Source organism: Mucilaginibacter sp. OAE612, from assembly GCF_041806395.1.
Taxonomy (GTDB): Bacteria; Bacteroidota; Bacteroidia; order Sphingobacteriales; family Sphingobacteriaceae; genus Mucilaginibacter; species Mucilaginibacter rubeus.
The window spans coordinates 2017922-2133264 of sequence record NZ_JBGMUW010000001.1 but is presented as its reverse complement, the minus strand read 5'-3'; the positions used below and the strand labels follow the sequence as shown (position 1 = coordinate 2133264).

The 115343-nt window shown below is 42.4% G+C and carries 86 protein-coding genes, 1 tRNA gene and 1 riboswitch (2 of these 88 running past the window's edge); of the genes, 30 read left to right on the top strand and 57 right to left on the bottom strand.

Features of this window, described 5'->3' with window-relative positions:
- Together ABID99_RS08995 and ABID99_RS08990 are read right to left on the bottom strand one after the other, a co-directional pair.
- Nucleotides 1-617, bottom strand: the 5' portion of a protein-coding gene (locus ABID99_RS08995) for a molybdopterin oxidoreductase family protein (RefSeq protein ID WP_373613487.1). 289 nt of this gene lie to the left of the window's left edge; only the first 617 of its 906 coding nucleotides appear in the window; it begins with the start codon at nt 615-617; its stop codon lies off the left edge, out of view.
- A gap of 36 nt (nt 618-653) precedes the next feature.
- The gene (locus tag ABID99_RS08990; protein WP_373613486.1) at nt 654-1715 is read right to left on the bottom strand and encodes an MFS transporter; all 1062 of its coding nucleotides are present in this window, start codon (nt 1713-1715) and stop codon (nt 654-656) included.
- A 270-nt stretch (nt 1716-1985) separates the two neighbouring features.
- On the opposite strand from ABID99_RS08990, the gene ABID99_RS08985 reads away from it, so the two are divergent.
- From ABID99_RS08985 to ABID99_RS08895, 19 genes are all read left to right on the top strand, one after another.
- Nucleotides 1986-3062, top strand: coding sequence for a tellurite resistance/C4-dicarboxylate transporter family protein (locus tag ABID99_RS08985; RefSeq protein ID WP_354483596.1), 1077 nt, complete (start codon nt 1986-1988; stop codon nt 3060-3062).
- Between the two features lie 376 nt (nt 3063-3438).
- Complete coding sequence (locus ABID99_RS08980; protein ID WP_176627316.1) at nt 3439-5112, top strand: capsule assembly Wzi family protein; 1674 nt, start codon at nt 3439-3441, stop codon at nt 5110-5112.
- Nucleotides 5113-5273: 161 nt separating this feature from the next.
- Nucleotides 5274-7757, top strand: coding sequence for an SLBB domain-containing protein (locus ABID99_RS08975; protein WP_373613485.1), 2484 nt, complete (start codon nt 5274-5276; stop codon nt 7755-7757).
- 41 nt (nt 7758-7798) lie between these two features.
- Nucleotides 7799-8881, top strand: coding sequence for a lipopolysaccharide biosynthesis protein (locus ABID99_RS08970; protein WP_354483602.1), 1083 nt, complete (start codon nt 7799-7801; stop codon nt 8879-8881).
- 3 nt (nt 8882-8884) lie between these two features.
- Nucleotides 8885-9295: an FdtA/QdtA family cupin domain-containing protein gene (locus tag ABID99_RS08965; protein ID WP_188832497.1), complete on the top strand. Its 411-nt coding sequence runs from the start codon at nt 8885-8887 to the stop codon at nt 9293-9295.
- Nucleotides 9292-9708: an FdtA/QdtA family cupin domain-containing protein gene (locus ABID99_RS08960; RefSeq protein ID WP_354483603.1), complete on the top strand. Its 417-nt coding sequence runs from the start codon at nt 9292-9294 to the stop codon at nt 9706-9708. Before ABID99_RS08965 ends, ABID99_RS08960 begins: the two co-directional genes overlap by 4 nt.
- Nucleotides 9698-10249, top strand: a complete 552-nt coding sequence (locus tag ABID99_RS08955; RefSeq protein WP_373613484.1) for an acyltransferase — start codon at nt 9698-9700, stop codon at nt 10247-10249. The genes ABID99_RS08960 and ABID99_RS08955 overlap by 11 nt, the downstream gene beginning before the upstream one ends.
- Nucleotides 10246-11343 carry a DegT/DnrJ/EryC1/StrS aminotransferase family protein gene (locus ABID99_RS08950; protein WP_188832500.1) on the top strand — a complete coding sequence of 366 codons (1098 nt, stop codon included), beginning with the start codon at nt 10246-10248 and terminating at the stop codon, nt 11341-11343. Before ABID99_RS08955 ends, ABID99_RS08950 begins: the two co-directional genes overlap by 4 nt.
- Before the next feature lie 37 nt (nt 11344-11380).
- On the top strand, nt 11381-12628 hold the full coding sequence (locus tag ABID99_RS08945; RefSeq protein WP_354483605.1) for an O-antigen translocase: 1248 nt from the start codon (nt 11381-11383) through the stop codon (nt 12626-12628).
- Nucleotides 12625-13473, top strand: a complete 849-nt coding sequence (locus tag ABID99_RS08940) for a glycosyltransferase family 2 protein (protein WP_373613483.1) — start codon at nt 12625-12627, stop codon at nt 13471-13473. Before ABID99_RS08945 ends, ABID99_RS08940 begins: the two co-directional genes overlap by 4 nt.
- A gap of 102 nt (nt 13474-13575) precedes the next feature.
- Nucleotides 13576-14154, top strand: a complete 579-nt coding sequence (locus ABID99_RS08935) for a DapH/DapD/GlmU-related protein (RefSeq protein ID WP_373613482.1) — start codon at nt 13576-13578, stop codon at nt 14152-14154.
- A gap of 23 nt (nt 14155-14177) precedes the next feature.
- Nucleotides 14178-15317 carry an NAD-dependent epimerase/dehydratase family protein gene (locus tag ABID99_RS08930; RefSeq protein ID WP_188832504.1) on the top strand — a complete coding sequence of 380 codons (1140 nt, stop codon included), beginning with the start codon at nt 14178-14180 and terminating at the stop codon, nt 15315-15317.
- Nucleotides 15318-15320: 3 nt separating this feature from the next.
- Entirely contained in the window at nt 15321-16202 is an 882-nt protein-coding gene (locus ABID99_RS08925) for a glycosyltransferase family 2 protein (RefSeq protein WP_188832505.1), read from the top strand.
- 16 nt (nt 16203-16218) lie between these two features.
- Nucleotides 16219-17574 (top strand): O-antigen ligase family protein, encoded by a 1356-nt coding sequence (locus tag ABID99_RS08920; RefSeq protein WP_354437209.1) that lies wholly within the window; start codon nt 16219-16221, stop codon nt 17572-17574.
- Nucleotides 17575-17625: 51 nt separating this feature from the next.
- The gene (locus ABID99_RS08915) at nt 17626-18732 is read left to right on the top strand and encodes a glycosyltransferase family 4 protein (RefSeq protein WP_188832507.1); all 1107 of its coding nucleotides are present in this window, start codon (nt 17626-17628) and stop codon (nt 18730-18732) included.
- 30 nt (nt 18733-18762) lie between these two features.
- Nucleotides 18763-19881, top strand: a complete 1119-nt coding sequence (locus ABID99_RS08910) for a glycosyltransferase family 4 protein (RefSeq protein WP_373613481.1) — start codon at nt 18763-18765, stop codon at nt 19879-19881.
- A gap of 121 nt (nt 19882-20002) precedes the next feature.
- Nucleotides 20003-21346 carry a sugar transferase gene (locus ABID99_RS08905; RefSeq protein ID WP_373613480.1) on the top strand — a complete coding sequence of 448 codons (1344 nt, stop codon included), beginning with the start codon at nt 20003-20005 and terminating at the stop codon, nt 21344-21346.
- A gap of 134 nt (nt 21347-21480) precedes the next feature.
- Nucleotides 21481-24135: a family 78 glycoside hydrolase catalytic domain gene (locus tag ABID99_RS08900; protein ID WP_373613479.1), complete on the top strand. Its 2655-nt coding sequence runs from the start codon at nt 21481-21483 to the stop codon at nt 24133-24135.
- Between the two features lie 113 nt (nt 24136-24248).
- Entirely contained in the window at nt 24249-24887 is a 639-nt protein-coding gene (locus ABID99_RS08895; protein WP_373613478.1) for an MgtC/SapB family protein, read from the top strand.
- Between the two features lie 234 nt (nt 24888-25121).
- On the opposite strand, the gene ABID99_RS08890 is transcribed toward ABID99_RS08895, so the two are convergent.
- The 8 genes from ABID99_RS08890 to kdsA form a co-directional block, all read right to left on the bottom strand.
- On the bottom strand, nt 25122-25937 hold the full coding sequence (locus ABID99_RS08890) for a helix-turn-helix domain-containing protein (protein ID WP_373613477.1): 816 nt from the start codon (nt 25935-25937) through the stop codon (nt 25122-25124).
- A 179-nt stretch (nt 25938-26116) separates the two neighbouring features.
- On the bottom strand, nt 26117-27028 hold the full coding sequence (locus ABID99_RS08885) for an SDR family NAD(P)-dependent oxidoreductase (RefSeq protein ID WP_373613476.1): 912 nt from the start codon (nt 27026-27028) through the stop codon (nt 26117-26119).
- Between the two features lie 299 nt (nt 27029-27327).
- Nucleotides 27328-27409, bottom strand: a tRNA-Leu gene (locus tag ABID99_RS08880).
- A 93-nt stretch (nt 27410-27502) separates the two neighbouring features.
- Nucleotides 27503-28291, bottom strand: a complete 789-nt coding sequence (locus ABID99_RS08875; protein WP_373613475.1) for a helical backbone metal receptor — start codon at nt 28289-28291, stop codon at nt 27503-27505.
- A gap of 1 nt (nt 28292) precedes the next feature.
- Nucleotides 28293-29696 carry an undecaprenyl-phosphate glucose phosphotransferase gene (locus tag ABID99_RS08870; protein WP_090527329.1) on the bottom strand — a complete coding sequence of 468 codons (1404 nt, stop codon included), beginning with the start codon at nt 29694-29696 and terminating at the stop codon, nt 28293-28295.
- Nucleotides 29697-29906: 210 nt separating this feature from the next.
- Complete coding sequence (locus ABID99_RS08865; protein ID WP_373613474.1) at nt 29907-31238, bottom strand: nucleotide sugar dehydrogenase; 1332 nt, start codon at nt 31236-31238, stop codon at nt 29907-29909.
- 111 nt (nt 31239-31349) lie between these two features.
- Nucleotides 31350-32285 (bottom strand): SIS domain-containing protein, encoded by a 936-nt coding sequence (locus ABID99_RS08860; RefSeq protein WP_373613473.1) that lies wholly within the window; start codon nt 32283-32285, stop codon nt 31350-31352.
- A gap of 25 nt (nt 32286-32310) precedes the next feature.
- Nucleotides 32311-33087 (bottom strand): 3-deoxy-8-phosphooctulonate synthase, encoded by a 777-nt coding sequence (gene kdsA, locus ABID99_RS08855; protein WP_354483621.1) that lies wholly within the window; start codon nt 33085-33087, stop codon nt 32311-32313.
- Nucleotides 33088-33425: 338 nt separating this feature from the next.
- On the opposite strand from kdsA, the gene ABID99_RS08850 reads away from it, so the two are divergent.
- The 4 genes from ABID99_RS08850 (at nt 33426) to ABID99_RS08835 (ending at nt 35317) form a co-directional block, all read left to right on the top strand.
- On the top strand, nt 33426-33755 hold the full coding sequence (locus ABID99_RS08850; RefSeq protein WP_321559459.1) for a metalloregulator ArsR/SmtB family transcription factor: 330 nt from the start codon (nt 33426-33428) through the stop codon (nt 33753-33755).
- Between the two features lie 6 nt (nt 33756-33761).
- The gene (locus tag ABID99_RS08845) at nt 33762-34181 is read left to right on the top strand and encodes a VOC family protein (RefSeq protein WP_373613472.1); all 420 of its coding nucleotides are present in this window, start codon (nt 33762-33764) and stop codon (nt 34179-34181) included.
- A 123-nt stretch (nt 34182-34304) separates the two neighbouring features.
- Nucleotides 34305-34793 carry a VOC family protein gene (locus tag ABID99_RS08840; protein ID WP_112652982.1) on the top strand — a complete coding sequence of 163 codons (489 nt, stop codon included), beginning with the start codon at nt 34305-34307 and terminating at the stop codon, nt 34791-34793.
- A 23-nt stretch (nt 34794-34816) separates the two neighbouring features.
- Nucleotides 34817-35317, top strand: a complete 501-nt coding sequence (locus tag ABID99_RS08835; protein ID WP_373613471.1) for an SRPBCC family protein — start codon at nt 34817-34819, stop codon at nt 35315-35317.
- A gap of 38 nt (nt 35318-35355) precedes the next feature.
- Here the strand turns inward: ABID99_RS08835 and ABID99_RS08830 are convergent, their stop codons facing one another.
- The 3 genes from ABID99_RS08830 to ABID99_RS08820 form a co-directional block, all read right to left on the bottom strand.
- Nucleotides 35356-35628, bottom strand: coding sequence for a cysteine-rich CWC family protein (locus tag ABID99_RS08830; protein ID WP_373613470.1), 273 nt, complete (start codon nt 35626-35628; stop codon nt 35356-35358).
- A 192-nt stretch (nt 35629-35820) separates the two neighbouring features.
- A complete protein-coding gene (gene metE, locus ABID99_RS08825; protein WP_373613469.1) occupies nt 35821-38145 on the bottom strand; it encodes a 5-methyltetrahydropteroyltriglutamate--homocysteine S-methyltransferase in 2325 nt (774 codons plus the stop codon).
- A 173-nt stretch (nt 38146-38318) separates the two neighbouring features.
- Nucleotides 38319-38510: riboswitch (cobalamin riboswitch) on the bottom strand.
- A gap of 210 nt (nt 38511-38720) precedes the next feature.
- Nucleotides 38721-39959, bottom strand: coding sequence for an MFS transporter (locus ABID99_RS08820; protein WP_090527298.1), 1239 nt, complete (start codon nt 39957-39959; stop codon nt 38721-38723).
- Between the two features lie 349 nt (nt 39960-40308).
- Between ABID99_RS08820 and ABID99_RS08815 the strand changes: the two genes are divergently transcribed.
- The gene (locus ABID99_RS08815; RefSeq protein WP_090527295.1) at nt 40309-40905 is read left to right on the top strand and encodes a TetR/AcrR family transcriptional regulator; all 597 of its coding nucleotides are present in this window, start codon (nt 40309-40311) and stop codon (nt 40903-40905) included.
- A 5-nt stretch (nt 40906-40910) separates the two neighbouring features.
- Here ABID99_RS08815 and ABID99_RS08810 read toward each other — a convergent pair whose 3' ends face one another.
- The gene (locus tag ABID99_RS08810) at nt 40911-42356 is read right to left on the bottom strand and encodes a TlpA disulfide reductase family protein (protein WP_090527292.1); all 1446 of its coding nucleotides are present in this window, start codon (nt 42354-42356) and stop codon (nt 40911-40913) included.
- A 276-nt stretch (nt 42357-42632) separates the two neighbouring features.
- Here ABID99_RS08810 and ABID99_RS08805 point away from each other — a divergent pair, with 276 nt between their 5' ends.
- Nucleotides 42633-44999, top strand: coding sequence for an alpha-L-rhamnosidase C-terminal domain-containing protein (locus tag ABID99_RS08805; protein ID WP_373613467.1), 2367 nt, complete (start codon nt 42633-42635; stop codon nt 44997-44999).
- A gap of 228 nt (nt 45000-45227) precedes the next feature.
- On the opposite strand, the gene ABID99_RS08800 is transcribed toward ABID99_RS08805, so the two are convergent.
- The 33 genes from ABID99_RS08800 to ABID99_RS08640 form a co-directional block, all read right to left on the bottom strand.
- A complete protein-coding gene (locus ABID99_RS08800) occupies nt 45228-45836 on the bottom strand; it encodes an MCP four helix bundle domain-containing protein (protein WP_176627380.1) in 609 nt (202 codons plus the stop codon).
- A gap of 106 nt (nt 45837-45942) precedes the next feature.
- Complete coding sequence (locus ABID99_RS08795) at nt 45943-46965, bottom strand: LacI family DNA-binding transcriptional regulator (RefSeq protein ID WP_373613466.1); 1023 nt, start codon at nt 46963-46965, stop codon at nt 45943-45945.
- Nucleotides 46966-47074: 109 nt separating this feature from the next.
- Complete coding sequence (fucP, locus tag ABID99_RS08790; protein ID WP_373613465.1) at nt 47075-48310, bottom strand: L-fucose:H+ symporter permease; 1236 nt, start codon at nt 48308-48310, stop codon at nt 47075-47077.
- Between the two features lie 68 nt (nt 48311-48378).
- Complete coding sequence (locus ABID99_RS08785; RefSeq protein WP_373613464.1) at nt 48379-51345, bottom strand: discoidin domain-containing protein; 2967 nt, start codon at nt 51343-51345, stop codon at nt 48379-48381.
- Between the two features lie 290 nt (nt 51346-51635).
- Nucleotides 51636-53912 (bottom strand): GH92 family glycosyl hydrolase, encoded by a 2277-nt coding sequence (locus tag ABID99_RS08780; protein ID WP_373613463.1) that lies wholly within the window; start codon nt 53910-53912, stop codon nt 51636-51638.
- Between the two features lie 46 nt (nt 53913-53958).
- Nucleotides 53959-55158, bottom strand: coding sequence for a hypothetical protein (locus ABID99_RS08775; RefSeq protein WP_373613462.1), 1200 nt, complete (start codon nt 55156-55158; stop codon nt 53959-53961).
- 10 nt (nt 55159-55168) lie between these two features.
- Nucleotides 55169-56230, bottom strand: a complete 1062-nt coding sequence (locus ABID99_RS08770; protein ID WP_373613461.1) for a prolipoprotein diacylglyceryl transferase — start codon at nt 56228-56230, stop codon at nt 55169-55171.
- A gap of 195 nt (nt 56231-56425) precedes the next feature.
- Nucleotides 56426-59518, bottom strand: coding sequence for a SusC/RagA family TonB-linked outer membrane protein (locus tag ABID99_RS08765; protein WP_373613460.1), 3093 nt, complete (start codon nt 59516-59518; stop codon nt 56426-56428).
- A 41-nt stretch (nt 59519-59559) separates the two neighbouring features.
- Nucleotides 59560-61266, bottom strand: coding sequence for a RagB/SusD family nutrient uptake outer membrane protein (locus ABID99_RS08760; RefSeq protein ID WP_373613459.1), 1707 nt, complete (start codon nt 61264-61266; stop codon nt 59560-59562).
- Nucleotides 61267-61294: 28 nt separating this feature from the next.
- Nucleotides 61295-64393, bottom strand: coding sequence for a SusC/RagA family TonB-linked outer membrane protein (locus tag ABID99_RS08755; protein WP_373613458.1), 3099 nt, complete (start codon nt 64391-64393; stop codon nt 61295-61297).
- 96 nt (nt 64394-64489) lie between these two features.
- Complete coding sequence (locus tag ABID99_RS08750; RefSeq protein WP_373613457.1) at nt 64490-65494, bottom strand: DUF4961 domain-containing protein; 1005 nt, start codon at nt 65492-65494, stop codon at nt 64490-64492.
- A gap of 24 nt (nt 65495-65518) precedes the next feature.
- The gene (locus ABID99_RS08745; protein WP_176627389.1) at nt 65519-65962 is read right to left on the bottom strand and encodes a DUF5004 domain-containing protein; all 444 of its coding nucleotides are present in this window, start codon (nt 65960-65962) and stop codon (nt 65519-65521) included.
- A gap of 25 nt (nt 65963-65987) precedes the next feature.
- The gene (locus ABID99_RS08740; protein ID WP_188832522.1) at nt 65988-67739 is read right to left on the bottom strand and encodes a RagB/SusD family nutrient uptake outer membrane protein; all 1752 of its coding nucleotides are present in this window, start codon (nt 67737-67739) and stop codon (nt 65988-65990) included.
- Between the two features lie 406 nt (nt 67740-68145).
- Nucleotides 68146-68976 (bottom strand): alpha/beta hydrolase, encoded by an 831-nt coding sequence (locus tag ABID99_RS08735; protein ID WP_373613456.1) that lies wholly within the window; start codon nt 68974-68976, stop codon nt 68146-68148.
- A 15-nt stretch (nt 68977-68991) separates the two neighbouring features.
- Nucleotides 68992-70377 carry an SGNH/GDSL hydrolase family protein gene (locus ABID99_RS08730; protein ID WP_373613455.1) on the bottom strand — a complete coding sequence of 462 codons (1386 nt, stop codon included), beginning with the start codon at nt 70375-70377 and terminating at the stop codon, nt 68992-68994.
- A gap of 42 nt (nt 70378-70419) precedes the next feature.
- Nucleotides 70420-72114 (bottom strand): RICIN domain-containing protein, encoded by a 1695-nt coding sequence (locus ABID99_RS08725; RefSeq protein ID WP_373613454.1) that lies wholly within the window; start codon nt 72112-72114, stop codon nt 70420-70422.
- Between the two features lie 128 nt (nt 72115-72242).
- Nucleotides 72243-74582, bottom strand: a complete 2340-nt coding sequence (locus ABID99_RS08720; RefSeq protein WP_373613453.1) for a GH92 family glycosyl hydrolase — start codon at nt 74580-74582, stop codon at nt 72243-72245.
- Between the two features lie 209 nt (nt 74583-74791).
- On the bottom strand, nt 74792-75760 hold the full coding sequence (locus ABID99_RS08715) for an acetylxylan esterase (protein WP_373613452.1): 969 nt from the start codon (nt 75758-75760) through the stop codon (nt 74792-74794).
- A gap of 236 nt (nt 75761-75996) precedes the next feature.
- Nucleotides 75997-76410 (bottom strand): SRPBCC family protein, encoded by a 414-nt coding sequence (locus ABID99_RS08710; RefSeq protein ID WP_354483662.1) that lies wholly within the window; start codon nt 76408-76410, stop codon nt 75997-75999.
- A 3-nt stretch (nt 76411-76413) separates the two neighbouring features.
- Nucleotides 76414-76917: an SRPBCC domain-containing protein gene (locus ABID99_RS08705; RefSeq protein WP_354483664.1), complete on the bottom strand. Its 504-nt coding sequence runs from the start codon at nt 76915-76917 to the stop codon at nt 76414-76416.
- A complete protein-coding gene (locus tag ABID99_RS08700; protein ID WP_091162735.1) occupies nt 76914-77234 on the bottom strand; it encodes a helix-turn-helix transcriptional regulator in 321 nt (106 codons plus the stop codon). The genes ABID99_RS08705 and ABID99_RS08700 overlap by 4 nt, the downstream gene beginning before the upstream one ends.
- Nucleotides 77235-77284: 50 nt before the next feature.
- Complete coding sequence (locus ABID99_RS08695; RefSeq protein ID WP_176627397.1) at nt 77285-77665, bottom strand: DoxX family protein; 381 nt, start codon at nt 77663-77665, stop codon at nt 77285-77287.
- Nucleotides 77666-77795: 130 nt separating this feature from the next.
- On the bottom strand, nt 77796-78995 hold the full coding sequence (locus ABID99_RS08690; protein WP_373613451.1) for a Gfo/Idh/MocA family protein: 1200 nt from the start codon (nt 78993-78995) through the stop codon (nt 77796-77798).
- A gap of 10 nt (nt 78996-79005) precedes the next feature.
- Nucleotides 79006-80013, bottom strand: a complete 1008-nt coding sequence (locus ABID99_RS08685; RefSeq protein WP_188832530.1) for an FAD:protein FMN transferase — start codon at nt 80011-80013, stop codon at nt 79006-79008.
- A 211-nt stretch (nt 80014-80224) separates the two neighbouring features.
- Nucleotides 80225-80980, bottom strand: a complete 756-nt coding sequence (locus ABID99_RS08680) for a DUF6882 domain-containing protein (protein ID WP_176627400.1) — start codon at nt 80978-80980, stop codon at nt 80225-80227.
- A 419-nt stretch (nt 80981-81399) separates the two neighbouring features.
- On the bottom strand, nt 81400-83529 hold the full coding sequence (locus tag ABID99_RS08675; protein WP_373613450.1) for a family 20 glycosylhydrolase: 2130 nt from the start codon (nt 83527-83529) through the stop codon (nt 81400-81402).
- Nucleotides 83530-83625: 96 nt separating this feature from the next.
- Complete coding sequence (locus tag ABID99_RS08670) at nt 83626-85827, bottom strand: alpha-galactosidase (protein WP_373613449.1); 2202 nt, start codon at nt 85825-85827, stop codon at nt 83626-83628.
- Between the two features lie 60 nt (nt 85828-85887).
- Complete coding sequence (locus tag ABID99_RS08665; protein ID WP_176627402.1) at nt 85888-86814, bottom strand: metallophosphoesterase; 927 nt, start codon at nt 86812-86814, stop codon at nt 85888-85890.
- A 4-nt stretch (nt 86815-86818) separates the two neighbouring features.
- Entirely contained in the window at nt 86819-89158 is a 2340-nt protein-coding gene (locus ABID99_RS08660; RefSeq protein WP_373613448.1) for a hypothetical protein, read from the bottom strand.
- Nucleotides 89159-89167: 9 nt separating this feature from the next.
- Nucleotides 89168-91726 (bottom strand): hypothetical protein, encoded by a 2559-nt coding sequence (locus tag ABID99_RS08655; RefSeq protein WP_176627404.1) that lies wholly within the window; start codon nt 91724-91726, stop codon nt 89168-89170.
- A 175-nt stretch (nt 91727-91901) separates the two neighbouring features.
- Nucleotides 91902-93746, bottom strand: a complete 1845-nt coding sequence (locus tag ABID99_RS08650) for a RagB/SusD family nutrient uptake outer membrane protein (protein WP_176627405.1) — start codon at nt 93744-93746, stop codon at nt 91902-91904.
- Between the two features lie 18 nt (nt 93747-93764).
- Entirely contained in the window at nt 93765-97190 is a 3426-nt protein-coding gene (locus tag ABID99_RS08645) for a SusC/RagA family TonB-linked outer membrane protein (protein ID WP_373613447.1), read from the bottom strand.
- 285 nt (nt 97191-97475) lie between these two features.
- Nucleotides 97476-98603 carry a FecR family protein gene (locus tag ABID99_RS08640; protein ID WP_373613446.1) on the bottom strand — a complete coding sequence of 376 codons (1128 nt, stop codon included), beginning with the start codon at nt 98601-98603 and terminating at the stop codon, nt 97476-97478.
- Nucleotides 98604-99230: 627 nt separating this feature from the next.
- On the opposite strand from ABID99_RS08640, the gene ABID99_RS08635 reads away from it, so the two are divergent.
- Both ABID99_RS08635 and rpiA read left to right on the top strand, forming a co-directional pair.
- The gene (locus ABID99_RS08635; protein WP_090527209.1) at nt 99231-99800 is read left to right on the top strand and encodes an RNA polymerase sigma-70 factor; all 570 of its coding nucleotides are present in this window, start codon (nt 99231-99233) and stop codon (nt 99798-99800) included.
- A gap of 256 nt (nt 99801-100056) precedes the next feature.
- A complete protein-coding gene (rpiA, locus tag ABID99_RS08630) occupies nt 100057-100746 on the top strand; it encodes a ribose 5-phosphate isomerase A (protein ID WP_373613445.1) in 690 nt (229 codons plus the stop codon).
- 3 nt (nt 100747-100749) lie between these two features.
- Here rpiA and ABID99_RS08625 read toward each other — a convergent pair whose 3' ends face one another.
- The 10 genes from ABID99_RS08625 to ABID99_RS08580 all read right to left on the bottom strand — a co-directional run bounded on the left by ABID99_RS08625 (nt 100750) and on the right by ABID99_RS08580 (nt 112974).
- Nucleotides 100750-101346: a TetR/AcrR family transcriptional regulator gene (locus ABID99_RS08625; RefSeq protein WP_373613444.1), complete on the bottom strand. Its 597-nt coding sequence runs from the start codon at nt 101344-101346 to the stop codon at nt 100750-100752.
- 3 nt (nt 101347-101349) lie between these two features.
- Nucleotides 101350-101949: a TetR/AcrR family transcriptional regulator gene (locus ABID99_RS08620; RefSeq protein WP_090527202.1), complete on the bottom strand. Its 600-nt coding sequence runs from the start codon at nt 101947-101949 to the stop codon at nt 101350-101352.
- Between the two features lie 248 nt (nt 101950-102197).
- Complete coding sequence (locus tag ABID99_RS08615) at nt 102198-103607, bottom strand: efflux transporter outer membrane subunit (RefSeq protein WP_354483693.1); 1410 nt, start codon at nt 103605-103607, stop codon at nt 102198-102200.
- Nucleotides 103608-103627: 20 nt separating this feature from the next.
- Nucleotides 103628-106798: an efflux RND transporter permease subunit gene (locus tag ABID99_RS08610; RefSeq protein ID WP_373613443.1), complete on the bottom strand. Its 3171-nt coding sequence runs from the start codon at nt 106796-106798 to the stop codon at nt 103628-103630.
- Between the two features lie 51 nt (nt 106799-106849).
- Nucleotides 106850-108022: an efflux RND transporter periplasmic adaptor subunit gene (locus ABID99_RS08605; RefSeq protein ID WP_373613442.1), complete on the bottom strand. Its 1173-nt coding sequence runs from the start codon at nt 108020-108022 to the stop codon at nt 106850-106852.
- A gap of 102 nt (nt 108023-108124) precedes the next feature.
- Nucleotides 108125-108712, bottom strand: coding sequence for a TetR/AcrR family transcriptional regulator (locus ABID99_RS08600; protein ID WP_090527190.1), 588 nt, complete (start codon nt 108710-108712; stop codon nt 108125-108127).
- A 282-nt stretch (nt 108713-108994) separates the two neighbouring features.
- On the bottom strand, nt 108995-109693 hold the full coding sequence (locus tag ABID99_RS08595; RefSeq protein ID WP_373613441.1) for a helix-turn-helix domain-containing protein: 699 nt from the start codon (nt 109691-109693) through the stop codon (nt 108995-108997).
- A gap of 28 nt (nt 109694-109721) precedes the next feature.
- A complete protein-coding gene (locus ABID99_RS08590; RefSeq protein ID WP_373613440.1) occupies nt 109722-109898 on the bottom strand; it encodes a hypothetical protein in 177 nt (58 codons plus the stop codon).
- A 60-nt stretch (nt 109899-109958) separates the two neighbouring features.
- Nucleotides 109959-111302, bottom strand: coding sequence for a deoxyguanosinetriphosphate triphosphohydrolase (locus ABID99_RS08585; RefSeq protein ID WP_175489983.1), 1344 nt, complete (start codon nt 111300-111302; stop codon nt 109959-109961).
- 58 nt (nt 111303-111360) lie between these two features.
- The gene (locus ABID99_RS08580) at nt 111361-112974 is read right to left on the bottom strand and encodes a Na+/H+ antiporter (RefSeq protein ID WP_373613439.1); all 1614 of its coding nucleotides are present in this window, start codon (nt 112972-112974) and stop codon (nt 111361-111363) included.
- Nucleotides 112975-113225: 251 nt separating this feature from the next.
- Between ABID99_RS08580 and ABID99_RS08575 the strand changes: the two genes are divergently transcribed.
- The 3 genes from ABID99_RS08575 to ABID99_RS08565 all read left to right on the top strand — a co-directional run.
- Nucleotides 113226-113627, top strand: a complete 402-nt coding sequence (locus tag ABID99_RS08575; RefSeq protein WP_090527185.1) for a hypothetical protein — start codon at nt 113226-113228, stop codon at nt 113625-113627.
- A gap of 117 nt (nt 113628-113744) precedes the next feature.
- Entirely contained in the window at nt 113745-114887 is a 1143-nt protein-coding gene (locus ABID99_RS08570; RefSeq protein WP_176627415.1) for an efflux RND transporter periplasmic adaptor subunit, read from the top strand.
- A 76-nt stretch (nt 114888-114963) separates the two neighbouring features.
- Nucleotides 114964-115343, top strand: the 5' end (the start) of a protein-coding gene (locus ABID99_RS08565) for an efflux RND transporter permease subunit (RefSeq protein WP_091162712.1). The gene runs 2785 nt beyond the window's last position; the window shows 380 of its 3165 coding nt (coding positions 1-380); its start codon is at nt 114964-114966; its stop codon lies beyond the right edge, outside the window.

Sequence of the window (115343 nt, the reverse complement as noted above, 5' to 3'; positions counted from 1 at the left end):
CTGATGTTAGCGCCCGCTACAATAATCACTTCCGCCTTCTCCAGGTCGGCATACGTATTTGAGGTACGGTCGAGTCCGAAAGCTTTTTTATTTCCGGCTCCCGCGCTAACCATACATAAACGACCATTATAATCTAAATTGGCGGTTTTCAATGCTACCCGCGCAAACTTGCCCATCAGGTAGCTTTTTTCATTGGTAAGCGAAACTCCCGACAGCACAGAAAAAGCGTTCTTTCCGTATTTTTCCTGTATCCGTTTTATTTCAGCCACGGTTTTATCCATCGCTTCATCCCACGAAACCGGAGTAAAGCCTACGCCTTCATTGCGTTGTAAGGGCTGTAAAATCCTGTCTGGATGATTGTTCTGCATATATCGTTGTACACCTTTTGGGCATAAACGTCCCTGGTTAAAAGGAAACTCCTCCCAGGGATCAAAACCAACCACTTTATCATTTTTAACCAATAGCTTTATACCACACTGCATTCCGCAGAAACAGCAGTGTGTTTTTACCGCTTTATCCGGCTCATCACGGCCGGCAAAACCTTCGCGGGGAGGATAATTCAAATGCGGGCCAAACTGTTCTATAAGCTTTTCGGGCGAAACTGGTAAATGGGCCATAAATTTGTATTCTATGTTAAATTACTACTGCGTCAATTAACCGAAAAGGTTACCTCCATTTTGCTGCCTGGCTTTAAGATGAGCCATTGCCAATCTTGAGCGCTTCCCTTCGGGGCTCAGATCAAGGTGCGATGTTCCATCCTCAAGTGTAAAGTCAAAGCCTAATTCTTTGGTTACAATTTTCAAGTCGTTTATATGCAACTGGGTAGCAAATTCCTGGTGGGTATGAGGGCATACCGCCATACCCCTTTTTATGCCTTCCTTTTTGTAAATATGAGCGCCTATCTGGGCCGGCCGTTGTATAATATGAAAAAACTTACCAAACGGAATCCAGATAAGAAACATAATAACTGTTATAGCATGGGTTACGGCCATATAATCATATGCAATGCCTTTCATATATTCATAACCATAGCTCAAGCCCAGGCCGGTAACAGCGATAGCTAAAAGCAGTATTAACGGCAGCAAATCACCCTCAAAAGTTTGCGTAGCAACTAAACCGGCATTAGTGAGGCGACGACGCATAAATATCAATACGCCGGCAATAACTAACCACGAGCACCAGTAAAGGGCCTTAAAAATCACAAAAGCCACAAATGAACCAAGTGCAAATTCAAACATTTTGAATCCGAAGAAATGGGCTTCATACATGTGCACACTTGAGGGGTTTATACTCGTGGCGGGGTTCATGGTAAAATTTATCCAGCCAAAGGTTAACGGAAAAGTAACGCAGAAAGCCATTGTGCAACCTGTTGCCATTAAAAAATGGCCTATCCACCGGCTCCGCCCGCGGGGATAAATAAACTTTTGGAAGCCAATATTTTGTATAAACTCTTTTGCAAATGAAATAACATGTAAAAATATCTTCCCGGTAAAAAAAAACTGAAAGGTGCGCTTAAAATACATCCAGGTAGGTGGCCGTTGCAACCATACGGTATAACGGTAAACTATTCCGAAAAAAGCGAACACAGTTCCGAATAAATAAATAATTAATGCGGGGTCGAAATTTTGAAGCTTACGTGAGCCATAAAAAACGAACGAGATTAACAATAAGGAAACTCCTGTAGCTATAAATAGGGCCTTTTTATTAAGAGACATATCCATCTGCTAATTGTATTACGAAGTATGATAATTGCCGGTTTCACTAAGCCGGATTAGATTTTCACCAAAAATATACAGCTATTTCTGATGCGGGTTTTCCTGGTTTCTGTTTGTTATTATAATATGCCGTGGCTATTATAAAACATTTAAAAATACAAAAAAAACAGGTTCTTGTATCGGTTTTAATTACATTAGACTATATTCTTCAATAATTACCTTTTATTAATGCCTCTTTATCTCCTGTTATCATAAACTTATTACGAAAATATGGAAGCTCAGCATACAGCACTACCACCTAAACCAGGCGAACCGATTACGGGCCACTCACTCCAAACTTTTTTTCCGGGTTACTTTGCTTTGGTAATGGCAACCGGGATAGTTTCGGTTGGTGCCTTTTTATATAATATGAAACAGGTTGCCAACATCTTGTTATGTGCTAACGTTATTTTTTATATTGTGCTTTGGGCTGTGCTCATATTCAGGGCAATTAAATACCCTACAGATGTATGGAAAGATATAAGCAGTTCCTCGCGTGGAGTTACTTTTTTAACCATTGTTGCCGCGAATAATGTTTTAGGGAACCAGTTTGGCTTAATGACCTCCTATAAAGATGTAGCCATTTTTTTATGGGAATTTGGCATCGTACTCTGGGTGATGATTACTTACACCTTTTTTATTGTGATCACCGCCAAAGAACCTAAACAAGGAGTGGAAGCGAGTTTAAGCGGTGCCTGGCTGCTCATTGTCGTAGCCACCGAATCTGTAGCTGTGCTGGGGGCTATTATTGCCGGTGAAATGGTTCATAAGGATGTTATTATTTTTATATCGTTTTGCGCTTTCCTCATTGGTGCAATGCACTATATGGTATTTATATCGTTAATTATATACCGCTGGCTTTTTATAAGCATGAAAGCGGAATTGCTAACCCCTCCATATTGGATAAATATGGGTGCCGTAGCCATCACCACGCTGGCGGGTTCTCGTTTATTGATGTATTCACATAATCATGAATGGATAAGCGGCATTAGCTATTTTTTACCCGGGCTCACGGTTTTTTTCTGGGCGTTTGCCACCTGGTGGATCCCGATCCTGTTTTTACTACCTATATGGCGGCATATCATACAAAAGGTTCCTGTGAAATATGATCCCCAATATTGGTCGCTCGTTTTTCCGGCCGGTATGTACGCCGTCGCTACCTTTAATTTTTCCAAGGCGCTTGATCTCCCGTTTATCCTGCCCATTTCCAATATCTTTATTTATTTTTCAATTACAGCATGGGTGATTGTTTTTGCAGGAATGTTAAGAGAGTTCATCCGTTTTTTGTATTCAGAAAAGAGCCTTTAAATATTTCAAAAACTTAAGTATAAAGGCATTGCTTTATTCTAAACTCAAAAGCAACGGAAAGGTAAACAATCAATAATAGTTAAAATCTGTTTTGGAAAAAGCGGCTAAGATTGTCCGGAGTTTTTTATTTAAAGGTCATTGTAATGTTTTGGCATAATTAACCGTATTGGTAATCAAATTGTATTTTTTTTATTAAACTTTAAAAAAGGTTTTGAAATTTCAAAAAAAAGCCGATAATTGCCATCGAAATATCAGAAAACCCGAGCTATTGATTAAAGATTCGCATCTGGATACGATGCACCGGTCAATATTAACAGAAAGATATTTTAATATTACCATTTGGTTAATTTATTAGTTTCCTAAACCTTTCTTTTTGATGAGCATCCGTATAACTATCCGATCCTTATATATTGTAATTTTACTATCCTTCACTGCTGCGTTAAAAGGCTATAGTCAAACCATACCAGTTGGAAGCTATGCTGAGGAGCTATTACGCAGGGATCAGGTAGCAGGAAATACAAACAGTACATCATCACTTGTTATCAGGCCATTAGCTTCAACTATTGCTGATCCTGCGCTTCAGCCATTAATTTCGAGCCATGAGTATATAAAATTCAATTTCATGGGCATGCCATCGGGTTTACGCATCCTTCCGTTTAACTGGTTAAATGAATACAACGTGAACCGTCCCTTTGGCTACAATAATTCCTCATTGTATCCCAATGCAGGCTATCAAAGCATGCTTAGTGGCGGCTTTTGGTTAAAAGCCGGAATTCTCAACGTACAGATAAGACCTGAGCTGGTTTACGCGCAAAATAAAAACTTTTCAACTTTTGCAGATGTACAGGCCCGAAACAATTCGCCGGCACTCATGGGTGCTTATTTTGGCCAAATCAATGGTATTGATGCACCCGAACGATTTGGTACATCTTCTCTAAAACATCTTTATCCCGGGCAATCAAAAATCACTTTGACGTATAAAAGCATTGAAGCCGGCGTATCTACAGAAAACTTGTGGTGGGGACCAGGAATAAGAAATTCAATCATGATGAGCAATTCGGCCCCTGGCTTTTTCCATTGGACCTTTAATTCAACCAAACCCGTTAAAACACTGGTTGGCTCATTTGAGTGGCAGATCATAGGAGGCAACCTAAAACAATCGGGCTTTGCACCAGACGATGTAAGCAAACTTATATACGGCAGCAATTTATATAGCCCCAAACCTAAAGTTACAAGGTATATTTCGGCCTACAGTGTGAACTGGCAGCCTAAATGGCTAAAGGGTTTATACCTTGGCCTTTCCGCTTATGACTATCTTGACAAAGACTCTCTTTATCATAATAAAAACATTATCCGTAAAGTAATTCCGGTTATTACTGGCTCTTCACTTAAGGCGAATGACATCAACAACGGACAAAACGGCGACCAACAGGATTTTGCTTACGCACTCAATATCAGGCAGCTGCTACCTTTATACAAAGCTGAAATTTACTTTGAATGGGCTCGTAACGACCGCACCGGAAGTATTTCTGACTTTTTACAGGAACCCGAGCATTCATCAGCATATACCTTTGGCGGACGCAAACTGTTTGAACTTAGCCGGGGAGGCTTTATCCAAATTAAATCGGAAATAACACAGTTGCAAAGAGCGCCAACCTATTTGCTGCGCGACGAACCTTCATGGTATATCCATTCGCAAAGCCCGAGAGACGGTTATACCAATTATGGCAGATACATAGGTGCTGGAATCGGGCCGGGTGGAAACAGTTTTATTTTTGATATAAGTTACCTCAAAAATTACAACTCATATGGCCTTATGCTGGAAAGACAGTTACATAACAACGATCTGTATTACCAGGCTTTTACTGAAGCCAGAATAAGCAATCTTCACTGGGTAGATCTTGCAGGTACATTTTATGCTAATCATAAATTTAAAAACTACCTGCTCTCGGCCGAAGCTACGCCTGTTTACACATTGAACTATGAATACAGAAATGGTTCGAGCTTTAATTTACATGCCAAGATTAACTTTACTTATTTTTTTAATTAATGAACAATTTTAGCCCATTTTTTTAGTTTATCGATCAACACACCAGTTATACTACAAATTAAAAAAATCACTTTACCCCCTGAAATGGGAAATTGGTTTACTTTTGCAGAAAATATTATCATTTATTGGAGTGCTATTTTATACTCTGATGACTTTCACACATGAACAGACTTCGCTTTCTTATATTTTTAATTGCTGTACTCAGTTTCGGAGCAGTTACTAATATTACCGCCCAAACCAACTTACAAAACATTTCCTCAATTAATGTCGACGATATTTCAGATCAGCAACTGATTCAGCTGTTACAGCAAGCTCAAAAATCAGGATTAACCGACGCTGAGTTACTACAGCAAGCTCAAAGCCGGGGAATGTCAGCCGCACAGGTTCAAAAGTTAGAACTTCGTATAAAAAAATTAAGGACCAAAAGCAACGAATCATCCAATACCAGACCCGATTCGACACTTACACAGCAAGGAAGGCAACTTAATTATAAACCAGATACTACTGATACCCTTTACACCAATAAAGATTTATTTGAAAGCTTAAAGCCCAAAATTTTTGGCGCCGATATTTTTAAAAATAAAAACAGTTCATTTGAACCCAACCTTAAACTGGCTACCCCTCTAAATTATATTGTTGGGCCTAATGACCAGCTTAACATAAATGTTTACGGCAGCTCGTTGGTGAACTGGAAACTGGAAGTATCCCCCGAAGGAAATATAAACATTCCGGGGGTTGGCATTTTAAATGTTGGAAGTAAAACTATTGAACAAGCTACGGCCCTGATAAAAAGCAGGCTTGCAGCTAACAACTATGCGGTTGGCCGCGGTACAAGCGTACAGGTTACCCTCGGTAATATCCGGAGTATCCAGGTAATTATCATAGGGCAGGTAGCTAAACCAGGCACTTATACCCTGCCCTCTCTCGCTACCGTTTTTAATGCATTATATATGGCAGGCGGCCCCAACGATAATGGTAGTTTAAGGCAGATAGAGGTGATCAGGAATAACCGCATTATCAGGCACCTGGATGTTTATGATTTTTTGTTAAAAGGCGATCAGAAAAACAACATTACCCTACAGGATCAGGATATTGTACGCGTACCAACGTACCGGACCAGGGTGCAGCTTGTTGGTGAGATTAAAATACCTGCCTTGTTTGAAGTTTTGCCGGGAGAAAGCCTGGATAACATTATAACTTATGCCGGTGGTTTTACTGATAGCGCATATACTGCCAGGATCAAAGTATCGCAGGTAAGTGATCAGCAGCGCAAAATAACGGATGTGTTGGAAGCCGATTATAAAAACTACATTCCGTTAAGGGGCGATAAGTATACTATTGAATCTATTATATACCGGTTTGAAAACCGGGTAGTAATAAAAGGAGCGGTTTTCCGGCCTGGTGATTATGAACTGCAAAGCGGGTTAACACTACTGCAGCTAATTGACAAAGCTGCGGGATTAAAAGAAGACGCTTTTACCGAACGCGGTACAATTACCCGCCTAAAGCCGGATAACAGTACCGAAATAATAGGATTTAATGTTAAGGACGTTATCAATAAATCTGTAAATATCCCCTTGCAGCGTGAAGATATTGTTAACATCTCATCCATATTTGATTTAAGGGATAAATACACCGTTACTATTAATGGTAATGTAAGGAAACCAGGAAAGTTTGCTTTTTCAGAAAACATGAAAGTAGAAGACCTGATTTTAAAAGCCGGCGGTTTTGCCGAAGGCGCAAGTACAAACCGTATTGAAGTAGCCCGGAGGATAACCGATGCCGATCCTTCATCTAAAAACAGTTCAGTATCGCAGGTTTTTAGCGTTAATATTGACGGTAAACTAAAACCGGCAGACGCTAACTTTGTGCTTACCCCCTTTGATATTGTTTCGGTATATAGCCTGCCCGGATATGAAAAGCAAAAAACAGTAAAGGTTGAGGGCGAAGTTTTATACCCTGGCTCCTATACCATCAAAAGTAAAAACGAAAAAATATCCGATCTGATTGCCAGGGCCGGCGGGCTTACCGCCTCGGCCGATGCAGCTGGCGGTTCGTTAAAACGCGATAATTTTGCAATACTGGGTATCGATAAAAACAAAGCAGATACTGCATCGGTAAATGCAGAGCGCTCGGCCCGGATCAGCAGGTTAAAACGATCATACAAAGACTCGACAAACATCGCGACCGATACTACACAACTAAGAAATAACTATGTAGGTATTGAATTGGATAAGATCCTGAAATCACCAGGATCAAAAACCGACCTGCTTCTGGAGAATGGCGACGTTATAAGGGTTCCGAAACAGCAGCAGGTTGTGCGTGTTAATGGCCAGGTACTTTATCCAAGTGCCGTGGTGTTTGACAAATCAAAATCATTTAATGATTTTGTTTCAAATGCTGGTGGTTACGGTCCCGATGCGTTAAGACGTGGTGCCTATGTGGTTTATCCAAACGGAACTGTAAAAGGCACACGTAAATTCCTGTTTTTTAATAACCATCCTTCGGTGAAACCGGGTAGCGAAATATATGTTCCTAAGAAATCTGAGGGTAAAGGCAATACTGCTCAAACAATTTTAGGATTTACTACAGGGCTGGCTTCATTAGGTGCTATTATTTTGGGGATCTTAAGTTTGAATAAATAATTAATATCAACAGAAATTTTTCGGCTTAATTATGTTAATTAATGGAAACTAACCCACATAATAGTACAGTTTCAAGTCAATCAGCGAACGATATTTCACTTGCCGATCTTGTTAAAAAAATCAAAAGCTTTACGCAATATCTTCGCAGTAAATTATTACTGATAGTTTTGACCGGGTTACTGGGCTTAATCTTAGGCCTTGTATATAGCATATTCAAAAAGCCCGAGTACAGGGCGGTTTATACCTTTGTACTTGAGGAAGAAGAAAAGGGTGGACTTGGCCAATATGCAGGTTTGGCGTCATTGGCAGGCATTGATGTAAGCAGTGGTGGCGGCGGCATTTTTCATGGCGATAACATCCTTGAACTTTACAAATCACGTAACATGATTAGTAAAACTTTGTTAAGCACTGCCATATTTAACGGCAAACCACAAAAACTTATCGACAGATATATTGAATTTAATAACCTTAGGAAAAAATGGGAAGATAAATCCACATTGAAAAATATCAGCTTCAATGGAAATCCCGATTCATTTAACCGATTGCAGGATAGTATTATCATTGATTTAACTAAAACTATAAACAAAAGCGCACTTAACGTTGACAAACCAGACAAAAAACTTAGTATTATAGAAGTTGACGTATTTTCAAAAGATGAGTTATTTGCAAAAGAATTTGCCAATAATATAGTTAATACAGTAAACAGTTTTTATGTGTTAACAAAAACTAAAAAGCAGCTTCAAAATGTAACTATACTTCAAAAGCAGGCGGATAGTGTCAAATCGATACTTAACAGCTCTATTGTAGGTGTTGCTTCCGCGGCAGATGCTTCACCAAATGCAAACCCGGCATTATCAATTTTAAGGGTCCCTTCGCAACGCAGGCAGATTGATGTTCAAACAAGCACCGCCGTTTATGCTGAAATAGTAAAAAATCTTGAATTATCTAAAATTCAACTCAGAAAGGAAACGCCGCTTATTCAAGCCATCGATACACCGGTATTGCCTTTAATGGTAAACAAACTGGGTAAAATCAAAGCCTCAATATTGGGTTTTATGGCCGGTGTTTTTTTGGCCTGCATGGGAGCTACTGTAAGGAAAATTTCCACTAAAATAATAAATTAACAGATGGTTGATAATTTTAATGCCCCCCAAATAATAAAACTTCCTCAGATATTGGATGAGAGAGGTAACCTTTCGTTTTTGGAGGAACACAACCATATCCCGTTTAAAATCGAACGGGTTTATTGGATATACGACGTGCCGGGTGGTGAAGAACGGGGCGGGCATGCCTATAAAGAAAACAGAGAATTTATCATCGCCTTATCCGGAAGCTTTGATGTGATATTAGATAATGGAAAAGAAATAAAAAGCTACTCATTAAACAGATCATACTATGGTTTATATGTACCTGAAGGAATTTGGAGGCATATGGAAAATTTTTCGACTAATTCATTGGCTTTTATTGCCGCGTCCACTGCTTATCAGGAAGATGACTATATAAGAGATTACGAGGTATTTAAGCAAAATAAATCATGAGAGCTTCGGTATACAATTGTAATGTAATTGAATTGAAAAAAATTCATAATAGAGCAGGAAATATTACATCTATTCATGGCTTATCAGAAATACCGTTTGATATTCAAAGGGTTTATTACCTATATGACGTTCCTGGCGGCGAAATACGCGGCGGGCATGCCCATTATGGATTGCAACAACTAATTATAGCAGCCAGTGGAAGCTTTGACGTGGTGATTGATGATGGCCATATGAAAAAAACAATTACGCTTAACAGGCCTAATTTTGGATTATATATAACGCCTGGCATTTGGCGCGATCTTGTCAATTTTTCATCTGGAGCGGTGCTTCTAGTTTTGGCATCCAATAAATATGATGAAAAAGATTATATCAGGGATTACCAAGAATACTTAAATCAAAAAAATGGCCTTTAATATTCATCGCTTGGCTGATGTTCAGTCCAATAATATAGGTAACAATACTTCAATATGGCAGTTTTGTGTGATACTGAAAGACGCCGTAATTGGTTCAAATGTTAATATTAATTGTAATTGTTTTTTAGAGAATGATGTAATAATTGGTAATAATGTTACGATTAAATCTGGCGTGCAAATATGGGACGGGGTAACAATAGAAGATAATGTATTTATTGGCCCCAATGCTACATTTACTAATGATCTGATACCTCGCTCAAAAATCTATCCTGAAGAATTTAAAAGAACACTTATAAAAAAAGGTGCTTCTATTGGTGCAAATGCCACTATTGTTGCCGGTATCGAGATAGGCGAGTTTTCATTTATCGGAGCAGGTAGTGTTGTTACTAAATCTATCCCACCTTATACAGTTTGGTACGGTAATCCGGCTGTTCACAAAGGCTACATTACCCAAAATGCAAAAATTTTAGATATAAATTTATTGGATAAAGAAAGCAATATTCAATATGTTTTTGATGGATATAAACCTGTTATAAAATGATTAAGTTTTTAGATCTGCTGGCAATTAATAAACAACATAAAGAGGAATTGAAGAAAGCGTTTGAGCGTGTTTTGGATTCGGGCTGGTATATAATGGGCAATGAATTAAAGAAATTCGAAACCGAGTTTGCAACGTATTGCGGAGCTAAGCACGCAATAGGCGTTGCCAACGGGCTGGATGCATTAATTTTAATTATCAGGGCCTATAAAGAGATGGGGATATTTCAGGACGGTGATGAAATTATTGTACCTGCCAATACCTATATAGCCAGTATTTTGGCCATATCTGCTAATAATTTAGTTCCTGTGTTGGTTGAGCCTAATATCGATACTTATAATATTGACCCTGCACTAATTGAATCTCACATAACAGCAAAAACAAAAGCTATTTTGCCGGTTCATCTATATGGCCAACTGTGTGATATGAAGTCAATAAATGCTATTGCCCAAAAACATCAGTTAAAAGTAATTGAAGATAGTGCACAAGCTCACGGCGCAACAAGCGATGGCAAACGAGCGGGCAATTTTGGTGATGCCACTGGCTTTAGTTTTTATCCGGGTAAAAACTTAGGTGCCTTAGGGGATGCAGGTGCTATCACCACTAATGATGATTCATTAAATGGATCTATACGGGCTTTACTAAATTATGGCTCACATAAAAAGTATGAAAACCTATATAAAGGAGTTAACAGCCGTTTAGATGAGTTACAGGCTGCTTTATTAAGCATTAAATTAAAAACACTTGATCAGGAAACAGCAACTAAAAGAGCAATAGCAAATCGTTACCTGGCGGAAATAAACAATGGTAAAATTATTTTACCAAAAGTGGCTGAACAAAGTGCACATGTTTGGCATTTATTTGTGGTAAGAACAGATGCGCGTGGGCATTTACAGCAGTACCTTACAGATAAAGGCATTCAAACAGTTATTCATTATCCTATCCCCCCTCATCAGCAAGAGGCTTATAAAGAGTGGAACCACTTGAGTTATCCAATAAGCGAAATGATTCATCGTGAAGTTTTAAGTTTGCCTTTAAGCCCCGTATTAAAGCCCGAAGAGGTTGATTACATTATAGAAAGCATAAATGAATATTAAAGAAGTTTTAAAGGAAAACATCATTTAATCAGAGCACTTGAAACTTATAAAGACTTCTTTTTTTTCGGCTATAATTACTTTTATTCGCATCGCTTCAGGCTTTGTCGCAAGCAAAGTTGTGGCTTTATTTACCGGTCCGGCTGGTATAGCGCTAATTGGACAATTTTCTAATTTTATAACCATCGCTTTAACATTTGCTAATGGCGCAATTAATACGGGTGTAATAAAATATACTGCAGAATTTGAGGGGGATGAACAGCAATTAAAAACACTATTTAGTACAGCGTTTAAAATAAGTGTAGCTTGCTCGGCCATATTTGGCTTAGTGTTACTTTGCATAGCAACTTATATTTCTCAATGGTTATTTCATTCATCACTCTATATAAATCCGCTACGTGTTTTGGGTGTTACTATTATTTTATATGCCCTTAATTCGTTATTGATCTCGATTTTAAACGGAAAAAAGGAAATAAAAAAATACACCTTGGTCAATACGATAGGTAGTATTGTTGGTTTAGTTTTTACAGTTGTATTAGTTTATTTTTATAAAATTACCGGTGCACTTTACGCTTTGGTTTTAGCCCAATCCATTGTATTCTTTGTCACCTTAACAATGATTGTAAAAAGTAGCTGGTTTTCGAAATCTTATTTTAACCAGTCTTTTAACAAAGAAACAGCACGCAAACTATCAGGATTTAGCTTAATGGCTATAGTTTCGGCTTTAACTGTACCTGTTTCGCAGATTATTCTGCGTAATATGGTAATTAATAAATTGGGGATGAACGATGCCGGTTATTGGCAGGGTATAATGCGTATTTCTGATGGTTATCTGCTATTGGTTACTACCTCTTTAAGCACCTATTACTTGCCTAAGTTATCATCATTGAATAATGACGACGATCTGCGTAAAGAAATATACCACGGGTATAAAATTATACTTCCCGTCGTTTTTACAAGTTGTTTGCTCATTTACTGGCTGCGCTTCTTTATAACCCATATGTTATACTCCAAAGAATTTGAAGCCATGACCCAATTATTTGCATTTCAGTTAATTGGCGATTTTTTTAAAATGGCAGCGTGGATACTGGCTTACTTGATGTTAGCCAAAGCCATGACTAAGGCATTCATAATAACAGAAGTCGTATTCAGCATAAGTTATGTTTTGTTAGGATATGTTTGCATACATTTGTTTAACCTAAACGGTATCACTATAGCATTTGCAATTAATTATTTTATTTATTTAATAATTATGATTGCACTTTTCAGAAAATTATTGTTCAAATGAAGTATCCTTTAGTATCCATCATCGTTCCGTGCTATAATCACGAAAAATATGTGTTTGAGGCTTTAAATAGTATCGTGGATGACACTTATCCCAACAAAGAAATTGTTGTTATTAATGATGGCTCCACTGATAATTCAAATAATGTAATAAACCAGTGGATAAGCAGGCATGAAGCTATTGTATCGATAAAGTATATAAATCGCGAAAATAAGGGACTTTGTGCCACGCTTAATGAATTATTACGATTATCAAAAGGTAAATATATATTGCCTCTTGCAAGCGATGACGCATTATATGGTGATACAATTACTAAGAGAGTTGAAATATTAGAAGAAAATGAAAGCACAGGAAAGCTGGTGTTGGTTAGTGACGCTTTAGTAATTGATGGGGATAATAAAGTTATCCTGCAAAGTTCTATGGCTGAATACAACTCAGGAAATAAATCAAAGTATGAAACGGAAGAAGGGATAATGGAAGAGGTTATAAAAAATCCTTCAATCTCCGGTGCAACAAGTTTGCTTAATAGAAAGATATTTGACATAGTTGGTTATTACCCAGAAGATTTGAAAGCGGAGGATTGGTATTTTTATCAGAGAGCTGCTGCAAATAAAGCCGTATTATTTTGGAACCAGCCGGTTTCTTTGTACCGTGTCCATTCAGCAAATACATCAGGATTAGCAACACCTATAGGGAAGCAATTAGCCCTACATAAAAGTGTAATAAAAACATACTATCGTAATTACAGCAAGTTTCCACAAAGTAAGTTTAAAATACAGGCTTTAATTCAGCTTTTAAAATTTGTTATTATTTACAATAGATTAAAAATAAAGGCTCTTCTGAAATAGCTTTCGCTGCTTCAAAAGAGCTTGTAAGTTGATATTCGGTAAATAGATTATATTATAACTAACATTTGACGTTGGGTGAAATTATACACGAAATTTAAATATTTGATTTATTACCTATTTGTTTATCCATATTATAAAGTGGTATTTAAACGCATAGGTCATCGTTCCAAAATTATCTCACCGCTTAAAATCGATGGCTATTCAAACATTTCTATCGGGACCAGGGTTAACATTGAATACAAAACCTGGCTTGCCGCAGTCGCGCATACCAATTCGCCAACCTGCGTTTTAATTATTGAAGATGGCGCAAGCATCGGGCACTTCAATCACCTCTATGCGACGTCAAAAATTCGCATCGGCAAAAAGGTACTAACTGCTGATAGGGTTTATATTACCGATAATCTCCATTCTTATAAGGATGTCACCAAGGCCATAATGGATCAGCCAATTCAGCAGATAAACGAAGTTGAAATAGGCGAAGGAGCCTGGATTGGTGAAAACGCATGTATTATTGGCGCAAGTATTGGAAAAGGTTGCGTTATAGGTGCTAATAGCGTGGTAACAAAAGACATTCCTGATTACTGCGTGGCGGTAGGTGCGCCCGCTAAAATAATTAAGCGGTACAACTTTGAGTTAAATGAATGGCTAAAAACAGCCCCCGATGGGAGTTTCATTAATTGAAACGGCTTTAAACTAATATAAATATGAATAAAGTACTAATTACAGGCGGAGCAGGTTTTATTGGAAGTAACCTTGCATTATTGTTATTAAGCAAAGGTTTTGAGGTTACTGTTCTTGATAATCTATCGCCCCAGATCCATGGCGATAATGCGGAGAATGAGTCGCCGTTATATTTGGCTATTAAAGATAAAGTTAACTTTATAAAGGGTAGTGTAACTTCAAGAGCAGACTGGGAAAAGGTTATTGCAGGGCACAACGTTATTGTGCACTACGCGGCTGAAACCGGCACAGGCCAGTCTATGTATGAAATTGCACGATATACCGAGGTTAATATTCAAGGTACTGCCTTGATGCTTGATATCTTGGCCAACAGCACCCACCAGGTTAAAAAGGTCGTTATAGCATCCTCCCGATCTATTTATGGAGAGGGTAAATATTATGCCGAAGATCTGGATCGATATGTTTACCCGGAGCACCGTACATCGGCCTATATGGATGGCGGAGATTTTGAAGTAAAACATCCTGGTTATTCAAAAGCGTTAAAGCTTGTAGCTACTGACGAAAATTCAAAGATCCATCCATCATCGGTATACGGTATTACCAAACAAAACCAGGAACAAATGATCATGACAGTTTGCCCAACTATCGGCATTGCTCCGGTAGCTTTCAGGTATCAAAATGTATACGGACCCGGCCAGTCATTATCAAATCCTTATACAGGCATTCTTTCGATATTTTCTACACTTATAAAAAACAACAAAGGGATAAATGTTTTTGAAGATGGAAAAGAGAGTAGAGATTTTGTATTTATTGATGACGTTGTTAATGCCACTTATTTAGGTATTATAAATGATAAAGCCGATGGACATGTTTTTAATGTTGGTGCTGGCGTGGCAACAGATGTGCTTACAGTTGCTAAAACATTAATAAAGCAATACAGCATTGAAGTACCGCTTAATATATCAGGCAACTATCGCCTTGGCGATATCAGGCATAATTATGCTGATTTAACTAAGATTAACAAAACGCTTGGGTTTGTTCCTTCCGTTAATTTTGAAACTGGCATTGCCAGGTTTGTTAAATGGGTTAACGGGCAGCAGGTAAACGCAGGTAAATACGAAGATTCGATTGCCGAAATGAAAGAGAAAGGTCTTTTTAAATAAATTATGGCAAAACTTGGTTTAGTAACTGTGCTGTTTAACAGCGAAAAAGTATTACCTGGCTTTTTTAAAAGTATTGGAGGGCAATCTTTTACCGATTACCATTTATATCTCATAGATAATAACCCTAACGAGCAATCTGATGCCTTGATACAATCACTTGCAAAAAACAATAATGTTACAGCATTTACCTACATCAAAAACAACGCAAATGTAGGCGTGGCAAAAGGTAATAACCAGGGCATTGAATTATCTATAAAAGACGGATCGACCCATACATTGTTACTTAATAATGATATTGAATTTTATCAGCCAAATCTGTTACTGGATTTATTAAACCATTCGGTACAAAAGAACGACGCTATCGTTATCCCCAAGATCTTTTTCTTTGATAACAAAAAAGTGCAGGTGGCCGGAGCTAAGTTCCTATTATACAAGGGCACAACCGTTGGTATTGGTGAAGGAGCCGATGACGCACCACAATATTGCGTTGAAAAATATGTTGATTTTGCTCCAACCTGTTTCGCCCTGTTTAATAATGAAGTATTTGAAACTGTTGGGCTGATGGACGAAAAGTATTTTGTTTATTACGACGATACAGATTTTATGTACAGGGCTCACTATTTGTACGGATATAAGATCAAACTATTACCACAGTTACATATCTATCATAAAGAAAGCTCATCTACAGGCGGCGACAGAACTTTGTTCTCCATATTTTATGGTACACGAAACAGGATTTATTTCATAAGAAAAAACTTTAAAGGGTTACAGTTTTTAAGTTCATTATCCTATACACTGACAACAAGGGCACTGCGGTACATTCAATTTAATGCTGGTCAAAGGGGCCAGCTTTTAAAAGGGCTGCGCGAAGGATTTAAGTTATAATTTTTTTAATATTAAAATGACCACTGCAATAAAGGACCGTAGTTTTAAGGATAGCGTTATTGTACTGATAGTGCTCCTGATAGGCTTCCAATCGTTTCCTATCATTAAAGTGGGTGGTGTGTTTAAAATCTATGAGTTATTGGCTTTAATACTTCTTTTCACAGAAATAGCTTTCATCGAGAAATTTAAATTTGCTAATAGCGTATCATTGGCGGCTTGCTGTTTTTTTGTATTGTCGCCAATTATTAGTTATATCTGTTCCAATTTATTTCTGGGATATCCAAGCGGCTTTTATTATAAATATCCGGATGCAGCATCGTTCAAGTTTAACTACTATGTATTTCCTTTCCTTCAGCTCATTTATATGTTTTTCAATTTCACGGCATTTAATGCCATTTCAATTTCAAAATATATTTATGATCACTTTGAAGTAATCTTAAAAAGAATTGTGTTAATAGGTACGTTTATTGCTTTTTGTTCGCTATTTGCACTATTTGTTAAAGATATCATCATATTGTTGCCTTCTTTTATTCAAAACAAAACTTATTACGATTTCCGTAGCTCGGGCTTTTCGCAGGAGCCAAGCTTTTATATTTTATACCAGGCTTGGATTTGTTTGATAGGTTGGTATACAAAGCCTCTTTTTAAAACCTATAGCTGGTATTTGATCATGGCCATTAATGTTTCGTCATTATTGCTAACATTCTCAACTGCAATGTTTGGCTTTGCACTTATTTTGGGCAGCTCCGTTTTTCTTTTTAAATCTCCAATTAGAATTAAACTGGGAATAATTTTCGTTATAGCAGTTTTATTATTGCTGGGGTATATAGCATTACTTTATTTTGATCTCTATCCTGTTTTTGAATACATATTTGTATCCAAACTATCGGGTTTTTTTTCAATACCAGAAACCACCACTGACAGTGGCAGCTATAGAAGCTACACTTCATCAATAGGTATCCGGATTTTCAAAGATCATTGGCTTACAGGCGTCGGCGTTGGCAATAGTATATATTACATGTATATATATGAATTTAAAATGGGCATCAGAGAGTTTGGAGAAATGCTTAGCCCCGGTATATTTCCCCAAAATTCCTTCTCGAGTGTTTTGGCTGATCAGGGTATTGTTGGCGGGCTGTCATTTTTAGCATTTTTAGGTGGAGCTTTAAGGAAATTTTGGATCAATAAAAACAAAAGCCGTTATAACCAAATGTTTTTACTCGGTACGCTTTTTAATTTTTTAGCGATGCTTTCCATAGCGCCCACCTATTCCCTGTATTTGTGGGTTTTTATTGCCCTGGGGTTGTGTTTTATAAAGTATTTCAACGTAGAACAAAGTAACATAAGCGGAATGGCCAGCAAACTGACCTAAGCTATCAGGCAGCTAAATAATAGTCCACGGTTAAATGAATTATAGAAAAAAATGAAGGAAAAGATTTTATTGGTTGATCAATATAACAAAATTGGAGGAGGGCAAAGTGTTTTGATCAATCTCATCAATTCTTTTAACCATTTAGGCTTTGATTGTACGGTGGCTATTCCCCAAGGAGGGTACATTGAAAGCCAGGTAAATAATTTGAACTTTCATTATCTCCCCGATCTTAAATTAACTAATAAAAAGAAAACCGTATTCGATTCTTTAAAGTTGTTTTTTCACTATGCGGGCATCTTAGGTATGGTTAAAAAGGTACGGGAATCAGATATTATTTATGTTAACGGGCCCCGTTATTTTATCTTTTTTTATTTTATTTCGTTTTTTATCCGACGTAAGTTTATCTATCACGTCCATCTTGATTTTTCCAACGTTGGGAAATTTGTTTTAAAATTATTGTGTAATCAGTCCAACACTTTTGCATTAGTATTTACTTCCCATTTTTTATCAAGCGGATTTTCAAATTACATAGGCTTAAGCAATACTGCAGCCAACAAAAAACTACATGTGATTGAACCAGGCCTGACCGAAAAATATGAGGCGCTTAAATTTAATGACAGACTTAGCAGCAGTAGGCATCAATTTAATTTCGTCTCCATAGGTAGGGTTTATCCGGGTAAGGGTTTTGATTTGATTGTTGAAGCCGCAAAAATCTACAATGATTATCAATTCTATATCATAGGAAATCCAGTTGAGGATTCATTAGCTTACTATGGATCTTTAAAAAACGATGCTCCGGCAAACGTACATTTTATAAAGGCATCAGATGATATCCCTCAATTGGTTAAGGAATACAATATTCATTTTGCTGTGGTTCCTTCAGATCTTAACGAGGCATTTGGCATTGTAGCAACCGAATTAATGATGTGTTCATGCATTACTTTCGTAAGAAACCGCGGAGGGTTAAAAGAAATATCAGTTAACACAGGAGCAATTCTGTTTGAAGACCGGGATACATTAATAACGGCAATAGCAGAAATAGTAACTTCGTTGAATGAATCGAAAAGCAATTTAGCTTTTAAACAATATAGCAATACTAAAAAATCATATAATTCGGCAGTATTTACCGAAAAATTAAAAAATCTGCTATCAGCTTAAACCTAATAACCACCAATTAATTACATCACCTTGAAAGTTGCATTAGTACATGAATGGCTTACCGTAATTGGGGGCTCCGAAAACGTTTTTAAAGAAATTGCCGCATTATATCCCGATGCGGATATTTATACGCTTGTAGCCCGCAAGGAAACCATTGTTAAGCTTGGCCTTTCCGGGCATAAGATAAACACTTCTTTTATTCAAAAACTGCCATTTGCAAAAACTAAATACCGGGCCTATCTGCCTTTATTTCCTTTGGCTATTGAGCAGTTTGATTTATCAGGTTATGATCTGATTATATCATCCTCACATGCTGTAGCTAAAGGAGCTTTAACCAATTCAAACCAAATACATATCTGTTATTGTCATTCGCCAATACGCTATGCCTGGGACTTGCACCATCAATATTTAAAAGAATCAGGGCTGGACAAAGGATTAAAGGGTTTCATAGCAAAATATTTACTGCACCGCATCCGGCAGTGGGATATCATAAGCACCAACCGGGTCGATCATTTTATCGCTAATTCAAATTACATAGCCAGGCGAATTAAAAAGATCTATGGCCGTGAAAGTACAGTTATATACCCCAACGTGGCAACAGAAGGTTTTTTACCTGTTTATGAAAAAAAGGATTACTACGTTACCTGTTCACGGTTTGTTCCTTATAAAAAAATTGATTTGATTGTACAGGCTTTTGCCCAGATGCCTGATAAAAAATTATTTGTTATTGGCGAAGGTCCTGATTTTAAAAAGGTGAGCAAATTAACTACCTCAAATACTACCTTACTTGGCTATCAACCATTTGATGTGCTTAAAAAATACCTGGCCGAAGGTAAGGCGTTTGTGTTTGCAGCTGAAGAAGACTTTGGCATTTTACCTGTTGAAGCCCAAGCCTGTGGCACTCCTGTAATTGCCTTTGGTAAAGGGGGCGCGTTGGAAAGTGTTATCGAAAATAAAACAGGCATATTCTTCTATGAACAGTCTGCCGAAGCCATTAAAGAGGCCGTGGAGCGTTTCGAGGTTAACGAATCATTATTTAATTATAAAGAAATTACCCGGCACGCTTCTTCTTTTTCAACAGATATATTTAAAAATGAGCTATTTGTCCAAATTAATAATAAAACACAAAATAAAATAAAGAATAATTAGTTTTTAATTGTAGCGTTCTCGATGAATACCCCGTAATTAAGTTTAACAAACATTGGTTTTATTTAAAAACGATTCGTTTTAGTAAAATTATTATATTTGCACAACTTAACCCTGATCGCAAATGCGCTACTCTAAACTACTTCAGCCATTCACATTTTTTTGTGATTTAATCTTATTAAATATTGCACTGCAGTGTGCCCACCTATTTATATTTGCATTCTATTCGTCAGAAATACAGTCGACTGATTTTTTATTATTAGTTAACTTAACCTGGATTACCATTGCTTCGGTAACTAAAAACTATATCATAAAGAGGCCCCTGATATTAAGTGACAATTTAAGCAAATTCATGTCCTCTATGGTGTACCACCTGGTAATGGTTCTGGGGATTGTTTATTTCTTTAAGCTTTATGAGATAAGCAGAATGGTGATGTTTTGCACATATCTTTTGTTTTTTATCTTCATAGTTGTTCAGCGCTCTCTAATCTTTTTCACACTCGATTATATTCGTAAAAAAGGCTATAATATTAAACATGTCATCATAATTGGCAATGTGGATATCGTTAACCGGGTAAAAAAATCATTTTCAAGGCATCCGGAGTACGGGTATAATTTTATTACCACCATACCCGAAGAAATGATTGAAAGCCTGCCCCATGAAATATTATTTGACAAAATCCTTGAAGCCAGGCCGGATGAAGCATTTATATGCTACAAATTTATGGATCAGCTTTTATTAAATAAACTGGTTGACCTGGGCGATCAGCATTCCATTAAAATTAAACTGGTTTCGGACCTTGTACTTGACAACAGCTATGCCAGCATCGTTAATTATGAAAATCTTCCTGTAATACAGCTCTCCTCTTCTATTGAGCTCAGCCTGAAGATTATTTTCTTCAAGCGTTGTTTCGACATTATGTTTTCCCTTTTGGTAATGATCCCAGGGCTTCCTGTGTTTATTGCGTTAGCTATAGTAACTAAATTAACTTCAAAAGGCCCGGTTTTTTATCGCCAGGAAAGAATTGGCAGAAATCATAAACCTTTCAGAATGTACAAGTTCAGGAGCATGTACGTAAACTCAGAGCAATCCGTGCCGATGCTATCAAAAGATAAAGATCCGCGGATTACGAAATGGGGTGTATTTTTACGCAAATCCAGGCTGGATGAATTACCCCAGTTTTGGAATGTTTTAAAGGGCGATATGTCTATCGTTGGCCCCAGACCGGAGCGGCAGTATTTTATTGAACAACTCATAGAAGAATCGCCCAATTACAAAAAATTATTAAAACTTAAACCCGGCCTCACTTCTATAGGGCAGGTAAATTATGGATATGCCGAAAATGTTCAAGAGATGCGTCACCGGGTTCGTTATGATCTTATATATTTAAAAAACGTCAACTTTAATAACGACTTAAGTATAATTTTCCAAACTATAAAAGTGATGGTGCAACTTAAGGGAAAGTAAACATTATTCTAAAACCCGGCACAACGATCTTCTCGAAGATATAATAAGTATTCAAAAGACAGAGCAGGATGGTAATGAAACCATCCTGCTTTATTTTTATAAACCAATTTACCGGTTACCCTACACATTAAATTATGAGAACACCATTTCTTATTGGATGTTTTATATTTTCATGGCTCACTACCTCGGCACAAGTGGCTTTAAAAAACCTCTTGACCGAAAACCTGAAAAACCCAATTTGTATTGATGCACACAATCCGCGCTTTAGCTGGCAACTTGCAGAAAAAGATAACAGACCCATCGGCCAACAAGCTTATGAAATACAAGTAGACTCAGCCTCGTTCAGCGAAAATAATGCAACTCCTTTATGGTCGAGCGGAAAAATAACATCAAATCAATCAGTGTATATACCTTATCGCGGCAAAACACTGCTATCATGCCATAAATATTTTTGGCGGGTAAGGATTTGGGATACCAACGGATTACGTTCAGTTTGGAGTGATCAGGCATTTTGGAAAATGGGCCTGCTATCGGCTTCTGACTGGCATGCCCAATGGATTAGGCCTGCCTTAATTGATACAGTTAACGCTCCCGCTCCTTTGTTGAGGACTAATTTTTCATTAAACAAAAAAATACGGGAGGCCACAGCTTATATAACTTCGCATGGCTTTTATGAAGCACAACTAAACGGGCATAAAGTAGGCGACAGCTTCCTTACACCAGGATGGACAAGTTATAATAAAAGGCTACAATATCAGGCCTATGACGTTACAACCCTGTTAGCCCAGGGAGAAAATGCCATGGGTATTACACTTGGCAGCGGTTGGTATCGCAGCCCGCTGGGCCCATATACACCCAGGGCTAATTCTTATGGCGATAAAACAGCGGTTTTAATGGAGATGAGGATCATCTTTACCGATGGCTCAGAGAAAATCATATCGTCAGATCAAAGCTGGAGATCATCTACAGGAGCTTTACAATTTGCCGAGATCTACAACGGTAGCATTATTGATACGAGGTTAGAAAAATCAGGATGGGCAAAGCCCGCTTTTGATGACCATGACTGGCATCCTGTAATCATAATGCCATACGCTAAAAACACCCTTATTGCTACATATAACGAACCCGTTAAGCAACATGAAACATTTAAGCCAATAAAGGTCATAACTACGCCACGCGGTGCAAAGGTGATTGATTTTGGTCAAAATCTGGTGGGCTGGGTAAAAGTTACACTGAAAGGCCATACGGGAGACTCAATTAAAATTGCTCACGCAGAAGTACTGGATAAAGCAGGCGAATTTTATACAGAGAATTTACGGGCGGCAAAGGCCGAAAACACTTATATATTAAAAGATACCGTAAAACGTACCTTTGAGCCGCAATTTAGCTGGCAGGGTTTCAGGTACATTAAGGTTAGCGGTATAAAAGGCACATTAAATCCAGATGACTTTACCGCTGTAGCTGTATATTCGGATATGAAAGCTACCGGAAGCTTTTTATGCTCCAACCCCTTACTTAATCAATTGCAACACAATATCCAATGGGGGCAGAAAGGTAACTTTCTTGATGTACCAACAGATTGCCCGCAACGCGACGAACGCTTGGGTTGGACAGGAGACGCGCAGGTATTTTCACGTACCGCAGCATTTAATATGGATGTTCACAATTTCTTTACCAAATGGCTCAGGGATGTAGCTGCCGATCAGTATCCAGGCGGTAGTATCCCTTTTGTGGTTCCGGATGTGTTTACAAATGGCACAAATGAGGTGGGCGGCAGTTCAGGATGGGGAGACGTGGCAACCATCATCCCATGGAATATGTATTTTGCATATGGAGACAAAAAGATTTTAGAAAACCAGTTTCAAAGCATGAAAGCCTGGATTAATTATATCCAAAAGCAAACCAGGAACAATTTATGGGTAACGGGTAATCATTTTGGCGACTGGTTGTTTTATAGTGTGAATAACGACAGGGATGGTACATCTGCGATAACCAATAAATATCTTATCGCACAATGCTTCTATGCATATTCAACCCAAATACTGATCAACAGCGCCAAAGTTTTAAACAAAACAACCGACGAGCAATATTATTCAAAGTTATTGCTCAAAATAAAACGGGCATTTGTAAACGAATATGTTACCGCTAATGGCCTGATCTCATCAGATACCCAAACAGCATACGTATTAGCTTTGGAATTTGATATGCTGCCGGTAAACTTGAGGCAGCAGGCTGCAGCGCGCCTTGTTAAAAACATCGGGCTATACCGGGATCACCTGACAACGGGTTTTTTAGGCACTCCTTATCTTTGTGATGCCCTGACCAGGTTCGGTTACGCCGACGTGGCGTACAAGTTATTATTGCAGGATACTTATCCTTCCTGGCTATACCCAATTAAACAGGGGGCTACTACTATTTGGGAAAGATGGGATGGTATCAGGACCGACGGCAGTTTTGAAGAGTCATCTATGAATTCTTATAATCATTACGCTTACGGGGCTATCGGCGATTGGATGTATCGCTATATTACAGGTATTACGCCTGCCGCACCAGCCTATAAAAAAATAACAATCAAACCGGTAATTGGCGGTGGGCTATCATGGGCCGAAGGAAAATACGACTGCCCGTACGGAACCATCTATAGTAAATGGCAAATCACAGATAAGAAATTAGATATGATGGTAACTGTTCCGCAAAATACAACAGCTGATATTTTTGTTCCCGATTTTTCAGGAAATAATTACAAAAAATTCACTGTGGGCCCCGGCAATTATCATTACAGCAGATGACAGCAATCTATCTCTGAAAACCGGGCACTCCCGCTACATAAATGATGAAACCCGGCAGGTTCAAGTATCTATAAAAATCATATATTCGGTTATAATCAAATAAAATTGAATTTATGGCTTTCGATATAGAAATCCTGGTCAGGTTTTTACTGGCCCTGTTGTGGGGCGGACTTGTAGGCGCCGAAAGAGAATACCATGGTAAAGCGGCCGGCTTCCGTACTACCATCATGATATCTTTTGGCGCCTGTTTTTTCACCCTTATGTCAACAGCTATTGGAGCACCCGATAATGCAGACAGGATCGCTTCAAATGTGGTTACGGGGATTGGGTTCCTTGGTGCCGGCGTTATTTTCAGAGGCGAAAACCGGGTTAATGGCATCACTACCGCAGCTACCATCTGGGCCGTTGCGGCAGTAGGCATGGGTATTGGGGCCGGTTACTACTTAGCTGCCGGGTTCGCCAGTATAATGATCCTGTTTATACTTTCTGCACTTCCTTTCTTTCAAAAGAAAATAGATTATTATAACCAATCCAAAACATTTTATATTAAATCCCCGGTCTCGGCAAATGGTATCATGTTGTGCGAAGATATGATGACAGCTCACAAACTGAAATTCAGGATGATTAAGAGAGTGAAAGATGGCGACTATATGCTTTTAACATGGCAGCTTCACGGGCCTTCAGTTAAAATGGATCTGTTCATCAACTCAATTAGCGATATTCCAGTTATCGAACATTTTGAGTTTTCGTGATACCAATTGAAGCTGTAGAGCAGTTTGGAAATCGAAAAAAAGCGGCTTTTTAGACTTAAAAAGGGCCACTCTTTTAAAGTGACCCCTTTCAGAACTTAGACAAAGTTCCTGTATGGTGCACCTAACGGTACAGAATTCGAACCATTTTTTAAAGGATTTGGCTATCCTATGCGGGTTATCTGCCATTTAAGAACTTTTAATAATACAAAGTATCCTAAGAACAGTTGTTTCAATTTATTTAGCTTTTGACAATTCACTTGGCGTAAAACCAAATTGTTTTTTAAAGGCATATGAAAAGTGCGAGAGGTTTTCAAAACCCGTTTCCAAATAAATTTCAGAAGGTTTGCGATTCTTTTCAGCCAATTGGTATCGGGCGAGTTCAAGCCTTTTTTGCGTGAGCCATTTCTGAGGCGTTGTACCATACACTTTCTTAAAATCACGCTTAAAGGTTGTTAAACTTCGGCCTGTCAGATAACCAAATTTTTCTATGGTCATGTTAAACATATAGTTACGTTCCATAAACTCGACAAGGTTAATTTTATGCGGCTCTGAAAAATCGGATAAAATATGGTCCATACTGTCATTTATAGATCGCAATATGGCTATCGCTTCCTGTATTTTCAACGCCGAAAGTTCGCGCGGTAATTTGTATTCCAGATCAAAATAAGGAAGCATTGAAGCAAAAAAACTGTCCAGTAACGGCCCTTTAGATAAAGGAATTATGGCATCAGTTTTAAATACCGTAAAGACTTCATTTTTTTTATGCTCGTAAAATGCTTTCAGCACATCTTGGGTTAGCTTTACAATAATCGCTCTGTAGGGCAAATCGTCTTTTCCCGTTTTAATGAGCCGGGCTAACCGGTTCTTAGGAAATAAAAAAGTTTCCCCAGCCTCAAAAAAATAAGCTTTATTAGATTCAATAACTTTCAATTTGCCTGACAATACCCGGACTACAGAATGCTCCTCAGCAACCAGTTCACTATTTTGGTGAACCGCTTCACTGCAGGTAAATACAATCTCTGCATAATTATTTATTTGCCGTATTGCCATTATACAAAAATAAGCAAATAAAGCCCAACAGCTTGGGCCCTATTTGTTTTGTTTATTGAACATCAAATTTTGTATCAGTAAGTTCCTCGCTCAAAACCCAAAGCCTTTGTGCCGCATTCGGCTCCAGGGCAAATGGGGCCACACCGAATGTCCCGCCAGGGTTGCGCTTCCCTGCGTTACTATCGTAGGCATCGGGATTGTAACTGGCAACTTCGACATCTTGCAGATAAACACCGCCTATATTTTGCAATTGCGGACTTGTTGCGGCCCATACTGTTGTGGCGGCGCCTTGCTCTTTTAGTCTTAGACATTTTCTGCATCGCTGCCTGGGCTTCTTCATTGGGTGTACCGTTAGCATTTACAGCACCCAAAGTAATAAAATCTTCAAAGGTTAGGTGCCTGCCCAAATTGGCATCCAATATTAGACCTGGATGCAGTGAATAAGCGCGGACACCGAACGGACGTGCCTTTTTATCGAATTCTACGGTAAATAACACGTTAGCTGTTTTAGACTGGCCGTAGGCCTCAAATTTGTTGTATTCTCTCGTATGATAATTAACATCATCAAAAAGTACAGGAGAATAATGGTGTGCCGAAGAGGAAACCGTCACGATCCTTGCTCCTTCTGTCTTCTTAAGGGCTTCCCAAAGTTTTGCTGTCAGTTGAAAATGTCCTAAGTGGTTAGTAGAAAACTGTGCCTCATAACCTCGGTTGTCACGTTGTAAAGGTGTCCACATGATGCCCGCATTATTGATTAACATATGCAATTGCCTATCTGATGCCAGGAATTTTTCAGCAAACGAAGTAATAGAGGCAGGTTCCGTTAGGTTCATCGGCTCCACTTCTACATTGGCAATTCCTTGAAGATTTAATTTTGCTTTTTCAATATCCCTGGCAGGTACAATTACTATCGCACCTGCCTTAGACAACGTTTTGGTGATTTCCAGGCCAAGACCTCCGTCGCCGCCTGTGACAATAGCAATTTTTCCATTAATATCCACTCCCTTTATAACGTCAGATGTCGTGGATGCTGCGTTGAAGCCTGAACCTACCGGTTTTTGCAAAGCTCCATTAAAATTATTTTGTTCCATTTTAATTGAAATTTATGAATGCAAAATTAGAAGGTAGCCTATTCAGATGTTTTGTTTTTAAGGCCGAAAAACTTTGTTTATAAGGCCATAGAATCTAATGCGATTTTTAGGTCAGCCAGGCAATGAATTAGCATGTATAACAAAGATTTTTTGAACTTTCAGCAGTTGGATTGATGTCTGGACTCGAACTGCTAAATCACTAAAATACAAATACTTAAAAGAGGAAGTACATTAATAGCCTATTTATCGAACCAAAAAAACCTTCAAAATCAATGACTTTGAAGGCTTTTATCTTTTTGTGCGGAAGAAGGGACTCGAACCCCCACGCCGTGAAGCGCCAGATCCTAAGTCTGGTGCGGCTACCAATTACGCCACTTCCGCGTTTCTGATTTAACAGGCTGCAAAGATAGCGTTTAAAATTATACTTAAAAACATAATTTTCATTTTTTTGCTATCATGCTCATTTAGTAGGAATTATTTTTTCACAAGCCCATTTATCACCTGTTTGAAGTATGCCGGTGCGTATAAAAGCCTGCTGCCATACCATGAAAACATTTCACCATCTACCAAAACTATCTTTGCATTTGGTAAAAGCGCCCTAAACTCCTCTATATGTTTTTTAGCGAATGGGTATGGCTCTGATGATAGAAAAACAAGATCCGGATTAGCCGCGACTAAAGCATCTGCATCAATCTCCGGGTAACGCTCCCCCTCTGTTACATTGTTTAGTCCACATGTTTGCAGCATACTATCAATGAAAGTTCCCCTGCCGGCAAGCATATAGGGTTTACGCCAGATGAGATAGGCAACTCTCAGCCCTGTTACAGGAAGCTTAATACCCTTAAAACGACCATTAATTTCCGTGCAAAGCACGTTTGCCTGCCCGGGCTTACCTATCATATCACCAATGCAAACAATCATTTGCAAAGCCGATTCCAGATCAAAAATATCACTGATCCAAACCGGGCATATATTCATTAACTCTTCTACCTGAAGACGGTCGTTCTCCTCTTTATTGGCGATAATCAAATCCGGGTTCAGCAATCGGATTTTTTCGACATCAAGCTGTTTAGTCCCTCCTACTTTCGTTGTTGAATTAAACCTATCTGCCGGATGGATACAAAATTTAGTAATGCCTATCACCTCAACGTTTAAGCCAAGGTAAAAAAGCAATTCTGTTTGTGAAGGGACAATGGATATGATCCGCTTACGGATTCCGGAAAGTTCAACCCTTCGGCTTAGCTGGTCCCGGAATACCGGCATATTAAAACGCGTTCTTTTCGCCCCTAAACACGTTCCATACCGTTAGGAAGATAATCTTCATATCCAGCAGGAACGACCAGTTTTCAAGATACCAAACGTCGGCCTCCACACGCTCAAGCATAGCCTGTGTGGTTTGAGTTTCGCCCCTCAGGCCCGACACCTGGGCCCAACCCGTAATACCAGGTTTAAGAAAATGCCTTACCATGAAAGTATCAATTAGCTGCGAATATTGTTGCGTGTGGCTTATCATGTGCGGCCTCGGGCCTACTACAGACATATTGCCCAATATTACGTTAAAGAACTGTGGCAATTCGTCGATACTTGTTTTACGGATAAATGCCCCGGATTTGGTTATACGTGAATCGCCGCGTGTAGCTTGTTTTTTATCCGAATCGTGATTTACCCGCATGCTACGGAATTTATAGCATTTAAACGGCTTATTGTCCCTGCCTGAACGCTCCTGCACAAAGAATATCGGCCCTTTTGACTCAAGCTTTATAATGATGGCCAAAATGGGGAATAACCAGCTAAAAATAAACAGGATCACAAATATTGAAAAACAGATATCAAACAAGCGTTTAATGGAGCGGTTCAGCATGTTCTCCAAAGGTTCGGGCCTTACGGATATAACCGGGATATGACCGAAGCTTTGTATAAAAGTTGGCTTTTTAGCGTAGTCGTAATATTCTGGCACAAATTTAAACCTGATCAGATTTTTATCCGCATCAAGCATCAACTGCTCTATTTTCTCGGCTTCAGAGTTTGGTAGGGTACAAAATATTTCATCCACTTTATTGTTGAGCACATAGCTGATACAGTCATTAGTACCGCCTAAATAAAGGCTTTGATCAAGTACGCTGTCTGATGCATCATCAAAAAAGCCAACAAGCTTATACCCACGCTCTGGGTTTTGTTTAAAAAAGCTATGCAGGTCTGACCCGATGCGGCCCCCGCCTATAATGATAACAGTACGTATATCAATAAGCGTTGCGCGGTCGCTTTTACGGATGCTCAGGAATATTAACTTCCATAAACCAAGCAGGAAGCCGAATAAGGCCAACGAATAAAAAAGATACTCGCGTGTTATAAAATACGCCTTAGTGCCTATTAATATAATGATAGTGAAGCAAATAAAGCTTACAAACAGCAGGTAAGTTTTAATTACGCCGCGATAGGTTTTAATTGAATCTTTATTCAGAACATGTTCATAAAGCCCGGTAATATTAGCTGACAGCAGCCAAATTAGATTAAAAACTAATACAATAGGCAGGTATTGCCTGTTGTTAATCCAAAAAATATATGACCGGTCTTCGATGAAGTAAGAAATTACCATGCTCATATTAAGTATAATATAATCAATGGTAAGGTTCACTGCTTTAATAAAAGTAGCGTATCTGTGAATCATGTATATGTGCTTATGTAGTATGCAACCCTGCTAAAATTACTATAATTATTTACTAATAACAATGTCATAATTAAATGGAGACACGGTTACAAATGTATTATTTCCACAGCCACAAAATTAAAAATTAAGAAATTTATTCAAAATGAATTCTCTGTTAACAGTGAGAAAAAAATGATTTTCTATGTGAAAAAATAATTGTAAAACCAACACTTACAACCGTCCGCTTACAACATCCTTGTTTAAAATACCTTTTATATCATAAATTACCGATGATGGTTTATGTTTTAAGCTTGCATAGTCTAAATCATAAAACTCGCGATGTGCCACAGCCATAACAATAGCATCGTAAGCGCCGCTTAGTTGCCCGTAATTTTTTAATGTAGAGATACCATATTCTCTTTTTACTTCATCCGGGTCAGCCCATGGATCATATATTTCACAGGTTGCGTCAAAACCATCAAATCCCTTAATAATATCAATTACCCTGGTGTTACGAACGTCCGGACAATTTTCCTTGAAAGTAAAACCGAGCACCAGGATCTTTGAGTTTTTTACCGAAATATCATTCTTCACCATAAGTTTAATGACTTCAAGGGCAACGTACGTACCCATACCATCATTAAGTCTTCGCCCGGCCAGGATAATTTCGGGATGATAACCCATTTGCTGGGCTTTTGCTGCAAGGTAATACGGATCAACTCCTGTGCAGTGGCCGCCTACAAGACCTGGTTTAAAATTCAGGAAATTCCACTTGGTACCTGCCGCTGCCAAAACCGCATGGGTATCAATATCCATGATGTTGAATATTTTGGCAAGTTCGTTTACAAAAGCGATATTGATATCCCGCTGTGAATTTTCGATCACCTTACAGGCTTCTGCAACTTTAATGGCGGGCGCTTTATGCGTTCCTGCTTTTACTATTGACCGGTATAAGTTGTCAATAAAATCAGCAGCCTCGGGCGTTGAGCCCGATGTTACTTTTAAAATATTGGTCAGCGTATGAACTTTATCCCCCGGATTTATACGCTCGGGCGAGTATCCTGCAAAAAAATCACTGTTGTAATGCAAACCTGATTCTTTTTGTAAAACAGGCACACAAACATCCTCAGTTACGCCGGGATAAACTGTTGATTCATAAATAACTACATCCCCCCTCTTCAATACACCTGCTATTGATTTACTTGCCCGGATAAGCAGGCTCAGATCGGGCCGGTTGTGCTGGTCGGTAGGTGTGGGTACCGAAACAATATAAACGTTACAGGAAGCAATGTCTGTTATCTGCGATGTGAAAGTAAGTCCCTTGCTTTCATCCTTTAAATTTAAAACTGCCAATAGTTCGTCGCTACTGGTTTCAAGGGTACGGTCAAACGCGTTATTCAGCTCATCAACCCGGCTTTGTTTAATATCGAAACCTTTTACAGGATATTTTTTGGCAAATTCAACAGCAAGGGGCAATCCCACATAGCCAAGACCTATTATTGCAATATGAATATTTGCAGGAGCCTGAAATTTATTAGTGATCGAATTTGATTGATCAGACATTTAATTTAACACGGTAGAATATGATAGATACCGGTAAAGATAATCAAATATTACCAAAATTAGCTGCCTCCCGATCCAAAGAATGCGCGGCTCAGGCTAATCAAAAGTGTTTCAGGCCGTATATATCTGGTAAACACCTGTTATTGATCGGTTTTGTGCAGAACCTACCAGTAAGGTGGTGATCTTTTTTTCAAGCATTAACTGCTCGGCATAGCCTACAAATTCATGCTCATCAATAATAACCGGGTTAACGGTCATGATTTCGGCGATAGTTAAGGTTGAGGTATCAGGGTGTTTAAGCAAAGCCCGGCGAAGGTCACCATCTGTAACCACCCCCTTAATCCGGGACGAATCGCCTACTATAACCATACCTAACCTGCCTTCGGACATGCGCAGTAACAGGTCCATAAATGAAGCCTCCTCATTAATAAAAGGAAGCTTATCGGTCCGCATGAGGTTTTTCACCTTTACCAGCAGTTTGCGCCCAAGGCTACCGCCCGGATGAAAACGTGCAAAATCATGCTGCTGAAAGTTTCGCGCCTCCATTAATGCTATAGCAAGGGCATCGCCCATAACCAACGCCGCCGTAGTTGACGAGGTTGGCGCCAGTTCAAGCGGGCAAGCCTCCCTTTCAACTTTTATATTAAGGTGATAACTGCAGTTTTTGGCAACGGTTGATACAGGATTACCTGTTATACCAATCATCACATTTTTATTCCATTTTAAATAAGGAATAAGTTTCAGCACCTCGTCGGTTTCGCCCGAATAGGATATCAATAAAACAATATCATTAGGGCCTACCATGCCTAAATCGCCGTGAAAAGCCTCTCCCGGATGTAAAAAAAAGCTCGGTGTACCTGTACTGGCCAATGTGGCAGCTATCTTTTTACCGATAAGCCCCGATTTGCCAATGCCAATAACAACCAGCTTTCCTGTTGATTTTAATATGGCATCAACAACCCTTGCAAACTCATCATCAATTGAGCAGGCTACCTGCTGCAGCGACTCTATTTCAATATCAAAAACCCTTTTTGCAATATCTTTCATGGATCCGGACATTCAGAACAAAAACTTACCCTACTAATGGTGCTAAAACCTTATCCAGTTCGTGCAGCTTAACCATGTTAGGGCCATCGCTCAGGGCATTATCAGGGTCGGGATGCGTTTCTAAAAAATAGCCATCGGCTCCAAAAGCCTTTGCTGCCAGCGCCATCATGGGCACAAAAGTACGGTCGCCGCCGGTTTTTCCTCCTGCTCCGCCCGGACGCTGAACCGAATGGGTACAATCCATACAAACCGGGTGGCCAAAAGCTTTCATATCGTAAATATTCCTGAAATCGACAGCTAAATTATTATAACCATACATATTGCCCCGCTCGGTTAATATTACCTGGTTATTGCCGGCTTCAATAACTTTTTGAGCCGGATAAAACATATCATGCCCCGAAAGGAACTGGGCTTTTTTTACGTTGACAATTTTACCGGTTTGGGCAGCTGCAACCAGCAGATCTGTTTGACGGCATAAAAACGCGGGGATCTGCAATATATCAGCAACCTCGGCTACAATAGCTGCCTGGAATGGCTCATGAATATCTGTGGTAACCGGTAAACCAAAACGCTGCTTAACATTCATCAGCATTTCCATGCCTTTCCCTAATCCCGGGCCGCGGTACGAATGGATTGAAGTACGGTTCGCTTTATCAAATGACGATTTAAAGATCACCGGCACATTGTATTTCTGCCCGGCTTCGGCTACTTTTTCGGCAACAGTATATAATAACTCCTGGCTTTCCATTACACAGGGGCCAAGAATAAAGAACGGCTTTTGGCTTATTTGTTCAAACAGCATATTGTTAGGATCTATTTATCAGCCACAAAGATGATGATTTTTTTGAGAATCGTACAGAAGGGCCATTTCACTCCCGGGCAAACGCACATAAATAGGGTTAACAGGGTTAACACTTTTTTAAAATATTACTTACAAGATATTCATAATCAAATATTTATTTTTTTGAGGGGTTACACTACGCTAATGTTTTTGAGTGCTTAGGCAAGTCCGAATATTTAAATGTTGGCCCTGTACTTCTCCCCCTTTTTATCTAAAAATAAAAATATTAAAAAATTTGCGTAAGTGATTGCTTACATATAATTTTGTAAGCAATCACTTACATATTATATTTGATCTAGATGAGACGAGATGTTTTCCAGGCCATTGCCGATCCAACCCGCAGGGATATCATTAACCTGATAGCCTTTAAACCCATGAACCTGAATGCCATAGCGGATAACTTTGATGTGAGCCGCCCCGCTATATCCCAGCATATAAAAATTTTAACCGAATGCGGTCTTATAGCCATTAAGAAACAGGGCCGGGAACGGTATTGCGAACCCCGGTTGAAACAGCTTGATGAGGTAGCTCAATGGGTTGAGCGCTACCGCAAGGTTTGGGAAGAAAAATTTGACGCGCTCGACAATCTGCTCGAAGAATTAAAAAACAATGACAAACCTTTAAAATAATCAATTATGACGAAGCAATTCTGGATCAATCTGCCTGTAAAAAATGTAAATGTATCAAAAGAGTTTTTCAGCAAACTCGGCTTTCGGTTTAATTCGCAATTTGGTAACGGTCCAAATTCTGCAGCCATGCAGGTTGGCGAAAAGGATGTTACAGTAATGTTTTTTGACGAAAGCACCTTTAAAGGTTTTGTTGAAAACTGCGGTCTTGCGGATACGGCTAAGGGAGTTGAAGTTCTGTTGTCTATCGACGCGGAAAGCAAGGAAGAAGTTGATGAACTGGCTCAAAAGGCTATCGAAGCCGGTGGCAAAAGCAATCACAAGCCCCGGGAAATGGATGGCTGGATGTACGGCTGCCTGTTTACCGATCCTGATGGCCATAGCTGGAATGTGCTGCACATGGATATGAGCAAAATGCCAGGGAGATAAAAAATCATTTTGTCGCTAATGCCCCCTTATCTCGTCGTTTTTGGACACTATTAGTCCTTGCCAGGGCAGGTAACTTTGAGATATCGAAAGCAACAAATTTTTAATCAATAAAAAACAGAAACCATGGCAACATTTAAAGCAACCCAGAAAGTAACTCCTTTTTTATGGTTTAACGGCAACCTTGAAGAAGCGTTGAAATTTTATACGTCGGTATTCAAAAACTCCGAAAGCGAAGTAAGCTCACTTACCGATCCAGGTAATGGCCGTAAAATGTTAGTTGGAACATTTCGTATCGAAGACCAGCAGTTTTTAGCGCTGGATGGAGGACCGATGTTTAACTTTTCGCCGGCTACTTCCTTTTATATAAACTGCAAAACCCAGGAGGAAATTGATTACCTGTGGGAAGCACTGCCCGCAGGCGGCGGCAAAACCAATCAGTGCGGCTGGCTTGATGATAAATTTGGTGTTACCTGGCAAATTGTTCCTGAAGTTATGAGCGAGTTACTTTATAATAACGAAAATCCTGAAAAAGCCAAAAAAGTTATGGCTGCCATGATGAAGATGACCAAAATGGACATCAAGCTTTTGCAGGAAGCTAACGATAACGATTAATCAATTACCTAAATAAAAACACCATGATCACCACAAAAAATCAAACAGAAATTAAGGCCGAACCCGGCAAGCAGGAGCTTTTTATAACCCGCGAATTTGAAGCACCGCGTGAGCTGGTTTTCAGAGCTTTTACCGATCCTGAGCTTATTGTTAGATGGCTGGGCCCACGCGAACTTAAAATGCGCATAGATCAATTTGACTGCCGTAGCGGAGGCGCTTACCGCTACATTCATACCGACCCTGCCGGTAATGATTATAGCTTTCATGGTGTTATCCATGATGTAACCGCCCCTGAACGTATCATCCAAACATTTGAGTTTGAAGGATTGCCCGAAAGTGGTCATGTTACCTTAGAAACTACCCGATTTGAAGCCCTTCCTGATAATAGAACAAAAGTAACCGTTCAGTCGGTTTTTCAATCCGCGGCAGATCGGGATGGCATGCTGCAATCGGGTATGGAACGGGGCGTAAATGATTCGCACAGCCGTTTGGATGAACTGTTTGAAGCAGGGGAAATTATTTGAAAGCTAAAAGCAGAAAGCACAAAGCTTAAAGCTAATTTTTAACGCAATTCATAATATCCTGTTATTGCGTACCCTTTCCTGATTGCTTCAAGTATCGTTTTCATTTTTTCCTGAGCTGCGGTTGAACTGATCTCATGCTTCATCACCATCAGACATTTGCGGCACAGGCAATCAGGATAGGTTAAGCGGATATAATCGCGCTCCAGGTCGGTAAAGCTGATGCCCTGGCACTGGCACAACAGGATGCTGCCTACTTTGCATTCAAACGGCTCTTTACACCGGGGGCAGTATTTATTTTCATGCTTTGTCATATTAAGTATTTAAATCCGGAGGCCTCTGAAGGTGAAATGACAAAAGAGGGCCTGTCAGTCTGAGCCCGTCGAAGACTCGCGCGCAGAGGCCCTTCCCACCATGCTTCGATAGGCTCAACATGACACCCTTTTTTTAATTATACCTATAAAACTATTGTGTACCCGTAAGGATACACAGTAGTTTTTTTTTATTTAAGCAGTTACATTGCTGATAACATTTTCGCGGACAGCTTTCGCGGCTTCAACCATTTCTATTAAGGCTTTTTGGGTTTCATCCCATCCCCGCGTTTTTAAACCACAATCGGGATTTACCCAAAGCTGGGCATCGGGTATTACCGCCTGGGCGCGTTTGAGTAAACCGATCATTTCCTCCCTGTTGGGTACGCGGGGCGAATGGATATCATATACACCGGGGCCAATTTCATTAGGATACTTAAAATCGGCAAAAACATCCAGCAGCTCCATTTGCGAGCGCGATGTTTCTATCGTGATCACATCGGCATCCATATCGGCTATGCTTTTAATGATGTCATTAAACTCCGAATAGCACATGTGCGTGTGGATCTGTGTACTGTCCTGAACGCCGCTTGCCGAAATCCTAAAAGCTTTAACCGCCCAGTCGAGGTAATTTGCCCTGTCATCCCTGCGGAGCGGTAATCCTTCGCGAATGGCCGGTTCATCTATCTGGATGACTTTGATACCTGCGCTTTCCAGGTCACAAACTTCGTCACGAATGGCCAAAGCTATCTGCGTACAGGTTTCGGAACGGGGCTGGTCATTGCGCACAAACGACCATTGCAAAATAGTTACCGGGCCGGTTAACATACCCTTCATCCATTTTGAGGTTAGTGATTGCGCATAAGCCGACCATTTTACCGTCATAGGCTGTGGCCTTGATACATCGCCATAAATAACCGGTGGCTTAACACAGCGGCTACCATAGCTTTGCACCCAGCCATTTTGTGTAAAGGTAAAACCGGCCAGTTGTTCGCCAAAGTACTCAACCATATCATTACGTTCAAACTCGCCATGTACCAGCACATCCAACCCTATTTCTTCCTGCCATTTTATAGCCTTTTCAGTTTCGGTAGCTATCAGTTTATTATACTCCCCCAGGGTTATCGCGCCTTTTTTTAATTGGGCACGCCAGCTTCGTACTTCGGCCGTTTGCGGGAACGAACCAATAGTTGTGGTAGCAAAAAGCGGCAGGTCAAGCAGTTGCTGCTGCTGTTCTTTCCGTGCAGGAAAAGCACTTATACGCTTTGCATCATTTTCGGTGATGGCGCTTACACGCTGTTTAACTGCTGGGTTATGGATCAGTGCAGATGTTCGGCGGGCCTCGTTTGCCTGCCGGTTTTTTGCCAGTTGATGCAGGCTGCTATCGCTCACCACATCTTCCGATAACTTGCTGAGCAATACCACTTCGTTTATTTTCTGCCGCGCAAAAGCCAGCCACTGTTTAATTTCAGGAGTAAGCACTTCATCGTTGGTTTCATTTTGCAGATCGCATGGCGAATGGATCAATGAGCATGAAGGGGCTATCCAAACGCGGTCGGCACCTAATTTATCCTTCGCATTCTTTATAATGACCAGCGAGTTAACAAAATCATTTTTCCAGATATTGCGCCCGTCAACAACACCTAAAGAAAGGATAGTTTTTTGGGGCAGATGCTCCATTACTTCATTCAATTGCTGAGGCGCCCGCACTAAATCGACATGTAAAACATCAACAGGTAAAGTTGCCGCTAATTGAGTGTTATCGCCCAGGCGTTCAAAATAAGTTGCCAAAACTATCTTCAGGAAAGGAAATTCTTTCCTCAATTGCTTATAGGTATCTTTAAATACCTCCTGTTGTTTTTCGCTTAAATCAAGCGCTAAAAACGGCTCATCAAACTGGACCCATTCGGCACCCAAAGCTTTAAGCTTATTCAGGATATCAAAATAAACAGGCAGCAGATTTTTGATCAGGTCTATCCTATCGAAACCAGCCTCTTTCTCTTTGCCCAACAACAGGTACGATACAGGCCCGATCAACACCGGCTTGCTAACGATGCCCAATTGTTTAGCCTCATAAAACTCATCGATAACTTTGGTGGAGAAAAGTTTAAACTGCTGGTCTTTATAAAACTCGGGTACTATGTAATGGTAATTGGTATCAAACCATTTGGTCATTTCCATGGCTACCACATCCAATCCATCTTTTTGATAGCCGCGGGCCATAGCAAAATACAGATCGAGCTCGGTATTGCCTTTTTGACTGATCACTTCATGATAGCGTTTAGGAATAGCGCCAAACATCAGTGAATGATCAAGCACCTGGTCATAAAATGAAAAATCATTTGATGGGATGAGGTCGATCCCGGCTTCTTTTTGCAGCAGCCAGTTCTCTTCCCTGATGTATTTACCCACGGTAAGCACATTTTTTAAGCCCGTTTTGCCTGCCCAGTAGTTTTCGCAGACTTTTTTTAATTCGCGCCGGCTACCAATACGCGGGTAACCTAAATTTTGCGTTAGCATTCTTTTAATTGATTAAATGAATAAATCGGTTAAAAGCCCTTTCAGCTAAGCTTCGCAATACTTTGTTGATATGTAAAAATGGAGAGAATATATGGGCACAGCCCGTCATAACGGGCCATGGACCCAACAGGCAAGTAATCATAACCCAGACCAAAGCTTCACACCGCGAAAGCATTGTCAATTCAGTATTAGGCAGGTCTCCTGACTTGTAACATTTTTGCCGTCCTTCCCATCCCTGTTTATCAGGACAGTGGACATTACTGGCAAAAACCTTTGTGTTACTTACAGTTGCGCGACAGTTCGTGATTTACACACGATTCCCTATTAATCTACAATTAAGTAAAACCTATACCGGTTGATGAAGTAAAGTAAAGAACTTATCGGGGCAAATATAATGATATGCCGGCTGAATATTCAGGTTATTTTATTGGTGAAATTGTAGGCTATATCATGGTCAATAAACGCGTAAACCTATAAAGCGTTGAATTGTACCGTCCTTATGTATCATCGTAAAACAGGTGAAGCCGATAATTAATTACCGGCTTCACCTATTATTTAAGGCGATATCATTCAGCTTATACAGCTACCTCAGCATTTAAAATAACAGCCGCTTCTTCTTGTTTTTGGTGCGAAGCCCTCGCTTTGATGAAAAGCACCAGTGTAACAACAGCCAGTATCGCGAACGATAAATAAGCGGTTCCTAATAACTGCTGATTTTTGATGGCCATAATATTTACAATGCCGTAGCTAAAAAATGAAGTGATAATATAAAGTGAGCCGCCGGTCACGCCGCTTGCGATACCCGCATTTTTTGAAAACCGGCCTAAACAGTAAGCAAATATATTATTGAATATAAAGCCAGATAATAGGTGGACCAATGCTGTAAATGCCATCAGCGTAAATAAATTTGTTTTAATCCCTGCTGTAAACACCATTAAAGCTGCAAAGCCTAATTGCAGTGCAAGCGCTATCGATACTTTTTTGATAAGCGGTTTCCTGATGAGGGTTTTTGAAATAATACCGCCCGCCATCAATGATACCCCCGAAAGCAGCGAACAATAACCGGTTACCACAGGCGACAAATGAAATACATGCTCAATTATAAAAGGGCTGCTCATACCATACACCACCAGCATGGCATAGCTCAGGGAGATCAGGATGAGGCCCAGGGAAAAATCGCGGGTTTTAATGGTAGCCAGGTAAACCTGCAGAATACTTTTAGCTTTGAACGGGTGATAATTTTTTAATGATTCGCCACCGTATACCAGCTCTAAAACAAGTAGCGAAAGAGTGGCTATTCCCAGGAAAAGGAAATTGGATTCCCAGCCAAAGGCAGCTTCAAGGTAACCTCCGATAAAAGGCGCTACAATAGGCGCGGTTGCCCAGATGATAGAAAAAAGGCTGGTATAATGTTTAAGCTGCTCGCCCGAATACATATCTACAAAGTATGCCCTCTTCCCTACTACAATAAGCGCTACCGTGATGCCCTGCAAAATACGCATTGCATAAATAAGCTCGATATTATGACAGATAGCTATGACAAAACTTGCAAATGCAAACACCAGTAAAGAGACAGTACCGATACGGTACCGGCCAAAGCTATCGAGCAAGCTGCCAACAAACAACTGACTAACGCCCGAACTGATCATAAACGCGATGAGCGAAAGCTGAACGGCCGAATTATTGACAGCTAATTCCCTGGCCATAGAAGGTAGGGAAGGTATATAAATATCAGTTGCAAAACCCGAAAGCGGGATCAGCGCGAACGCTAAAATTGTGCTGATGCCCCTGTGGTGTTCTTTTATAAGTTTCATAGCTTAACGTTAAAATTTACAGATCGTAAAAACAGTATTGTGATTCGTTTTTTATTAAAACAAAAGTAGACTAATTGGTTTATTAAATAAAACCATTCAGTCTATTTTTAGCCATATTTACATTACTATGTCAATCGCTGCTTAGCCGGCTTATAAATACACATATTCATAAGATCAGTGTAAAAAAAAACACCCTAAAGTTATACAATCACAAAACGAATATGAAAATAAAACACTAACTAACAGCTATTTACAAATAATAAAACACTCAGTTAATTTCAACCAGCCAATCAACGGCCTTTATTTTTTTAAACCATTTAGTCTATATTTGCATAGTAAATAACTGAAGATGAGCAAAGGCGAGCAAAAAAGGCAATTCATTATTGAGCAGGCAGCGATTTTATTTAATGAGAGGGGAATTGCCGGCACTTCGGTTGATGAGATACTTGAAGTTGCCAATACCAGTAAGGGATGTTTTTATGGCCATTTTGAAAGCAAAGACGAACTGGCACAAGCCGCTGTTGATTACCTTTTAGGAAAACTAAACGACAGGAGGAACAACACAGTAAGCAAACATAAAACTGCCATTGCCAAGATCAATGCCGCTTTAGACAACAGCAAAAATCCATTGAAAAGCTATATTGAAGGCGGCTGCCCGATAGTTAATTTTTCGACAGAGACGGATGATACTAACCCGGCCATCAAAAAAAAGTTAAAAGACATGGTTGATACCGCTATAACAACCTATGCCAATATTATTCAGGACGGAATTAGTAATGGAGAACTCTCAAACGCCATAAACCCCGTTGAATTTGCAACCCGGATGATGCTTTCGATAGAAGGAGGCAACGCGATCTGCAGGGTATTAAACAGCACAAAACCAATGCAGATCATGATCAATAGCCTGAAAACTGAACTGGCATCATATGCCCTGGAAAAAGCATAAACACACTACGGCTTCGCGATTGCTTCATTGATCAATTGTTCGGCCTGCGCACTCCCTGGGCCGGGAGCGTCAAAACTGAGCATTTTGCCTTCTTTATCAATCAGTATATATTTTGGAATTGCATAGGCTATGTATGATTGTGCAACTGTACCGTCTTTGTCATAAAGCTGCAGCCAGTCCGGCTTTTCTTCTTTGAGTGCATTTCGCCATTCCTTTTCTCCGTCATGTACGGCAATACTGACAAAAGCAACCTGCGGATTAGTTTTAAACTTGTCGCTTAGTTTTTTATATGCGGGCATTTCCTGGCGGCAGGGCCCGCACCAGCTGGCCCAAAGGTCAATATAAATAACTTTTCCTTTAAAATCGGCCAGGTTAAAAACCTTGCCACGGTCGCTGGGCAAAGTAAAAGCCGGGGCCGGTTTCCCAATTTGTACCTGCATCAGCTGGAGCTTTTTTTCGGTAAAATTCCCGGCGACGTTATTTTTTAAAGCCGGGTTATTAATTGCGTCAATGAATACGCGCATCTCCTTTTGGGCTATATTCAATTTTTCAAGAGAGTTAGCACTACCAATTCTTTTTTCAACGTACCGGTTTAGATAATAGTCCCTTACCTTGCCGGTAAAAAGCTGTTTGATTTTGCCAAGTGTGTACCCGGGCTGCTTCACCGATGCAGAATCGCGCAGCAGATCCAGCCGCTGTTCATAGGCATAATAAAGGGGCAAAACCCATGATTTATAGTCTTCTGATACTAAATATTCGTCATGCGATATACCTTTTGAAAATGCTGAAGGGGTATTTTTTGATACCAGCTCCCTCATCTGCGCCACATTGTATTTACTCAAATCAAGGTGTTGAAGCAGCATGTAAAAATTTAAGCTTTGATTATCTAAATCAATCATTTTCTTAAACGTATTGAAATATTGATCTTGCTTTGCCGGCTTGTTAAACACAACACTTAGTAACGAGTCTTCCAACGTTTTGCTTTTTTTAAGGAATTGGATTAACTCATCGGTCTTTAGTTCATACCACGCTGTCTTGTCGTTCCGGGCAACCAGGATTGAATCTAATTTTACACGGTATTGATTGGTTTCGGCACCTATACCGGTTATCTTTTTAGTTTTCGACAGGTTGACATAATCAATAGCGTCACCGGTTATATGGAGATCATAACCCGGTGCCACATAGATCCGGTTGATTTGAGTGTTGTTTTGCTGGATGCTGGTGCGTTGAGGCTTGGCTATTTTGTACGTTTTTAAATAAAACTCGCCCGAATCATTAAGCCTGATGGTATCCATAAGAAGTTTACCGTTGGCATCTTCAAAAAAGACCTTCAACATTTTTTCGGCCGAATTGCTGAGCTTTCCCTGTATAACAAGTGGCTGAACCGGGTTTTGAGCTACCCCCCTGCCGATAAAATAAAATGAAAGCAGGAACAGGATCATTTTTTTCATAGATGTAATTGGTAGGTTTAAACAAATATAAAGCTCAGCAGCTTATTTCAATACAACTTCGGGATTTAGTTTGCATGTTATCCCAACCCGGAGGCAGACCGGACCAACGATGGTTCAAAAATGAAAACATAGTTCCATCAGCCTTGCCGATCATAAAAAATTAAAAATTATTATAAAATGCTAAATCGATTTATTATATTAGTCAAACCAATTTATCTACTTAATGCAAGCAGGGAAAACCAACCTGACCATCACCAATTAATCAATGAAATCTTCATGAAACACCTTCTGATTCTAACTTTATCTCTAACTATCATTCTCTCATCACAAAACAGTAATGCCCGGCCTCTTCATAAAACCGCAGAGGAAAAGACGTGGAATGCGCAATGGATCTCCGTGCCCGGCATCACCGGGAATGAATACGGCATTTATTATTTCCGTAAAAACATTGAGCTGACCAACAAACCGGCCGGCTTTGTCATTCATGTATCGGCAGATAACCGTTACAAATTGTATGTAAATGGCACATTGGTATCATTAGGCCCCGCAAGGGGCGATACTTTTTACTGGAACTATGAAACCGTCGACCTTGCGCCCTATCTCGTAGCCGGTAAAAATACCGTAGCTGCTTTAGTGTGGAACGAAGCTCAATACCGCCCTGAAGCCCAGATCAGTGTCCGTACCGCCTTTATTATACAAGGTAATTCAGCAGCCGAAGAGATCCTTAATACCAATAACACCTGGAAAAGCATTCAGGACAAAGGTTATCAGCCCATCTGGGGTTATTTTGCAGCCAGCACCGGCGAAATGGTGGACCTGAATAAAAGCATGATGAACTGGTATTCGTCTAACTTTGATGATAGCAGCTGGCCAAAGGCAGCTAACCTCTTCGGCGGGCAATTAAAGGGCCGGTGGGATGGATTCGGATGGCAATTGGTACCATCCTCAATTCCGCACCAGGAATTAATTTATGAGCGGATCCCCGTTGTACGTAAAGCCTCCGGGATAGATGTTCCCCCGGTTTTTCCGGGCACTAAAACGCCGCTTACTATTCCTGCAAATACTACAGTTACCATGCTGCTTGATCAAACACATCTTACCAATGCCTATCCTACCATTAATTTCAGCGGTGGGAAAGATGCCGGGATCTCTTTAAGTTATGCCGAATCGCTTTTTGATAATTTAAGCAAATATGGCATGCGTAAAGGCAACCGTAACGATGTGGAGGGCAAGGATTTTTCGGGCAGAAACGATAGTTTGATCTCCAATGGCAGCAAAGGGCAATCATATACTACGCTCAACTTCCGCACCTTTAGGTACATCCGCTTAATTGTGCATACACAAAACGAGCCTTTGGTTATTGATGACCTGTATGGCACCTTTACCGGGTACCCATTTAAACAACGTGCCGTTTTCAATACCGATAACAAGGAAATAAAACAAATGCTCGATATCGGCTGGCGTACCGCCCGTTTGAATGCGTTTGAAACCTATACAGATTGCCCTTATTATGAGCAGCTGCAATACATCGGCGATACCCGCATCCAGGCCATGATATCCTACTACTATAGCGGCGACGACCGGCTGGCCCGCAATGCCATTAACCTGATGGACCACTCCCGTTTAACAGAGGGCGTTACCCAAAGTCGTTACCCTACGCATGATACCCAAATTATTTCAACTTTCTCATTATGGTACATAGGGATGCTGCACGATTACTGGATGTACCGCAATGACAGTAATTTTATTAAGGATAAGCTGGATGGCGAACGGGCAGTATTAAAGTTTTTCAGCCAATACCAACAAGCTGATGGCTCATTAAAAAATACCCCTTACTGGACTTTTGTGGATTGGGCCAGCGGCAAAAACTGGGATATAGGCTCGCCGCCAAAAGGCACCGACGGCAGTTCGGCCATTATTGATTTGCAATTACTTTGGGCTTATGAGTGGGCTGCTGCTATGGAAACAAAAATGGGCATGCCCGGTTACGCCACTTTATACAACAAAGAAGCTGCTAAGCTTAAGCAAACTATTCAACGCAAATATTGGGACCCGGCAAAAATGCTGTATGCCGATACATGGGACAAGAAACAATTTTCGCAGCATGCCAATTCATTAGCCATACTTACAGGCATGGTGAAAAACGCAGATCTGCCTGTGTTATCTAAACGATTATTAAGCGATACCTCATTGACCCAATGCACCATTTATTTTAAATATTACCTGCACCAGGCATTGGTAAAAGGTGGTTTAGGTAACGATTATATGAATTGGCTGGATATCTGGCGCGAGAATATTAAAATGGGCTTAACCACCTGGGCCGAATATTCCGATCTTAAATACAGCCGTTCAGATTGCCATGCCTGGGGAAGCAGCCCCAACATTGAATTCTTCAGGACTGTTTTGGGTATTGACAGCTATTCGCCCGGATTCAGCAAGATCAGGATCGAACCACATTTGGGAACAATGACAAATGTGAGCGGCGAGATCCCCCATCCTGATGGCAAGGTTGCAGTAGCTTATGTTTTAGAAAATAACAGATGGAAAATAAAGGTCAGTTTACCGAAGCACACATCCGGCGTATTGGTTTGGAAAGCAAAATCATACCCGCTTAAAGGCGGTGAAAATGTGATGGTTATTTAAGAAACTCGAAGAAGCTATTTAAAAACGATAATTTCCAAATGTAGAGACGCATCACATGCGTCTCCCGCATGCAATTTACGCATGCTCGCCCCTATTGAATGTGGCTTGTCCTACGAGAGACGCATGTGATGCGTCTCTACAAAAAACATTTATTTTATTCGTTTTTAAACAACCTCGAAGACTTACGAAGTTTTAGAAACATCGTAAGTCTGGTTTTTATTAAGATCTTTAATTGAGCAAATGCCTTTCGTCCTGCCTTAAAATCATTTGTTCCCTGGCGCTTAGCAGCACCATAATAAATAATCCAAGTAAAATACAAACAACCACACCAAAATTGGCTGTAAGTATACTTGAACTTACATTTCTTTGTCCGCTTTGCAGCAGGCGGTTGCTCTCGCCAACCTGTATCGCTATCAGTTGATCAAGCGATTTAAGGGCCTGATTAAAAACATACTCTGCATTATTCAGGCCAGCTTCCTGCTGCTGCAGATCACGCAATTGCACACGAAAGGTCTTCCATTTTGCTGATTCTTCGCGTGTTAATTGAGTTGCCTCATATTTCTTTGCTAACGCTTCTATAGCTGCATAATTACCATTAATTTTTACCTGGACATCTGCACCAGAAACAGCTGCCAGTTTATTTTCATAAAGCCTGTTGCTTATTTCATGCACAAACGTTGTCGGCAGCAGGCGGTCCTTCATAATGGATGTCAACGTTTTATCCAATTCTTTAACATTGTCCCGACCATTCCAGTTGGCTAATAAAAGCATGGCAGTAAGCACAGCTAAGGCCAATACCATTCTTGCTTTATTTTTTATAATAAAAGCCCGTTTCATAACAGTAAATTTTTATTAAAGGTAAGATACAAACTGAATATTTACGAAATATCCATCTTTACAAATGCTTCGCATTTACCCGTTAATATATGGCCTTCCAATTCAATCACCCTTTTAATCCGGACGATGAACCCCTGATCTGGAGGTTGGTTTTAAGAATTATGGAATGAGAAGCGGTACTAACTCCCTTGGTATTAAGCTTTTTGAGTAGCACGGTGATCACATTATCGGCAATTTCTTCAACCGGCTGAGCTATGGCGGTTACCGGGGGCGAGTACAGTTTAAAAACGTCATAATCATCAAACGATATAACGGCCATATCCCCGGGCACTTTAATACCCAGCGTGTTAAACACTTTTAACCCGCAGGTACCTACGTGGTTGGTGCCAAAAACTACCGCGTCGAGCTCCTGATGTTTTTTAAAAAACACAGTCATCGGCTTAATGATCATTTCTTCGTCCTGGTTAAAAACAATCTCTTTAACCACCGGAGCAAAACGGCTTTCCTTCAGCGCATCCTTATAGCCCTGCATCCGGGCCAGCATTTGTGTTTGTGACGATGCAAAAGTAACGAAGCCTATATTTTTGTAACCCTGTTGTATTAAGTGCCTGGTAGCATTATAGGTGCTGAAAAGATTATCAACCTCGACATAATCGGTATTTACTTTGGGTAAATGCCTGTCGAACATTACCACCGGCAAGCCATCCTTAAGCAGCTGTTCTACATCGTCTTCAATACCTTCGGGCGGGGCAATAATATAGCCATCCACATGCCTGTCGCGGAACATATTGATCAGTTCCCTGGTTTTTTGGGTGTCATTATCAGTACTGCAATAAATTATTTTGTAGCCGTTTTTATAAGCCCTATCCTCAATAAGCCGGGCTATGCTGGCAAAAAAAGGGTTTGAAATATCTTCAACCATTAAACCAATGGTATTTGATTTACCGGTACGCAGGCTTTTAGCCAGGGAATTAGGTTTATAACCCACTTCTTCTACATATTTGGTAACACGCTCTACCAGGTCTTCACCTATCCGTTTTTCCTTTGCACGCCCGTTCAGTATAAACGATACGGTGGTTTTAGAAACCTTTAATTCATTGGCGATATCAACAATCGATAGTTTTTTCAATGGCTTATAATTGGCTAAAATCAAATATAAAATATAATCGCTTAATAACCATGATTTATTAAGCGATTATCGGCCAAAATATAAAAATAAATCGATTAAGCTAATTTGCTCATATTCCTTTTTTATTCAGTTTAGGATAACTGATCCCGAACAAAAATATCACCATATAACAAATGATAGGCAGGTAATAAGCCGTAGCAACATTGTGATTAGCGATGAGGCCCATAACAGGCGGAAACAATCCTCCACCTACAACTCCCATTACTATAAATGATGACGCGTTTTGCGTTTGTGAACCTAAATTTTTCAACCCCAGGCTAAATATGGTTGGGAACATAATACTGAAGAAAAAGTTGATGAACAGCAATGCAACAAATGATACCACGCCAAATCCCTGTGCTACAATAACACACATCAGGATATTGCCCAGAGCAAATATCGCCAGCAGTTTGTTTGGCGCTATGTAACGCATCAGGAAGGTGCCAATAAAACGGCCGGCCATCATCATCACCATGCTTAATGAAAAATAATAGCCCGCGTGTTCATCGGTTAAATGCATGATCTCGTGACCGTAGTTAATGAAAAACGCCCAGGTGCCGCCTTGTGCTGCCACGTTAAACAGTTGAGCTATGGCCGCAAAAACGAAATGCTTTTTTTTGAACAGGCTTTCCGGAATATGTCCTTCGGCAGCAACAGCGTATGAATCCGTAGCTACCACATGTGGATCTTGTAAAGGGGGCACTTTTAAAAATGAAAATGCTACACCAACTAATGCTATCACCGCTCCTATCACAATATACAGGTGTTTAACAGATATCAGGTCGTTAGAATGCTCCTGCCCCCCTTTTAAAACGAAATAGCCGCCCAACAGCGGACCAATAACGCCGCCGACACCGTTAAATGCCTGCGAAAAGTTAATACGCTGGTCGCTGGTACGCTGATCGCCGAGAGAGGCAACAAATGGGTGGGCCACGGTTTCGAGCGTAGCCAGGCCGCAAGCCAGGATAAACAAGGCAATCCGGAAGAAGTCAAACGATTTAGCATCAGCCGCCGGAACAAACAGGAATGCACCTGCAGCATAAAGTCCGAGGCCTAAAAGCACACCGTTTTTATAACCGAACTTTTTCATGAACATACCTGCCGGGATGCCCATCACCGCGTAAGCGCCAAATAATGATAACTGTACATACGCCGAACGCGATTTTGAAACGTGTAAAACATTTTGAAAATGCTTGTTTAATGTATCGCCAAGGGTCATGGCTATGCCCCAGAGCATAAATAAGGAGGTTACAAAAATGAGTACGACAAGGAACTTACGTTCGGTAAATTTGGGTTTGGTATCCATTGTGCAGGTTTGTTTGTTAATTGGACCGGTAAATTAGTTTAAAACTTCAAGGTACCAAAGGCTTATTATTACTTTTCCGTTATTACCGGATCATTATAAGGCTGTACCAATAGTTTCAGCTTATCCTTGCCCAGCAAGGCTGCATCAAATTCAATCCTGATATCTTTTGATTCGCCCTTCATCAGCGAAAAATAGTTATCATTCATTATTGCCGGCAGTATCTGTTCACCCGTGCCGGCTTTTGTTGCCTGTACGCGAATGGCAAATGCGGCCGCCTTTGATGAGGATGGGTTGCTGATCTTTGCATCCACATAATACCTGCCGTTAATTAGTTTTATGGTTGATGATACCTTCAGGCTAACCTTTGACAGTTGATTAAGGGCGGTAAAATCTGTGCGTTTATTACCCCGCCAGTAAAAATTATCTGATACCAGTTTTCCGTTTTTATCAATCAATCTTAGTTTGATGAAATGAACATCCGTAAGACCGCTGCTTTTCGGCGCGCCGCCGTACACCTCAAAATCCCAAAGCGAGTAGCCCCAGCCCGAGCCACGCTGCAGCCCGTACATGCGCACGTACCGGCCTTTTACTTCATCAAAGGTAACCTGTTGAACACCGACATGCCCATCGCCGCTTTCATAAACATCTTTCCAGCTTTTAGCATCGTCAGATACCTGGATCTTGAAAGCTTTACCATATGCCTCCTCCCAATTCAATTTAACACCGTTTATCTCTTGCTCCCTGCCAAGATCAACATAGATCCATTCGACATCGCTGGAGTTACTAGCCCACCTGCTTCCCGAATTACCATCCGTTACAGAACCGGCCTCACCCATGGTGGTTGATGATGCAAATGCTGGTTTGTTTAGTGCCAAATTTTCGCGGTTATCAGCAAAAGCCATGGCAAAGCAATTCAGCGCTGTATTCGATGGCGCATCGATAGTTTTTGACTGGCTATATTGTTTTACGATCTGTCCATCGCTGTTATAAACATCGGCATAAGCAATGAGGCTGTTTTCGTCGGTACTGGTGGTGTTGATCACTTTAATAGCATTATTTACCGGGTTCCATTGAATGTGCACCGGTTCGCAGGCTTTTTTAGCTCCCCAGTAGGCACCGGTGAGGTCATAATAGTAATCATAGGTTTGCCACACCAATGAAGGATAGGCCGACTGGCTCATCCAGGTCATAATGCCCGATGCATCTTCCCAAATGTTATCTTCCCAGCCTTCGTACATGGCTTTATTGGTTTCGATGTTCAGCAGCTGGGCTTTGCGGCAATAATCCTCGATACCTGTAGGCGCACCGTAACGGTTTTTAATACCATCGTCGTACCTGTCGGGCCCGGCATTACCTGCGGATGGGCCAAAGAAATGCAGGTTCCACATCTCGTTCCGCGGCCACCATTTGTCCTTCGGCATAAACTTTTTAAAGCTGTCGAAATTGGTAAACACCGCCGTACCTATCTCACTACGCAATCCCCAACCCTGATTACCGCCAAAGCCATTAGGAAAACGGCTGAAATACCAGCGCGGTTCAAAGTTAGTCCACGGACCGCTACCTGTTAGGTTACCGGCATGCGAGTTAGGTTGATAATACCTGTCGTTACCATCGTAAGCGCTAATGTCTTCGCGAAGCCAATTATTTAGCGGAGGTAAAGGCTCGCCCTCATTATCACCGCACCAAATGGCAATGGAAGGGTGATTTCTGAACCGTTTTATTTTTTCGATGGCGTTAGCATTGAAAGTATTTACGTCATTAGGCAGGTTAGGGATAGAGTTAAGCCAGAAATCATCCCAAATCATGATGCCGTATTTATCGCAGGCATCATAAAATTCTTCATCCGTGGTTGAGCCTATCCAGTTGCGGATGATGTTAAAATTCATTTCCTTATGCAGACGCACTTTGGTATCATACTCGTCTCCCCGGCAACGCAGCATATACTCGGCCATCCCCCAATTGCCGCCCTTTAAAAATACTTTGGTGCCATTTACATATAAATGCAATACATGGCCTACGGTATCATAGCTGTATTTTTTGATGCCGAACCGGATCTGTTTGCTGTCAGATAGTTCATCGCCAAGCTTCAGGCTTAAGTTACAGGTGTACAGGTTGGCATCGCCATAGCCATTGGGCCACCACAGTTTTGGGCCGTTGATCACCAGCTGCGAAAAATGTTTTGGGTCGATTTTTACCTCTGCATTGCCGTTAGCACCCACAAATACTTTTTGGGTAAACCGGATATTTCCAGGATTAATAACACCGGTTAAGGTCCCTGTTTGAAAAGTATCTGTGCTGTTTTTCACCCCAACCGAAACCGATACTTCAGCCCGGGCGGTAGTAGGCACATCTGTACGAATCCAGGGATCATTAATGGTAAGGCTACCTGTGTTGCTCAGGTAAACATCATCAGTAATGCCGCTGTTGAGACCCGGTACATAAGGCATCCAATCCCAACTGGCGCTGGGTATATATGTTGGACTGGCATAATTTACCAATGGGTTCAGCGGACAGTAAACCAAAACAGCCAGCGTATTTGCCCCTGTTTTATTTAAGAGTTTCGTTACGTCATACATACCCCGCTGCATAAAACCGTCCAGGCCGCCTATCTTCTTCCCATTCAGGTAGATCTCGGCTTTGCGGTTAATACCTTTGAAATTAAGCCAGATTTTTTGTTTGGTAAAATTGGCGGGAGCATTAAACTCAGTACGGTACCAGAAATTGCGGTCGTACTTCTTTTTATCAACCTTATAAATATTATCGCCGAAATTGGGATCCTTTTCCAAACCGGCTGCTACGTATGATGAAAATACAGTACCAGGTACAATAGCCTTTACCCAATCAGTAGTGGCGTAACCGTTTTTGTAGATGTCAAGACTATCGGCTCCCAGGTCGGCCTGGGCTTTTACTTTCCAGGTGATTTGTTTATTGGTGTTGTTGAGGTAAAAGATTTCCTGTGCTGATGCCTGGTTGAACAGCAGTATCACCGAAGTAAGTAATAGAATTGACTTTTTTATTTTGTAAATATTGACCATAAAATCGTTTTAGCGGATATTCTAATAATTCTTAAAGTAACCGTCATTGTGAGGAACGACGCAATCCCTGATTTGCAGATCGGCTCTGTATAGTTTGGGATTGCTTCGTTCCTACCCATGACAACTTAAAACGGGTGTCATGCTGAGCCTGTCGAAGCATGGTGGGCAGGACTCTGCGCGCGAGTCTTCGACAGGCTCAGCATGACAGGCCCTCTTTTGTCATTTCACCTTCAGGGGGCCTCCGGATTTAAACAGTCGCAATGACGTTTTCCATATTCTTCTTAATTTTGTTATTGAGCTTTTGAAAGCGAAAACGGTCTATCTTCAGAACCAATGCCACGGTTCATGGCCGGTTTATCACTCATTTCAAAGTGTAATACGCCGCCGTTCATAATATCAGCATGGCTGATCCAGTTATGGGTATAAAGCTTGCCATTCAGTGTCGCCGACTGGATATACACGTTCTCCTTGTTGTTATTATTAGCTTCTATCACGAACTTTTTGCCATTTTCCAAAGCGATGGTCATCTTTTTAAATAGCGGACTGCCAATTACATACTGATCGGTACCGGGGCAAACACTGTAAAAGCCAGCGGCACTCAACACAAACCAAGATGACATCTGGCCTTCATCCTCATCGCCGGGGTAACCGTTTTCGCCGGCGTTATACATTTTATCCATCACATCGCGCAAATGCTGCTGGGCTTTCCAGGGCTGGCCGGCATAGTTGTACAGGTAAAGCAAGTGATGGATAGGCTCGTTGCCCTGCGCGTACTGACCCATTTTAAATTCGGCCATCTCTGTCATTTCGTGGATCACCTGTCCGTACCCTCCTACTTTGATAGTTCCAGGCTCTGTAAATACTGAATCAATCTTAGCGGTAAAATTTTTTTCGCCGCCCATCAGGTTGATCAAACCCTGCGTATCCTGAAAAACAGACCAGGTCCAGTGCCAGGCATTACCTTCGGTATAGGGGCCACCCCAATCCATGGGGTCAAAAGGTTCAATCCAATTACCTTGCGCATCTTTCGCGCGCATGAAACGGGTTTTGGTATCAAACAGGTTTTTATAATTGTACATCTGCCGGGCAAAAACATCTTCATAAAATTTATTGCCGGTGAGTTTAGCCAGTTGATATCCGCAGAAATCATCGTATGCAAACTCCAGCGTCCAGGCAGTTGAACCAAGGGTTTGCGGTGTAAAAGGCACATAACCATTGGCATAATATTCCTTCCAGCCAGGGCGACCATTGGCACTGCCCCACGGACCTTTATTGGTAGCTTCATGATAATAAGCCTCCAGGGCTTTTTTGGGGTCGAAGGTGCGGATCCCTTTTACCCAGGCATCAGTTAACAGGGATATGGCATGGTTACCCAGCATCCCTCCCGTTTCACCCGGGAACGACCAGGCCGGCAACCAACCGCATTGCTGCTGCGCATCAAGCAGCGCATTTACAAGCCTGCCTTCCATTTTGGGGTGCAACACCGTATTCAGCGGGAATTGGGCACGGAAAGTGTCCCAAAAACCATTATCGGTATACATATAACCATCATGCACCTTGCCATCGTAAGGGCTATAATAGTATGGCTTTCCGTCTTTATTATATTCAAAAAACTGGTGTGAGAATAGATTGGCGTGATACATGCACGAATAAAAAGTCGCCTTCTGATCTTCCGTAGCCCCCTCAATGGCCATACGGCCAAGCAACTCGTTCCATACTTTATCAGCAGCTTTACGGGTGTCATCAAATGATTTGTATTTACCCAGTTCAGTTGTCAAAGTAAGTTCGGCCTGCTCCGGGCTGATATAGGACGAAGCTACTTTGACTTGTACCGTTTCGCCATCTTTAAATTTGATATAGGCCCCGATACCTTCGCCCTCTGCCGATCCGTTCTTTTCAGAAAGGATATTCTTTTTATTTTCCCAGGTTCCATAATCGGTAAAGGGTTTATCAAAAATAATGACAAAGTAATTCCTGAAATCTTTAGGGGCCCAGCGGCAGTTGTTTACGTAGCCTGTTATCTTCCGCTCGGCCGGGATGATTTTTACCCCGCTCATTTTAGTGTAGCCATCTAAAACAAGATAGGAGGCTTTACCTTTCGGGAACGAAAACCTCAGGTGCGCTCCCCGTTCGGTCGGCGACATTTCGGTTGTAATATTATTATCAAGTTTTACTTTATAGTAACCTGGTTGAGCGATCTCGTTATCGTGGCTAAATGATGCCGCCCGTTCATCTTCATTAACAACCAGTTTACCGGTAACCGGCATCAGCGAAAACACCGCATAATCGTTAACCCACGAACTGCACTGGTGCGATTGCTGAAAGCCGCGGATAGTATGTTCAAAGTACTGGTATTTCCATCCATCGCCGTTTTTGCCGGTTTGCGGTGTCCAGGTGTTCATGCCGAAAGGCAGCGAAGTAGCCGGATAGGTGTTACCGTACGAGAACTCATATTTGGTATTGGTGCCCTGTCGGGTATTCACATACTTAACAAGGTTAGCCTCCTGCGCAAACAGGTTTCCGGCATACATAAGCGCAACTGCGCAAATAAGCGAACGTATTTTCATTGGGTTATATTAAACACTAATTCCATTCGTGCTCCTCAATTCGAGCCTATTCGTGTTCATTAAACTTTACCCTGATAAATCTTGGCCTGTACAGATTAGGGTATTTCTTCAGATCGTTTAAAAAATCAACCGAGTTAATGTTATAACTGATCAGCAGTTCACCGGGCTTTGATAAGCTTGGATGCGCCTTGGCATTATAAACCACAAACGTTTTGGCAATAAGATCAGGCTTGCAATCCCATAATTTAATGATCGGACCAAACGGACCTACCGGGCTTGCACCTATCCGCATCCCTACGGATGTGGTCATCCCGCCTACCTGGAATATCAGCGCGTAACGCCCATCCGGCAGCGGGCTAAAACTTAACTCATTTGATACGCTGCTGGTTATATTGGCAACCTGTTCCATATCGCTTACCCAGGCTTTGCCATTATAGAAAGTCCACTTACTATAATTTTCAAAATCCCCGGGCAGTACACGGGCAACCATCAGGTTCTTGGCCATGCCACGTACCCCATAAACGTAAATATAGCCATCGGGCTTTGGCGCACCGGCTTTTTTGGTATTTACGTAAATCCCGGCACCAAACGAGCCGCTTTCCCCTTTCTGATCTACCAGGTAAAACGGCGTATCCATTTGTTTAAGGTCTTTATAAGGAGGTTTACTGTTTGCCGGGATCTTGATGAGCGTATTGCCAACTTCCCTGAAACCAAATGCTTCGTTGCTTACGTTATGCACCCTGTACCCAAAAATATAGATGTTGTTATTCAATGCCTGATTTACAAAGCCATCGCCAAGCCAGTAGTAATCTGTAGCTCCTGTTTTAGGTGTATGGGGGATAAAAATCGACTCCGGTTTTCCTTTAGCATTTTTATCCCAGTAAAACTTCATCTGTTTATCCAAAGGCTCATTGCCTTTTAGTTCAGCTACGGCATTGTGGATCATGGTGGCCCCCGGAGCCATAGTGTTATCACGCACCGCGCCTATCATGCTATCGCTGAAAATAAAAAGCACTTTATCGTTATGTTTTGCCTGGCCGGTCTCCTTCCCATTCAAAGGGATAGTATAAATACCATCGCCCCCGAACCAGCCCGAATCACGCTTTAACAGGGCCGACCATTCCGGTGCGGCCTCTGCCTTAAATTTAATATCGGTAAGATTAACAGTGTCAGCTTTTTGCGCAAAGGCTCTATTGGTTAAAACCAGGCCCAAACAAGCTAAACAAACAAGGGTAATTTTCTTCATTAAATAATATTTATACTGGTAAATGTTTATGATGATGGCTTTTGTGTTTAACAAACAGCGCAATAAAGCCGGTTAATCCTCCCATCAGCATTAAAAAACCGATGAAGCCGGCCTGGGTAAATGGTAAACCTAAAAAATGATAAACCGGGTTTATTCGGATCTTCTCTATCAAAAAACGCTCGGTACCGTTTAACACAAGGTACAGGAAAAACATAAAACCGGGTGTAACTATCCGTTTACGAAAAACCCACATCAGCAAAAACATACCAATGCAAAGTGCGGCCTCATAAAACGGCGTGGGGTATACCGGGTTAGCCAGTTGATTGCAATAGTTACCCAGGCAACCGGGCAGCAGTGTACCGGCATTGATAGCATTATGCGGATAATTGAACGCCCACATCCAATCGGGCAGCCAGCTTAAAAAACCGGGTTTTAGATGTGGGTTAACCTTACCCCAATCACCATCACCCGCCAGCTGGCAACCAATACGGCCAATGCCATACGCCAGCATCATGCCCGGCGAACCGATATCGGCAAGGTGGACCAGCTTCATGTTATGCCGGTGACCGATATAAAGATATGTCAGCGCGCCAAAGATCAAGCCTCCATAATAAGCAAACCCATTGGCAGAAAATATAGTACCCAGCGGATCATATCTCAACCTGCCAAAATGCTCAACGATATCAAAAAGTTTGGCACCAATGAAACCGAAAAATCCAACACTGAAAACAATCAGCCCCATTAATTGATAAGGATGTACCGAATATTCAGTTGTTTGTGGCTTAGGCAATGCAAACTTTTTCCGGTCGCGGTAAATCCAGAAGGCAAATGCACCCCCAATAAGTACGCCGGCTGTTAAATTTCCCTGCAATGAAAGGATATACGCCCGCGGGTTTGCAGCAAAAACCTGGTAATTAAAAACAGCTCCAAAAAGTTTAAAGCCAAATAAAAAACCGGGCAAAAAATTAATGATCATTTCAGCTGCCGAAGCGGGTTTTCCGATGATTACCTTCCGTTTAAATGCACTGATCTTTCCAATAGCTTCATATCTTTTAAATTCTGAAGTAAACACTATGTATGGCAAATAGAAAGGCGAGCGCTATAAAAAAACCAAGCGTTTGGATAGGAAATCCAATCCGGATATGGAAGAGATAATATATCAGATCGCCGATGGTTGGAAACATATCCTAATTTAAAGTTTATCTGCCAAATCAAAAAAAGGAGGCTGGCACCGCAGCGCCGGCCCCTTATGGTTATCTATTGGTTTTTAAAAACCTGCCTGGATGCCCAGGTTAATCACCCGCTGGTTAATGTACGCATCGCCCGCGGTATTGGTAGCAATTTCCGGGTCCTGCTGATATTTTTTGTAGTTATCAAAAGTGAGCAGGTTATATGCGCTCATATAAATGCGGGCGTTGTTAATCTTAAATGGTAACAGCTTGGTTGGCAATTGATAACCGATATCAACCGTTTTTAACCGCACGTAATGCGCGTTTAATAACCAGTAATCAGAAAAATAAGCCGTAGGGCTGTTTACCGAAGTTGGATTGGTAGTTAACCTTGGGAAGGCGGCATTGACCAGGTTTTCGGGTGTCCAGCGTTCCTGGTGTATGGGTTGAAACTGGCTTTGAAATGGTTCGATACCTGTACCAATCACCGCGAAACTGTAATTGAACGATCCCTGCAAAAGCACACTTACACTAAAACCTTTGTAAACTGCCTGCAATGAAAGACCGAGTATGGTGTTTGGCAGGTTCGGATTGCCTATCCGCCTTTTGTCAAACACATTAATAACGCCGTCACCGTTCAGGTCCTGGTATTTCAGATCGCCGGGCTGTAGCGGGATACCGTTATCTGGTACGGGTACCGATTTGCTTCCCGAATTGATGGCGGCAATATCGGCAGCGGTATAGTATCCTAAAAAGTGATAACCATATTGCTGCCCGATTGAATGACCGGTTTGCGCCAGCCATGGATATGCCGGGGTAGCCTCATCCTCATAGAGGATCTTGTTTTTAGCGTACGAGAACACGAAACCAACGTTATACTGTACTTTGCCAAGCGTGCTATGATAGCTGATCTGCCCGTCGAGGCCCTGGTTACGGGTTTTACCGATATTTACGGCAGGCAAACCAACACCCAAAATCTCCGGTATACTCCCCGGTGTAATCAGCTGATTGTAACGGATATCGTGGAAATAATCGGCCGTAATAGATATTTTATCATTAAACAAGTTGGCATCCAGGCCTATGTCGATCTTTTTAGCACGTTCCCAAACTACGTTCGGATTGCCCAATGAGCCTTCATATATAGTATTGTAGTTTTGAGCTGTTTCGCCAAAATTGTAACCACCGCCCTGGTTGTAAACCTGGTTATATACATAACGGTTACCCGGCGCTGCATCCGAACCAACCAAACCATAACTGCCCCTTATTTTCAAAAGACTGAACATAGGGAGAGCCTTTTCAAAGAACGACTCTTTGGCGATATTGTAACCAAAGCTCACAGCCGGAAAAATCCCAAAGCGATGATTAGCGGCAAAGCGGTCGGTGCCGTTATAGGCTACGTTAAAGTCGAACAGAAATTTCTGTTTAAAGTCATATCCCACCTTGCCCGATATACCGCGGAACTTTTGCGGCACACCAACCTGCGCGCCATCAAGCAGCGGATAGGTGAAATACGTTTGCGAAGTTTGATTGAACAACAACAATCCCGAAAAATGGTGCGAACCACGGAATGTCCTGTCGTAGTTGGCGTAAAGCTGCAGGTTGTAGTTATTGGTATTGATATCGGTGCTGCCTGTTAACGCATAAGTTTGATATACATAAGTAGCACCCGGCCTTAAAGAATATTGATTAGTAGCGGGATCATAATGATAGGCAGGGATGCCGCCGTTAAAAATTTGCTTGGTAAACTGCTCAATGCTTGAATAAGCCACCCTGCCGGTTACCGAAAGGCCATTGGTTAAAGCATCGAGCCTTTGGGTAGCACCAAAAAGCACGTTAAAATCGGTACGACGGGAATGCTGATAGCCGCCCGTTGCCAGCCTGGCGTTAAGCGTTGGCAGGTGATCAGGATTAAATGATGAATAGGCGTATGAATAGCTTCCGTTAGGGTTAAGATATGGCGCCGTAAAAGGCGTTTCTTTGGTAAAATTATATACCTCGCTCACGGCGTTCTGGTTATAAGGCTGGTTCAGGTCCGAAAAACGTGTGGTGATATCCAGCCGCAGATCGAGCGTTTTATTGGCTTTCAGATCGAGGTTTGAACGAAAGTTATAGCGTTTAAAATAGTAATTGGTATTCACCAAACTTTGCGGATCGGCAAAATCACGTACCAGACCATTTTGGTTCAGCGCGCCACCGGAGATAAAATATTTTACACCGGTTGTACCACCCGAAATATCCAGGTTGGCATTGGTTTGATAGGTGTATTTCTTGAAGATTTTGTTATACCAATCAACATTGGGGTGACCGTATTGATCGGATCCATTTTTAAACAGGTCGAGGTCCTGCTGGGTAAAACTAAGCGGGATGCCGTCATTATGCTGTGCCTCATTAATGAGTACCGCCGTATTGTATGAATCTAAAAACTGCGGCGTTTTAGTAGGCTGCTGGATGCCGCCTTCCACACGAAGGTTAACTTTAGGGGTGCCGGCCTTGCCGCGGCGGGTGGTTACCACCAATACGCCGTTAGCTCCCTTGATACCATAAATAGCCGTTGTTGACGCGTCTTTCAAAATCGAGATGCTCTCTATCTCATTAACATTGATCTGCTGCAGCTGGTCATAGCTGTACTCGATGTCATCTACAATAATGAGCGGCTGGTTACCCGATGGATTTAACGAGCTTACCCCGCGGATATAAAAATCGGAAGCATCCTTACCCGGCTGGCCCGAACCCTGCTGCGAAAAAAAGCCCGGCAATTTACCGGTTAAAGCATTTTGCACGTTGGCCGTTGGCACGGTACGGATCTCGCTGGCCGAAATGGAACTTACAGCACCTGTATTGGTGATCCTTTTTTTGGTTCCGTAAGCTACTACGGCTACTTCATCCAAACCGTTGGTATTGGTTTGCAGGATGATATCCATTCTGCCCGATTCAGATACACGGAGCTCACGCGGGATATAACCAATAAAACGCACAATGATGGTATTTGACTGCCCTTTAAGAACAAGCCTGAACTTACCACCCTGATCTGTAATAGCACCATTATTCGGAACACCTTTTTCAATTACCGATACCCCTGGCAATACCCCGGTAATATCGCGTACAGTACCTGTTACAGTCCTGCTTTGCGCAAATGACACCGCCGGGAGCAGGATCATTAATATCTGGAAGAGAAGTATTATTTTTCTCATAAAGCTTAATTTTTTTGGTTTAACTGGCTGAAGTTTTGAGATTACCATCCTGGATTTTGTTTCATATTCGGGTTCTTCAAAACCTCGTCATAAGGTATCGGGTACAGGTACATCTTTGGCGCTTCGAATTTGGTGGTGAGCGCATTCACCACGTTATAGGTAAGGCTGGAGCCTATCTTCACAATGCTGATCCCCTTTTGCGGCTGGTTCATTACCGTTTCAGCAATTTTCCAGCGGCGGATGTCCCAGTAGCGGTTCTCTTCAAAAGCCATTTCCAGGCGCCGCTCATTTTGGATGATGGCGCGCATCTCCGCTTTGCTCATACCGGCTTTAAGTCCGTAATTGCCGGTGCCCGCATCTATCCCTGCCCTTCTCCTGATGCTGATAACAGCATTATAAACCTCGGGAGTTGCTCCGGCCGATTCATTGAGTGATTCGGCATAGCCTAAAACCACATCAGCATAGCGCAGGATCTGCCAGTCTATGACATGAGCAGCGTAGGCATTGGTGTTTTCAAAATTGCCCATGAACTTGCGCATGTAATAGCCTGTTTTGGTTTGCTGTAATGAGCCGTTGGGTTTGCTGGCCCCTCCTTCATACAATTGCAGATCTGAGTTAAGCCATCTTGCACCGTTATAGAGCACGGTATAGGTTAAGCGCGGGTCGCGGTTCTGGTAAGGATTATCAGGGTTATAACCTGATGCCGGATCAGTAATAGCCAAACCGCTTTTCATGGGGAAGGCATCAACCAATTGCTGTGTCGGACTGGTTTGCCCCTTGCCTACTGCCCCGGTAAATCCAACCGGACCGTTAGTGGTTTCAATCGAGGATGAATTATCTGTTTGCCGGATAAATATATTTTCAGAGCTGTTTTGAGTCAGAAATACATCTTTAAAGCTGGGCAATAACGAATAAACATTCAGGTCCATTACCGCTTTTTCGGCAGCAGCAGCCTGTGCCCACCTGTCGGCGCTAAAATCGGTGTAACCTGTTAGCGGATTTGAGGCATCAATATTCTGTCCGTTAAATAATGGGCTTGCAGCATATAGCAGTACTTTGGCCTTTAAAGCCATGGCGGCGCCTTTGGTAGGGCGGTGATAATCAGCATTAGGGTTGCTCAGCGGCGCGGTCATCAGGGTATCCTTAATGGCATCGCATTCGCTTACAATGTAGTTGATACAATCGGCAAAGGAATTACGTGGCAAGGCCACATTATCCGTTATAGTAAACACCTTGTTGCCCAATAAGGGAACGCCACCGTAACGTTTAACCAGTTCAAAATAATACAGTGCCCTTAAAAAACGTGCCTCGCTTTTCCATACATATTTCATGGAGTAACCATGGTATTGTGCAAGTACCGGCACTACATCAATATTGTTCACAAACTCATTTGCCTTGCGGATGCCTGCGTAGTAATAAGCCCAAAGGTTTTCACCGGCGGGGATGGTATATGAATTATAAGATGCTGTTGAAAGTATGGTTACTACATTTGATGATACCGAAGCCGATGACATGGCATCATCACTGGCCGCGTCAAGGTAGTCGTTCCCTACCCTGTTGTGCCCGTTTTGGAGCGCTGCATAAATCCCATACAGGAACATTTGGGCATTGGTACCTAAGGAGTCCTTTTTGTCAAACACGTAATTGATAGTCACCTTATCAACCGGGAACTGCTCATATTTTTTACAGCCGGCCATTATGGTTAAGATGCCGGCGGCCGCTAAAATTATTTTGTTGAAACTCTTCATGATCGTAATATTTTTATGATGGCCAAAATCAAAGCTTAATGTTAACGCCGGCATTTATTACCCTTTGAATTGGGTAAGCAGTACCGTATACCTCCGGATCAAAATCTTTGTAGCCATACAGTGTATACAGGTTTTCGCCGTTCACAAATATTCTCAAGCCCGATAGCCTAAGCTTATGCGCCCACTCATAAGGCAGGTTGTAACCTACCTCGGCATTTTTAAGCCTTATATAGTTGCCCTTGCGCAGGTACAAGGTTGAGTTGGCGGTATTATTGGCGTTACCTATTGATAACCTTGGCGCAGTAGCCGTAGCAGCGGTTTCGGGTGTCCACCGGCCTAAAATGGTGTTGTACGCCTGCCCGCTGTAAGTAAGCCCGAGGAAACCCACACCTGCAAAGCCGTTCACCTGCGAGTTATTGAACATCAGCTCACGGTTCGCTACGCCCTGTAACAGGAAACTCAGACTAAAACCTTTGTAATTGAAGCCCGCCGAAAAGCCATAATAAACCAACGGCCGGTTACCACCTATGGCCGAAACATCAAACTGGTTGATAATATGATCGCCGTTAAGGTCTTTGTATTTTACATCTCCTGCCTGTGCGGTGTAACCGGTAGTTGTTGCACTGGTGGCAGCATCCTGGGCATCCTTGAAATAACCGATAGCCGTGTAACCATAAATAGCATTGGTTGAGCGGCCGGTGTGCCTGAGCCATGGGTAAGGATATGGCTCTTCGTCGCTAAAAATAATTTTTGACGATTGGATAGATGCATTACCCGAAATAAAGTAATTGAAATTTTGGATGTGGTTTTGATAGGTTAAAGTAAGCTCAGCGCCTTTGTAAAGATTAATACCCAAATTTTCGTAAGGATATGAAGTACCTAACAAAGCAATACTGTTTCCTCTAACCTGCAACAGATCATAATACCTGTCGTGGTAATAATCGGCAGTAATATTGAAATGATTATTAAACAGGGAAATATCGGCCCCTATATCCAGCTTGCGGGCTTTTTCCCAGCGGATGTATGGGTTGGCCAATGTGTTTTCAAAATAACCCTGTACCGGGCTTTTGCTGGTACCCGTGCTGTATGAATAACCCTGCGAAGGGCCGTAGGTTTGCAAAAAGTTATAATAACCGTAATTATCTACGTTGTTGTTTCCGGTTTTACCATAGGTGGCGCGCCATTTCCATGAGTTTATCCAGCTGAAATTATCTTTAATAAAATCCTCTTTACCCATTTGCCAGCCAATACCGCCGGCGTAAAACAAGCCATATTGATTGCCCGGAGGATAACGGTTATAACCGCTACTGTTGACAACCGCTTCAATAAAGTATTTACCGTCATAATTATAACCCGCTTTTAATGCACGGTTTGTTGTTACCTGCGAAAGGTCATAGTTTAATACAACCGAGCGTACATCATACAGTGCCATACCGGTTATATTGCTTTTGCCAAAAGTCCTGTCGTAATTAACTGATGCCTGGGCAAACGAGTAGCGGGCGCTTGAAACTGTACTGAACGAATTACTTTGCGCAACTGATGAGCCCACTGCCGAATAAGAACTGTCGGCGTTAAAGAAATAGGCATTATTTTGCAATGAGCGATTTAAAAAACTTTGCGATGAAAAAGCAAGATTGCCTTTTGCCTTTGCCGATAAGCCTGGTGTTATGCTGCTGAGGTCATAATTCAGATCGAGGTTGGCCAGTACATCATTGCTGCTGGTGCGCTGATAGCCTGAAAACTCGGTTTGCGAAAGCAGGTTGTTGGTATATGTTGTTGTACCGCCAAATGTGTTATTTGGATTATAAAGCGGATATGCATTGTTTGGCGTGCTGTAAAGAGCGCCCAATATGTTTCCATACCCTGCCCCTGGCTGCGTGCTTTGCTGGATACGGCCAAATAACTGAAGATCGACAGTAAATTTTTTGGTTACGTTAACTGCGAGATCGGAGTTAATGATATAGCGGTTAAGATCATTATTGGTGTTGTATGGTACAGCCGATGAGGTGCGGAACATCCCGGCCTGGTCAAGGTAGTTTAATGAAACACTGTACCGCGCTACCTGGGTACCGCCGTTAACATTAAGCTTGTAGCTGGTCATCGGCGAATTATCGCGCAATATGGTTTTAAACCAGTTAACGTCCGGATGCCGTAAAGGGTCGGTGTGGTTGCGGTAGGCGTTAAAATCGGCACTGCTGTAAAGGGCCGGCTTACCATCGTTTTGTAACGCTTCATTATATAAATACGCATATTGATAAGCAGGCAGCGGGTTTGGCAAGCCTAAAGGCTGCTGGGTGCCTGTTTGTGCAGTGAATGAAATATGCGGCGTACCCACCTGACCACGTTTGGTAGTAATAAGTAAAGTACCGCGCGAACTGTTGATGCCCAGCATCATATTTGAAAGCGCATCCTTTAATACCGAAACCGATTCGATACTTTCCGGATCAAGCGACGCTATCTCACGCTGAACACCATCGATAATCGTTATCGGCCCCTGCCCTCTTAATGAAAGGCCGAATTCCGTATTATCATTGGCCGAATAATTATTGTGCTGTACTACCGCCCCGATAAAGTCATTTACAGTCTGCACACCGGTTTGAGGTGCGGCGAAACCGCTATACTGCTGGGTATATAAACCGGGGAGTTGCCCGGGTAAAGCATAGGTATATAAAGTTGCTGGGGTACTGGTAAGCTGATTGGTATAGATAGTTGATATGGCGCCCACATTTTTTGATGTGCTGATGGTATCATAAAGCACATTAATGGTTTTAGGTGCCTGGATATAGGTATCTATGAGCCTCACCGTTAATTTAGCAGTGTTTTTAACTGTAACCTGGCGGGCGTTATAATTCACGGCGGTAAATACCAGGGCATCTCCCTTTATGGCGTTGATAGCAAACATGCCGTCTTTACCGGTAGTCAGGGTACTATTTTTTCCTTTATTGATTACTTTAACACCCTGCAGTGGGTTACCATACTCATCAAGTACAATACCGCTTACCTGACCGGGCCGTGCAGGCGCCACGGCAGTTGTATCCTGCTGCATGGCTGCATAGCTGGTTTTAACCAGTAGCAGCATCAACAGCGTGATACCTGTTAAACATTTATTTATGTAGCAATAAGCCATATTTTTCAGGTTTAAAATTGTTGGCAAAAGATTTAAATATCGTTTTAGCAGATCCTGTATAGTTAGGTGCATCTGCTTGTTTATTTCATCTACAGATCAACCGCATTTAAATGTATAGGTGAACGGGGCATCAGTATTACCATAGCCTACCTTTACCTTGCCCGTTTTATCTGTAAGGAAGTACTCCATTCTTGTGATGGTTTGCGTATCCCCTGCATTAAAGAATGATCTCGGCCAAAACGTAAGCTGGTACTTTTTACTGGTGGCAGTAGTTTGTTTCAATAATGTTTTAGAGGTTTGCTCACAAACGTTTATGGTTTTCCCATCGCTGGTGTAGGCCTTTGCGCACAGGTAAACTTCACTTGCGCCGCTTAACTGTGTATCGGTAACTGTACCATCAAAAGTCAGGGTTACAAAATCGTTATCCAATGATTTTGGCGGATCGATAGTGGTAAGCTGCGGGTTACAAAAGTCAACCAGGTCACCGCTGCCGCCGGTTACTTCAAAACAGGTATTACCAAGCAGCACACTGTAATAAGTACCATTGCCATCGCTGGTAAAACCGTTGCCGCTGTCGGTTATGGTATAGCCCAGTTTAACCAACATGTTATTATTATCGGCACCTACTTTTGTTTTGATATTCAGGTCTACAATGAACTCTACCCCACCGGCATGGCTGTAGGCTTTATCAGTTTGGTAAGCCACCCATTCCATGTCATCAATAAGGTTACCACCGTTACCGAAAGTTTTTTTCATGTATGCCGACCAGGTAAGGCCGTCGCCCTTTTTAGGTAAAGTACCGTCGGGTATCAGGGACATGGTTCCGTTACCTTGTTTGCTGGTGTACGTTATAGTGGTATTCTGCGCTGCCTTCCAGCCTTTAGGCACCAAAAAACCAAAAATGAGGTAGTCGGGGCCTCCATCTCCCACGGTAGGGATATCACAGTGTACCGTTATCGGCACAACTGAACCTACGGTAGCTGTGGCCGGCTGATCAACACTGGTAATTTGTTCGCCACAGCAGGCTAAAGCAATACCCAGCACCACCAAAGCACACAGCTTCCATAAATTTTTACCTTTTATATGTAAATATGATCTCATAATTTATCGGTTGCTTTTAGTTTATCAATTGGCTTTTTCAAGCACGTACACATAAGTATTATTGGTACAGCCCGGACTGAAGGTGATACTAAGCTGCCTTTTGCCGTTTACTATAGGATAAGTAAAAGCTGTTGAAACCGGCTTATCGCCCGTGGCAGTAAAGGTGATCTTAAACGGATACTGCGGATCATCAAGTGCAAAAGCACCATCCTTGCTTACCAGGAAGGGCAGCTTATTTACCAGTGTGTATCCCTTATCGGTGAAATTGATCCGGAACTGGCTAAAATCAATAATGGAGGTTAAATCGGTTCCATTACGGGTAGCTTTGATCACCCGCCAGTTGCCGGCGATATCTTTGGGCGCCTCGCTTCCGGGAACTATCTTTTCGGTTTTACATGATGATACTGCCATCATAAAGACAGCTATCAACAGCAAGTAAAACCATTTTGCTTTGTAATTATATTTCATATCAATACTATTATACTGTCGGTGATTAATAGCCCGGGTTCTGGATCAGTTCGGGCGATTTGGCTACCTCGCTTTGCGGGAAAGGCCATAGGTACATCGCTTTACGGAAATTGCGTTTGCGCACATCAAATTGTTTATATGCTACTGCCGCACCATCCCGGTCAACCTCCATGCCTTTGGTAGTGATGTTGTCAGTTTGATCAGCAATTTTCCAGCGGCGCACATCCCAAAAGCGGTGCTCTTCAAAAGCCAGCTCAATACGGCGTTCATTTTGAATGGCTGTACGCATATCAGCCTGGCTCAAACCCGCGGGCAACTGGTATGGGTTTAAGCCCGCCCGTTGACGGATAGCCTCAACTGCCGAATAAACTAATGCGGTTGGCCCTTCATATTCATTAGCAGCTTCGGCATAGTTCAGCAGGATCTCGGCATAGCGGATCAATGGTAGGCAACGATCTGTCCGGTGCATAAAATCGTTGGCCACGGCAGCCGGGTCGAGCATTTTATTGGTGTAGTATCCGGTGGTAGTGCCAACATGTACGGCATCAGGTCCCGTTGTATTTCCGTTGTATTTACCAACAAAAATATTTATGGGCGAGGTACCCGACGAAAGCCTGATTTGCAGAGGCGTTTGGTCATGGATGATGCTATAATCCAAACGCGGATCGCGGTTAGCATAAGGATTATTGGGATTATAGTTTGATGTAGGGTCTGTTATATTTTTACCGTTGCTCATCGGGAAAGCATCAACCAATCCCTGCAGGGGGAAAGCACCGTTTTTGCCCGTACGGGTCGGTGGCTGCCATAAGTTTTCTAAATCCACGTTGCCGGTCGGGCGCATCAACTGGAAAATATATTCGGTATTTACACGCTTGGTAAACAGCTTTTGAAAGCCAAAACCCGGGGCGGTGGCATTGTCAACGTTGAGGCTATACACCCCTGTTGAGATAACGGCGGCCGCAGCTTGTTCGGCAAGTCTCCAGCGCTCTTTATCGTAAGCCGGGTATCCCACCAATTCAAGCGTTTTACCCTCACCGATAGATTGCCCGTTGAACAAAGGACTTGCGGCATAAAGCAGCACCCTTGATTTTAAAGCAAGGCAGGCCCCTTTTGATGCACGGCCATAGTTTACCCCCGATTGCACAGTCGGCAGGTCCTGCGCTGCCGCGTCACACTCGGCAAGGATATAATTCACGCAATCGGCATAGGTATTGCGGGCAGCCGGGATCTTATCCGTATAGGTGTAAACACTGTCGCCAAGTAAATGCACACCGCCGTAATGTTTCAGTAATATAGCATAATACCAGGCCCGTAAAAACCGCGCCTCGGCTTTCATTTGTGTTTTGACGAAATTATTGATTGGTGCCTTAGGCAAATTTTTAAGCAACTGGTTTACCGAGCGGATATTGGTATAACAGGTTTTATACGCATCATCGGTAACCACGGCGGCATTGATGGTGCCCGTTTCAAATGCCAGGGCTGTTGATCCGGCAGATGCTGATACTTCCGCTTCGTCGGAGGCAGCATCGATACCGCCGTTAGGCGTAGGCGAAAGTATTGGCCCGTAGGTAAACCTTCCTGCCGCCGCACTAAAACCAACATTGCTGTAAATACCGGCTAAAAACGATACGGTATTAGCACTATCGGTAAACACCGTCTCGCCGGTTAGGTTTGATGTTTGTGTTTGCCCCAGGAAACCTTCCTTTTTACATGAAGTAAAAACAAGGAAGCCCCCGAAAACCGAATAAGCAAGAACCTTAAAGTAAAGTTTTTTCATACTATAGGGGTTAGTTAACATCGTGCTTCGACAGAGAAAATATAAAATCGTTTTAGCAATTTCATATTTTTTAACCCGCGGAGCAAATGTTTTAAAAGCTGTTTGTTAATTGGTTTATAATTCAGATGTTGAAATCTGATACTAATATAGTTTATAAAAACGATTTAGCAAATTTTTCGAGTTATTTTTTTATAATTTTTAAAATCACAATTTCTATACTGGAATTTTAACAATTACAACATTTGCAATCGGTTGAAAATGTTGTAATTGTTATTATAAAAGCGTTATCTATTTAAGTCCATAGTACTTAAGCGGAAGCCACAGGTCTGATTTTCTCTTTTTCGATACCTGAACGTGTAAATTGAACTAAAAACTTAGCACCAATTTATTGGTAACCCGGCATCATTTATTTCATTCCGCCAAAAAAACGACTAAAAAACAGTGCCTGGTAGTTGATGGAATTGCCCCAAAATTCCCAGGTATGGCCTCCCGGCCTTACAGTATAATCATGGGGGACTTTGCGTTCAAGCAACTTTTCATGCAGTTCCTGGTTAGCCTGGTAAAGGAAATCATCATAACCAACATCAAAAGTAATAGCAAGTGAGTTGGGTTTTAACAGGTAGATGAGGTTTACCACGCTGTTTTGTTCCCACCTGTCGGGGTGTTCGCTGTATTTACCCAATACGCGTTCGATGCCGAAACTATCCGGAAAAGGCCTGATATCAACCGCGCCACTCATGCTCCCGGCAGCACCAAATTTGTCTAAATGCTTAAAAGCTATATACAACGCGCCATGTCCGCCCATACTCAAACCGGTTATGGCCCTCCCCTTTCGGTCAGTTATGGTTGAATAATGCTTATCTACCCAATTCACCAGCTCAGTACCTACATAGGTTTCGTATTGTGAATCCTTAATGGTTGGGCTATCAAAATACCAGCCAGCAAAATCGCCGTCGGCACAAACTATAATAAAATGATAAGTATCGGCCAAACCGGCAACAGCAGGGACTTTTTTAATCCAATCGCTGTAATTGCCGCTAAAACCATGCAGCAGGTATAATACCGGGTACTTTTTGGTGCTTGAATAATCGGCCGGCCTGATCACCACAGCCTTAATGTCTTTGTTCATTATGGCACTGTGGGTCAGCACCGTATCAACCGTTGCGGCGGCAGCTTTCAAACTGTAAACCGCAAGGCCAATAAACAATGGAATAGATAGTAACTTTTTAATATTCATCAGTATATAGTGATTTTATTTTGAGGCGATGATGGTGATGTGATGGTTTTGCGGTTTATTGATGGTGTAGATCTGGTCGGTAAGTACATCCATTTCTTTTTGCCAGGCATCGCGCAGGCTTTTGTAACGGGCACGGGTATAGTTATCTTTATTTCCGTTAACAAAAATGTCTTTTTTGGCATACTTGCTTATGGTATCCATAGCGGCGTTGGTATCATGGAATAACAAGCCTTTGCCTTTTAAAAAGTCAAACTGCATCCAGGTATACATGCGGATACGCCTTTCAATGTCCCAACGTTCCTCGTTCAGTTCCCTGATCTGGATGGCCTGCTGATATTGCGGTGTTATAGTGATCTCGGCCAGGTTGATACCTGCGCCCAATTGCTCAGCCGACCAGCTACCCATTTTTTCTCCATCGATAAGGACATCATAATTGGGTGTTTTTAACCCTTTAACGGCAAGCAACTCCTGGTTCATTTCTTTGGTAAACGGCACAACCTTAAGCGCATCGGCTTGTTTTTTTCGGTTTCCCCAGCCACGCGGAATGGTATCAATGGGGTACGGCAATGAATTTGCGAGGTAATTGAACGATACGGAATCTGCCGAAGAAACCACGTTAGTTACTTTACAATTCACCGCCTTAATGGTCTTTTTACTTTTTGCATCAACAGCCACATCAGCCACTACCTTATTGCTGAAGCCCTGCGCCTTTAGAAAAAGATAAGCCATCACGAGGTGCCCGTCATTGTCCGGATGCACCCTGTCATTAGGCGTTAAGCTGAAGGTGGAATCTTTGGCTTGCTCACGCAGGTTGATCTCTGTCATGGGATGATAGAAATCAACATAACCCCAGTTATTTCTTTTCGCTGCTGCTTGCTGAAAATCGATCACCTTTGAAAAAGCCGCACTTTTTTTAGGATAGATGTTTTTTGTAGTAAACTTGCTTGTTTCATCATAAGGCGAACCAAGAATAAAAATTTTACGGATCTCGGGGTGTTGCTTTAGTTTGTTTTCCAGCAGTGCATAGTTATCGTATGAGCCCTGGATCCTTTTATCCATAACATCCTGTGCATCGGGTCGGTACCATTCAAAATAACCGGTGTCGTTCATGCCCCAGGTAAGGGTTAACACATTTGGCTTTTTGCTGAACACATCATCTTCAAAACGGTCGTTGATCTGTCTTACAACATCGCCGCCAATGCCGGCGTTATAGCAGGTTATCCGCATGTTAGGGAAACGGGTCATATAATACAGCCAGATGTACGAGTGGTAATGGCCCCCATCTGTAATACTGTTGCCAACAAAAGCCACCCGGTCGCCCGCGCGAAATGGCGCTATGTTTTGGGCAGTTACTGCTCCCCGAGCTGCTATCAGTACTAATAATAAAATCAACTTTTTCATTAACTGTTAATTATAATGTGTTCAGCAAAAAATAAATTCAAACTATAAACCCACCAGGCTGTACGGAACCCTTACTGCTTTTACCTGGTAAAAGTTAGGATCCTGGTTATTATTTACGCAGGTGGTTGTGCTGCAGCTGCCGCCATCACCATTATAATTAAGGCAATAGGTAACAAGCAATTCGTTATGTCCGTTTATAAACTCAGCGTGGATGGCCGGGGTATAGTACTTTGCCAAATGGCCCTGGTAAACATCATTGATGGTGAAAACCATTTTAGGCGCAGTGAAAGGCCCCTTAGGACTATCGGCCGTTGAAATATAAATGTTATGGCTCGCCGGATCACAAAAATAGCCCAGGTCCATTTGCATCATTACATATTTATTGTTCACTTTTGATATGGTCACATTTTGCTGCGTGGTATTGCCCGCACCTACGTTTATAGCTGCCGCCGAAGCGGTTGTACGGGTTGACGACCATGAAGAGCCTGTCCAGAACGACCAGTTAGACGGGTTACTTACCGGGAAGCGGGCCAGGAATACATTGGACGTATTGAAGAAAACGCTTTTGCTTCCGTAAACATATACCGAGTCGTTAGTAGCGTTTTTAACCATCCCGTTTGAAAACCCGGTTTCTGTTTGGCCCGACATACCCGCAGGTGTTAACCGCGCGGCTGTACCCCAGTTAAGTCCGGATGTGTTTTGAGTTAAGTCATAAAGCACCTGGTTTTCGGGTGTAGATCCGTTGGCCGATTCAAATGTGTAAAGATAAACGTGGCTACCGGCCTCAATTCCTGCGCCGGGCCAGCGATAGGTTGAGTTATGATCGCCCGGGCTTTCAATGATCTCCATGCTGTTTACCGGCGAATTATTGGTAGTGATATTTGGCGTAAGTGATTGATCCCAGCTGTGACTGGCCGGCTGCAGCAGGGCCGAATTATGATATTTAAAAAACTGGCAATATAACTGTCCGTTACTTTGAAGCTGTGACGATTCATAGGCATCTTCGGTTATCCAAAGCACTTTTCCGTTGTTGGCCCCATAGGTAAGCGGGATACTTTTTCCCTCATCAAAAGCCACGGTGCCATTGGTACGGTGAAAAAAGTTCACGACATCATCGTCGCGGTAAGCCTCGGCTGTAAGCCCGTTAAGCAGCCAGGTTTGCGCCGTATTCCCGGCAACAAATATTTCCTGGGTAATAGGCGTACCATTAGTGGCAGATGATCCATGATTGGTGACCGCAAGCCCATTACCCACATTAATAATTTTATAAACGCCGGTACTTACTGCCTGAATATACCATTGCTGGGCATTGTTAGTGTTGGCTTTATCCTGCCATAGGCCTGTACCGGGATTCGTGGTGGCCAAGGGTACTTCCAGATATTTACCGCTGGCTACGTTCATGATCTTAAATTTGGTAGTGCTGGTTATAGCGCCGCTACCCTGTTGTACAATTATCCATTTTTGGTTGGGAGCCGTGGCCGTACCACTGCCCGAGTATTGGTTTTGCTGCGCACCGGTGCCATCATTAAGCATACCGCTGCTAATAATTTCAATAGCTTTACCGCTTAACACGTTGGTGATGAAAAAGGTTCCGTATGAGCTTACCGGCGATCCGCTGGTTAGTTGTACAGAATCTGTGCGTACAAAAGGTTTGGGGTACTTAACGGCAGCTTGTTTGCTGCATGAGGCCAGCAAGGCCATGGCCGTCATGGTACAGGTGAACAGGTTTGTTTTCATAATTTGGTTTGGTTTATAATTTGGTTTGATGTTTGGTTAGTGCTGTCAAATCATTCAATTTATAAAATCGATTTAGCAATTCTATATAAAAAACCTGCTCATCTTTCCTTCACGCATATCCTAAATTATCAGATCCCCCAGTTTTTATTGGGTGTTGCGCCCATACTTAGTTCAAGGGCGCCGCCTGCCGCAATATCCTTATAATCGATATAGCATTTATTATAGGTTTTGCCGTTAAGCTTTGCTCCCTGTATATAAATATTTTTTGCCGAATTATTATTGGCGATGATGGTAAAGGTTTTACCCTTTGCGTATTTAGGATCAAGCTTTAACGTTACTTTATTAAATACCGGACTGGTGATCTCCTGCCTGGTATCGCCGGGACAAACCGGATGCAAACCACTCGCTGCCAATACATACCAGGCCGACATTTGCCCCACATCTTCGTTGCCTACTAAACCCTCTACCGAGTTTTTATAAGCCCGGCGGCAGATCTCACGGGTCCATTTCTGGGTAAGCCATGGAGCGCCCAACCTGTTATATAAAAATGGAACATGGTGCACAGGCTCATTGGAATGATTGTAGTAATCGTTCCACATCATGTTATCGGGCGTTTTTTCAAAAAGATTGTTCAGATCAGCTATCACCTTGTCGCGGCCGCCCATCAGTTTTGCCATACCATCAACATCCTGCGGCACAAACCATCCCTGCTGATAAGGGTTGCTCTCAATACAGCCGTACCATTGTTTAATCCGCCCCTCTGCAGGCCATGGAAGCCAGTTGCCGGTACTATCCTTAGGCCGGAACCAACCTTTATCCGTATCAAAGATGTTTTTAAATGCCTCTCCCCTTTCGCCGTATTTTTTTACGTCTTTTGTTTTGTTAAGCGCTTTTGCAAGCTGTGCAACGCACCAATCGTTATAGGCGTATTCAAGCGTATAGCTTATGCTGCCACCACCCGGAGTAAAACCCTTATCGCCATTGCCAAATTTTTCAACAGTGCTCACCGCTAATTTATAGGCATCTGGTATATTATAATTACGGATGCCTTTGGCATAAGCATCGGCCAATACAGCTACAGCCGGGTTGCCAAGCATACAACCGCTATATGCATTCAGCAGTTCCCAGCGCTCCAGGTAATCTTTCTTCTTTTCATTCGCAAGCGTAACCAGCGAATTAACCAGGTCATTAACCAGCGAAGGGTTAATAATGGTTTGTAAAGGCATCTGGCTCCTGAAAACGTCCCACCCGCTAAATATGGTGCGTTTTTTAAATGTTGTAGTATGATGAACCTTGCCATCACCACCCATATATTGCCCGGTAACATCGCTTACAATGCGGGGATCGATCATGGTATGGTACAATGCTGTATAAAACACCGTTTTTTGCTCTGTAGTGCCCCCCTGGATACTTACTTTTGATAAGGCGTTATTCCAGAGGTTAACGGTATGCTGATGAACAGCATCGAAATTCCAGTCCTTTATTTCGGCTTGCAAATTGGCTTTGGCACCAGCTATACTCACAAATGAAATACCCGATTTAAGCAATACCTGTTCACCGGCTTTGGTAGCAAATTCGCTATAAAAACCAAGGTGCTTTCCCTGCTTTTCCTTCAAGCCTTTAAGGATCTCAGCATTAGCTACGCGTTCCTGGTATTTATCGCCGGTAACATCGTCCAGCTTACGGCTCCAGTCCCTTGGAATATCGGCACTCCAGACGCCATAGTTTTTAAGCGGCTTGCTGAATTGGGTATAAAAATATACTGTATAATCTGCATGTCCATCACCATTGCCCCATCCGCCACCGTCTGGGGTGCATTTCATAAAGCCCTCAATAGCGTGGTCATCAACTACTTTTACATATTGCAGCGTTGAAGTTCCTCCCACCCTCCGGGCCAGATCAATCTGGATACGCGATTGTTTATTTTGAGAAAAGGTAAAGCGCAACATGCCGCTATGAGGGGCGGCAGTGGCTTCGGCCTTGATATGATTATCAGTTAGCAGAACACTGTAATATCCGGCCGATGCTTTTTCAGTGCTTTTATCGTAAGCAGAACGATATCCAACCCCTTTAGTGCCTGGTTTACCGGCACTGGTTTTAATTGGCCCCGCTGTAGGCATTACCAAAAAATTCCCCAGATCGCCATACCAGCCAATGCCACTCATTTGAGTAAAGGCAAAGCCTTCAATACTTTTATGTTCATAGCTATAGCCCGAGCCATTGTCGCCTCCGGTTATGGTGTTTGGGCTTAACTGTACAAGCCCGTAAGGTGTGGCAGCCCCCGGAAAGGTTTTACCTAAACCATGGTAAACCCCTGCCCCATCAGCGCTGGTGCTGGCACCTATAAAAGGATTAACATAGGAAGCCGCATTTTGCGCTTTCAGCACTGTTGCCGGACTAAACAACATACCCGCGGCAAACACGGTTGTTAAAGATTTTTTTAAGGCTGGCAGCGTAGTTATGTTCATAATAGTAGTACCGGATAGAAAGTTTAGTTTACCGTAAGTTTTTTAGGACAGATAAACCGTCAGAACTAAAATTGACCGGTATTTATTAATTGGTTATTGCACGACCAAATTATATAATAAAATCGATTTAGCAAATTTTTGTTAATTTTATTTTTTTCAGATAGATATTCTGACTGAAGCTTCCATTAACATTGCAGTGACATACATACCTACAGCCATTTGCTAAACCAATCCAACGTCATTTTAAAATGTTCCGGCGTAGATGTATGGAATAGCTTTGGCGTTACATCGCGCATAATCTTATCGGTTGCCCCTTTCGATCTATATACTTGCATGGCCGAAGCGTAAGCTATGTTTGCTCCGGGAAGCGGGCAATTGGGATCATTTTCTGTGCCTACAATCAACATCGCACGGGGCGCTATCAATCGCAGCATCGACGGACAGTCGAACTCGCCGGTGATACCGGGTAATAGTTTATCCCATACAGCCTGTACATTACGCCTGTTTAATACCGAATCGCCAAGGTCTTTAGCTGCCTGCAAATGCGCTCCCCGGATAGTACCTGCACGCCCCTGCCATTTATCATTATCTAATGACCATTTGAAACTCTGCACTGCAATATCCAGTACAATTACTTTTATCCGCTTATCTACTGATGCCGCAAGCCATGTTTCCATCCCTCCCATGGATATGCCGCCCATACCAATGCGGTTGGCATCTACATCAGGCCTGCTTGCCAGGTAATCGGTTACCCTCCAAAGATCGAAAGCGGTATCAAACAAAAATGGATGCGTTTGATGGGCTTTGTCCTTATTTTCCCAGGCAGCGGTGGCAGCTGCTACGTATTCTTTTGAGCCGTGCGCGCCTCCGGCAATGCGTTCGCCATGAAAGCGGGCATCAATGGCTACGCCCATGATCCCTCTTTTAACCAATTGGTACAACATGTTTTTGTTGTCTTCCTTTTTACCACCTGTACCATGTAAAAAAATTACAGCAGGGTATGGTTTTATACCGGTAACCGGCTTATAAATAAGAATAGGCACCCGTTCGTCCTTTTCGCTGTAAATAAAACCGTGCTCTATAATAACCGAATCTGTTTGTGTTATTGTAATGGATGGATTTAATGGAACGCGTGGCCTTTCCAGCAGTTTTTTAATAATCAGCAACAACCTTATCAACAGGAGGATAATTTATTTGCTGCGCAAATGAAAGCAAAGAGCATAACGATAATGTAATGCCGACACAAAGCACTTTAATCTTAAACAACATAACATGATTGATTTACCTGTACAATGTATAAAATATACAGCTTAATGAGTGTAACAATACTAACATGTAATAAAAAGCACAAAAGCTGGATGTCTCCATCCAGCTTCTGTAGAAGCTACCATTAACGGTAACTTTCCTGAGCACGTTAATTTTCTTCGGTGTATTTCTTAAAGTTGTTAAGTATCGCCTGCCAGCCATTTTTTTGCATTTCAAGGGGATTTTGATCTTCAGGGTCGAATGTTACTTCAACTTCGGTTTGATCGCCATGCGCTTTGAAGGCAACCGAGGCCTGCCTGCCGTTTGGCATGGTATAGGTAAACTTTTCGCCATCAACAATTTCGTCATAAGTAGCTTCAAAGTCAAAACCAAAGCTTCCGTCTTTAGCTTCCATTCTTGCCGAGTATTTTCCGCCTACCCGCATATCATTTGATGCAGAAGGACATTGCCACGAAGGATCGGCAAAGTTCCATTTGGTAATGTGTTCGGGATTGGTGTAATAATCCCAAGCTTTTTTAGCATCTGCATTTACCGTAGCGGTAACAGTGATCTTATTGCTCATTTCTTACTTTTTTAAGGTTAATAATAATTGGTCAAGTTTTTCGAGGGTTGCCATCATTCCCTGTTCCATGCCCATCTGGATAACCGTTTCCAAATCTGAAAGCGATTTATAAGTTACAATGGTTTCTACCAAAGCGTTTTCTCCTTTATCGGTGAAATTTACAAGCCACTCCGCGCGGGGAAGATCTTTATTTATTTCACCTTCTGCATTACAAAAAGCATCCAATGATGTATAGTAATCAATCGGTTTGATTTTCAGATAGTCTGTCCAGCCCCAGTATTCTGTACCATTGGGCTCTACCATGGCATAGTGCCAGTGGCCACCTTCGCTAAAATCCATTGATTTGGTTTTGGTGGTTAAGGGTGCTGGCGCAAACCATTGGTCAAGCAATTCCTGCCGGGTGTAACAATCCCAAACCAGTTGCCTGTCGGCTAAAAATTCACGCCTGATGGTCAGCGTATTTTTTTCTTTATCTGCAATAAAATCAAAGTACAAGTTGTTTTTCATTTTTGTTGTTTTTTTAAGGTAGCTAAAAGGTTATCGAGTTGCAGAAACCGGGTTTCCCAAATCTTACGGAATTGCTCCAGCCATTTGTCTATTTCTTTCATTTTGTCAATCTCCAATAGATAATAAATCTCCCGGCCCCGATGCTCCGGTTTCACCAGTTCACATTCGGTTAAAACCCGCAAATGCTTTGAAATTGCCTGTCGGGTAGTATCAAAATGTTCGGCAATGGCATTGGGTGTCATTGCCTGCAATGCTATTAAAGCGATAATAGCTCTGCGGGTAGGATCGGCAACAGCCTGAAAAATGTCTCTTCTCATTGAAGTACTATTTACGAACCGGTTAATAAGACCGCCGGTTCATTTAAAACTTATTTCCTGATCATGGGCAGGTATTTTTCCCAATTGTCAATAATTACCCAAAGAACAATTGCGATCAATACTAATACAATAGGTAAACCTGATGGGGCCATACTAATATTAGCCAATAAAATACCGGTTAAAAGAGGTACAAGTACTAATGCGCCGAGCGCCCTGGTCCTTGGGATAATCAATAATACACCGCCAAGGATTTCCATGGCACCCACCAGCGGCATTAGCCAGCCTATTTGCATAAAGGCCTGCCCCGCTTTCACCATTTTTTCGGGCATTTCTTTAGGCATGGGCATGTAATGAAAAAATTTGTCACAACCGGCGTTGATAAACATTAGCCCGGTTAACAGGCATAAAACAAATAGGATTTTAGTTTTCATGGTTTGGTTTATTTAAATAAGAAACTGATTGGTTGCAAATATATACGCAACTAATTGGTTTCACAAATTTATTTTGATTTTTTTAGTTATAAACACAAAGCCCCGATATCTGCGATATCGGGGCTTCTAATTATCCAATTTTATAACTGTTATCCCAGTTGCAGATCTTTTTGCTGTACAGCGCCTGGTTGCCCAGGTGCACACTGATGGCGGTGCGGGCTCCCGTGAATACATTACTATCCGGTAGCTCATTATGCTGTATTTTTTGATAAAAATCGTTGAATGCATACCAGGTACCATCTTTCGTCGCCTCGGGCAGAATGGGTGTGCCTCCTTCTTTATTCCATACAATACGTGTTGCACCGGTTACGCCGTCTACAGTCCCTTTTTCTTTCAATAGTTTTTTCTCGGGGTAAAACATGCCCTGATCAGTTAGCAGGGATACAGTACCCAGGGTACCTTTAATCTTGAAAAGATAGCCGTCATGCGCATTGCCGCACATCGCGCCGAAATTACCGATCAGGCCCATGTCCGGGTAACGTAACATCAGTTGTACATTATCATAGGTCTCCCTGCCATCTTTAAACACATCTATTCCACCGGTGGCAAAAAATTCCTGCGGATGGGTATCAAAAACCCAGTTAATAAAATCAATCTGGTGCGAAAGCAGTTCGGCCGCCAGTCCGCCCGAATATTCTTTGTACATGCGCCAGTTGATGGCCCGTTCCAGTGAAGGATCAGGCACCGGGCGTCGCCAGTTGCCATTGCGGTCCCAGCGGCAATCTACTTGCGTTACTTTGCCCAGGTAGCCTTTATTGATCATCTCTTTAACCCGGTAATATAAAGGCGAATAGCGGTACTGGTGACCAACCTGCAGCACCTGGTTGCTGCGCCCATGCATCAGGCTCACAAGTTCAAGCGCCTGATCAATGGTATAGGTCATCGTTTTTTCCAGGTATAAATGTTTGCCCGAGCGGATAACATCAGCAGCCACAGCGTAGTGCAGGTACAGCGGAACAGCAACGATGATCGCCTCCACCTGCTTATCATCAATTAATTTACGGTAATCCGTATATATTTTCACTGAACCAGGCTTAACCAGTTTTTGTGCTGCTGTCAGCCTGAAATCGAGCACATCGCACAAGGCAGTAATGCGGAACTGATCGGGCATTCCGTTAAGGATATTCATAATCCCGGTACCACGGTCGCCACAGCCTACCACTGCAATTTTAACAGGATCGGCCCCGGGCTGTATTGCGCTCAGGTTTTGGTTTAGCAATAGTCCGCCTGTTAGCAGGCCTGTATTTTTCAAAAAAGTTCTTCTCTCCATTTATCCAGTTTTATTGTTGATATCCTTTAAAGTAAGCAGTAACCGTATCTGCTATACGGCCATCCGGCTTCCGGTATACAATATAAGCACCCAGATCCTTCCGGTTTTTCAGAAAGTTCAATGTGCGTTTTAATCCCATTGTCATAAACCCGTTATCATAACCATCCGCTGTTATTGCATCTTTTGCATAAACGGTAACGCTGATCATTTCGTTTTGAATTGGATAACCTGTTAACGGATCCATCAGGTGCGAAACCTGTTTGCCGCCTGCTTCATGATGTTTGCGGTAATTGCCGGATGTAGTAATGGCGCCATCCCCCGGCTCGATCACTTTACGCATCGGGGCCGGGTTCAGGTCATCACCACTGATGCCTTCAATGCCCACCTTAAACGGTTCGTTTCCGGGTTTATGGCCTTTAATGCGCAGTTCGCCACCCAATTCGATGAGGTAGTTATGAATGGAATGCTGTTCCAATAACGAAGCCAGCAGATCGACAGAATAGCCCTGCGCGATGCCGTTGAGATCCAGTTGTACTTCCGGCTGGGTTTTGTGTAAAAAAGTACCTTTCAAACTGATTTTATCCGCTCCTACATGATGAAGGAGGTTTTGCACTTCTTCCCGGTCGGGGTCATGTGCCGGTTTAATTACACCAAATCCCCAGGCATCAACCAAAGGTTTCACTGTGGGGTCAACCAGCCCCCCGGTTGCGTGGCTGATCTGCAGCGCACGGGTGATCAGCACACGAAAAATTTCATCTATACGGATACCTTTTGCAGAACGGTTGAACTGGCAGATAAGCGAATTAGGCTGATATAGGGACACCGACTGATCAAAATGCTTTAACAGGCTATCCGTTTGCGCTGTATTCACCAGGCTGTCGGGCGCATAATACACGATACCATATGTGGTACCTTGTGCATACCCCTTCAGCTCGAAGCGGCGGAGCGGCTCCTGCTGTACGAAAGCACAGCATACCAAAATAAAGACGCAAGGATACGCCAGTAAGATCGTTTTCATAGTCAGATAGCCAAATGTAAGCATTCAGCCGCTTTTTCATCTCATTGCGTGAAATAAGCATAGCGATCATCTGCAGTGCCGGGAGTATTTGTGAAAAAAATGGAGGTATTTGTTGGATCTGTGCGCTTCAAAGTATTTCCAGAGAGAGTCAAGCCGGATATTCAAATCCATTCTACAGTAAGCTCAACCTATGAATATACAATGGAGTTGTTCAATCTCTCTGGTTCCTGTCTTTAATTTCAAAATAACATTGATTGCAAACAACTTTAATGTCTGCGAAAGCCATTGCGTTATCAGTCCACTCGCCGTCTCTGAGCCTGATCTTTTCGCACTCATCACACCATGCCTGATAGTCATCATCAGGATCAAATGATGGATGGGAATCGAAAGCCTCATGGAAACCAATAGATTTATTACTAATTAAATGCTGACAGACAAATGCAACACGATCAGACACATGTGTTTCACAATCGATATACTTATTTTTGAGATCGTTGTATTCTGCTTGTGTTAGTTCATTAGTAAAAATAAAATACATAAACAGATGATCGTGCGGTATGCGATATGAACCAATCGCGTTTAACAATTTTGCCGAAATCGCGGTCATTTCCCAACCTGTATATTCATCCCCTTCAAACAGACCTTCAATAAGCTGTTCAAAATCGTTTTCTAATCCGAAAGCTTTCACTTTTTCCAAAGAACGGCTGACGTGTTTGGGGGTGGTAATGTTATCCCAAGCCCATTTCCAGGTGTTGTCTTTGGTTGAAAATGAACCAACATCAACGTATTTAAAATACAAATTTCTTTCATTGTCCGATTTGAAATGAAATGCACCAACGCCATGGTCGTAAAACCATTCATCATAACTATCAATATCATACAACTTCATAAATTCAGGTTGTAACGACATTAGATGTGTTACACATTGACTTTTAAATTCTTCAAAATCGTGTTCCTGTGACAGCATAGAACGAATTAATTTTAAGTAAACTTAAGATTTTCAACAATAAAAAAACCGTAAGCGAAACATACGTTCAACTTACTATTTTTCTTTTCGTACTCAATCCCGATCGCCTCACGAACCAATTTTTAGATGATCTGAAACAGTTGCCGTTCTATTTGATGATTGCGGTCGATCTAAAATTTCTAAGCCGTTTTCAATTAAACCTTCATCGGTACAACAAAAGGGTTAATAGTTGTTCTAATATCTTCGCACTGTATGGATAACCTGCGTGTAAGGAAAACCCAATTTAGCATCAGAGGCTCATTTTTTGTACACCCCAGCCAATAGTAAGCCGTATTTCGTTCTACCTTATCATCAAATTAAAACGGCTGGCTATGAACAATCAATACAAGCTATTTGGAATCGTAACCTATTTTCTTTAATTAATCGACTAATAGTTTAGCATTTAAATACAATGCCATTATTTCATCTCTTTTCAAGATCCGGCCGAATACTTTTATATTAGTTAAAAACGCTGAAGCTGAAAGATGGCCGCAGCTGCTCCCTATTGTTTTTAGCGGACAAACGAATTGCTTTTCGACTGATTCTGTTTCTTTGCCATCGATATACAAAGTACAGGTATTATGCCCGCCGGTCAAAGTTATTTGCGTCCATTTATTTACAGGGACAATGCCGGTAAATACCTGCCGGTAAAAATCTTCACCCTCACCTGCGTACTCTTTATAGCCAACAGTCCGGGCAATACCTAAACCGGTCTTGCCCGATTTTTTATCTTTAAGGTTCAGGAAAATTGTTCCGTAAGGCGATTCGAACAGCACCGTCGTTGTATCGCGGGTATCTGTTTTTTTAACCCGGAAGCTCAATGTCCAGGGTTGTTCTAATTCGTCGGCTGGTAAGTTTAGCCAAACAAAATCATGCTGATCAAGCGCTAATACTGATTTCGATTCGTAACCGGCCAAAGGTTTTATTAACTGTTTATTTACAGCATCGGGTAAAGTATTTTCTTTGAAATCGACGTCAATGATTGGATCACTGTTTTTGGAAGCGTCCAATAGCCTTGTATCATTTACCTGAGGTACGTTTTTCAAGCCGTCAACTCTCTTTATAAATTCATCAAAAGTAGGTGACATTTTATTGCCCCATAGTTTCTCGGCCATTACGGGTAAAGTCACCGCAACCTCGTCTGCCGTTTCATGATAGGTAAAACCCATTGGCCCAAGATCATTCCATACATGCAGCTTCGCCCCTAACAAATCAGGTTCGCCCGGGTTTAGCTGCTGGTTTGGCCCGAAATCATTCGGTGCCCATTTTTCATATAAAAACTTATTATCTACGCCATAGTAATTTGTACCCGGAACAATATACAGCCACCCGTCCGTTGATTGTACTACCTGGTGACCCGCTTTAATCTCCTCCTTCGCATTATTACCCAACCACATATCAATCATTATATTGCTATCAATAGGGGTAAATCCCGGCATTTCGTTGTATCCGGACCATATCATTACTTTTTTCCCTTTAGCACCTATGTATCTGTTGAAATGATTGATATAGTTACAAAAGCCTGCTGCAAAAGTCTTACGGTCTTCTGTCGTAGTAGCCTTTTTAAATCTGTATTCGTCAGTTCCGATATGGAAATACGGTGATGGAAATAACGGCACAAATTCATCGAAGATCTTTTCCATCATGGTGGTAGTTTTGGGATTTAATACATCCAGCTGTCCATCCTGTAATTTTTCATTTTTTAGCTCGGGGGCAATATCTAAAATACTCATGGCGTGGGGGGGCGCATCAATTTCAGGGATAATATTTATGCCACGATCTGCGGCGTATTGTATCAAATCCCTGATTTCCTGCTGTGTGTAAAATCCATCTGTTGCTGTTAGCTGCGGATATGTTTTACTTTCGACCCTGAAAGCTGCATAATGCTGGCCGTGAAAAGCCTGATCGTTTAAATGTAATTGTAATTGATTCATTTTATACCAGCTCATGCGGCATATGTAATCTTTCAGCTGCGATACCGGGAAAAATTTCCGCCCAACATCCAGCATAAATCCCCTAAAAGGATAGGCAGGGAAATCTGAAATAGTATAACAAGGAATACTTTGCTTATCGGTGCTCTGTTCAATTAACTGCAACAAAGTCCTGGTAGCGTAAAAAACACCTGCCTCATCCATTGCCTTTATAATAACCTTATCCGGCTTGATTTCCAGGTGATAAGATTCTTTTTGGAGTTGGGTTAAATGACGCCGCGGTTTGATTTTTATGATGATATCATTCTTCCCTCCTTTTGCCTGTAACCCGGCTTGTTGCTCCTTGCTTCGCAACGCAGCCAGGTCTTCAAGGAATATTGCAACAGTTTTTTGTGTTGATACAGATGGCTTAAATTTAAATACCGTAGCAGAATTGATAATGAAGCTGCCGCTACCTGCCTGCCACTGATGAACCGCCGGTATAATATTCGGCGCAATGTTATTCACCTGGGCGTGCAGGCCCGATTGTATTAAAACAAAGAAGCTAATGTACGTGATTAATTTTTTTGTTGAGATCATTCAAATGAATTTCGATGTGGTTGTAAATAACAATTAAGAAAACTGGAGGGGTAATTTTGTTGCTTCTCCGGTGGTTTTAACCATATCCGTAGCCATTTATTCAATAGTAAACCATGTATAACTCTCGGGCGCTATATTGAAGGTTAGTGTGATCTCATATTTCCTGTTAACAGGATACCTTTTAGCTACCCCTCCCTTTTCCCTGAGCAGGGCCGAACTTGTTAAACCTGTGTAGTACAGGGGTACCTTAATGGTTCTTGTGATCGCAACTTTAAGCGGGTTGTAAAGCATGATCATTCCTTTTGTACCTAGTTTCGGGTTCACATGCAGCAAACCATCCCAGTCCCTGCCGTCGGCCCGGCGAAGATGGATAATATCGGAGTTAAGGATGCTGCGATATTTTTTATACCAGTCAATTACACTTACCACCATCTTGCGGGTAGCCTCGGTATCATACAATCTTGGGCCGCGGTAACAGGCCTGGACTCCCGCCCCGTAATATTGCACCATCAATTGTTCATAATCTTTCAAATGATCCGAAAGCGGTTCCAGCACGGCTTCGGGGCCACCGCCCTGATACCGGGTAAGCGGCACAAATCCCCAGCCCATTGCAGGGGTCTTTTCCCAGGTACCATCAAAAATATTTTGACGGTTCAGGATCATTTGCTGATCACGCGGCAAAGAAAAATTAACTTCCCGGTAGCCTAAGGCAATTTTATTGGTGCCATCCAGAAAATACCAGTCGGGAGCGTTTACATAAATACCATGCTCATTGCACCAATGATATAAACCTTTTTGCAACTCCATTTGCTGCCATTGGCTATCATCCAGGTTTTTATGGCCGGGGTGTGTAGTTGAAGCACAAACGTCGCCGGGATAAGGGCCGTCATTTTCAAAAATGTCGAACCCGGTTTTACCAATAAAGTATTTTAATTTATCCAGATAGGCCAGGCCCCATTTGCTGCCCAAACAAGGGGCATTACCAAAGAACGCAGCTGCATCCGGCTTTTTTGTTACCGGATCAATCACATCATCTTCATCGCTGATCCGCCTCGAACTAAATAAAGAATAGCCCCCTATCAGGATATGTTTACTGTGTGCATAATCGGATAATACTTTCCAGCGTTGTATGTTGGTGATCGAGCTATCCTCCATATTGCAATGGCTTCCAAAGCTGAGGATCAGGGCTTCATATCCTGTCGCCGCGCATTGGTCTATAGCCTTTTTTACATCATCATCGTTACGGCTTACGAGGTGCATGAAGATGGGATTTTCTGTTGTCCATGGAGCTATAGTGCTGTACATTTTCCTGATAGCCAATCCCCTCCTTTCGCGGTCATAACTATCCATCAGTAACTCATAAGTACGAACCGAGTTAAAAACCTGCCCCTTTCCCAAAGCTATACCAGTAGCCTTTTCCGGATATACCTCCAATAAACACGGCGTTTGGTAATTATAATTTACCTGTGATGTATAATTGCTATCGGCTTTCCAATGGGTAGTTTGGTCGCTGATATCATATCGCATAGAGTTGTTGAAGGCATAATTAGTCTCCAAATAGAGCCCGTGCTGTTTTTCCATTTGCGCCGGCGAGCCAACTACGGCACTCTCCTCCTCTACCGTTGCAAGCACCTCATTTATAACCCTGTTTAACGTTATCGCTTTATTTCCTTTATTCTGAACCGAAAGCCATTTTACCATAAGAGGAATATTATTATACAGTTCATAATGTACAGTAACAAGCAGATCTTTTAAACCGTCAACATTTGATTTATAGGTAAATGACAGCATTTTACCGGAGCCAGGTGCGGTATTAAGCGCCCATCCCCGCGGTTTCCAACGGATGTAAGGAGGAATATCCGTTACCGAAAACGATTGAAACTGAAAATCATTTTCATTGCCTTTGAATCCGCTTACCCATTCGGGCAGCAGATAGGCATTCTCCTTTTGCCCGTAAAGGCCTCCGATATTATATTCCCTGCCATCAACAGTTAACTTCGCTTCGGGCTTTACAGCCCTCAGCAATTGCTGGCCGTTGCTCATATTGCTGTAATCAATGCAGGCCACATTTTGCTGAATCCGGAAGGTCCTTTTTACTAAACCATTGCTCAAAATAATGTTTTTACCATCAGCATAAACATCGGCTTTTTGCTGAACCGGGTTTACCAGCCAATCCTGAGAAAGGATCGGCCTGTTATTTTCCTTCCAGACAGGTAATTTATTATTCGCTTCTTGTGAACTGGCGATGTTGATGATGCCCCAAAAAGCAATCGTCGAAAAAAACAGCTTTCTTTTCATTTATTTCTTTTCAATTTGTTCCATATTTTAAAAGCAACACTATACGGGCAACCTGTTCAGTCAAAACGAATGCGGATAATAGCGGTTACTTACGCTTCCATCTTCAAATAAATCTAATATAGCATAGCCAGGCGGGGTTTCGCGGTAATAACATTTAGCCGCCGAATCACTATCGCCGTCTTCCCACCAAAATCCACTTAAGGCGCCGTTACAATAGTAGCGAACGCCATCATAACCGGCCTCATCAAGTAAATGGATATGGCCGCTTATACAAGTGATTGTTTTGTCGCGATGTTTATTAAATAAGTTGGTAATATATCTTGCATCTGTATGGTTGCCTCCTTCCATTATGGTGCTTACGCCCAAAATCGGGTAATGGCTCATACACAAAACGGGGGTGCCGCGCCGCAGTGACGCCAGGTCGTTCTCCAGCCACTTTCGCTGTTCGGCATCTAATGAACCTGCATTATCATTATTGCTGTCGAGAATGATAAAATGCCATCCATGCTTTTCAAAACTGTAAAAGCGGCCGGGCATTTCAAGCTGAGCGATAACATGCGGTTTGCCATACATGCTGTCGGATTTGTCAGGGCAAGCCCACCACATATCATGATTGCCCAAACAACTGTATACTTCATATCCCTTAAATCTTTCACGGGCGTTTTTCCATATCGCCCACTGTTCGTTGACCCGTTCACGGGTAATGTTATTGTAGTCGGCAGCGAATATGGAATCACCTCCGTTTAGAAAAAAATCGACCTTATGTTTCTTTATTTCTTCAATGCAGCGCCCGAAACGTTCCGGCGCATTGTATTCGGGGCGGATATGTACATCTGTAATATGCGCTATCCTTAATACCCGTTTCTTTTCATGCGGACCGGCCAAAGCATTCGGTTCGCGTTTTACTCCTAATGGCAATGATATGGCGAGCAGCCCTATCCCCTTTACCAGGTCCCGCCTTTTTTTTGAGTCGACAGTGTTTGTCATGTTTTTAGTTAAGTGTTTTAACGGCCAAAATTTTGTTGCCGGCTGTGATTTGCAGCTGTACTTTTTGTCCTGTTTTTACCATCACTTTAGGCCAATGTAAAAACGCTGTATACGGAAGCGGCTTCTGAGCCTGGGCACTGCTTTCTGCAAAAACGGCTACGTTGGCATCATACCCGGTGTTGTTGCTCAGCAGCAGTGTGGTCAATTTCTTATCCTTCTTCAAAACAGCAGCTTCCACATGATCAAAAACCAGGAGTTTTCCCTTATCTGTCTGAAGATAAATTCCGGGCAGTTCAATGGCCATTAACATGCCGTTCGTTTCCGTCCATGAATTCCGGGTGTTTATGAAATTGCCAACGCTGCCCCTGCCTTCTGCGTCACTGGCTTGAATTCGTTCCATGCTTGATCCGATAAGGTTGTTGGTAGTATAATGGCCGGGCATATTCACTGCTTCGGCATGCGCATGTTGAATATCCATTATCAAATCTGCATATAATTTGTTACCTGTTGCACGGTATAATTTGAACAGGTAATCGCCCGAGGCTTCACAAATACCCGGAGCCGAATGTTTATTTTGAATACTGGCCCAAACTGCCCCGGCCATATGGCAGTTCAACTTTGCGATCTGACTGCAGGCTGGAAAAACAGGATCATAGGACAATACCCAGGTTGAACAAAGCGCCGCCTCTACCTCAGCCTTCTGTAACCAGCTTTTATCGCCCGTAACGTTGTATAAGGCCATCAATGATTCTAAAAAACCAAATGCTGATTCTGAATTAGCATCCATACTAATATCCCCGCAGTCGCCGCCAGTGAGGCCCTGTTTTACCACATCGCGCTGGTAATAATAATTTGCAGCCCCCCTGGCTACTACAAGCCACTCCGGATGATTAAAGTAATTTGCCGCAATAGCCAGTCCGCCGGGTGCAATTGCTCCTGCCGTAGAATTGAACACGGCTATCTCGCCAGTTTCGGGCACAATGTACTGCCCAAACTCGCCGTATCTTTTCCAGGTATTAGTAAAAGCTTCGGCCAGTTTCTTAGCGGCCGACTCCCATTCGGGCTTAATTATAACTCCAAAACCCTGCGCTTTCAGCAGCAACAGATGTTTCATCAGCCACAATAAAGCGTCACTGTTTTTGCGTACCATAGCCTGGCCTTCCGCGAAATCGGGGTGCATTTTTTCAAAAAGGAGGCGGCCATTTGCTTCTATTCCGCCGCGAAAAAAGCCGCTTTTCCCCTGAAGTTTATTCACTACGAAATCGATCTCCTCCGCCACACGCTCACGTTCTTTTGCATTATTAAGCGCCAGCATAGGATAGGTATTCATCATACCGCTCACCCAACCTAACTGAAAATCGTCATTATTTTCGGGCTTGTAATAACTGCCTGCAGGAACATGTATAAAATTGCCGCTGCATATTGCCGAACCTACTGCAAGTAACTTACTCATAGGTAATATATTGCGGGGGCTATTTGGCCCGGTTATATCCTTACGTACCTGCATAAACTTCGTAAGCAAATCGGGAATGCTGCGGGCATCAAATACATATAACCTCATCGCAATGGTTATATGGTCGCCGGGTTTCCAGTCGTGTGCTTTATCACCACTTTCATGAAAATCCCCAAACCCGGGCGCCAGTCTGCGCACTGCCGGTGCCGAAATGCTAAAGCTGCAACTATCTTGTTTTGCATTTTCTGCAATGGTAAGGCCACTATTGCCCAACTTAGTTTGCTGTGTGGTTAACAGAATAAAGCCTTTCTTTAGTGACGGTGAATAAAAGCACATTGCCGGCGTTGCTGCGTTGCCGGTTTGTAACTGCACCAGCGATGCTTTATCGGGTTCTGCGGATAACCTGGGGTTATTTGAAATGGTTAGCGGTACTTTGGGGTTATAGTACATATCCCTGGTGTAGGGGGGATTGTACCCGTTGCCAATAGCAGGATACCTGTTCCCGTTATACATACTTGCAGGCACCATAACATAATTCTTCCTGCTCCAGCGGCTGAAGTCAAAAGACACCTCCAGGGCCGTGGCAGTTGCATGGCCTTCTTTTAACATAATATCGGCGGTGATATCCAGTATCCCGGCGCTTGCACCCTGTTTTGCGGTTAAGTTAAGCGACCACTGGGCACTGTCTGTTGTCAGGCTGTTGTTCCCGAACACAAATTTATTTAATGCTTTGGTACCCTCATATTGGATAGCACTTACATGCATACTTCCATGCACAGCTTTTAAAAAATCTGGGGTTATAAGCTTTTTTACTCCCTGCGCATGGGCAATGCCTAATAAACATGTATAAATTACGAATGCGGAAAGGCTGCTTTTTTTATTAAAGTTCATGTTAAATCATCAAAGTTTTATGCCCGGACCTACGGATGAAACCAGCAGTTCCATATTTACTTTTTGATTGCTGTTATGCAACGCGCTAACCTGGATTGACGATGCCCCGTGCGGAAGGCTCAAATTGCCCTGAGCTGGAATTTCAGCGATCTTCTTTCTGTTCTTATCCGCTACATAGCAAGTATTATCCTTCAGGATTATAAATTCGCCATTGGTAATTTTTTTGTCGATTGAAAGTTCTGTACCGTCCTGAAAAGTGATCCTGATGCCATCAGCATACCCATCTTTTTCGGCAGATGAGATCCGTATCGCACAATCCAGCGGCTGCGCATCAAATTCATTATTTAACCGGCAGGTATTTTTTTCGATAGTGTATTGCTGGTCAGGAAAGCGGGTTTCACGTACAGGATATAAAACGAAAGACTTTTCGCCGTTTTGCGCCAGGTGAAATTTATAGTTTAAATCTTTTAAACGCTCTTTTACTGCTTTGGTGAAAATATTCAATGCCCTGGCATTTTCCCAGGCGCGGTATGCTTTGAAAATGTTATTCTTTTCCGGGCAATTTTCAACAGCGTGCTGGCTCAAACCAAGCATGTAGGTTGCGTTCCATCCTATTGATTTGGCTTCCAGGTTTTCAGCATCGTATAAACTCCAATCACTCTGCAAATCAACTATTCCGAATGTTGCAGGTAAATAACTGCTCTCAAAAACATATCGCATATCTTTCCCCTCTATTCCCCATTGGTTCAATACCGGATTAAACATATTATTGCCGCCGCCAACATTGCAAACGCTCATATAATGCCAGTTGCCTTCATAAACCGCGCTGCCCATCACGCGGAGATAATCACCTCCATTTTTTGCGTAGCTATCAAATAATTTCCTGAAAAATTGCTTAAAGGAATATTGCCCCTGTCCCTGGTATATGCAGCTCTCTAAACCATCAAAATCAATATAATCCATTCCCCCTTCTGTAAGCCACTTGCCATAATAATCCGCGTATACTTTTTGCAAATTCATATCGGGAACAAAACCACGATAGCAGTTAGGCTGTAGCTTTACTATTGTAGTACCCTTTCTATAGGAACCTCTTTTGGTTCCATAAAGCCCCCTTTTGATATGTAAAAAGGTGTAAGGCTTGCTCTCGCTAATGCCATTGTATTCTATAAGCTCCTTCCCTATTTTCAGTACATTGGTATGGTTACCTTCCCATCCACCAAACTCGTTGAAATAGGCCCTGTCGGCCACCGTTATAACCGTGTCCTGATCAGTAAGATCTTTGGTTATAATGGTGCGCTGCATAATGGCCAGGCTATCGCTTGGTACCGGGGCCACATCGCTGTTATTATCAGGCTGCAAAAACTCGCACAGGGTATGCAGTCCATACCTGATCCCATTTTTTTTCATCAATGCGCCATAGTCCGGAATGTTCATGGGAGCTGCGTTGTTGAAATTTATTTTTCTGTTGGTCCAGCGATTTTGTGGGTTGGGATAATATTCGCCCCATCCTTCGTCCTGTACGCCTTTGATGGCTAATTGATGAGCATAGGTGATCAGGCTGTCATGAGCGCCATGCCACGCGATGTCAGGGCGGTATGCTTTAGGGTCTTTGATCCATTGACCATCAATTTCGGGATGCGGCAGCCCTTCCTTTAAAACTATTTGTTCGATAGTGCGGAGCCCGACAGAATCGGGGCAGGCCAGCAAAGCAACCGAAGATCCGATAAAATCGGCATTTACCGGCGGCACCAACTGGTACCTGGCCGAATTTACTTTCCCATCCAAATTATCGGGTAACACCGGGAAGCGTATCATTTGTTCCTTTCTGCGGTCTCTTGAGTGCATGCAAACTGTAGAACCAAAAGCGGGTTCAAGTCTTGCTCCGTTTCCGTAATTCATCCGGTAATACTCTTCCGGATGTGAATAAAACGCCACATCATTTATCCCATCTCCGCCGATTGTGAAAGTTTGACCTTCCTTAAGGTTTGGAGGCAAGGGGTATTTCAGCGGATCAGGCGAATGAATAAAATAGTACATGAAAGACATGTCGCCTCCTGTTGGGGGGCCGCTGGTAGTATTGTCATTTAAACCAAGTATGCCAAATGCGAAATCATCATCTCTTACTACGCCCAGGATATCTCCAATTGTTTTAGAGATAGTTAATTTATAAGGGCCCCAAACGATATTATCAACCCCGTTTCGCGGCTTAAGCGATACCAGTTTCAATCGTACATACTCCCCTTTTTCATCAGTTTGTACCGTTGCCACCGAACCATTAGGATAGTGTAGCGTTATGCGCTTATTGAGCGTGTTAAATGCAGCAGATACCGGCAGTATATAGTTTTCGCCTTTGTACAGACTAAGCAATGCAGAAACTTTACCGGCAGGGCAATATTCTTTATGGGATGATTTATCCTTAATACTGGTAATAAACCCACGTTTGTTTATACTAAGCGTAACAAACTTTGTGTTTAAAGTAATGGTTTGTGCATTTGCCTGCGGGTGAATTACCAGCATCATACTGAACGCCAGGAGAACTAAAAAACCTGTGTTCAATTTATTTATCATGTTATAAAAACTCATATATAATCAACTAAAAAAGCATTTCCAATTTCTAAGCACCGCTTTCTGATCAATGATAAAAGAGGGCGCCCTGTACCACCATACAGGGACGCCTCTTCAACTAAACCTCAGGTAGTCTCATTACCGGAAGTACACTTAAAAAATAAAACACATTCGGCACCTATTGTATCACCGGATTAAATGTTCCGCCATCCCATCCTATATTTTGCTGCAGATTTTTGTTTTGTAAAATATACTGCGGATCAATAGGACCGAAATAATAGGCATCGGGTATATTGATTTGACTGGTGGCACCAGGATCTATCGGCTCATACCTGTAATTGGTAATAGCCTTAAGAAAAGCGTTACGATCAAACGATGCCGGTGAATTTACTATCAGGTTAGAAAGCTGTGCCGCAATCCCGCTATTACTTTGCGTAATATCAATACCATATTGAGAGGATGCAGCCGCGCTGTTAAAGTACGGCCCGTAAGCATGCAGCGTACCCATGTTATTCAGTACACTAAACATCCGCCTGCGCCTTAAATCCCAAAATCGCTTTCCTTCAAAAGCAAACTCTATTGCCCGTTCGGTCATAACAGCGTTCAACGTGGCCTGATAATCAGAACCAACCGAGGCAGCCAATCCATAATTTCCTGCTCCTGCTGTTACATGGGCCCTTTGGCGGATTTGAATAATATAAGCCCTCGATTCAGCCGGGTGCTGAACTTCATTAGCAGCCTCGGCAAGGTTAAGTAAAACCTCAGCATACCTGATGATAGGCCAATCAAAAGCCTGGCGGTTCCAAACGCTTGAACCCAATGTGGTATCAATCCCCTTACGGCAATAAAAACCCGTGATATTATAATTGGGTGTAGCTTTGTACGCATCATCGCCGGCTATCGTGTTAAAAATCCATTGCACACGTGGTGTAATATCCGCAAAGTCGTACCTGGCGCCATTATATACAATTGTTTGATAGAAGCGCGGATCCCTGTCCTTCCAAAACTCTGTAGGGTCATATCCCGAAGCCGGGTCGGAAATTGGGAGACCATTTTTCATGGGATAAGCCTGCACCATCTCCCAGGTTGGATCGCAGGAGCCTGCAGCGCCAGAGGTTTCAGTTAAAGGCCTTTGCCCTTGTTGAAAGCCATTTGTTTTTTCGGGATAATGGTAACGTAAGCTCAAAACCATTTCCTTAGCAGCCCCTGCCTTATCATACCACATGTTCTCATTTGGTTTTGCAGTATTATCGGTATATAAGCCATAACCATCAGCATCTAACTCAGTTTTAGCGGCCAGTAAGGCACTATAAGCATCATTCCAATAAGTGGCATTAGGTGTTTTGCAAAACAGAGGACTTGCTTTTAATAACAGGGCTTCGCCTTTTACCGCCATAGCAGCGCCTTTGGTAACCCGGCCAATATCATTTGAACCCCAGGTGGCCGGCAATAAATTAATTGCGCTATCCAACTGTTTGCCAATAAAATCAAAACATTCAAGTGACGAATTTCTTTTTACCAGTAAAGTATTTATATCGGCTGTTGGGTCCTGAACCGCGGTAATGATCGGCACTCCTCCTAATACCTTTACCATCCTGTAGTATAAATATGCGCGGAAGAAGTATGCCTGGCCTTTCAGGCTTTTATAATCAGCATCAGATAGAGCAGATTTACTTTTATCAATATTCGCAAAAAAGTTATTGATAGACCTTACCCTTCCCCAGTCCCAAACCCTGTCGGGATAACCGCTTTGGCTTGTATAGGTGCCTTTAAGAAAAGAGTTAAGCCCATTGCCGCCACTGCCGCCAGAATAAGCCTCGCCGGCCAGTTCTTCGTTCCTGTTCCAGGAAGGTAAAATATTATAGAAGTCGGTTACATATCCTTTTACAAAATCAGGACTGCCCCATTCCTGCTCCGGCGTAATTGGGCCTCCCGGATGATCAACATCAAATACCTTTTTACAGGATATTGTTAAAGCAATCATCCCCAATAAAACGAATAGTATATTGAATTTAAGTTTCATGATCTAATAATTTAATGTTTAAAGTGTTACATTAAGCCCGCAGGTAAACCCTCTTAATACCGGGTACATTCTGAAATCGCCGCCCAGTTCAGGGTCCCAATCGCTTACATGGTTCCATTGATACAGGTTTTCGCCGCTGAAATAAACTTTCACAGCTTTAACTTTTATTTTCGCCAACAAGCTTGCCGGCAAACTGTAGTCAACAATTAAGGACTTTAACCGCAGGAAAGCGCCATTTTTTAACCAGAATGTAGATGACACCTCGCTATTGCTTGTGCCTTGCCAGTCGGTCATGATAGGACTTGGCATCGTGGCACTAGAGGCTGTTTGCGGAGTCCATGCATTTTTCCAGATGGTTAAATTATCATTGCCAGGCAAAGGCCGTCTGTAGTAAACATCGGTAGGCATAATGTCGTAACGACCCAAACCGGCAAATACAGCAGTGAGGTTAAGCCCTTTCCAGCCAAATGTGAAGTTGAAGCCATAATTAACACGGGGTACCCCGTTTTTTGAAATGATTTGCTGGTCGTTCCCGTCAATTTTCCCATCGGGCGAATCGGTACCCAGCGGGCCCCTGATATCTTTGTACATCAACATCCCGGGCTGTGGCTTGCTACCAAATATGGTGAAATTAGGGCCGTTAGCTTTTAAAATATTATCTACGTCCTGCTGGGTTCTGATAATTCCGTCGGATACATAACCCCATATAACCCCGTTAATGGGTTGTCCGATCAGGTTCTGGTAACCACGAACCGATGCAGCCTGGTCAACCTTCAGATATTTGTTGGCAGAATATGACCAGTTGCCAGACACACGATAGAAAAAGTCATTGATGTGCCGTTCGTGACTAAGAGATAGCTCAATACCCCGTGCCGATGCTATTCCATAATTAACTGCAGGCAAGCTTGCTCCAACAGTACTTGGGACCGATGCCACACGTGCGCCAAGGATATCGGTGGTTTTTTTGTACCATAAATCAACAGTTCCGGTAAGGATTCTTTTTGGCATGCCAAAGTCTAAACCCAGGTTGTAGTTATGATTTTTTTCCCATGTGATATTAGGGTTGATAGTTGAACCCAACGTTGTTGAAGGCGGAAGCCCGGATCCTATATAAATACCTGAGTTTGCGTTAAAGTTGTAGGTTTGTTGCCACTGCCATGGAGCGGTATTATCTGTACCGGTTATACCGTAAGAAAAACGCAGCTTCAAAACATCAAGGACTTTAGTATAATTTGCAAAGAAGTTTTCATTGGCGATATTCCAGCCTGCTGAAACGGCCGGGAAATATCCCCAACGCTTATTTGACGGGAAAATATAAGAACCGTCGGCCCTCATGGTAAAGCCAAGCAAATATTTTGAGGCGTAATTGTAATCGACCCTGCCAAAATAGGAAGCAAAGCCTGTAGGCTGGTTCTGATCGCCCCTGATGTACCAGTCAGTGCTATTGGTTGAGCCACCATTAATTTGCTGATAGTTTGGGTTGCTGTAATTGTCATCCCAAATGGTTGAATAATGGCCCCGGTATGCCGATTGTTCATAGCCGGCAAACGCGCTGATATTATGAAGGCCAAAAGATCGGTCATAATTCAACATCAAATCCAGTTGGTAATTAGATGACTGCGAATATGACTCCTGCAATTCTGTAGGTGCACCAATTCCGGAAATCTGGGCCTGGTCTAATATCTGATAGCCTCCTGATCGTGTTAAATCCAATTTATCGGTAACGATGTGGTTATGGTCGCCACCGGTTTGGAAATAATAAATGTAAGGTGCATTACGCCATGCTTTGGTGTAATTATTAGTGGTATTGTAAGCGAAAGTACCCTTTGCTGATAGTCCGGTTATGCCGGGGATATCATATTTCAATTGAAAAACCGGGGTGATATTGTTACCCGACGGCTTGGTGTAGCCACCATTTCCCTTTGCCAGGTTGGCGGTATTGGTATTATCAAAGTTGCCAACAGGAAGGCCATTAATAAAAGACGGCCGGCCGGGATTTACCATTAACAACCTGTTGTACATGTTCGACAAATTGAAATCCCCATAATCATAGGCCCAAAACGGACGGCTGCCGTTATTCCATTCGCTTTGGATATTTAAATTATAGCTCCACCGCTCAGAAATTTGTCCATCCACTTTTGCTGTTAAATTATATTTACGGAAGGAATTTGAGGTTGCCCCTTCCTGCTGGAAATAACCTGCCGAGATGTAGTACCTGGCTGCTTGCGAACCACCACTTACGGCTAAGTTATGTGAAGTATTCCAAGGATTACGCCAGGTATCTTTTAACCAATCGTAGGAATGTGTTTTGAAATAATCTAATTCATCAGGCGTATAATAGCTTGGATCGTTTGCCGGCAAACCTTTTTGGGCAAACGCCTCATTGGCAAAAGTATAAGCATCAAAAGCGTTCATTCTCCGTGGTGTAATTTCACGGTTATTCATTGTATATGATGCATTGTAGGATATAAAGGTCTTATTAGCTACGCCATGTTTTGTTGTAATCAAAACAACACCGTTACCGCCCCTGATACCATAAATCGCGGTTGACGCGGCATCTTTCAGGATACTGATGTTATCGATATCGGCCGGGTTAATGGTGGCAAATGTTGTTGCATCCCTTACAAAACCGTCTATCACGTATAGTGGGTCTGTTCCGCCCTGCCAGGTAGAGGATTCCCTGATTTTAATATTAGCGCTTGCGCCGGGATAGCTACCCTGCGTAGTAACGGTAACGCCCGGTGACAGACCTTGCAACAAATTGGCTGGGGAAGATGTAGGGCGGTTTTCAAGTGCAGATGATTTAATTACACCTATTGCACCTGTCAGGTTTTCTTTTTTCTGCGTACCATAGGCAACCACAACTATTTCGCTGAGCCCGCTTACATCGGCTTCCATCTTTACCAGCATGGGTGTACCAGGAGTAACCTGCAATTCTTTTTTCATATAGCCAACAAATGAAAAAACAAGTGTTGCGTTCCCATCCGGAACCTCTATGTTGAATTTACCACTGGCGTCGGATATTGTGATGGCTTGACTTCCCTTTACTGAAATAGTCACGCCGGCCAGCGGTATATTTTTGTTATCAAATACCTGCCCGCTTATCTTAACCGGGCTTACATTTAAGCTGGTAACTACATTATCAGCAGCCTTTTCAATTTGCTGAAGAACAATGTTGTTATTAACCTTTTTATAAGTTAAGGACTGATTTTTAAGGCATTCCTTTAAAGCCTCGTCTATTGAGGCATCTTTCAGATGAATGGTTACACTTTTATTCTGTACATCTTTTGAATCATAAAAAAACACATATCCTGTTTGTTTATTTATCCGGTTAAGTACTTTTTTCAGTGAGGAATTTGTTTCATCCAGGTTAATTTTTTGACTATACACTTTTGCGCTACATTCAAGAAGGGCAACTAACATGATCAAGGTAGTCAATTTCATAACTAATAACATTTTGCGCGGCCACGGACAACGCATGGCCATTAAAAAAGCATTTAATTTCATACTTTTGCTGAGTTGGGTTAACAGATAGTTAGAGACACTAAACATATTCCCGTTTTGCGGGGAGGGTTAACTCAATATTTAACCGCATTCCGATTGCCCTCGGGATGCGTTTTTTTTGAGTTAACCTTGTGGGGATGGGCCTAAATTTTGAAGGCCGGATGTGTATTTATTTTTCCATATGGTTCTCGTCTTTTTAGGTGAATAATTGGTTAATTACAGGTGTTAATTCATTACAATAATTGTTTTCCCATCTATTTTGTAATGTATTTGCTTAAAACTCAGAATATCCAGTATTTGTGAAAGATTGACGTTCCTGGAAATTTCGCCCGAAAACCGCCGTGATGGTAATTGCCCTTCATATTTGATCTCCACACCATACCAGCGCGAAAGCTGCCGCATTACTTCCTGAATATTATTGTCTTCAAAAAAGAAAAATCCGTTTTTCCAGGCCACCACTTCATCCGCATCTACATTCATAACATCGATCAGGCCGTGGTCAAACCTTGCCTGCTGGCCCGGTTTAATGATATTACTCACTTTCCCGGCCGATACTTTTACACTGCCTTCGAGCAGGGTAGTTTTAACAGCCTGCTCATCATTGTAAGCATTGATGTTGAAATGGGTTCCTAATACTTCTACGGTTTGCCCGTTTGAAATAACTTTGAACGGCTTTTTGGCATTGTGTGCAACTTCAAAATAGGCTTCGCCGGTAAGTTCTACCCTACGTTCGTTACCATTAAAAACTACCGGGTATTTTATTGATGACGATGCGTTTAACCATACTTTAGTACCATCGGCCAAAATAAATTGATACTGCCCGCCTTGTGGCGTAGCGGCGGTGTTATATATAATGTTCTTTGACGGATGGAAGTCCACAACAACATCCCTATAACTAATTTGGCCGTCGGCGGCTTTTTTTATAATGATGTTACCCTGCCGTGCGAGTTTTCCAATCTTTGCACCATTTAATACGATAGTGCTTCCATCGCCTAATGTTAATATGGCTTTGTTTCCGCCGGGGGCTACATCCTGTTTCTGAGGCTTAACTGCAGCTATTTGCCGGCGGGAATTATTATTAATGGTAAAAAAGTATCCCCCCACAGCCATAAAAAAAAGTATTGAAGCAGCTATTGCCCAACGCGATAATTGTATCCTTTTTGTCCTTCCCTGTATTTCATTCAGCAGATTATCAAGGCTCTCTTTCTGATCTTCTTCCAATTGCTCCTGCGACAAATAAGGATCGCCGTGCTTGTATTTTAAATACCAGCTTTCAACCAAAGCATTCTCTGCCGGAGTAGTCATGCCGCTGTTATACCGTTCTATTAAATCTTCGATGTCTTGTGGTTGCATAATCGTTAAAGGATATATCATCCTTATTACCCCATATACAACTACAACCGGGGGGAGGGAGTAGATGAAAATAAAAAAAAGTAAAAATAATTTACCGGATCATAAAACGGGGAAGGTATCACCTGTTGTGATTGTAAGAAAGCTTATTGAACACTTACTTATATTCAGCTATCTCAAGTCGCCGGATCGACATCGTCTATGCTTTCAGATATAAGAATTTGTCACAAATAAATTCAACGCAAACGTTTGTTTATCGCAACAAGGCTCATAAATATGTTTTTTGAGTTTTATAACAGCGAAGTGTTGTTATTTAAAGCCTGTATTAATTACCCCGACGGTAAAATCTTTACCAATCAGTTAAAAATAGCGCTCTTAATCAGCGGATTAAAGCGACATAGCGCTTGCATTGAGGGCAAGAACCTTTTTGTTAAAGCTGATTCGCCCAAATTAACGCAAACGGTTGCGTAGAACTTTAGCGCTTAAAATCACTCCAGTCCTCTTAATTTGTAATAACAATTATACAATAGATAAACAAGGGCCCCGTTTCAGGCGATTCGTTTATCCCGGGCCTCAATGGTCAGCAATCAATAAATATCGCTTGCAAATTTATAATCAATGTAAACTTTAATGGCTTTGTACGGTAAATATAGTGACGACGATTTGATAACGCTGTTAAGGCAAGATGACATATCTGCTTTTACGGCGATTCATTCGCGCTATTACGGAGCGTTATATCAGCATGCGTATAAAAGATTGCCGGACAGAGATACCGTTAAAGATCTTTTACAGGAGCTTTTTATCCATTTATGGGACCAAAGAACATCAATTGATATTAAAGGTAGTTTGCAGGCCTATTTATGTACCGCTGTACGGAACAAGGTTTTAAATGTTTTTAAGCACGAGAAAGTAAAAGCCAACTACATCACTTCGTTAATTAACTTTGAGGAAACCTGCGAATCTACAACGGATGAAAATTTAAGAAATAAAGAACTTATTGCCCTGATTAAGGCCGAAGTAAGCTCTTTACCCCCAAAAATGAAACTGATATTTGAGTTAAGCAGGGATTCAAACCTGTCGCACAACGAAATTGCCGAAATATTGGAGATAAGCCCCTTAACTGTTAGAAAGCAGGTAAATAATTCTTTAAAAATACTGAGGGCAAAATTAGCATCACATCTGCTAACCCTGTTTTTATAACCAGGTTTTAATACTTACGTGGTGTATTTTGATATGCGATAATAGCATCCTAACAGATTAAAAAAATTTATGCTGTTTTAAAATGTTCCCGGTTTTGATTCGTCTTCATTATTAAAGACGGTTAAAATCATCAAATAAACAATAACATGAAAAAGCATATCATATCAATAGTACATAGTCATTTGTGGGAGGGCATAGACGACTAAAAGAGTAAATTACCAAAGGTTATTAGCGGCGGGTGCTGTATCTTAGCGCCATGACGGATTATAAACTGGAAGCAGCTAAAGCCGCTTTAACCTTGATTACCCCCAATCAGACTATTGGTTTGGGAGCCGGGAGCACCATAGCTCATTTGGTTAATATGTTAGCCCAGGATCGTAAGCTTGCGGCTTCCTTAATATTTACCTCATCATCATTCAAAACAACCCAGTTGCTAAGCAAACATGAGTTGCGCATTCAGTCGCCTGCGTTGCTTAATAAACTCGATATCTATTTTGATGGATGCGACCAGTTTGACAGCGAACTAAACGCACTGAAAAGCGGCGGCGGCATCCATACTACCGAAAAGATCCTTGCCTCAATGGCGCATGAATTTATTTTGCTGGGCGATGAGGGAAAATTCTCAGCCCAACTTAACGCTACATATCCGCTGGTTATAGAGATATTACCCCAGGCCTTACAAATTGTACTGGCAAAACTGGCAACCCTGTTTCCTCAGGCTACGCTTACCCAGCGTATGAGCACACAAAAAGATGGTGCGTTGATATCTGATAATGGCAATATGCTGATCGATGTACAATTTACTGAGCTACCCGAACCGGTTAAATTAAATACCCTGGTTAAAATGATACCGGGTGTTGTTGAACACTCTTTATTTTACCAAATGGCCGGCAGGGCAATTATTGCAGGCGAAAATGGCATCCGGACCATAAGGCCTCAACGCTAACTGTCAGTCGGCATTATTTAAAACGGCGATACCCTTTAACGTACACACGCCATAGTTAAAATGGTTTAAAAGCTGCAGCTGAACATCCCATAAATTAAATTCGACATGCGGGTATATGGAGGCGTTAAAACCAAGTTCAATCTGGTTAACCCGCATAATGGCAATTATTCTGGTATCAATTTCGGGACGGACATACCCTTGATCGATGCCCTTTTTTAAAAGCTTCCCGATAATATTTACCATGAAGCCTGTTTTAAATTTCAGGTATAACATCCAGCCTTCATGATGGTACTTTTGCAGATCGAACAAGACAGCAGGGTTTACCCTCGAAAAGATCTCCCCTGTACATTTGGTGAGCTCAACCATCTCATCCATCATATTACCCGCGTCACTAATAATTGAGCAAAGCATTGCCTCATCATCGGCCAGCCGCTTTTTTACAAGGGCGGTAACAAGCTCGTTTTTGTCCCTGAAATGCTGGTAAATTGTTTTTTTGGAGATCCCCAAATGCCGGGCAATATCATCCATAGTAACGCTTTTTATTCCCGCTTCAAGAAAAAGCGCTTCGCTCCCGTTTAAAACCCGCTCCTTATCAATCATAGCTTAGGTAGTTATCAACGCGGTGATCCCTCTTATAGCGCCGATCAGGATCTCCTGGTTCATTTTTTCATCCCGTGTGAGCTGGATCATGTTAATGGCTATCAACCCGTGAATTACGGCCCAGTAGGTGTAATATCTTTTTTGAACCTCTTCGTCACTTACTTCGCGGGGCGCGTATAGCGTACGGATCACTTCAGAAACCATCTCCGGAAAAACCAATGCTTCCGCTATCCGGTTTTCTACCGGGCTGCAACCTGTACCAACGGCAAACATCAACTGGTAAAGCTCCTTATAGGCAATCGCAAAGTTCCAGTAAGCCAACCACATAGCCTCCATCTGTTCAATGGCGTCTGTATGTGCCTCTTTTGCCAACTTCACCATAGCTGCCAGTTTCAGGTGTCCCTTGCGGGCAAGCTCGGTGTACAAAGCTTCCTTGCTTTCAAAATATTCGTAAATAGCGGGAGCCGTGTACTCGATATGCTCAGCAAGTTTCCGCATACTTAACGCATCACATCCCTCACACTTGATCATATCCAACGCAGCGTCCAGTATTTTTCGGCGGGTATCATCCTTTTGCCGCAATATCCGTTCTTTACTTCCCATGTTTTAACCTCTCAATCACAAGCAAAATTTACTTTAATTTATTCATTAATAAATAATTAACCATAATTAAATTATCAATTTGGTTTAGATGATTGTATGATAACAGGTTTTACAAAAATCAATTAGTTGGCATAGATAATAAATGTTTAAACAACTTCAAAATATGTCAAAATCACCACTGGCTATAAAAAAAGCCCGGCAGCTCAATTGCAAACCGGGCTCCATGATTAATAGGGTGCTAATGTTATCTATTTCCAGCCGCCTCCCAAAGCGCGGTAAAGGTTAACTATGGCTTGCAATTCCTGCAAATGATCGTTAACGCCGCTTAACTGGGCAGCAAGCAAGTTTTGTTCTGAAGTTAAAACATCGGTATAATTTGTAGCCGAACTGTAACGCAGCAACTCCTTGGTATAATCAACCGATTTTTCGAGCGCCTGCAACTGTTTAACCCTTGAACCTTGTTTTTCAATGGCGTTTTGATAGGAGAACAACGCGTTGGTTACCTCCTGCCCCGCCGTGAGTAATGATTTTTGATAAGCATAATAAGCTTCCTGTTGCTGGGCTTGTGCTGTTCTTAAACGCGCCCGGTTTTGACCTTTGTTAAAAATGGGCTGGGTAATGCCGCCAACAAAGTTGTAAAATATGGAATGATCAAAAAAGTTCTTCAACTGCAGGGTTGATAAACCGGCCTGCCCGGTAATGGTAAGCTGCGGATAAAAATAAGTACGTGCCAGGTTGGTATTTTCAAACGCGCTCCTGAAGGCAAACTCAGCTTCCTGCACATCCGGGCGGTTTTTTAAGAGCTGGGATGGGATGCCCGTTTTCAGGTCGGCTACGGGTTTCTGCTCGCTTAGCGTTGTACGTTTGATAGTGCCCGGGGCCCTTGCCAGCAAAATGCTTAATGCATTCTCGGCTTCGCGGATGCTTTGTTTAAGATCGGGGATGGTAACCTCGGCGGCATAACGGTTAGCTTCGCTTTGTACCACCGCCGCTCCGTTTACAACAGCCCCTTCCTTCAGGGCTTTTACGGTCTCTACATCTTTTACCCGTATGGTAAGGGTTTGCTGAGTGATAGCCAATTGCTCATCAAGCGCCAGCAGGTTATAATAAGCGTTTGCTATATCGGCTATCAGCTGGGTTTGAACCGCTCTTTTTGCCGCGTCACTTTGCAGCAATGATGCCAGCGCCGCTCTTTTCGAACTGCTTAATTTACCCCAGATATCGGCCTCCCAACTGGTACTCAAGGCTGCCTGGTAAGTAGTGGTTTTCAGGTTGAACGAGTTGGCAAACTCAGGCGGAAAATTTAAGCTTGCTGCTGATGTTTTTGCCCGCGTAACGGTTCCGCTTCCTTCCAGGCTTGGCAGATATGCCGCCTTGCTTTGGTTAAATGTTGCCTGCGCCTCGTTAATGCGCTGTACGGCAGTTTTTAAATCGAGGTTTTCACGTAGCCCTTCCTGGATCAGGTTTACCAGAACGGTATCAGAAAATAGCTGGCTTACCGGCATGCTGGCCATTGATGTGGTATCGCTGATGGTGGTATCGCGATACAGCTTATCGGTATTTACTACCGGCTGCTGGTATTTTTTTGTAACACATGAGGCAAATACCGCCGTTGCTGCCAGCGTGGCCAATATTTGCCGTTTATATGAATGGATCATTTTTTTGCTTATTTATCGTTTTAAAAATTTTGCTCTGAGGCTACCGTTTCGGTCTCAATCTCTATTTCTTTTCCAACAGGTTTACCGCTTACGCGTTCCTGGAGTGATTGGAAGATGATGAACAGTACCGGGATCACAAACACACCGAATATGGTACCGATCAGCATCCCGCCTACAGCGCCTGTACCTATTGAGCGGTTACCTTCGGCACCTGCTCCTGATGCAATCATTAGCGGGACTAAGCCCAGTATAAATGCGAAAGATGTCATCAAAATAGGCCTTAAACGGGCAACCGAGCCATCAATAGCGGCCTGCACAATGCTTTCGCCGTTACGCCTGCGGGCTACCGCAAACTCAACTATCAGGATGGCATTTTTGGCTAACAGGCCGATGAGCATGATGAGGGTGATCTGCAAATAAATATTATTTTGGATGCCGAAAATCCTGGCGAAAATGAACGCGCCGGCCAAACCTATAGGCAGTGACAGTAATACAGCAAATGGCAGGATATAGCTCTCGTACTGCGCACTTAATAAGAAGTATACAAACACTAAACACAGCAGGAAAATAAAAATAGTTTGACTGCCGCTGGCAATCTCCTCGCGGGTAAGGCCCGAAAACTCGAATCCATAACCGGCAGGCAATGTCTTTGCACCCACTTCCTGTATGGCTTTAATGGCATCGCCCGTGCTGAAGCCCGGTTTCGGAGCGCCGTTTACCGAAATAGAAGTAAACAGGTTAAAACGGTTAACTGATTCAGGGCCGTAAACCTTTTTCAGCGTAACAAACTCAGATATGGGTGCCATGGTATTATTGGCATTGCGCACATACATGTTGTTCAGGCTGCCGGTGGTACCCCTGTAAGCGGCATCTGCCTGGATCATTACACGGTATTGCTTGCCAAACTCATTAAAGTTGGAGGCATAAACACCGCCAAAATATCCCTGTAAAGCGCTTAATACCGAGTTTACAGTAACACCGGCATCTTTACATTTAGCCACGTTAACATCAACCAAAAACTGCGGGAAGTTGGTATTAAAAAACGTAGAAGCATATTGAATTTCGGGACGCTGGTTTAATGCGCCCAGGAACTTGCCGTTTATTTCGGCAAATTTCACAATGTCGCCGCCGGTTTTGTCCTGCACCTGGAACTCGAAGCCGCTGCTGTTACCAAAGCCCTGTAAGGTTGGCGGAGCAAAGAACAGGACGGTAGCACCTTTAATTCCGGCTGTCATGCCAAATAGTTTACCGATAACGGTGTTCACATCAGATCCTTTGGCCGTACGTTTGTCCCAGGGTTTCAGCTTAACCATGATTAAGCCATATGAGCCACCCGCGCCGCTCAGTATGCCTTGACCTGCAACCCTGATAGTCGACTCCACTTCGGGCAGGGACCTTACCATACCTGATACCTTGTCGATAACCTCGGTAGTACGCTCCAGTGACGCGGCAGGCGGCAATGAGATATCGCCAATAATAAAACCCTGATCTTCATTAGGCACAAAGCCCGATGGCGTTGTTTTTAGCAGGAACCAAAATATCAACCCAAAAACCGCAATGCCGGCAATCGAGAGCCATTTTTTGGCCGCAAGAAAGCTTACAGATTTTTTGTATTTGCGGGTAATTGTATCAAAACTGGTATTAAAGGCTGTATAAAATCTTTGTAACAGGCCTGTTTTATGATGCTCGCCTTCGGGATGCGGTTTCAATAACAGCGCGCACAATGCCGGGCTTAATGTTAAAGCGTTTACTGCAGATATAAAAATCGCGACAGCAAGCGTTAAACCAAACTGTTTATAAAACACCCCGGTTGAACCGGTAATGAACGTTACCGGGATAAACACGGCAGCCATTACCAAAGTGATAGATACTATAGCGCCGCTGATATCATTCATAGCGCTGATTGTAGCCGCTTTTGCCGATTTAGCCCCATGATCAAGCTTGGCGTGTACGGCCTCAACCACCACAATGGCATCATCCACCACAATACCAATGGCCAGCACCATGGCAAATAGCGTAAGCAGGTTAATGGTAAAACCAAACAGTTGCAGAAAGAAAAAAGTACCCACAATAGCCACAGGCACCGCGATAGCCGGGATCAGCGTGGAACGGAAATCCTGAAGGAATACGAACACTACGATAAACACCAATACAAATGCTTCAATCAGGGTGTGCACAACTTTTTCTATCGAAGCATCTAAAAAGTCATTAACACTAAAAAGGGAAGTATAACTAATGCCCGCAGGGAACGTTTTCGACGCCGCCTCAATGGTCTGCTCGCAGTTTTTAATTAACTCATGCGCGTTTGAACCCGCGGTTTGATAAATGGCTATAGCTACCGCAGGTTTGCCATTCATGGTAGTAGCATTGGCGTAACTTTGCGCGCCAAGCTCAACCCGCGCTATATCTTTCAGGCGCAACAGCTGACCTTTGGTTGAGGAGCGGATAACGATGTTTTCAAACTCAGGCACACTGGTAAGCCTGCCTTTATATTTCAATACATACTGGAACGACTGGTTATCGTTCTCTCCTACTTTACCCGGCGCGGCCTCAATATTTTGCTCGGCCAGGGCATTGTTCACGTCATCGGGCACAAGGCCGTAGGTGGCCATTACATCGGGCTTTAACCAAATACGCATGGAATAATCCTGTATGCCAAATGAGGATGCATCACCTACACCGCTGATACGCTTGATCTGCGGCAGCACGTTAATGTTGGCGTAGTTCTGCAAAAATTTCTCGTCGTAGCTTTTATTATCGCTCGACAGGGAAAATACCATCACCATACTGCTTTGGCGTTTACTGGTGGTAACGCCTGCCTTGGTAACCTCGGCAGGGAGCAAACTGGTGGCTTTTGACACCCTATTCTGCACGTTTACCGCCGCCAGGTCGGGGTCGGTACCTTGTTTAAAATAAACAGTGATAACAGCGCTACCGTCATTACTTGCAGTAGAGGTCATGTAGGTCATATTCTCCACGCCGTTAATTTGCTCTTCGAGCGGTACGATAACACTTTTCATTACCACTTCGGCATTAGCGCCCTGGTATGATGCGGATACCTGCACGGTAGGCGGTGCTATATCGGGGTATTCTGATATGGGCAAGGTTGTAAGGCCCAGGATACCCAGTATGACTATAATTACCGATATTACGGTAGATAATACTGGTCTTTCAATGAATGTACGTAACATATTGTTTATGTTGATGCCGGGTAAAAAGGAATCCGGCCGGTGTTGTGAAAATTATTTTAGATCTTTATATACCACGGCGTTTTCCTGTACTTCCGGTTTGATAACCATACCGTCTTTTAAACTGCCTGCGCCATAGGTAACAATGGTATCACCTGCCTTAAGGCCCTCGGTAACTACATAATATTGGCCTGTGGTGAGGTCCATAACGCTCACTTCGGTATTTTTAACCGCTCCTTTACCGTCAACCACATACACAAAATGCTTTCCCTGCAGCTCATAAGCGGCCTTTTGAGGGATTAGCACGGCATCTTTTACAGTCTGGGGGATCTGTATAGTAGCACTTCCGCCGCTGCGGATCAGGCCAACAGGGTTAGGGAATGCTGCCCGGTAACTTGCCGATCCGGTTTCGGTATTAATTAAACCGCTGATGGTTTCCACTTTACCTTTTTCGGCATAGGTGCTGCCATCCGGCAATACCAGTGAAACAGGCGGCGTGTTAGCCAGCTTTTCATTCATGGTTTTTCCTTTTACCGTTCTCGAAAAATCAAGCAGCTGCTTTTCATTCAGCGCGAAGTAGGCATACACTTTACCAATATTGGATACTGTTGTTAATGGCTGCGCGGTTGAACCGGTGATGAGGCTACCTAATTTATAAGGAATGGCCCCTACCACGCCATCAACCGGGCTGGTTATTACCGTATAACCTAAATTGGTTTCGGCGTTTGCTAAACTGGCTTTTGCCTGAGCGAGGGTGGCCTTGCGGGCTTTTAATGTATACTCCGCCGATTCAAGCTCATAATGGCTGATGATATCTTTTTCAACCAACGGCCTGGTCTTGTTAACCTGCAGTTGGGCAGCGCTTACATCAGCTTCGGCACTGGCTATGGCCGCGGTCGCGGTGTTTACATCCTGGGCATATTGCGGCGCGCTGAGCTTAAAAAGCAGCTGGCCCTTTTTTACAACGCTGCCCTCGTCAATGTAGATCTTATCTACATAACCATCAACTTTAGGACGGATCTCTATATTCTGCTGCCCCTGGAGTGTGGCAGGGTATTCGTTGTTTAGCGTAGCGTCATGTAAACTGATTTTAAAAACCGGGTAGCTTTGCGGTGGTTGGGGAGCTCCCGCAGCCATGGCGCCGCCCTGGTTTTGGCTGCCGCCACATGACGACAATAAAATTAAGGCGACCCCAAAGCCGGTTAGCAGTTGAACTGTATTTTTCATAAATATAAACTTGTAGTTATTGGAGTGAATTGATATTGAAGACATTGTGATGTGTGTTAAATTATTTTGTTTGACGATTGCGTTAATCACCGGATAAATTTTTTACTGGAAAATCATTTTACAGATCATCTTCTTTCGCTCATTAATGAGGCAGGTATAACTTTCGTTGCTCAGGTTAAAGGCCTTTTTATATATGGGCCCCATGATAAGCGGGTATGACATCAGCGAAAACAGGTTCAGCACAAAATGCATGGGGTTCATCCGTTCAATATTACCTGCTTCCATTTCGGCGCCGATCTGCTCCATGAACTTATTGATATGATGCGGCCTGGCCTCGTTTGTGTACTTACAGATGTTTGAATTGATCTCGGTGATCAGGAAAGTTTCCTGGTAGGGATAATTGTTGGCCTCAGTTAAAAACAACTCTATAAAGCTTTCAACCTTGCTTTTAAACGGCATGTCGGATGCCATAACAGCGTCGAGACGGGTTGTTAAAGCAAGCATTGCTTCCTTAAACACCTGTTCAATTAAAACGTCCTTAGTGCGGAAATAGTAATTTAACAAGGTGCGGCTTACACCGGCCGCGTCGGCGATATCCTGGGTATTGGCATGGAGCCGGCCCTCGGCAAAAAAAATGTGTTTAGCGGTGTCCTTAATTAATTGTTCGGCACCTGTGTCCCTTATCGGCATAAACAAACCTGGCGTTTAACCGGGCACACTATTACGCCCGGCTGCATCAACAACTGATGACAGGGCAAAAGTGGCTCAATTATCGTTTTTGCAGAATGTTTAAAGGATGGCGCAATATGTCAAAAAGTCGTTTTCACTAAAAACATTGTAATGGAATGGTAATAATAATTACAGCGTTGCAACGATACTTATCATTTGCAATTAAAATTATAACGAATAGCGTAGTAACTACGCACCAATGAGATCGGACTGAGAAGAATTTCTCCAGGGAGGGCTATAGGCTTATAAAGGCGTTTGACGGTATTTACTGGGACTGGTACCGCATTGTTTTTTGAAAAACTTGCTAAAAAAGAACTGATCGGCAAAGTTGAGATAAGCAGCAATCTGGGCTATGGTTAACGAGGGGTCGTTAAGGGCGACTTTAGCTTCCAGGATCACAATCTCGTCAATGAACTCGCCCGCGGTTTTGCCAGTTATTTCCTTTACAGTTTGCGAAAGGTATTTAGGGGTGATATTCAGCATGGCAGCGTAAGCCTGTACGCTTCTTTCTTCCTTAAAATGCTGCGGAAGGATTTTTAAAAACCTAAAGGTCAGTTCTTCCTTACGCGTACCTTTTACTTCCGCTATTTTTTGTTGCTTTTGATATAGTGCACCGATCTCATAAATAAAACCGGTAAAAATGCTTAGCACAACTTCATCCTGGAATGCCAGATCATTACGATTATCCATTTTACTTTCAAGGATTTTCATAATTGATATAAGATTATCGGCCGGCTCCTGATCAATAACCAGTAACGGATTTACCTGCGATGATAAAAAATCAAACGCTTCCACATTTTTTGTGTGGATACTGGTAGCAGATAGATAAGCCGAGGTAAATATGATCGAGGTAAGCCTGCAATCTGGCGAAACATTCAGAAACTGGCGAACGGTATTGGGCGCTACCATCAGGATGTTATTCTTTTTTAAGTTGTACTCCAAAAGGTTGGCATTAATTGATAGCTCACCTTCATGAACAAGCGTTAAAAAAAAAATGGTCTGACCGGAAGGGATGCAAAATAGGCACCTCAATATCCCCCGGATTAAACGACATAATATGCAGGCCTTTATACTGATTGGTAACACCAAGCGGAGCAAGCAATTGCTCCATGGTATGCATCTGTACAGGTCGGATATCTTTCGGCATAGGGCAATAATAACTATTATTTGCACGAATTATTACGCCTCGTCCGGGCATTCGTGTATATCAGCTCATTGACGGGAACGAAATCCCCTTAATTTTTCTGAACAACTCAACCGCATACAGATCGGTCATGCCCGAAACAAAGTCAAGAACGGTCTGGATCTTTGAATAATCGTCATTGGCTTTGGTTAAAAACTGTTTAGGGATCAGTTCGATCAGTTTCTCGTGGTATTTTGAATTATTTTTTAAATAAGCAGGGACAAACTCTTCCAATAAACCACCCATTACCTTATAACCAGCAACTTCCTTTTGCACTACCGAACTATAGTTGTAGATCTTTTTTACAGAAACCTTTTCGATTGCTTTCATGGCAGACCGGAGCGGTTCTTCAATCGCATCCATCAGCGCCGAATTAAAATCACCGTTCATGATCTCTTCCTGTTTATCATAGAACAGGTTTGAGCATTGGTTTACCAAAGTATTTATGGCTATTGCCCTCAAATAGCCAACTTTGGCATCTGTATCATCAAACTCTTCCAGTCGCTCTTCCATCCTGGGAATAGTACACAACGGTATTAGCAATGCTTTCACTTCCTCATAGGAGAGTATTTTAAGGCGATGGGCATCTTCCAGATCAACGACATTGTAGCAAATATCATCCGCAGCTTCAACCAGGTACACCAGGGGATGCCTTTTGTAAATAAGTTCATCGTCCTCTACCCTGATCAAACCCAAATCATTGGCTATCTTTTCAAAGTCCTGTTGCTCGGAAGCGAAAAATCCGTATTTCTTTCGGTAGATGATACCCTTTTTATGCCCGGCTACAGATGAACAGGGGTATTTTGCAATAGAAGCGATGGTTGAATAAGTCAATGCCAAACTCCCCCGGCCTTTACCGGCAAACGGATGCGTTAATAATCTCAGGGCATTGGCGTTACCTTCAAAATGCGTCAAATCTTCCCATTGCTGCGCGGTAACAGTGTCTTTGTAATCCTTACCTGCTCCTTCCGCAAAATAATGTGAAATGGCTGATTCGCCCGAATGACCAAAGGCGGGATTACCCAAATCATGGGCTAAGCAGGCGGCAGCCACCATATTACCGATCTCACTGATCAGCGGATATTTCCTTTCTACATCCGGATCTTCTTTAAGCATCCGGTTGAAATGCATCCGCCCTAACGAGCGGCCCACACTGGCTACCTCCAAACTATGCGTAAGCCGGTTATGTACAAAAATGCTTCCGGGCAAAGGGAATACCTGGGTTTTGTTCTGCAACCTCCTGAAGGGGGATGAAAAAATTATCCGGTCGTAATCCCGCTGAAACTCCGATCGTGCGTCGATATGGTTTGCAATATATTTATCCTCGTAACCCCAGCGTTTTGCCGATAACAGTTGATCCCAGTTCATTATAGTATGGTGTGTATAGGCGGCAAAAGTAGCCATTATGCATGAAAGAAATAATAAGTTACACCACCTCAAAATGCTGCCTCAGCTTTTCTTCTTCCAAATCAAGCAGGTCTAATTGCTGCTTTACAATATCGTCGCTGATATTTTCTTTCTTATTCAGCGTAAGCAGTAAGGCACGCTGCTGATCCATCACGTCATTCAGGATCATGCGGTAATCATGATAAAAATTATCGGCGCGTTGTTCACTGCCATCTTTTTCCCAGTCTTTCAGCAGTTCCATATCGGCACTCAACCTTAGCCTAAATGCCTTGACCATATCGTTACCGTCTAATCTGTCGGCATATTTATCTTCAAGTATTTGTAAAGCTAACTTCGATAACTTTTTCCTGACCAACTGCTTTTGCTGCTCCGGCGAAACGGTATAGTCGCGATCTGGCATATTTACAAACTTCACCAATAAGGGCAACGTAAGGCCCTGAACCACCAGGGTAAACATGATCACCACGAATGTGATAAACAAGATGAGGTTGCGTTGAGGAAAGGCGGCACCGGACGGTAAAAGTTCGGGGATACTCAAGGCAGCGGCAAGTGAAACCACGCCCCGCATACCTGCCCAACCCAGCAATAATGGCCCCTTCCAGCCCGGGCTCGGATCGGCAGTGGTGATGTAACGGCTAATGAATACGGTAAATACAGAGGCACCAAAAGTACTGGCTAAACGGGCCAGTATCAGCACACCGGTTATAATGAGGCTATAATTTATCGCCGGTTTCAAACCTTCGGGCCCAAGCGCCTTGATAATTACCGGAAACTCTAATCCTATCAGGATAAACACAAACCCGTTTAAAACAAAAGCTACTGTTTCCCAAACATTAACTCCCTGTAACCGGCTGCGGTAACTTAATATCACGTGCCTTTGGGACGACAGGAACAACCCGCCGCTTACTACAGCCAGCACTCCCGAAAAGTGAAACTCTTCGGCCGCCATATACATGGCATACGGTGTAATAAACGTAAGGATAATATCAATATTAGCCGTAGTTGGCAGCCAGCGGTGTATGGTATAAAAAACCAAACCTACAGCCAATCCAATAACGATACCCATTACAATTACCAGTACAAAACTTAGCGTGGCTTGTCCTAATGCAAATTTGCCGGTAACAACCGCGGCAAGCGCAAACCTGAATATCACCAAGCTCGATGCATCGTTCATCAAGCTTTCGCCCTCAACAATGGAGATAAAGCGTTTAGGTATTTTAATATTTTTAAGGATATTGCTTGCTGATACGGCATCTGGCGGAGAAATTATCCCCCCGAGCAAAAAACCCAGGGGCAAGGTAAAACCTGCTATCAGGCTATTTGACACTACCGCAATTAAGCACGATGTTAAAATAACGATCAGAAACGCGAAGCTGGAGATCACCCTCCGCCATTTCCAGAAATCTTTCCAGGATGTGTTCCAGGCCGATTCATAAAGCAAAGGCGGCAGAAAAATAACAAAGATCAGATCGGGTTGAATTTCGATACCCTTTAAAAAAGGAACAAAACCAAGCGGCAAACCAACCAAAACAAGTAAAATGGGATAAGCTATTTTTATTTTTTGCCCCAGCATTACCACAAAAAGGATAACTATTAACAGGCAGGTACATTGAACAATAACGTGATGCAGCATGTAGCTAAAATACAATTATTCGTTGAGTAAAGCTTGCAAACTATATTATTAGGCAGTATTAAGGAAGCATGAACAAATAACCGTTTTTGCTGTTATGAAAGCATTAAATAAAAACTACCGAAGTAAAAATTGAGTTATAAAAAGATAAAATCCTAAAAAACAGCAACAAAAAATAAAAATAAAGTCATTTTATATCAAAAAAAATACAAACCTATTTCGATAGCTTCAAATATTTTAGTATTTTCGCAATCATGGCGCCGACGATAAAAAAAATATTCTTCGCATTATTTTTTTTCCAGCTTGCAATAGCTGTAGCCCCTGCTAACGCCGAATCAATTTTAACCCATTACAAAAAATCCGGCCAGGCTGCCGATTTAATTTCCCGTACCCATCAAAGGATCATCGGTCAAATTCAGCAGCAGGAGGTTCAGGATGATTCACCTGATTCAGATACTAACGAAGCTCATCATAACCGTACCATCATACGCTTTTTACCCAGCCGGGTAAATTATTCATCAGCACTAATGCCTGGTCAGCAGGCCTCACTTGCAGATGTTATATCATTAGTCGAAAAACGACAAAACCAGAATAAATCCATCAAAGGCTTTTTGCCTGCGTATTACAATTTCCTTTTCAGGCTCAGCCCGTTCTGATCCTTTTTCCGTTTCAGATGCCCTTTGCGGCAAATCCATGTTTTTATAAATCAAATTTTAACATTGGCTAACAGTACGTGATTAGCACTGCTATGCCTATAATCTATCCGGAAAAAAATGAAAAGGATCATCATTTATATACCCCTGCTGGCCATGGCCGCCGGCATATTTGTCACGGGTTGCTCAACCAAAGCCAAAACCAATAACGAAGCTGCCGCTTCCGATACGCTTCAGCTGCCTGTACTTACGTTAAATACGCAGGATACCGTTCTTCAAAAATCATACGTTGCCGATATCCAGGCACAAAAAAACATCGAGATCCGTTCGCGTGTTCGCGGCTTCCTCGAAAAAATATACATCGATGAAGGAAAGCAGGTTAAAAAAGGCCAGCTTTTATTTAAGCTTAACGACCAGGAATTTAAAGTAAACCTGTCAAAAGCTAAAGCCGCGTTAAGTAATGCCGTGGCCGCAGCCAAAGCAACCGAACTTGAGGTAGCAAGGGTTAAACTACTGGTTGACAAGAAAGTAATATCTAAGTCTGAACTGGAAGTTGCCGAATCAAAGATGAGTGCCGATCGGGCAACCATTGAAGAAGCACGCTCTATGGTACAAAGCGCCGAAGACCAACTGGCTTATACCTACATCCATGCGCCGTTTGATGGCATCATCGACAGGATCCCGCTTAAGTCGGGTAGTTTGATTGACGAAGGCACATTGCTTACCAGTCTTTCGGATATCAGCTCCATGTATGCTTATTTTAGCTTTCCGGAAAATGAATACTTACAATATATCCGCAAAAAGGAATCAGCTCCCGGCCAAACAAGTGATAAGGTTAAGCTGGTATTAGCAGATGGCCTGGACTTCCCTTACCAGGGCGAAATAGAAACAGTAGAAGCTGAAATTGAGCAAAAAACGGGCTCAATCAATTTCAGGGCAAAATTCCCTAATCCAAACAGGTTATTGAGGCATGGTGCTACCGGTAAGCTTTTCATATCTACCAAAGCCAATAACGTAGTCATGGTGCCGCAGCAGTCGGTGTTTGATATCCAGGATAAAAGTTACGTGTACATAGTTGATAAGGATAATAAACTGCACATGCAGGCCTTTTCGCCGCAAACCCGTTTTTCTACCTATTATATAGTAAAAGACGGTCTAAAAGCGGGCGACAGGATCTTGTACCAGGGAGCGCAGAACGTACGTGACGGCATGATCATTAAACCAAGGAAAATGGCAAAAGATTCATTGCTGGCAATGAAATAATTATCGCCAAGGTTTCCTTTTTCCGGCCGCGTAAAACGCGCGGCGCGGGTTTATTGTACACTTACCCTAACAAACTATGTTCGAAACTTTTATAAAGCGACCAGTGCTGTCGCTTGTTATCTCATTGATAATTACCATGCTGGGTGTGCTGGCGTTGATAACGCTGCCTGTTACCCAGTTTCCTGATATTGTACCGCCATCGGTAACAGTAACGGCCAACTACACCGGTGCCAATGCCGAGGTATGTGCCAAAGCCGTAGCAACTCCGTTGGAGCGTGCCATTAACGGTGTGCCGGGGATGACCTACATGTCGACCGTTTGCAGTAACGATGGCTTAACGGTGATCCAGATCTACTTTAACGTTGGGGTTGACCCCGACCAGGCCGCGGTGAACGTTCAAAACCGCGTAGCCACCATTATTGACGAAATGCCGGAAGAAGTGATCAAAGCCGGTGT

What these genes read in the sequence shown, in the direction of transcription:
- ABID99_RS08990 (WP_373613486.1), bottom strand. Translation starts at nt 1,715, where the DNA reads ATGTCTCTTAATAAAAAGGCCCTATTTATAGCTACAGGAGTTTCCTTA.
- ABID99_RS08985 (WP_354483596.1), top strand. Translation starts at nt 1,986, where the DNA reads ATGGAAGCTCAGCATACAGCACTACCACCTAAACCAGGCGAACCGATT.
- ABID99_RS08980 (WP_176627316.1), top strand. Translation starts at nt 3,439, where the DNA reads ATGAGCATCCGTATAACTATCCGATCCTTATATATTGTAATTTTACTA.
- ABID99_RS08975 (WP_373613485.1), top strand. Translation starts at nt 5,274, where the DNA reads ATGAACAGACTTCGCTTTCTTATATTTTTAATTGCTGTACTCAGTTTC.
- ABID99_RS08970 (WP_354483602.1), top strand. Translation starts at nt 7,799, where the DNA reads ATGGAAACTAACCCACATAATAGTACAGTTTCAAGTCAATCAGCGAAC.
- ABID99_RS08965 (WP_188832497.1), top strand. Translation starts at nt 8,885, where the DNA reads ATGGTTGATAATTTTAATGCCCCCCAAATAATAAAACTTCCTCAGATA.
- ABID99_RS08960 (WP_354483603.1), top strand. Translation starts at nt 9,292, where the DNA reads ATGAGAGCTTCGGTATACAATTGTAATGTAATTGAATTGAAAAAAATT.
- ABID99_RS08955 (WP_373613484.1), top strand. Translation starts at nt 9,698, where the DNA reads ATGGCCTTTAATATTCATCGCTTGGCTGATGTTCAGTCCAATAATATA.
- ABID99_RS08950 (WP_188832500.1), top strand. Translation starts at nt 10,246, where the DNA reads ATGATTAAGTTTTTAGATCTGCTGGCAATTAATAAACAACATAAAGAG.
- ABID99_RS08940 (WP_373613483.1), top strand. Translation starts at nt 12,625, where the DNA reads ATGAAGTATCCTTTAGTATCCATCATCGTTCCGTGCTATAATCACGAA.
- ABID99_RS08930 (WP_188832504.1), top strand. Translation starts at nt 14,178, where the DNA reads ATGAATAAAGTACTAATTACAGGCGGAGCAGGTTTTATTGGAAGTAAC.
- ABID99_RS08925 (WP_188832505.1), top strand. Translation starts at nt 15,321, where the DNA reads ATGGCAAAACTTGGTTTAGTAACTGTGCTGTTTAACAGCGAAAAAGTA.
- ABID99_RS08920 (WP_354437209.1), top strand. Translation starts at nt 16,219, where the DNA reads ATGACCACTGCAATAAAGGACCGTAGTTTTAAGGATAGCGTTATTGTA.
- ABID99_RS08915 (WP_188832507.1), top strand. Translation starts at nt 17,626, where the DNA reads ATGAAGGAAAAGATTTTATTGGTTGATCAATATAACAAAATTGGAGGA.
- ABID99_RS08905 (WP_373613480.1), top strand. Translation starts at nt 20,003, where the DNA reads ATGCGCTACTCTAAACTACTTCAGCCATTCACATTTTTTTGTGATTTA.
- ABID99_RS08900 (WP_373613479.1), top strand. Translation starts at nt 21,481, where the DNA reads ATGAGAACACCATTTCTTATTGGATGTTTTATATTTTCATGGCTCACT.
- ABID99_RS08895 (WP_373613478.1), top strand. Translation starts at nt 24,249, where the DNA reads ATGGCTTTCGATATAGAAATCCTGGTCAGGTTTTTACTGGCCCTGTTG.
- ABID99_RS08890 (WP_373613477.1), bottom strand. Translation starts at nt 25,937, where the DNA reads ATGGCAATACGGCAAATAAATAATTATGCAGAGATTGTATTTACCTGC.
- ABID99_RS08885 (WP_373613476.1), bottom strand. Translation starts at nt 27,028, where the DNA reads ATGGAACAAAATAATTTTAATGGAGCTTTGCAAAAACCGGTAGGTTCA.
- ABID99_RS08875 (WP_373613475.1), bottom strand. Translation starts at nt 28,291, where the DNA reads ATGCCGGTATTCCGGGACCAGCTAAGCCGAAGGGTTGAACTTTCCGGA.
- ABID99_RS08870 (WP_090527329.1), bottom strand. Translation starts at nt 29,696, where the DNA reads ATGATTCACAGATACGCTACTTTTATTAAAGCAGTGAACCTTACCATT.
- ABID99_RS08865 (WP_373613474.1), bottom strand. Translation starts at nt 31,238, where the DNA reads ATGTCTGATCAATCAAATTCGATCACTAATAAATTTCAGGCTCCTGCA.
- ABID99_RS08860 (WP_373613473.1), bottom strand. Translation starts at nt 32,285, where the DNA reads ATGAAAGATATTGCAAAAAGGGTTTTTGATATTGAAATAGAGTCGCTG.
- kdsA (WP_354483621.1), bottom strand. Translation starts at nt 33,087, where the DNA reads ATGCTGTTTGAACAAATAAGCCAAAAGCCGTTCTTTATTCTTGGCCCC.
- ABID99_RS08850 (WP_321559459.1), top strand. Translation starts at nt 33,426, where the DNA reads ATGAGACGAGATGTTTTCCAGGCCATTGCCGATCCAACCCGCAGGGAT.
- ABID99_RS08845 (WP_373613472.1), top strand. Translation starts at nt 33,762, where the DNA reads ATGACGAAGCAATTCTGGATCAATCTGCCTGTAAAAAATGTAAATGTA.
- ABID99_RS08840 (WP_112652982.1), top strand. Translation starts at nt 34,305, where the DNA reads ATGGCAACATTTAAAGCAACCCAGAAAGTAACTCCTTTTTTATGGTTT.
- ABID99_RS08835 (WP_373613471.1), top strand. Translation starts at nt 34,817, where the DNA reads ATGATCACCACAAAAAATCAAACAGAAATTAAGGCCGAACCCGGCAAG.
- ABID99_RS08830 (WP_373613470.1), bottom strand. Translation starts at nt 35,628, where the DNA reads ATGACAAAGCATGAAAATAAATACTGCCCCCGGTGTAAAGAGCCGTTT.
- metE (WP_373613469.1), bottom strand. Translation starts at nt 38,145, where the DNA reads ATGCTAACGCAAAATTTAGGTTACCCGCGTATTGGTAGCCGGCGCGAA.
- ABID99_RS08820 (WP_090527298.1), bottom strand. Translation starts at nt 39,959, where the DNA reads ATGAAACTTATAAAAGAACACCACAGGGGCATCAGCACAATTTTAGCG.
- ABID99_RS08815 (WP_090527295.1), top strand. Translation starts at nt 40,309, where the DNA reads ATGAGCAAAGGCGAGCAAAAAAGGCAATTCATTATTGAGCAGGCAGCG.
- ABID99_RS08810 (WP_090527292.1), bottom strand. Translation starts at nt 42,356, where the DNA reads ATGAAAAAAATGATCCTGTTCCTGCTTTCATTTTATTTTATCGGCAGG.
- ABID99_RS08805 (WP_373613467.1), top strand. Translation starts at nt 42,633, where the DNA reads ATGAAACACCTTCTGATTCTAACTTTATCTCTAACTATCATTCTCTCA.
- ABID99_RS08800 (WP_176627380.1), bottom strand. Translation starts at nt 45,836, where the DNA reads ATGAAACGGGCTTTTATTATAAAAAATAAAGCAAGAATGGTATTGGCC.
- fucP (WP_373613465.1), bottom strand. Translation starts at nt 48,310, where the DNA reads ATGGATACCAAACCCAAATTTACCGAACGTAAGTTCCTTGTCGTACTC.
- ABID99_RS08785 (WP_373613464.1), bottom strand. Translation starts at nt 51,345, where the DNA reads ATGGTCAATATTTACAAAATAAAAAAGTCAATTCTATTACTTACTTCG.
- ABID99_RS08780 (WP_373613463.1), bottom strand. Translation starts at nt 53,912, where the DNA reads ATGAAAATACGTTCGCTTATTTGCGCAGTTGCGCTTATGTATGCCGGA.
- ABID99_RS08775 (WP_373613462.1), bottom strand. Translation starts at nt 55,158, where the DNA reads ATGAAGAAAATTACCCTTGTTTGTTTAGCTTGTTTGGGCCTGGTTTTA.
- ABID99_RS08765 (WP_373613460.1), bottom strand. Translation starts at nt 59,518, where the DNA reads ATGAGAAAAATAATACTTCTCTTCCAGATATTAATGATCCTGCTCCCG.
- ABID99_RS08760 (WP_373613459.1), bottom strand. Translation starts at nt 61,266, where the DNA reads ATGAAGAGTTTCAACAAAATAATTTTAGCGGCCGCCGGCATCTTAACC.
- ABID99_RS08755 (WP_373613458.1), bottom strand. Translation starts at nt 64,393, where the DNA reads ATGGCTTATTGCTACATAAATAAATGTTTAACAGGTATCACGCTGTTG.
- ABID99_RS08750 (WP_373613457.1), bottom strand. Translation starts at nt 65,494, where the DNA reads ATGAGATCATATTTACATATAAAAGGTAAAAATTTATGGAAGCTGTGT.
- ABID99_RS08745 (WP_176627389.1), bottom strand. Translation starts at nt 65,962, where the DNA reads ATGAAATATAATTACAAAGCAAAATGGTTTTACTTGCTGTTGATAGCT.
- ABID99_RS08740 (WP_188832522.1), bottom strand. Translation starts at nt 67,739, where the DNA reads ATGAAAAAACTTTACTTTAAGGTTCTTGCTTATTCGGTTTTCGGGGGC.
- ABID99_RS08735 (WP_373613456.1), bottom strand. Translation starts at nt 68,976, where the DNA reads ATGAATATTAAAAAGTTACTATCTATTCCATTGTTTATTGGCCTTGCG.
- ABID99_RS08730 (WP_373613455.1), bottom strand. Translation starts at nt 70,377, where the DNA reads ATGAAAAAGTTGATTTTATTATTAGTACTGATAGCAGCTCGGGGAGCA.
- ABID99_RS08725 (WP_373613454.1), bottom strand. Translation starts at nt 72,114, where the DNA reads ATGAAAACAAACCTGTTCACCTGTACCATGACGGCCATGGCCTTGCTG.
- ABID99_RS08720 (WP_373613453.1), bottom strand. Translation starts at nt 74,582, where the DNA reads ATGAACATAACTACGCTGCCAGCCTTAAAAAAATCTTTAACAACCGTG.
- ABID99_RS08710 (WP_354483662.1), bottom strand. Translation starts at nt 76,410, where the DNA reads ATGAGCAATAAGATCACTGTTACCGCTACGGTAAATGCAGATGCTAAA.
- ABID99_RS08705 (WP_354483664.1), bottom strand. Translation starts at nt 76,917, where the DNA reads ATGAAAAACAACTTGTACTTTGATTTTATTGCAGATAAAGAAAAAAAT.
- ABID99_RS08700 (WP_091162735.1), bottom strand. Translation starts at nt 77,234, where the DNA reads ATGAGAAGAGACATTTTTCAGGCTGTTGCCGATCCTACCCGCAGAGCT.
- ABID99_RS08695 (WP_176627397.1), bottom strand. Translation starts at nt 77,665, where the DNA reads ATGAAAACTAAAATCCTATTTGTTTTATGCCTGTTAACCGGGCTAATG.
- ABID99_RS08690 (WP_373613451.1), bottom strand. Translation starts at nt 78,995, where the DNA reads ATGGAGAGAAGAACTTTTTTGAAAAATACAGGCCTGCTAACAGGCGGA.
- ABID99_RS08685 (WP_188832530.1), bottom strand. Translation starts at nt 80,013, where the DNA reads ATGAAAACGATCTTACTGGCGTATCCTTGCGTCTTTATTTTGGTATGC.
- ABID99_RS08680 (WP_176627400.1), bottom strand. Translation starts at nt 80,980, where the DNA reads ATGCTGTCACAGGAACACGATTTTGAAGAATTTAAAAGTCAATGTGTA.
- ABID99_RS08675 (WP_373613450.1), bottom strand. Translation starts at nt 83,529, where the DNA reads ATGATCTCAACAAAAAAATTAATCACGTACATTAGCTTCTTTGTTTTA.
- ABID99_RS08670 (WP_373613449.1), bottom strand. Translation starts at nt 85,827, where the DNA reads ATGAAAAGAAAGCTGTTTTTTTCGACGATTGCTTTTTGGGGCATCATC.
- ABID99_RS08665 (WP_176627402.1), bottom strand. Translation starts at nt 86,814, where the DNA reads ATGACAAACACTGTCGACTCAAAAAAAAGGCGGGACCTGGTAAAGGGG.
- ABID99_RS08660 (WP_373613448.1), bottom strand. Translation starts at nt 89,158, where the DNA reads ATGAACTTTAATAAAAAAAGCAGCCTTTCCGCATTCGTAATTTATACA.
- ABID99_RS08655 (WP_176627404.1), bottom strand. Translation starts at nt 91,726, where the DNA reads ATGATAAATAAATTGAACACAGGTTTTTTAGTTCTCCTGGCGTTCAGT.
- ABID99_RS08650 (WP_176627405.1), bottom strand. Translation starts at nt 93,746, where the DNA reads ATGAAACTTAAATTCAATATACTATTCGTTTTATTGGGGATGATTGCT.
- ABID99_RS08645 (WP_373613447.1), bottom strand. Translation starts at nt 97,190, where the DNA reads ATGAAATTGACTACCTTGATCATGTTAGTTGCCCTTCTTGAATGTAGC.
- ABID99_RS08640 (WP_373613446.1), bottom strand. Translation starts at nt 98,603, where the DNA reads ATGCAACCACAAGACATCGAAGATTTAATAGAACGGTATAACAGCGGC.
- ABID99_RS08635 (WP_090527209.1), top strand. Translation starts at nt 99,231, where the DNA reads ATGGCTTTGTACGGTAAATATAGTGACGACGATTTGATAACGCTGTTA.
- rpiA (WP_373613445.1), top strand. Translation starts at nt 100,057, where the DNA reads ATGACGGATTATAAACTGGAAGCAGCTAAAGCCGCTTTAACCTTGATT.
- ABID99_RS08625 (WP_373613444.1), bottom strand. Translation starts at nt 101,346, where the DNA reads ATGATTGATAAGGAGCGGGTTTTAAACGGGAGCGAAGCGCTTTTTCTT.
- ABID99_RS08620 (WP_090527202.1), bottom strand. Translation starts at nt 101,949, where the DNA reads ATGGGAAGTAAAGAACGGATATTGCGGCAAAAGGATGATACCCGCCGA.
- ABID99_RS08615 (WP_354483693.1), bottom strand. Translation starts at nt 103,607, where the DNA reads ATGATCCATTCATATAAACGGCAAATATTGGCCACGCTGGCAGCAACG.
- ABID99_RS08610 (WP_373613443.1), bottom strand. Translation starts at nt 106,798, where the DNA reads ATGTTACGTACATTCATTGAAAGACCAGTATTATCTACCGTAATATCG.
- ABID99_RS08605 (WP_373613442.1), bottom strand. Translation starts at nt 108,022, where the DNA reads ATGAAAAATACAGTTCAACTGCTAACCGGCTTTGGGGTCGCCTTAATT.
- ABID99_RS08600 (WP_090527190.1), bottom strand. Translation starts at nt 108,712, where the DNA reads ATGCCGATAAGGGACACAGGTGCCGAACAATTAATTAAGGACACCGCT.
- ABID99_RS08590 (WP_373613440.1), bottom strand. Translation starts at nt 109,898, where the DNA reads ATGCCGAAAGATATCCGACCTGTACAGATGCATACCATGGAGCAATTG.
- ABID99_RS08585 (WP_175489983.1), bottom strand. Translation starts at nt 111,302, where the DNA reads ATGAACTGGGATCAACTGTTATCGGCAAAACGCTGGGGTTACGAGGAT.
- ABID99_RS08580 (WP_373613439.1), bottom strand. Translation starts at nt 112,974, where the DNA reads ATGCTGCATCACGTTATTGTTCAATGTACCTGCCTGTTAATAGTTATC.
- ABID99_RS08575 (WP_090527185.1), top strand. Translation starts at nt 113,226, where the DNA reads ATGGCGCCGACGATAAAAAAAATATTCTTCGCATTATTTTTTTTCCAG.
- ABID99_RS08570 (WP_176627415.1), top strand. Translation starts at nt 113,745, where the DNA reads ATGAAAAGGATCATCATTTATATACCCCTGCTGGCCATGGCCGCCGGC.